The organism is uncultured Psychrobacter sp. (genome assembly GCF_947500265.1).
In the GTDB taxonomy this organism is placed as follows: domain Bacteria; phylum Pseudomonadota; class Gammaproteobacteria; order Pseudomonadales; family Moraxellaceae; genus Psychrobacter.
Map to the genome: position 1 here is coordinate 1 of NZ_CANMRN010000001.1, position 115,343 is coordinate 115,343.

92 protein-coding genes, 4 tRNA genes, 1 other RNA gene and 1 pseudogene (1 of these 98 running past the window's edge) are annotated in these 115,343 nt (G+C 42.1%); 49 read left to right on the forward strand and 49 right to left on the reverse strand.

All coding sequences use genetic code 11. The features are described from left to right. Positions 1 to 515 precede the first annotated feature (515 nt). The gene (locus tag Q0788_RS00005) at positions 516 to 1,064 is read right to left on the reverse strand and encodes a hypothetical protein (protein ID WP_298807123.1); all 549 of its coding nucleotides are present in this window, start codon (positions 1,062 to 1,064) and stop codon (positions 516 to 518) included. A 538-nt stretch (positions 1,065 to 1,602) separates the two neighbouring features. Here Q0788_RS00005 and Q0788_RS00010 point away from each other — a divergent pair. Beyond that, positions 1,603 to 2,070, forward strand: a complete 468-nt coding sequence (locus Q0788_RS00010) for a DUF305 domain-containing protein (protein ID WP_298807124.1) — start codon at positions 1,603 to 1,605, stop codon at positions 2,068 to 2,070. Positions 2,071 to 3,280: 1,210 nt separating this feature from the next. Here the strand turns inward: Q0788_RS00010 and Q0788_RS00015 are convergent. Next, a complete protein-coding gene (locus tag Q0788_RS00015) occupies positions 3,281 to 3,937 on the reverse strand; it encodes an IS1595 family transposase (protein ID WP_045455674.1) in 657 nt (218 codons plus the stop codon). 281 nt (positions 3,938 to 4,218) lie between these two features. Between Q0788_RS00015 and Q0788_RS00020 the strand changes: the two genes are divergently transcribed. Next, positions 4,219 to 4,602, forward strand: coding sequence for a hypothetical protein (locus Q0788_RS00020; RefSeq protein WP_298807125.1), 384 nt, complete (start codon positions 4,219 to 4,221; stop codon positions 4,600 to 4,602). Between the two features lie 642 nt (positions 4,603 to 5,244). Here the strand turns inward: Q0788_RS00020 and Q0788_RS00025 are convergent. The 5 genes from Q0788_RS00025 to Q0788_RS00045 form a co-directional block, all read right to left on the reverse strand. Continuing rightward, positions 5,245 to 6,444: a glycosyl transferase gene (locus Q0788_RS00025; RefSeq protein WP_298807126.1), complete on the reverse strand. Its 1,200-nt coding sequence runs from the start codon at positions 6,442 to 6,444 to the stop codon at positions 5,245 to 5,247. A gap of 440 nt (positions 6,445 to 6,884) precedes the next feature. Beyond that, a complete protein-coding gene (locus Q0788_RS00030; RefSeq protein ID WP_298807128.1) occupies positions 6,885 to 7,706 on the reverse strand; it encodes a mannosyl-3-phosphoglycerate phosphatase in 822 nt (273 codons plus the stop codon). Positions 7,707 to 8,117: 411 nt separating this feature from the next. Beyond that, positions 8,118 to 11,453, reverse strand: a complete 3,336-nt coding sequence (locus Q0788_RS00035) for a tyrosine-type recombinase/integrase (RefSeq protein ID WP_298807129.1) — start codon at positions 11,451 to 11,453, stop codon at positions 8,118 to 8,120. Further along, positions 11,440 to 13,890, reverse strand: a complete 2,451-nt coding sequence (locus Q0788_RS00040; protein WP_298807131.1) for a hypothetical protein — start codon at positions 13,888 to 13,890, stop codon at positions 11,440 to 11,442. The genes Q0788_RS00035 and Q0788_RS00040 overlap by 14 nt, the downstream gene beginning before the upstream one ends. Beyond that, positions 13,887 to 14,396 (reverse strand): hypothetical protein, encoded by a 510-nt coding sequence (locus Q0788_RS00045; RefSeq protein ID WP_298807133.1) that lies wholly within the window; start codon positions 14,394 to 14,396, stop codon positions 13,887 to 13,889. The genes Q0788_RS00040 and Q0788_RS00045 overlap by 4 nt, the downstream gene beginning before the upstream one ends. Positions 14,397 to 15,066: 670 nt before the next feature. Here Q0788_RS00045 and Q0788_RS00050 point away from each other — a divergent pair. From Q0788_RS00050 to Q0788_RS00065, 4 genes and pseudogenes are all read left to right on the forward strand, one after another. Then, positions 15,067 to 15,228 (forward strand): annotated as a pseudogene (locus tag Q0788_RS00050) (alanine racemase); the annotation flags it as partial. A gap of 17 nt (positions 15,229 to 15,245) precedes the next feature. After that, positions 15,246 to 16,067, forward strand: coding sequence for a pyrroline-5-carboxylate reductase (gene proC, locus Q0788_RS00055; protein ID WP_298807134.1), 822 nt, complete (start codon positions 15,246 to 15,248; stop codon positions 16,065 to 16,067). A 345-nt stretch (positions 16,068 to 16,412) separates the two neighbouring features. Continuing rightward, on the forward strand, positions 16,413 to 17,948 hold the full coding sequence (locus Q0788_RS00060) for a type I restriction-modification system subunit M (RefSeq protein WP_298807135.1): 1,536 nt from the start codon (positions 16,413 to 16,415) through the stop codon (positions 17,946 to 17,948). Further along, positions 17,938 to 19,185: a restriction endonuclease subunit S gene (locus Q0788_RS00065; RefSeq protein ID WP_298807136.1), complete on the forward strand. Its 1,248-nt coding sequence runs from the start codon at positions 17,938 to 17,940 to the stop codon at positions 19,183 to 19,185. Before Q0788_RS00060 ends, Q0788_RS00065 begins: the two co-directional genes overlap by 11 nt. Before the next feature lie 75 nt (positions 19,186 to 19,260). Here the strand turns inward: Q0788_RS00065 and Q0788_RS00070 are convergent, their stop codons facing one another. Beyond that, positions 19,261 to 19,854 (reverse strand): BLUF domain-containing protein, encoded by a 594-nt coding sequence (locus Q0788_RS00070; RefSeq protein WP_298807137.1) that lies wholly within the window; start codon positions 19,852 to 19,854, stop codon positions 19,261 to 19,263. 343 nt (positions 19,855 to 20,197) lie between these two features. Here Q0788_RS00070 and Q0788_RS00075 point away from each other — a divergent pair, with 343 nt between their 5' ends. Both Q0788_RS00075 and Q0788_RS00080 read left to right on the forward strand, forming a co-directional pair. Next, the gene (locus Q0788_RS00075) at positions 20,198 to 23,509 is read left to right on the forward strand and encodes an HsdR family type I site-specific deoxyribonuclease (RefSeq protein WP_298807138.1); all 3,312 of its coding nucleotides are present in this window, start codon (positions 20,198 to 20,200) and stop codon (positions 23,507 to 23,509) included. A gap of 28 nt (positions 23,510 to 23,537) precedes the next feature. Continuing rightward, a complete protein-coding gene (locus Q0788_RS00080; RefSeq protein WP_298807139.1) occupies positions 23,538 to 24,362 on the forward strand; it encodes a M48 family metallopeptidase in 825 nt (274 codons plus the stop codon). A 119-nt stretch (positions 24,363 to 24,481) separates the two neighbouring features. Here Q0788_RS00080 and Q0788_RS00085 read toward each other — a convergent pair whose 3' ends face one another. Both Q0788_RS00085 and Q0788_RS00090 read right to left on the reverse strand, forming a co-directional pair. Continuing rightward, complete coding sequence (locus Q0788_RS00085) at positions 24,482 to 25,381, reverse strand: SMP-30/gluconolactonase/LRE family protein (protein ID WP_298807140.1); 900 nt, start codon at positions 25,379 to 25,381, stop codon at positions 24,482 to 24,484. A 49-nt stretch (positions 25,382 to 25,430) separates the two neighbouring features. After that, the gene (locus tag Q0788_RS00090; protein ID WP_298807141.1) at positions 25,431 to 26,594 is read right to left on the reverse strand and encodes an iron-containing alcohol dehydrogenase; all 1,164 of its coding nucleotides are present in this window, start codon (positions 26,592 to 26,594) and stop codon (positions 25,431 to 25,433) included. Between the two features lie 488 nt (positions 26,595 to 27,082). Here Q0788_RS00090 and Q0788_RS00095 point away from each other — a divergent pair, with 488 nt between their 5' ends. Then, the gene (locus Q0788_RS00095) at positions 27,083 to 28,129 is read left to right on the forward strand and encodes a TRAP transporter substrate-binding protein (RefSeq protein WP_298807142.1); all 1,047 of its coding nucleotides are present in this window, start codon (positions 27,083 to 27,085) and stop codon (positions 28,127 to 28,129) included. A gap of 97 nt (positions 28,130 to 28,226) precedes the next feature. Here Q0788_RS00095 and Q0788_RS00100 read toward each other — a convergent pair whose 3' ends face one another. From Q0788_RS00100 to Q0788_RS00115, 4 genes are read right to left on the reverse strand one after another with little or no spacing between them, the layout of a single operon-like run. After that, complete coding sequence (locus Q0788_RS00100; RefSeq protein ID WP_160020794.1) at positions 28,227 to 28,547, reverse strand: hypothetical protein; 321 nt, start codon at positions 28,545 to 28,547, stop codon at positions 28,227 to 28,229. A 10-nt stretch (positions 28,548 to 28,557) separates the two neighbouring features. Beyond that, positions 28,558 to 28,848 carry a hypothetical protein gene (locus Q0788_RS00105; RefSeq protein ID WP_298807143.1) on the reverse strand — a complete coding sequence of 97 codons (291 nt, stop codon included), beginning with the start codon at positions 28,846 to 28,848 and terminating at the stop codon, positions 28,558 to 28,560. Continuing rightward, positions 28,835 to 30,046: a site-specific integrase gene (locus Q0788_RS00110; RefSeq protein WP_298807144.1), complete on the reverse strand. Its 1,212-nt coding sequence runs from the start codon at positions 30,044 to 30,046 to the stop codon at positions 28,835 to 28,837. The genes Q0788_RS00105 and Q0788_RS00110 overlap by 14 nt, the downstream gene beginning before the upstream one ends. Positions 30,047 to 30,057: 11 nt before the next feature. Continuing rightward, positions 30,058 to 30,273 carry a hypothetical protein gene (locus tag Q0788_RS00115; protein ID WP_045447035.1) on the reverse strand — a complete coding sequence of 72 codons (216 nt, stop codon included), beginning with the start codon at positions 30,271 to 30,273 and terminating at the stop codon, positions 30,058 to 30,060. Positions 30,274 to 30,423: 150 nt separating this feature from the next. On the opposite strand from Q0788_RS00115, the gene Q0788_RS00120 reads away from it, so the two are divergent. Beyond that, a complete protein-coding gene (locus Q0788_RS00120) occupies positions 30,424 to 30,648 on the forward strand; it encodes a helix-turn-helix transcriptional regulator (RefSeq protein ID WP_060491549.1) in 225 nt (74 codons plus the stop codon). Between the two features lie 241 nt (positions 30,649 to 30,889). Here Q0788_RS00120 and Q0788_RS00125 read toward each other — a convergent pair. Continuing rightward, a tRNA-Val gene (locus Q0788_RS00125) sits at positions 30,890 to 30,966 on the reverse strand. A gap of 311 nt (positions 30,967 to 31,277) precedes the next feature. Between Q0788_RS00125 and Q0788_RS00130 the strand changes: the two genes are divergently transcribed. After that, positions 31,278 to 32,255, forward strand: a complete 978-nt coding sequence (locus Q0788_RS00130; protein ID WP_298807145.1) for a glutathione S-transferase family protein — start codon at positions 31,278 to 31,280, stop codon at positions 32,253 to 32,255. 88 nt (positions 32,256 to 32,343) lie between these two features. On the opposite strand, the gene hemB is transcribed toward Q0788_RS00130, so the two are convergent. From hemB to Q0788_RS00155, 5 genes are all read right to left on the reverse strand, one after another. Continuing rightward, positions 32,344 to 33,351, reverse strand: a complete 1,008-nt coding sequence (gene hemB / locus Q0788_RS00135; protein ID WP_298807147.1) for a porphobilinogen synthase — start codon at positions 33,349 to 33,351, stop codon at positions 32,344 to 32,346. A gap of 283 nt (positions 33,352 to 33,634) precedes the next feature. Then, positions 33,635 to 35,449 carry an efflux transporter outer membrane subunit gene (locus tag Q0788_RS00140; RefSeq protein WP_298807149.1) on the reverse strand — a complete coding sequence of 605 codons (1,815 nt, stop codon included), beginning with the start codon at positions 35,447 to 35,449 and terminating at the stop codon, positions 33,635 to 33,637. After that, the gene (locus Q0788_RS00145) at positions 35,446 to 38,676 is read right to left on the reverse strand and encodes an efflux RND transporter permease subunit (RefSeq protein ID WP_298807150.1); all 3,231 of its coding nucleotides are present in this window, start codon (positions 38,674 to 38,676) and stop codon (positions 35,446 to 35,448) included. The genes Q0788_RS00140 and Q0788_RS00145 overlap by 4 nt, the downstream gene beginning before the upstream one ends. A 34-nt stretch (positions 38,677 to 38,710) precedes the next feature. Next, a complete protein-coding gene (locus tag Q0788_RS00150; protein WP_298807152.1) occupies positions 38,711 to 40,114 on the reverse strand; it encodes an efflux RND transporter periplasmic adaptor subunit in 1,404 nt (467 codons plus the stop codon). 814 nt (positions 40,115 to 40,928) lie between these two features. After that, a complete protein-coding gene (locus Q0788_RS00155) occupies positions 40,929 to 41,954 on the reverse strand; it encodes a polyprenyl synthetase family protein (RefSeq protein WP_298807154.1) in 1,026 nt (341 codons plus the stop codon). A 569-nt stretch (positions 41,955 to 42,523) separates the two neighbouring features. Here Q0788_RS00155 and rplU point away from each other — a divergent pair. The 3 genes from rplU to lolA all read left to right on the forward strand — a co-directional run bounded on the left by rplU (position 42,524) and on the right by lolA (position 44,282). Continuing rightward, positions 42,524 to 42,835, forward strand: a complete 312-nt coding sequence (gene rplU / locus Q0788_RS00160) for a 50S ribosomal protein L21 (protein ID WP_057761012.1) — start codon at positions 42,524 to 42,526, stop codon at positions 42,833 to 42,835. Positions 42,836 to 42,926: 91 nt separating this feature from the next. Next, on the forward strand, positions 42,927 to 43,184 hold the full coding sequence (rpmA, locus tag Q0788_RS00165; RefSeq protein ID WP_021813611.1) for a 50S ribosomal protein L27: 258 nt from the start codon (positions 42,927 to 42,929) through the stop codon (positions 43,182 to 43,184). A gap of 411 nt (positions 43,185 to 43,595) precedes the next feature. Further along, the gene (lolA, locus tag Q0788_RS00170) at positions 43,596 to 44,282 is read left to right on the forward strand and encodes an outer membrane lipoprotein chaperone LolA (protein WP_057761010.1); all 687 of its coding nucleotides are present in this window, start codon (positions 43,596 to 43,598) and stop codon (positions 44,280 to 44,282) included. 121 nt (positions 44,283 to 44,403) lie between these two features. Here the strand turns inward: lolA and scpB are convergent, their stop codons facing one another. The 8 genes from scpB to mrdA form a co-directional block, all read right to left on the reverse strand. Further along, the gene (gene scpB / locus Q0788_RS00175; protein WP_298807155.1) at positions 44,404 to 44,964 is read right to left on the reverse strand and encodes an SMC-Scp complex subunit ScpB; all 561 of its coding nucleotides are present in this window, start codon (positions 44,962 to 44,964) and stop codon (positions 44,404 to 44,406) included. Positions 44,965 to 45,088: 124 nt separating this feature from the next. Further along, a complete protein-coding gene (locus Q0788_RS00180) occupies positions 45,089 to 45,910 on the reverse strand; it encodes a segregation/condensation protein A (RefSeq protein WP_298807655.1) in 822 nt (273 codons plus the stop codon). A 180-nt stretch (positions 45,911 to 46,090) separates the two neighbouring features. Then, positions 46,091 to 47,176: a tryptophan--tRNA ligase gene (trpS, locus tag Q0788_RS00185; RefSeq protein WP_298807156.1), complete on the reverse strand. Its 1,086-nt coding sequence runs from the start codon at positions 47,174 to 47,176 to the stop codon at positions 46,091 to 46,093. 108 nt (positions 47,177 to 47,284) lie between these two features. Further along, the gene (locus tag Q0788_RS00190) at positions 47,285 to 48,373 is read right to left on the reverse strand and encodes a lipid A biosynthesis acyltransferase (RefSeq protein WP_165597005.1); all 1,089 of its coding nucleotides are present in this window, start codon (positions 48,371 to 48,373) and stop codon (positions 47,285 to 47,287) included. 332 nt (positions 48,374 to 48,705) lie between these two features. Next, positions 48,706 to 49,092, reverse strand: a complete 387-nt coding sequence (gene rpsI, locus Q0788_RS00195) for a 30S ribosomal protein S9 (RefSeq protein ID WP_101206364.1) — start codon at positions 49,090 to 49,092, stop codon at positions 48,706 to 48,708. A gap of 10 nt (positions 49,093 to 49,102) precedes the next feature. Further along, the gene (gene rplM, locus Q0788_RS00200) at positions 49,103 to 49,531 is read right to left on the reverse strand and encodes a 50S ribosomal protein L13 (RefSeq protein WP_298807157.1); all 429 of its coding nucleotides are present in this window, start codon (positions 49,529 to 49,531) and stop codon (positions 49,103 to 49,105) included. 210 nt (positions 49,532 to 49,741) lie between these two features. Next, positions 49,742 to 50,428 (reverse strand): 16S rRNA (guanine(966)-N(2))-methyltransferase RsmD, encoded by a 687-nt coding sequence (gene rsmD, locus Q0788_RS00205; protein WP_298807159.1) that lies wholly within the window; start codon positions 50,426 to 50,428, stop codon positions 49,742 to 49,744. A 69-nt stretch (positions 50,429 to 50,497) separates the two neighbouring features. Further along, positions 50,498 to 52,483, reverse strand: coding sequence for a penicillin-binding protein 2 (gene mrdA, locus Q0788_RS00210; protein ID WP_191113959.1), 1,986 nt, complete (start codon positions 52,481 to 52,483; stop codon positions 50,498 to 50,500). Between the two features lie 494 nt (positions 52,484 to 52,977). On the opposite strand from mrdA, the gene Q0788_RS00215 reads away from it, so the two are divergent. From Q0788_RS00215 to adk, 6 genes are all read left to right on the forward strand, one after another. Beyond that, positions 52,978 to 54,312, forward strand: a complete 1,335-nt coding sequence (locus Q0788_RS00215) for a hypothetical protein (RefSeq protein ID WP_298807160.1) — start codon at positions 52,978 to 52,980, stop codon at positions 54,310 to 54,312. A gap of 280 nt (positions 54,313 to 54,592) precedes the next feature. Next, complete coding sequence (locus Q0788_RS00220) at positions 54,593 to 56,623, forward strand: heme lyase CcmF/NrfE family subunit (RefSeq protein ID WP_201571266.1); 2,031 nt, start codon at positions 54,593 to 54,595, stop codon at positions 56,621 to 56,623. A gap of 1 nt (position 56,624) precedes the next feature. After that, entirely contained in the window at positions 56,625 to 57,302 is a 678-nt protein-coding gene (locus Q0788_RS00225) for a DsbE family thiol:disulfide interchange protein (RefSeq protein WP_298807161.1), read from the forward strand. Further along, complete coding sequence (locus Q0788_RS00230; protein WP_298807163.1) at positions 57,299 to 57,856, forward strand: cytochrome c-type biogenesis protein; 558 nt, start codon at positions 57,299 to 57,301, stop codon at positions 57,854 to 57,856. The genes Q0788_RS00225 and Q0788_RS00230 overlap by 4 nt, the downstream gene beginning before the upstream one ends. Beyond that, a complete protein-coding gene (gene ccmI, locus Q0788_RS00235; protein WP_298807164.1) occupies positions 57,853 to 59,133 on the forward strand; it encodes a c-type cytochrome biogenesis protein CcmI in 1,281 nt (426 codons plus the stop codon). The genes Q0788_RS00230 and ccmI overlap by 4 nt, the downstream gene beginning before the upstream one ends. Before the next feature lie 321 nt (positions 59,134 to 59,454). After that, entirely contained in the window at positions 59,455 to 60,108 is a 654-nt protein-coding gene (gene adk / locus Q0788_RS00240; protein WP_180952604.1) for an adenylate kinase, read from the forward strand. A 192-nt stretch (positions 60,109 to 60,300) separates the two neighbouring features. Here adk and secB read toward each other — a convergent pair whose 3' ends face one another. From secB to rsgA, 4 genes are all read right to left on the reverse strand, one after another. Continuing rightward, the gene (gene secB, locus Q0788_RS00245; RefSeq protein WP_057760989.1) at positions 60,301 to 60,753 is read right to left on the reverse strand and encodes a protein-export chaperone SecB; all 453 of its coding nucleotides are present in this window, start codon (positions 60,751 to 60,753) and stop codon (positions 60,301 to 60,303) included. Between the two features lie 191 nt (positions 60,754 to 60,944). Then, entirely contained in the window at positions 60,945 to 61,208 is a 264-nt protein-coding gene (grxC, locus tag Q0788_RS00250) for a glutaredoxin 3 (protein ID WP_021813631.1), read from the reverse strand. Positions 61,209 to 61,567: 359 nt separating this feature from the next. Continuing rightward, a complete protein-coding gene (locus tag Q0788_RS00255) occupies positions 61,568 to 62,023 on the reverse strand; it encodes a rhodanese-like domain-containing protein (protein ID WP_201567342.1) in 456 nt (151 codons plus the stop codon). Positions 62,024 to 62,228: 205 nt separating this feature from the next. Then, entirely contained in the window at positions 62,229 to 63,332 is a 1,104-nt protein-coding gene (rsgA, locus tag Q0788_RS00260) for a ribosome small subunit-dependent GTPase A (protein WP_261869670.1), read from the reverse strand. A gap of 230 nt (positions 63,333 to 63,562) precedes the next feature. Here rsgA and orn point away from each other — a divergent pair, with 230 nt between their 5' ends. Beyond that, positions 63,563 to 64,150 (forward strand): oligoribonuclease, encoded by a 588-nt coding sequence (gene orn, locus Q0788_RS00265; protein ID WP_057760984.1) that lies wholly within the window; start codon positions 63,563 to 63,565, stop codon positions 64,148 to 64,150. A 120-nt stretch (positions 64,151 to 64,270) separates the two neighbouring features. Here the strand turns inward: orn and Q0788_RS00270 are convergent, their stop codons facing one another. Further along, entirely contained in the window at positions 64,271 to 65,155 is an 885-nt protein-coding gene (locus tag Q0788_RS00270; protein ID WP_298807165.1) for a UDP-2,3-diacylglucosamine diphosphatase, read from the reverse strand. Positions 65,156 to 65,278: 123 nt separating this feature from the next. Further along, a complete protein-coding gene (locus Q0788_RS00275; RefSeq protein ID WP_057760980.1) occupies positions 65,279 to 65,794 on the reverse strand; it encodes a peptidylprolyl isomerase in 516 nt (171 codons plus the stop codon). A 312-nt stretch (positions 65,795 to 66,106) separates the two neighbouring features. Between Q0788_RS00275 and Q0788_RS00280 the strand changes: the two genes are divergently transcribed. From Q0788_RS00280 to Q0788_RS00295, 4 genes are all read left to right on the forward strand, one after another. Then, a complete protein-coding gene (locus Q0788_RS00280) occupies positions 66,107 to 67,846 on the forward strand; it encodes a glutamine--tRNA ligase/YqeY domain fusion protein (RefSeq protein ID WP_298807166.1) in 1,740 nt (579 codons plus the stop codon). A gap of 437 nt (positions 67,847 to 68,283) precedes the next feature. Further along, positions 68,284 to 68,922, forward strand: coding sequence for a peroxiredoxin (locus Q0788_RS00285; RefSeq protein WP_114700376.1), 639 nt, complete (start codon positions 68,284 to 68,286; stop codon positions 68,920 to 68,922). A gap of 220 nt (positions 68,923 to 69,142) precedes the next feature. Further along, positions 69,143 to 69,805: a glutathione S-transferase family protein gene (locus tag Q0788_RS00290; RefSeq protein WP_298807168.1), complete on the forward strand. Its 663-nt coding sequence runs from the start codon at positions 69,143 to 69,145 to the stop codon at positions 69,803 to 69,805. Between the two features lie 314 nt (positions 69,806 to 70,119). Continuing rightward, positions 70,120 to 71,070 carry an META domain-containing protein gene (locus Q0788_RS00295; protein WP_298807169.1) on the forward strand — a complete coding sequence of 317 codons (951 nt, stop codon included), beginning with the start codon at positions 70,120 to 70,122 and terminating at the stop codon, positions 71,068 to 71,070. A gap of 130 nt (positions 71,071 to 71,200) precedes the next feature. Here the strand turns inward: Q0788_RS00295 and ruvC are convergent, their stop codons facing one another. Beyond that, positions 71,201 to 71,785 (reverse strand): crossover junction endodeoxyribonuclease RuvC, encoded by a 585-nt coding sequence (gene ruvC, locus Q0788_RS00300; protein ID WP_057760973.1) that lies wholly within the window; start codon positions 71,783 to 71,785, stop codon positions 71,201 to 71,203. A 253-nt stretch (positions 71,786 to 72,038) separates the two neighbouring features. Here ruvC and Q0788_RS00305 point away from each other — a divergent pair, with 253 nt between their 5' ends. Next, on the forward strand, positions 72,039 to 72,671 hold the full coding sequence (locus Q0788_RS00305; RefSeq protein WP_057760971.1) for an FxsA family protein: 633 nt from the start codon (positions 72,039 to 72,041) through the stop codon (positions 72,669 to 72,671). A gap of 106 nt (positions 72,672 to 72,777) precedes the next feature. Here the strand turns inward: Q0788_RS00305 and ssrS are convergent. Then, a non-coding RNA gene (gene ssrS / locus Q0788_RS00310) (6S RNA) lies at positions 72,778 to 72,973 on the reverse strand. 247 nt (positions 72,974 to 73,220) lie between these two features. On the opposite strand from ssrS, the gene gpmI reads away from it, so the two are divergent. Then, positions 73,221 to 74,879 (forward strand): 2,3-bisphosphoglycerate-independent phosphoglycerate mutase, encoded by a 1,659-nt coding sequence (gene gpmI / locus Q0788_RS00315; protein ID WP_298807170.1) that lies wholly within the window; start codon positions 73,221 to 73,223, stop codon positions 74,877 to 74,879. Positions 74,880 to 75,113: 234 nt separating this feature from the next. After that, positions 75,114 to 76,583: a S41 family peptidase gene (locus Q0788_RS00320; RefSeq protein ID WP_298807171.1), complete on the forward strand. Its 1,470-nt coding sequence runs from the start codon at positions 75,114 to 75,116 to the stop codon at positions 76,581 to 76,583. Between the two features lie 74 nt (positions 76,584 to 76,657). On the opposite strand, the gene Q0788_RS00325 is transcribed toward Q0788_RS00320, so the two are convergent. From Q0788_RS00325 to Q0788_RS00335, 3 genes are all read right to left on the reverse strand, one after another. Further along, positions 76,658 to 78,373, reverse strand: a complete 1,716-nt coding sequence (locus Q0788_RS00325; RefSeq protein ID WP_298807173.1) for a sigma-54 dependent transcriptional regulator — start codon at positions 78,371 to 78,373, stop codon at positions 76,658 to 76,660. 78 nt (positions 78,374 to 78,451) lie between these two features. Beyond that, the gene (locus tag Q0788_RS00330) at positions 78,452 to 80,209 is read right to left on the reverse strand and encodes an ATP-binding protein (protein ID WP_298807174.1); all 1,758 of its coding nucleotides are present in this window, start codon (positions 80,207 to 80,209) and stop codon (positions 78,452 to 78,454) included. Between the two features lie 34 nt (positions 80,210 to 80,243). Beyond that, a complete protein-coding gene (locus Q0788_RS00335; RefSeq protein ID WP_101206382.1) occupies positions 80,244 to 80,879 on the reverse strand; it encodes a response regulator in 636 nt (211 codons plus the stop codon). Positions 80,880 to 81,272: 393 nt separating this feature from the next. On the opposite strand from Q0788_RS00335, the gene Q0788_RS00340 reads away from it, so the two are divergent. Together Q0788_RS00340 and Q0788_RS00345 are read left to right on the forward strand one after the other, a co-directional pair. After that, positions 81,273 to 82,355, forward strand: a complete 1,083-nt coding sequence (locus tag Q0788_RS00340; RefSeq protein WP_201608238.1) for a serine hydrolase — start codon at positions 81,273 to 81,275, stop codon at positions 82,353 to 82,355. A gap of 87 nt (positions 82,356 to 82,442) precedes the next feature. After that, positions 82,443 to 83,111 (forward strand): thiamine phosphate synthase, encoded by a 669-nt coding sequence (locus Q0788_RS00345; RefSeq protein WP_298807175.1) that lies wholly within the window; start codon positions 82,443 to 82,445, stop codon positions 83,109 to 83,111. A 65-nt stretch (positions 83,112 to 83,176) separates the two neighbouring features. Here Q0788_RS00345 and Q0788_RS00350 read toward each other — a convergent pair whose 3' ends face one another. Next, positions 83,177 to 83,506: a TraR/DksA C4-type zinc finger protein gene (locus Q0788_RS00350; protein ID WP_296211482.1), complete on the reverse strand. Its 330-nt coding sequence runs from the start codon at positions 83,504 to 83,506 to the stop codon at positions 83,177 to 83,179. A 501-nt stretch (positions 83,507 to 84,007) separates the two neighbouring features. Here Q0788_RS00350 and Q0788_RS00355 point away from each other — a divergent pair. From Q0788_RS00355 to ruvB, 5 genes are all read left to right on the forward strand, one after another. Continuing rightward, positions 84,008 to 85,222 carry a phosphoglycerate kinase gene (locus tag Q0788_RS00355; RefSeq protein ID WP_298807177.1) on the forward strand — a complete coding sequence of 405 codons (1,215 nt, stop codon included), beginning with the start codon at positions 84,008 to 84,010 and terminating at the stop codon, positions 85,220 to 85,222. 257 nt (positions 85,223 to 85,479) lie between these two features. Next, on the forward strand, positions 85,480 to 85,866 hold the full coding sequence (locus tag Q0788_RS00360; protein ID WP_201567361.1) for a hypothetical protein: 387 nt from the start codon (positions 85,480 to 85,482) through the stop codon (positions 85,864 to 85,866). Positions 85,867 to 86,279: 413 nt separating this feature from the next. After that, the gene (fba, locus tag Q0788_RS00365; RefSeq protein ID WP_057760953.1) at positions 86,280 to 87,317 is read left to right on the forward strand and encodes a class II fructose-bisphosphate aldolase; all 1,038 of its coding nucleotides are present in this window, start codon (positions 86,280 to 86,282) and stop codon (positions 87,315 to 87,317) included. Between the two features lie 78 nt (positions 87,318 to 87,395). Continuing rightward, positions 87,396 to 88,016, forward strand: a complete 621-nt coding sequence (gene ruvA, locus Q0788_RS00370; RefSeq protein ID WP_298807178.1) for a Holliday junction branch migration protein RuvA — start codon at positions 87,396 to 87,398, stop codon at positions 88,014 to 88,016. A gap of 175 nt (positions 88,017 to 88,191) precedes the next feature. Continuing rightward, a complete protein-coding gene (gene ruvB, locus Q0788_RS00375) occupies positions 88,192 to 89,175 on the forward strand; it encodes a Holliday junction branch migration DNA helicase RuvB (RefSeq protein WP_057760949.1) in 984 nt (327 codons plus the stop codon). A gap of 120 nt (positions 89,176 to 89,295) precedes the next feature. Here the strand turns inward: ruvB and Q0788_RS00380 are convergent, their stop codons facing one another. The 4 genes from Q0788_RS00380 to Q0788_RS00395 all read right to left on the reverse strand — a co-directional run bounded on the left by Q0788_RS00380 (position 89,296) and on the right by Q0788_RS00395 (position 93,787). After that, positions 89,296 to 90,957: an AarF/UbiB family protein gene (locus Q0788_RS00380; RefSeq protein ID WP_298807180.1), complete on the reverse strand. Its 1,662-nt coding sequence runs from the start codon at positions 90,955 to 90,957 to the stop codon at positions 89,296 to 89,298. 102 nt (positions 90,958 to 91,059) lie between these two features. Continuing rightward, positions 91,060 to 91,764, reverse strand: a complete 705-nt coding sequence (locus tag Q0788_RS00385) for a hypothetical protein (RefSeq protein ID WP_298807181.1) — start codon at positions 91,762 to 91,764, stop codon at positions 91,060 to 91,062. 118 nt (positions 91,765 to 91,882) lie between these two features. Next, positions 91,883 to 92,737: a bifunctional demethylmenaquinone methyltransferase/2-methoxy-6-polyprenyl-1,4-benzoquinol methylase UbiE gene (gene ubiE, locus Q0788_RS00390; protein ID WP_298807657.1), complete on the reverse strand. Its 855-nt coding sequence runs from the start codon at positions 92,735 to 92,737 to the stop codon at positions 91,883 to 91,885. Between the two features lie 336 nt (positions 92,738 to 93,073). Further along, positions 93,074 to 93,787 carry a hypothetical protein gene (locus Q0788_RS00395; protein WP_298807182.1) on the reverse strand — a complete coding sequence of 238 codons (714 nt, stop codon included), beginning with the start codon at positions 93,785 to 93,787 and terminating at the stop codon, positions 93,074 to 93,076. Between the two features lie 320 nt (positions 93,788 to 94,107). On the opposite strand from Q0788_RS00395, the gene Q0788_RS00400 reads away from it, so the two are divergent. Beyond that, on the forward strand, positions 94,108 to 95,805 hold the full coding sequence (locus Q0788_RS00400; RefSeq protein ID WP_298807183.1) for an ATPase: 1,698 nt from the start codon (positions 94,108 to 94,110) through the stop codon (positions 95,803 to 95,805). Between the two features lie 572 nt (positions 95,806 to 96,377). Beyond that, positions 96,378 to 97,985 carry an inorganic phosphate transporter gene (locus tag Q0788_RS00405; RefSeq protein WP_101206393.1) on the forward strand — a complete coding sequence of 536 codons (1,608 nt, stop codon included), beginning with the start codon at positions 96,378 to 96,380 and terminating at the stop codon, positions 97,983 to 97,985. Positions 97,986 to 98,101: 116 nt separating this feature from the next. Here the strand turns inward: Q0788_RS00405 and Q0788_RS00410 are convergent, their stop codons facing one another. Continuing rightward, positions 98,102 to 99,754: an aminotransferase class I/II-fold pyridoxal phosphate-dependent enzyme gene (locus tag Q0788_RS00410; RefSeq protein ID WP_298807184.1), complete on the reverse strand. Its 1,653-nt coding sequence runs from the start codon at positions 99,752 to 99,754 to the stop codon at positions 98,102 to 98,104. Between the two features lie 444 nt (positions 99,755 to 100,198). Here Q0788_RS00410 and msrB point away from each other — a divergent pair, with 444 nt between their 5' ends. The 4 genes from msrB to Q0788_RS00430 all read left to right on the forward strand — a co-directional run bounded on the left by msrB (position 100,199) and on the right by Q0788_RS00430 (position 101,660). After that, positions 100,199 to 100,624 carry a peptide-methionine (R)-S-oxide reductase MsrB gene (gene msrB / locus Q0788_RS00415; RefSeq protein WP_057760931.1) on the forward strand — a complete coding sequence of 142 codons (426 nt, stop codon included), beginning with the start codon at positions 100,199 to 100,201 and terminating at the stop codon, positions 100,622 to 100,624. A gap of 137 nt (positions 100,625 to 100,761) precedes the next feature. Beyond that, positions 100,762 to 101,247, forward strand: coding sequence for a glutathione peroxidase (locus tag Q0788_RS00420; protein WP_298807185.1), 486 nt, complete (start codon positions 100,762 to 100,764; stop codon positions 101,245 to 101,247). A gap of 223 nt (positions 101,248 to 101,470) precedes the next feature. Further along, a tRNA-Val gene (locus tag Q0788_RS00425) sits at positions 101,471 to 101,546 on the forward strand. Positions 101,547 to 101,583: 37 nt separating this feature from the next. Beyond that, a tRNA-Asp gene (locus tag Q0788_RS00430) sits at positions 101,584 to 101,660 on the forward strand. Between the two features lie 355 nt (positions 101,661 to 102,015). Here the strand turns inward: Q0788_RS00430 and Q0788_RS00435 are convergent. Beyond that, positions 102,016 to 103,365, reverse strand: coding sequence for an MBL fold metallo-hydrolase (locus Q0788_RS00435; protein ID WP_298807186.1), 1,350 nt, complete (start codon positions 103,363 to 103,365; stop codon positions 102,016 to 102,018). Positions 103,366 to 103,703: 338 nt separating this feature from the next. Between Q0788_RS00435 and Q0788_RS00440 the strand changes: the two genes are divergently transcribed. The 4 genes from Q0788_RS00440 to Q0788_RS00455 all read left to right on the forward strand — a co-directional run bounded on the left by Q0788_RS00440 (position 103,704) and on the right by Q0788_RS00455 (position 106,653). Beyond that, entirely contained in the window at positions 103,704 to 104,066 is a 363-nt protein-coding gene (locus tag Q0788_RS00440; RefSeq protein WP_201567376.1) for a helix-turn-helix transcriptional regulator, read from the forward strand. Between the two features lie 44 nt (positions 104,067 to 104,110). Beyond that, positions 104,111 to 104,518 (forward strand): arsenate reductase (glutaredoxin), encoded by a 408-nt coding sequence (gene arsC, locus Q0788_RS00445; protein ID WP_057760920.1) that lies wholly within the window; start codon positions 104,111 to 104,113, stop codon positions 104,516 to 104,518. Further along, on the forward strand, positions 104,505 to 105,278 hold the full coding sequence (arsH, locus tag Q0788_RS00450) for an arsenical resistance protein ArsH (protein ID WP_298807188.1): 774 nt from the start codon (positions 104,505 to 104,507) through the stop codon (positions 105,276 to 105,278). Before arsC ends, arsH begins: the two co-directional genes overlap by 14 nt. 64 nt (positions 105,279 to 105,342) lie before the next feature. Beyond that, on the forward strand, positions 105,343 to 106,653 hold the full coding sequence (locus Q0788_RS00455) for an arsenic transporter (protein ID WP_298807658.1): 1,311 nt from the start codon (positions 105,343 to 105,345) through the stop codon (positions 106,651 to 106,653). 498 nt (positions 106,654 to 107,151) lie between these two features. Here the strand turns inward: Q0788_RS00455 and Q0788_RS00460 are convergent. Both Q0788_RS00460 and Q0788_RS00465 read right to left on the reverse strand, forming a co-directional pair. Next, positions 107,152 to 107,227: transfer RNA gene (locus Q0788_RS00460), tRNA-Asn, on the reverse strand. Between the two features lie 256 nt (positions 107,228 to 107,483). Continuing rightward, entirely contained in the window at positions 107,484 to 108,686 is a 1,203-nt protein-coding gene (locus tag Q0788_RS00465) for a pyridoxal phosphate-dependent aminotransferase (protein ID WP_298807189.1), read from the reverse strand. A gap of 551 nt (positions 108,687 to 109,237) precedes the next feature. On the opposite strand from Q0788_RS00465, the gene Q0788_RS00470 reads away from it, so the two are divergent. The 4 genes from Q0788_RS00470 (at position 109,238) to Q0788_RS00485 (ending at position 114,469) form a co-directional block, all read left to right on the forward strand. Beyond that, the gene (locus tag Q0788_RS00470; protein ID WP_298807190.1) at positions 109,238 to 109,975 is read left to right on the forward strand and encodes an SDR family NAD(P)-dependent oxidoreductase; all 738 of its coding nucleotides are present in this window, start codon (positions 109,238 to 109,240) and stop codon (positions 109,973 to 109,975) included. A 62-nt stretch (positions 109,976 to 110,037) separates the two neighbouring features. After that, positions 110,038 to 111,774, forward strand: a complete 1,737-nt coding sequence (locus tag Q0788_RS00475) for an NAD(P)/FAD-dependent oxidoreductase (RefSeq protein ID WP_298807191.1) — start codon at positions 110,038 to 110,040, stop codon at positions 111,772 to 111,774. 83 nt (positions 111,775 to 111,857) lie between these two features. Continuing rightward, positions 111,858 to 112,868: a DUF1365 domain-containing protein gene (locus Q0788_RS00480; protein ID WP_298807192.1), complete on the forward strand. Its 1,011-nt coding sequence runs from the start codon at positions 111,858 to 111,860 to the stop codon at positions 112,866 to 112,868. A 146-nt stretch (positions 112,869 to 113,014) separates the two neighbouring features. Further along, positions 113,015 to 114,469 (forward strand): cyclopropane-fatty-acyl-phospholipid synthase family protein, encoded by a 1,455-nt coding sequence (locus Q0788_RS00485; protein WP_298807193.1) that lies wholly within the window; start codon positions 113,015 to 113,017, stop codon positions 114,467 to 114,469. A gap of 116 nt (positions 114,470 to 114,585) precedes the next feature. Here Q0788_RS00485 and Q0788_RS00490 read toward each other — a convergent pair whose 3' ends face one another. Next, positions 114,586 to 115,343, reverse strand: the 3' portion of a protein-coding gene (locus Q0788_RS00490) for an MFS transporter (protein WP_298807194.1). The gene runs 415 nt beyond the window's last position; 758 of the gene's 1,173 nt are visible here — the last part of the coding sequence; its start codon lies beyond the right edge, outside the window; it ends in the stop codon at positions 114,586 to 114,588.

Consider the following 115,343-nt stretch of genomic DNA (forward strand, 5'->3'; position numbering starts at 1 on the left):
CAAGGTTGGATGGAGAATAATCTACCTAAACTATTTCATAATATGGGTTGTACTTCTTTTATTTTGGATTGACTATAGATGAAAATTGATAATCAGTAAGTTTTTTAATAATATAGCCATAAAAAAAGCCAAATATTGTCAGTTTTTATAATCAATTTACTAAACTTTTGTAATTAATTAAATTTATTACACAGTCTCGATATGTAGTTAATGTTTATTTAAAAAAAGAGTTTAAAATCGAATTTTATGAACTAAGCGAATTGACATAATTCAGCCTAAAATAGTAGAGTTATAGGCTACAGTGTAGTACTCAGAGCAGAAACTGTTAAAATTTTGAGAGATTGCAATAAGGATATTCTAGTGAATGAAAAACGGCTGAAGATAATAATAAAAGCTTTATCTGACTTATGAGAAAATAAGGTTGAAGCTAAACTATTAGCAATCATCATGAAAGACAATAATAAATAATCCTCAAATGGTTTTACCATTAAAGTCAGTTTAATTTAATTGATATTTCATTTATATTTTAGTCTCACACTTCGCCATAGCTCTTCTATGAAAGGAAGTATTAGCAAAAATATAATGCCAGTAAACAAAGGTAATAAATAACTAGCAGGAATAGGATTTTCTTTTAATCTTAGGATAGGTTTTCCATCTATTAAATTACCACTGAACATAGCTATAAATATTTCCCAATGGAGAGCTAAAACGATGAGAAGCGCGCATAGGGGCAGTAACTCTAAGCAACTATGGATATGTTGTTCTATAGGAGAAATATAACGGTATTTTATTGCATAGCTAACATCCCATATAGCTGTAATTTCATGTATAAAAAACATAAATATCATAAAAAAAAGCAAAAGAGGAGAGATTTCAAGAATCAAACCTACACTAACTGGTATCCCAATTTCTAAAAGCATCAAGCTATGAATTAACGATTCTTTCATTCCTGAATTTTTTTCTAGATGCGTATGTCTATGACAAAGCCAATCTGAGAAACCTGCTATTATCCATAAAGGAAAGATGAAATATAAAAGAATATTGATAAGCGCTATTTTTTCCATGATCTCCTTCCTAAAAGCTTAATATGCAAATATATTATATAATAGGTGTGAAAAATATTTTAGTTAGTTTTGTGATAATAGATATGAGCTGATATGTACTAATTATCCAGTACCTTAAGTCAATCTAAATGGTAAGTTAAAAAAATAGAAAGTTAGAGATATTAATAGAAAGTTTTGTATTATTAGTGCTGAAAGTTTACATGATAAAAAAATACCAGAACGGAAGATACTTTTGATAAGGAAGCAGCTTTTGCCACCCCTTATTTGACTATTCAATAGATTGAATAATCTAGTGCTTATGAACCTATGTGATTAGAAAATTTGAAACATAAGGAAAGCGACTATAATAAAATTACAAGTTCAATTTGAATTTTCAAACTAGCTCCGCATCACTGATAAAGCCATAGCTAGCTTGTGTAAAATTATTGTTAAGTTCTCTTTAATTCTCATTACTTGATTCTAGTAGTTCAATTGCAGGGCAAACTCTGGTTTGTATTGTCCACTCTTTTTAACTCAATAAAATAATGGAGGCCATATCATGGATGCTTCTAAGCAAAAAAGTATGAACCCTTATGTAAAATTCACCCTAATGATTTTAACTTCGACTGTCGTTATGTATATCATGATGTATTTCAATACTTATGAGTGGGATCATATTTATTTCAGTGAAACCCGAGCTTACATGGCGCTATATATGGGTGCAGGTATGGCAGTAGTTATGTTGGCATTTATGACAAATATGTACAAAAAAACCAAGCTCAACCTAATGCTCTATGGGCTAAGCGTATTAATGTTTGCTGTTGGTATTTGGGGTGTAAGATCGCAAGCGACAGTTGATCAAGTCGATTGGATGCAAGCAATGATACCTCATCACTCGATTGCAATTTTGACCAGTTCACGTGCCGATATCGAAGATCCGCGTGTGCGTAAACTTGCCGACGATATCATAAAAGCACAGAAGCGTGAAATCACTGAGATGCAAGTACTCATTGAAGAGCTCGAGTGAAGCATAAGTGGTTTGGAAAGTGTGAGCTAGAGATTAGGCAGGAAGGTAGGCTATGAAAACAGCAGGGATTTACCGAATGGTCAAACCTGATCGTGTTCGTCGATTTGGTTTAAAAGCGAAGGCAAGCATTTGACTAATGTTACTGAAACCCAATCGCTTAAATACAAGTTCAATATTAAAACCACACAGCAGACTTTTATCGATGGTGAGCGCATAGACGATATTACGATAGTGGGAGCTACCTCACTAATCTGGGCTGTTAATACCGTAGAAACTAACTTGAGAGGTTTTGATGATAATGGGCTATGTCAACGACTTCATAGTTATTAAGCTTATATTTAATACTAGCAGTTTGATGCCTGTATAGTGCACCAAACAGTAATAAAGTATATTTTGTAAGTAAACTTAATTATTTCAGTAAGAAAAGCCATTGATATCATTAGTCTATAGCTCAAGGTTTAAGCCCTCACTATGGAGCCATTCCTATTCCTCTAGGAGACATTATTGGAACAAAAAGTTATTTAAAAAATCTAAGCATTCATTTTAAATAAGAGTGAGAGTTCACGAATATTGATATTTTCTACTCGACGTTAGGAGTACAATCTAACGACCTAAAACTTGCAAAAACTATTTGCTAAACGTTTTCTAGAGCATATCCTGAAATTATGGAAAGCATTAATAGTTAATTATCTTTAAATGCTATTTTAGTATAGTGAGTATGTTTTAACTCTTCCACTTATTGCAATTTTTCCTTCCACAAAATCGTCAAAGATAGGGTGCGTGTCTGGGTTCACAGGAAAGTTGTCTATGGAAAAACTTCCGGTCGTCGCTTCATTGTTACAAGGACGCTTGGCTATTTCAGCTTAACTCACAAGGCTAGAGCAAGCATCGATCCTAGGTTTTTCACCAATTTAATATGCCCTCTACGGTTGCTACTATCTGATCCAATTATTGCCGTTGGTAAATCAGTTCACTCTCATCCATATAGTAGCAAAACCCTAAGAAATGTAGTCGTTAATATTAGTTAGATAAGCTATTGTCTTTATAAGACAAATTCTAGGCGTCAAAGCATCTATTTTTGCTAGCATCAGTACTTTTAAAGCTTTATTGATACCTATTGAACTATAGTTAAAATGCTGGACTCACTCGTAGTAATGATCGTTTAGTTGATTTGATGAATAATATTTTTAGGGGCTGTAGTAGATAAGGATTAAATATCACACCATTTTCTCAAGGTTTTCAGCTGATTAGATGGTGAGCCATAGTTGAATCTAAACTCGCACTCTTTTAAAAACAAATGGAAGTTCTTCTTATTAATCCCATTATACTTTCTGAGTGTTCGTTTGGACTGATTCCAGAAGTTCTCAATGCCATTGATGTGATTGTTCTTACCGCAAATGAACTCTATAGAGTGATTGACTCTGAAATGTTTAAACTCACTCACATCTAATGCATTGTAACTTCGATAGCTATCCGTATAAACAAAGCTGTCAGGCTTGATTTTACGCTTAATAACAGGCATTAGGGTAGTCTGTTTGGTGTCTGCTACGACAATGGTATAAACCTTACCGTTTCGTTTTAGAATACCAAATACAGCGGTTTTACCAGCTGCCCCGCGACCTCTTTTGCCTTTGCGTACACCGCCAAAGTAACTTTCATCTAATTCGACCTCACCATCAAAAAGCTCATCAGCTTCTAATGAGAGATGGTAATCTATCACAAGTCTTATTTTATGATAAAAAAGTGCAGCAGTATTAGGCTGAATATCAAGCAAATCTGCGGCTGTTCTAGCAGTCACTTCAGCCGTAAAAAACTCTAACAGCCTTCGCTGTGCTTTTTTACTTAGTTTACAACGGGTTATCTTCATAAAAGTAGTCTAGCATAGTGCTTATCTACTACAGCCCCTATTTTTAAGTGCAAAAGACTATGTTCCAGTTATGAAAGTATGGGTCATATAATTATTTACATTACTAACATTATTATTAAAAACTCATTAAAAAATATTAAAACTTAACAAAAACGTCTTAGTCGACATATGTGTTAATATTGGAATTCATTTAAAGTAATGGTTAAGTTGTAATGTTTAATACCATATTAATGATTTATCTTAGCGATACTATCCATCTTAACTTTATTAAGGATATTAAAATGAAGACAATAACCTCTAGCCATTCACTTCAAAGTAAACTATGGATTGCGTTACTGGTCAGCGTTGTGGGACTTAGTGCTTGTAGTAACGAAGTGGAAGAGACGCCAGATAGCAGCATAGATACGACTGAAGCTACTGCTGTTGGAACAGAACCGTCTGATACTGAAGTAGGGATGGACACAGATCCGAGTGAAACAACTACGAATATGGGCATGGCCGATGCAGATAGTCCTATGGATCCACCTGATACAAACACTACCGATACGATGACGGATAGTACTACAACCGATGAAATGACTGATGGCGCAATAACTAGTGACACCACGATGGTAGACGAAGACAATACGAGTTTCAATCAAGACCCAGTAGAAAGTGCTCAATAAATCGTAGATGTCAGAGTAAAATCGACCTATATTTGGATTAAACTTACAGTAGGGATAACAACTTATCTGAAAATCATAAAAACTAATAAGTTGTGTGCTGAATACTTAGAAATACCGACGGCTTTACTATAACGAGAAAAGTAATTTTCTTAGTGTAGTAAAGCCGTTTTTTTGTTGAGAGTTAAGTTTAAATAGCTTTGATAATTGAAGAGCACGACTTACTCATTTTATTTTTATAGAGATGTAAAAGATAATTCTGTTGGGTACTAAAAAGCCTATCCGATAAAAAGCGTAACATACCAGAGTAAGCTCAATATTTCACAAGGTAATAAAAGAAACTATCAAACTCAACTATAGCTATAGGCTATTGATAGAAAAAAACATAGCGACTAATCTCATAGTTCAAAAGTCTGTTATAGATGGTTCCATTATATCAGCTTGTTTTAAATAGTCTGTTAACATGTTTTTGAAGTCTTTTTGGTAGTTCCGCTAGGGTTATAGCCTAAAGATAAGTAATTAAAAATGAATATACTACGTTAACCTTACACAGAGTAAGTACAATTACATTGAGTTAGACCGTTACTGTCAACAGCTTAATGAATCACTTATTCCGAACTGGGGTCATAACTATCATTCTGACTCCTACTTTACCATCGCTCTAAATCTATCGGAAAATTCAGGTAAAACGGAACGCACTGTAATCCACGGAGAGAGGGATGTCACACCCATTGGATCCTCATAAAACGCAGCTGCAGCTTCTTTGATAGCCTCTTCAAAAGCTTCGACTGCCCTTATCTCATTTTGGCGGTTGTACTCAAGGGCATTTATCTTACTGAGTGTATTGTACTTTGAAATCTCAATACGCGACTGCTGGTAGTATGAAGCAAGGAGTGTTTTAAAAGAGGCTTCTGAAAAAACCACTCCCTCTTGAGCTAAAATTCTGAAAAGAGTTTTAGCTATATCTTTTGCCATCTTGTAAATGCCACCACCTTCACTTTTTGAGCCCAAGTCTTGATGTTTATGCTCATAACTCTCCATGATTTCTGTTTGACAGATACGACGGCTTGAGGTGTTGTTATAAACTTCTGAGAGTGTTGAAACCTCAAGCCCCCAAGTAGGAGAAATCGCAATACCACGACCAAGAGAGCGGATAAATGCGAACTCTCCAGAGAGGGCATAACGAAAACTCTGCATATACTCCAAGTACTGGTTTGAGCCAAAAGTGATCTTGAGTGCTTTTATGAGTGGTGTATAAAAAAGACGGGTCACACGACCGTGGAGCTTGTTTGTAACGCGAGAGTAATAGCCTTTGTTAAACTCAAAATCAAGTCCTGGGTGTACTATGGGGTAAAAAAGCCGTGCAACAAGCGCTCGTGAGTAGTTTACTATGTCACAATCATGCAGGGCAAAAGCATAGTTATCTTGATCTGTGAGACCATAACCTATCATCGTCCAGACATTACGACCTTTTCCTGAAATGTCTAAACCAGGAAAACCCTCATCTGTAAGCTCTTTATATATCTTTTGTACGTTTGGACCATCATTCCAAAGTACCTCAACACTACACTTCAAAACGCTCATACGCTTCTTTACTTCTAAAAACTGCTCCTCAGTTGCACCGTCGAGTCCGAGTATAATTTTATAGAGATACTTCACGCTTTTAAGCTCATCAATAATAGTCTGCATCGCTGGCGTTTCAAACTCTGAGTACAGAGCGGGAAGCAAAAGCACCATATTTCTGCGTTTTGAAAAGTGCAACAACTCTTCTTCTATGCTTTCTAAGGAGCGATTTCCCACATTTTGTAGTGTTGTTATAACGCCGTTTTGAAAAAAATCTGACATCTTACTCTCCCTTTTGATGTTATCTCGCATAACTATGATCAGTTGAAAATAAAACGGTTATATAAATTTAAACGCGCTACTAGCACAAATTTTACTTGCATGCTGTGCCTACGCAGACAGAGGCTGCGTAAAATTCATCCTAGTAGCGCTATAACACTTTTTAAGTGCATCGACTATAGACTGCCATGATTTTTCAAAACCTCGCAGTGACAGCAAGTGTCATTGCAAGCGAAGCGCGGCACTCTAACCTTCACGGATACCTTTTATTATTATCGCTACATCTATCATATTTGTGCCACTACAGTCTTATGTTTAGGGGGGTACCATATTTCTTGCTACCTACACCTAAAGTCTTTTATTTAAGCTAGCCATATTTTGAGACGAATTTTTTTAGTAAAGACGCCTCAAGTGCATCGGCAAATATCTCTCTTGCAAGCGCTTTAGAGTCCATCAAATATCTCCAGTATAGAGCTATTCCAACCTTTTGGTCCTGGGTAGGCTGCTCTTTTTATATCTGCGTTTCCTATGGCACTAAAAGAGCCATCATAGAGGGGAACTAAAATACCAATATCTGCTTTTTTTATCATAGTAAAGTCATTTGCACTATCACCAAGGGCTATCTTGGTACACTTTTGGTCGTAATACTCTTCATACATGTGAGCAAGTGTCAGCATGGCATTTGCTTTGTCTTGTAGGAGTGAGACAAGATGAAAAAATCTTCCCCCTTTTACTATATCAAAGCCTTCTTCATTTGCCTCTTTTTTAAGAGCCTCAAGCCCTCTTTCGTCTTGCATCAAAAAAGGCTCACTAAAGTCGCGTTTCATGGCATTTAGGCTCTCTTCTCTTGGCAAACCTGTATGCTGCATTACTTCATCAACACTCATATCTCCAAAACCTTTTACAGAGTAGCTCTGTTTCATGTGTGTGAAAAAAAGTCTCAGTTCTATGTAGGAGTGCGCCTTAGAGAATTTTATCCACTCCTCTTTAAACGCCACCTCTTTTGCAAGTACAGACTCTGAGGGCACAAATATTCCAGCACCATTCTCAACAATAAAAGGCTGCCGCATGCCTAACTCTTTTTGAAGCACTACTACTTCACTAAAGGTTTTACTCGTAGCGATAATAAGAGGAATTGAGCGATACTTTAAGAGTGCTAAGGCCTCTTTTGCAGGAGCGAAACTATAATCCTGGTGATTGAGTAGTGTTCCATCTAAATCGGTAAATACAAGATATCTCTTCTTCATAGCAGTAGAATACAACACAATTATTTGTCATGGTCAACTTATTTCAGACCACTTCTTAGCGGTTTTTATTGAAATAAACGCAGTCAAAAATGCCATGGAATCTCTCATGACATCCAGCACTTTAGAACAACCCTTTGAGCAATTACTTTATGGACTAATAACTTGGGTTTATTACAACTTAGATTAGGGGCAGTATAGAATTCAAATCAAAGGCAACCAAATAAAAACACAAGCTATTATGATCGCAGCACCGTAACTGTCTTTAAGCTTATCATGCTGAAAGCACTTACTATTTAATAACGCAAACATACAATCAATTTAGTGAACACCAGTCTATCAAAAAAATCTGCTTTTGGGGCTTAGATAAGTCTAAACGTCTTTATACTGAAGGTATCGGACGTTATGTTAAAATTTTTTGAGACAAAAAACTTAATTTGCAATAGATAGCTTTTCATCTGTAATCAGTATCATATGAATAAAAAACCGTAGTAGCGGTGAGTATTGCCATTTATTCGTTTGCTCTCTATAGTCTTGACTAGCAATACCGATATGGAGAGCATTTTTTGACTGATTAGATTGCTGTTTAATATCTTGATAGTCAGTAGATGACATAGTTTTCATCAATAGATCTTCGTTGCTACTCACCAGCCAACGCTTCAAAGGTAGCAGTTTCCCAGCAATATCAATGAAACGCTGTAACTCCTTCTCATCTTCTGTTCTAAATGGTAGGTATGCTCTGCTATTAGACAGTTTTTCACGACATATCTCAATAAACCAAGTCCAGTCAGTCCCTGACTTTTCTCGTAAGCGATAGGCATTATTTAACAAAAGCGATAGTAATCTTAAATCACTTTGGTATTGAATGTTCAGTGGACTCAGTACAGGGGTGTTTGAATCTGATAGCTTAACAAAGCGAGGTTTGCCGCGTTTGGTAGTGATGTCGGTAATCTCGCTCGCACGTTTTATTAAAATATTTGCATCGTGAATAGAAATATTTGCCAACTGAGCCGCTTTACTCAAAGGTATCTCTTTATCATAGGTCTGTAGTAGAAGCTGTACTCGGTTTAGACCATAACGACCAAACAGCTCATTATTGGCTGGCGTATTGGTACTCAAGAGAAATTGCTTATCACAGCTTTCGACCGTAAACTTCGGTGACTTGCGTTTGTTCTCTATGATATTTTTAAATAAAAGTGTACGAATACTAGGTATGCTGACGCTACTATTACGGAAAGTCGCATTATTTTCTTTGAGCTTTTTATTGGTAAAACCTGTTACGTTATACAGCGTTCTATTTTGCAGCTTTATATCTACTTTACTAAGCGCGTAGGTTGCCATCAGCGTGGCAAAATGGTTGTAATACTCAAAGCTACGCTCAGGTGACAGGTGTCCCATAATGCCTGAGAGAGCGTACCAGCGATCTTGTCCCTTGTTATGCTCCCCGAGTAGGCCTTCTTTTATACGCAGTACGTCGCTTTTGTCATAATCGGTGAGTGCCTCTACGAGGTCTGAATGACCTACTAGCGCTAAAGATAGGTTGCTCACTGCCGTATGCCTAAACCCATGAAAGGTATGCTCTGCTACATTATCATCTACCGATATGTCTTTTAAGACTCGTTTGAGTAACTGCAACGGAACATGGTCATCAATAGGGCGCTGCTCTGATGATAAGGTAAAGATAAATTTGTTTGAACTCTCGCCAATATTACTCTGCACAAAGTTAATAAAAAAATTCAGTTCATTAGGTTTGAGGAGGGCAAATAAGGGAACGCGGCGAATACTACTTTGAGTCTTGGTGGGACGGTAGCTATTGGGCCTGATTACCACTGAGGGTACAGCTGTTTTTAAGCCTTCGATGTCATTATACTTAAGTCCCAACAGCTCTTTTTTGCGCATCCCAGTACGATAGACTAAGATAAATAAAAGCGCGAACATCTCCCGCTCCAATATATCTACAGAACCCAGTATCTGTGTAATGATGGCCTGGTACGCTTGCGGTGATATCAGCTCCGCACGTACACGCCGACCATTTTTGGACTGCTGGAAGTTCACGGAGGGTAGGTTGTATTTGCTCTTAGCAAAGTTGTGCATACTCTTCAATAAATTGGCAGAGTATCCAATGTCAGTATTGTTTCGTACGACAGCTTTGTATTCTAAGATGTCTTCATAGAGCTCTTCAAACTCTTCCTCTGACCAAATATCAAGCGGCTGAGCCGTTGTGAAATATAACCATTCATAGCCTATGGTTCTAATATATTTCAAAATAGACTCATTACTAAGTGATTTTGACTCTTTTCTATTGAGTAAACTTAGCACCCAATCTAATAAAATCTTTTCACTTAAGTCATCGTATTGCTCATAGCGTTTTTGTACTCTTTCGATAAGAGTAGGCGGCTTTTTGCTGGTTTTTTTCTGTTTCTGTTTTTTATCCATTTTGAAGTCTTTAGTCAGATTCATAATTAAATCAGACTTTCTAACCTCTATTTTCTTGGTAGAAGTACTAGATGTCTCGTTTTGATTAACAGAGTTTTTGCTGATAGACAGCGTCAAAATATGTTCTAGATCATACGGCTCCTCTTTATACTGATATTTTTGGTTCAAAAACCGACCAAAGTCCTGCGTGCTCAGTCCAGCCGTGTTATGCATACCTCGCAGCACCCCAACTGAAGCATGATCAATATCAGCGCCCTCCAGCTCCTCCCAGTAGTAACTGGCGTAATATAAAAACCTTGAAAAGGGAAGTGGCTTAATACCCAAAGGCTTGATCACGTCAGACAAAGCCACAGCCAAGTATTGTTTTATCTTATCTTCTGACAGCTTGGCAATGATAGGTTCAAACTCTACTTGACTACTTTTTGTATGATAATGCATCAGCCAACACTGACTGACCATATCTACAACGATTTGCTTGGTGTTGTAAAGCTGGTCACTTTCTTCTTCTCGCTCATTACCAAAGCGCTTTTGTACAAAGCGCGGCGAGACCATTATCCTTTCTTTGATGAATGGCTGATACTCTTTGGTGAGCAATGAGATAAGCCACCCTTGAAGCATTTGTACCTCATTGATACCGCCATACACAATTCCTGAGAATATCAGCCAGCCTATAATCTGATCTTGGCTATAATCGGCTGTTTGCTCCCAATTATGCTCTACTGCGCGAATAATTTTGACCAGCGCCTTACCGTCTTTTAACCAAGCTGTATTTGTAATTAGTGGATTAATTTTAGTAGGTTGTGGCGCGATTATCTTGGGATAGTGATGCTCAGCAAGCATATGGTGCTTATTTTGATATTCAACGAACTTAACGACGACTTGCCAGACATATTTGAGTGTTCTAGATGACTCGTAAGCTTTTGCAATTTTGTTTTCAATGATTGACTGAAACTCATCAAAACCCTCTTGAGACAATGGTTCCAATTGTCTATAAAGCTCTATCTGAAACTGGCTTAAAGATTGACTCCAAGATAGCCATGACAAATCAAAATAATCGCTAGAGCTTGGCGAAAATGAAAAGATGCGTTTATTGGGCCAAAGCGCTTGTTGGTAGTATTTATTGAAAGACTTTATGAATCCGATACTTCCAGGATGAATCCTTTTCAACGACTCCCATTCGGTTTGTAAGTCGGCGAGTAGCTGTATCTCACGTGTCCTTACCGTGTCACTGTCTTTGAGTATAGATGGGTAAGGCACGTAGCGCTTTTTCCTACCATCAAACTTTGCTAAGTCATCAATAATTTTTGGCAGCTGTATTTCATTTATTAGCATGGTCAACCTCTGCAGTGCTTGTGCCAACATGATTTGAATTAAGGTAATGGTTGATTGTAATATCTGATAACCCAAGCTGTGCTGCGATCTGTTCAAACACCGATGCTACACGCTTAATATCTGCTTTACTACTTGATGAGAAACGTCCCAATACTTCTTGACGAGCTTTTTCATGACCAATAACCGTGTTAATCAGCGATAAGGAAACGCCAAGCTTTTCAAGCTGCGTACGAACAAAGTGGCGTGTCCAATAGGGGTTGGCGTCAATGATGTGCTTGGTCATATGATAAGCATCGCCACGCTTGATGTCTTTAAGAGTAGGGGATTTAGCAGTAGGAGCTCGCTCATACAACAGCTTTAATAGTGCTTCATCATTACCTAAACGGATATTGTCAATGATAGCGCTGATGTCATGATGACCTTGGTGCTTTGCCTGATAATTAATCAAATACGCTCTATAGTCTGTTAGATGGCGTATAAGTGTGGGGCATAGCGGAATGAGACGATCACTTTTAACTTTCTTAACAGGCTTGTCATTGATGAGCAGCCAACCCATATCAAGATCGATATCGTACATCTTGCCAAGGCCGTTGTTCGGTCGCACACCGGTTAAAAGGCAAAAGACAAACCATACAAAAATACTGGTTCTGTTAAAGTGCTCCTCATCGTTTGAACTTTGATCGGTCCAGTACTTCATCTCATTTATGATGTCGCAAACTGTTTCAATCTTTAGCGCAAACCCTGACCCCACTGTATATTTGCGCCAAGCGATGATATAAGTTAGGTCAAAATCACTGTTGCTATTAAATATACCCAGTGCTGATTTATAGTGATCCATAAGTGCTTCGCTGGTGTGGCTACTATAGTACATCGCAGGAGCATGGGACGCAGGCGTGCGACAGATGATATCGGCGATATGTGCATGACAATCAGGCGTATAGCGAGAGAGCACGACATGTAGTGCAGTCTCTATACGATTGACGGACAGGTACGGCAATCCAAGGCTGCTACGTAAGGCGGCAAGATAAGCCGTAAAATCTTCTTTTGATGGTAACTCGCAAGCAAGTAAATCATCTATCAGCCACACCGGCAGTGGAACTTTGATGGTATCAGAAGTATTTTCATAATCATTTTCGAGCAATGTTTGGCTTGTGGACTTTTCGGTAATACCTAAGCTGTGTTCGATGTAATACTTTTTACCTTTAATTTTGAAAATATCAGGATGACCGATATAGCCGGGTATTAGTAAGGATTTAACTGGCAGTCCAGTAATCATAGATAACAGTAAAATACCCGCACAGGTTTTATCAGTCTCTGATTCTGGCAAGGTGCTGGCGTCTTGGTTGAGTGCCGCAAATAACGCTTGGTAGCCGGCAAGGGAGAGTAAGCGCGTGTTAGAGTTAAGCGCGAGATTGCGCTGAGACATGTAGTTCTGCTGTAGCGATAAATCTATAGTTTGGAGCGGTATAGAGTGTTTGATTAACGAGTTTGGATATTCGCCATAGCTGACATAGGGTGCTTCATAGTGATCAATACGCTCTTCAAAGCTGGTGGTTAACCCTTCATAGCTTTCAGTGTTAGCGTCTAAAAATGCAAGATCTATGGCGATAGCGCTGTGTTCTATATAATCATGTGTGTTACCCCATGCATCATTACTAGGCGTAGTATTCCAGTTGTGGCTCGTTGCGGCAGAGTCTAAGGGTAATTTCGATGTGTTATCTGCTAAGTTGATAGCTATAATTTTAATATGTTTAGGCGGCTTCTTATACTTGGGTCTAGGCTTGCGTGACGTATGCGCATTTTGATAGGCGGTCGTTATTTTCTCTATTTGGTTCAGTTTGGCTTTTTCATCCGATTCATCTTTCTTTAATTTCTCACTTTTTTTCTGCTTTAATAGATCATTGAAGGTGGTAGATATGTACTCTACACTTATGGTCATCTGAAATAAATCAGGTAGTTCTCGCCAAATCCATATTCGTCTGGAAGATCCTGAAAACTGCGCCTGTTTAAACTGCATTAATATATTATCAGTGTCAGTTTTTCTATTGTGAAAGATAAGTAGAGCTGCTGTGTGCATCGCTATGGATAACCAAACTAGTTGTTGCACTGCTTGACCTAACTGCCGTTTAATGACGATATTTTGCATTAGGATAAGCAGTTGCATCATCAATGGTTTTTGTGCCAAATTCTTACGATTGATTTGCATATACTGATCGTCAACTGGCCTTTTTTGTAGTGTTTGTATGACAGTTTCTGATAAATACTCAATCGCATCGTCATCTCGTTCATAACTACCATCTACTGTAGCAATAATGGTAGAGATAGCCTTTAAGACAGATTCTGGGTAAACAAGTGCTTTATTATTCTTTATATGAGCAATGGTCTGTGCCGACAGCCAGTGTTCTTCATTGGGAGAGGTATCATCATTCTCAGTCATAAAACAGCCTCAGAAGGTCGCTTGTAATAAGTTTGCTCACTTATGTTTATAAGCCGACAAAATGTAGTAATAGCAAAAATGTTTTTGCCAAATAATTTTTGGTTTATCTCTTGATCCAAGATCTCGTTTAGCTGCGTGTAAATGAGCTTGATATCTATTTTTTTATTGTATTTTGCGATGAGATCAATAAGCTCGTAAAAACTGATGTCAAAATTAGACTGTTTCTTTGATATATATTTCACGGCTACTTCTTCTCTTAATAGATCAAAATCAATATAAGGGCTTTTTGCCATATGAAATAGCTCAAAGTTATTGAGCAAGAACCACTTTTCCTCCTCTTTTATAAAGCAGGTAAGTTTTGAACAAGCATTACTTTGCTCAAGTTCGATAGCCTGGCTATTCAGAAGTGGTCTGATATGGCAGGTATAAATATCAAACAGACTAATGACTTCTGGATATACAAGCACATTGAGTGTTTGTAGCTTAGCGATCGATAGTGATTTCACATCTTTCCCATTAAGATATCGAGTTGATGACTTGGTCGTTGACCTCCACTAATAATTTACGAGGATTAGCAAACAATTGAAAGCCAATTTATAAGGTTTTAAGTCAAAAACTTGAATTAAGCGACAGCTAGTGACGCCTTGCTACGCTTCTAAGCTTTTGTAGACAAAACTGATCACAATCCTGTTAATAGACCGAAAATCTCAATGTTAAGAATTTAAAAGGTGTTTATGATGAGGTAAGAAAGCTAGGAGGTTTTACTAAACTGGTAAGAAAAGTGTGTTATATGGCTTTGAGACACCATGTGGCTTTGATTTTTTTGATGCTATTTGCCAGCTATCAAGTGATAGTGCGTGCTATTCATTAGTACTTATTGATAGAGCTTTATCGAAAAGAGCAGTTGTAGCTAAGACGTATGGTAAACGTCCATAGCTACAGCACGAACGAAATATGACTAATACAACTGCTATAACAATGTGATGTGCAAACACCGATGGGTTAGCCACTGTTTAAATACAGTTATATATAAAATGATACATTATGTATCGAGTTAAAATCTAACAGAGATATAAACAAATATCAACTATTAAACTTAACAGTCATTAGAGAGTCTCAGTGGTTTACTCTGAAAAAGAAGACGGTACTATACTGAAGCGATCGTAGAGACAAATTCAGTCTTTTGAGCAATTACAAACTTGCTTTGATAAACTAAAGGCCCAATATCCTCATGTAGATACGTTGTCGATGGGTATGAGTGGAGATATTGAAGCTGCCATCAGTGCAGGTTCGACCATGGTGAGGATCGGCACAGAAATTTTTGGAACGCGAACTTAAAAGGTCATAACAGACATATGTCAGATAAAAAAATCGCATTTATAGGCACAGGCAACATGAGCTATGCCATTATTGGTGGCATGGTAAAAAACGGTTTTAATGCAAACAACATCATTGCTACAAACCGCAACCAAGAAAAGCTTGCAAAGGTAGCAGACGATTTTAAGGTAAAAACCACCAGTGACAATAACGAAGCCCTACGCGATGCTGATGTTATTGTATTATCTGTTAAGCCTCAAATGATGGGCGATTTATGTAAATCGTTTCAAGAGTCAGGCATAGATTTTAGTGATAAATTATTTATATCGGTTGCCGCAGGTTTAACCGTTGAGCGTTTACGTGAAATGCTCGGCCAAGACGTTAAGATGGTACGTTGCATGCCAAACACACCATCGCTACTAGGGCGTGGCGTGTCAGGTTTATTTGGTGCAAACGAAACAGCCGATGAACACGAGTTTGTACAACAAGTCTTTGAATGTACTGGTATTGCTGTATGGGTTGAGCAAGAGTCGCAAATAAACGATATTATTGCTGTGACTGGCTCATCGCCAGCTTACTTTTTCTTATTTATGGAAGCCATTGAAGAAAAAGCGAAAGCACTTGGTTTTAACGATGAAGATGCCCGTCGCTTAGTACAACAAACAGCACTTGGCGCTGCCGAAATGGCACTTAGCCAGCCTGATATTAGTATTTCGCAATTACGCTCAAACGTAACAACTAAAGGCGGTCCTACTCACGAAGCTGTTGAGCACTTAAAAGATGAAGGCTTAACTAAAACCGTTGGCGATGCTATGGATGCGTGTATTGCACGTGCGGAGCAAATGGAAAAAGAACTTTAAAATTATACTGTATGCATCAGATAATGCTTCTTATAAACAGAATTTAGTCTGGTTATTATTAAATAACACTTTCTAGAGTCTTCTCAGTATTTGATATTTAGACGGTGAAATATCGTCATGAATGTCGAATAAATAAAAGTAGCTTATGTCATCGCGTAAAGGGTCACTGATAGCTAACCATTTCGTAGATAGAGTATTAGAGTTAATGCCTAGTATTTTCAGTGCCGCCGCTTTGATAAAGTCTAATAATTAAAAGCCCATCATTTTAAGATATCGACTATATACCCTTATATCATTACCTCACCATAACAACCAGCAATTTTCCAGCGCGTTAAGGAATAACAAATGCCTGCCAGTACCACTAATAATATTAGCAAAATCAATCAAGACGATATCAATAAAGCCGTATGGAATGCCTGCGATACTTTTCGCGGGGTCATCAGTGCCGATACCTATAAAGACTTTATTTTAACCATGCTGTTTCTTAAGTATTTATCAGACGTCTACCGCGATGAATACATCAAGCTGGTCGAGCAGTTCGGTGACAATCCCGAATTGATCCACGCCATGATGTCCAAGCAGCGTTTTGTCTTACCTGAAGGTGCGAGCTTTTGGGACTTGTATGAGCAGCGTCATCAGCCGGGCAACGGTCAACGTATTGACGAGGCGCTACATGCGATCGAAGAAGCCAATGGTACCAAGCTCAAAAACGTCTTCCAAGATATCAGTTTTAACACGGATAAACTCGGTCAAGAAAAGCAAAAGAATGAGCTACTCCGCCACTTATTAGAAGACTTTGGCAAAGACATTCTCAATCTAAGTGCTGAGCGCGTCGGTAGCTTAGACGTGATCGGAAATGCGTACGAGTACTTAATCAAACACTTTGCCGCCAGTAGTGGGGCGACGGCTGGCGAGTTCTATACGCCGCCCGAAGTGTCTAACTTACTGGCGACTATCCTTGAGCCTGTGGAGGGTGATGAGATATGTGATCCAGCCTGTGGTTCAGGCTCGCTACTCATCAAGTGCGGGGCGATGGTACGCAAAAACTCAAATTCTAAGAAGTATGCTCTATACGGTCAAGAAGCCATTGGCTCGACATGGGCACTGGCCAAGATGAATATGTTCCTACACGGTGAGGACAACCACCGTATCGAGTGGGGTGATACCATCCGCAATCCGCTGCTACTCGACAAAGACGGCAAGCACTTATTACAGTTCGATGTGGTGACGGCCAACCCACCGTTTTCACTGGATAAATGGGGTCATGAGGATGCCAGCAGCGATCCCTATGGGCGCTTTCATCGTGGTGTGCCGCCCAAGACCAAGGGCGACTATGCCTTTATCAGTCATATGATTGAGACGCTCAAACCCGCGACTGGACGCATGGGTGTGGTCGTGCCGCATGGCGTGCTATTCCGTGCGTCAAGTGAAGGTAAAATCCGTCAGCAACTCATCGAAGAAAACTTGCTCGATACGGTGATTGGTCTGCCCGAAAAGCTGTTCTTTGGTACAGGTATTCCAGCGGCTATTTTGCTGTTTAAGAAAAACAAAACTGATGACACGGTGTTATTCATTGATGCCAGCAATGAGTTTAAATCAGGTAAGAACCAAAACCAGCTGACTGAAGACAATATTGCTAAAGTCATTGAGACGTATAAGGTGCGGGAAAGTGTCGATAAGTACGCTTATCTAGCGAGCTTTGATGAAATTAAAGAAAACGACTTTAACCTCAATATTCCGCGCTATGTCGATACGTTTGAGGAAGAGGCAGAGATTGATCTGGATGCGGTGCGTACTGAGCGTCTTGAATTAAAAACTGAATTAGATAGTTTAGAGACTGAGATGGCAGGGTATCTAAAGGAGTTAGGTTATGGCGCGTAGTCTGAATGCCCATCAAATACCGAAAGGTTGGCAATATGAACTTCTAGATAAATTAGCAGAACGATGTAGTGGTCATACACCGAGTAAATCATTTCCTGAGTACTGGAATGGTGGTATCAAATGGATATCATTAGCTGACTCACATCGACTGGATAAAGGATATGTATACGAGACAGATAAAGAAATTTCTACAGAGGGTATAAAGAATAGTTCAGCTAACGTTCATCCTGTTGGTACTGTCGTTATATCAAGAGATGCTGGCATTGGTAAAAGTGGTGTTATGGCTGAACCAATGGCTGTCAGTCAACATTTTATCGCGTGGAAATGTGACAATGAACAAAAAATGAATAACTGGTATTTATATAATTGGCTTCAATTCAACAAGCATGAATTCGAACGTCAAGCTGTTGGCTCGACTATAAAAACAATTGGTTTACCATTTTTTAAAAAGCTTAAGATAGCAGCCCCACCTTATCTAGAACAACAAAAAATCGCCAATATTTTATCGACTTGGGATAAAGCGATTAGCACCACCGAGCGTTTGATTGACAATAGCACCCAGCAGAAAAAAGCGTTGATGCAGCAGTTGCTCACAGGGAAAAAGCGGTTATTTGATGATGAGGGAAAAAGGTTTGAGGGTGAGTGGGAAGAGATAAAACTAGGAAGTTTATACTCTTTTAAACGGGGTAAGGGTATATCCAAAGGTCAGCTAACAGAAAATGGTAATAAATGCGTGCTGTATGGTGAACTATATACGCATTATGGTGAAGTTATTCACGAAGTTAAAAGTAGAACAAGAGAAATAAACTCTGTTAAGTCTATAAAAGGTGATGTGTTGATACCAGCATCGACAACAACTACAGGAATTGATTTGGCGAATGCTACAGCAGTTCTTGAAGATGGTATCCTCCTTGGAGGAGACATCAATATTCTTAGACCTAAAAAAGCAACTGATGCAATATTTATGGCTCATCTTCTTACTCACATAAAGAAGTTCGAAATTGCTAGAAAAGGTCAAGGCATTACGATTATTCATGTTTACGGAAAAGATTTAGCAAATTTAGACGTTTTAACTCCTAAAGATTTAAAAGAGCAACAAAAAATAGCCATCGTGTTAACCAATGCCGATAAAGAAATCGAATTGCTTGAGCAGCAATTGGCTAGTTTGCAGCAAGAAAAAAAGGCGCTGATGCAGGTGTTGTTGACAGGTAAGAAGCGGGTGGTGGTTGATGGGTAATCAAAACGCATGGCAAACGCATGGCCATAATCATGGATAGTGTAGATGCGCCACTGGCTAAGCCTTTGGGTACTATCAGCCAACGACATTGTATCTAAACAGCAAGATCACCACCGCCGCGCTGATCAGCACACTCAAAAAGATATAGAACAAAATATTATCACTAGCTAGTGTCTTCTCCACCTCAGAATGCCCCAGCTTATCAAAGGTAATGATATCTTTGTTTAGGCTGGCGTAATCAATAGTTTTTACTGACTCGATAAAGTGATCGACGAACCAATACGGCCACTGGTGTGGTTTGAATGGGGGAATATCGCTTAGCTGAGTATGCTTGGAGAATTTTTTCCAGTTACTGTCATTTAGATTGATACTGTGCATACGCCAGTCGGTAAAGGTGTAAGCACTGATATTTTTAGAAAACACCACGTCCACATCCTTATGATGCTGATCCCTAAAGATTCTTTGCATTAGCGATGAGACTCGCTCCTTTGTGCCTTCTAGACACTGCAAAAAGCTGTCATTGTTGTTGCACAAAAAGCCTACGATCTTATTGTCTTTATTATACGCTTCTGAGTGACGCTGTATGTGTTCAAACACCGAGTTGTCAGTGGTATTGACACCGCTAACATAGATTAATCTGATGAGAGCGTTGTCAGGGGTATCACTCATAGAGGCTTCTAGTCTGGCGTGGCTGTGTATATTTGTCTTGGTATGCATATTAGCGGTTACTTCTTATTTCTACGAGTATTTTGAATGCTATTATAAAATATATCGTAGCGATTTACATAATCTTAGCGTATGAGAAATATCTTTAAACGTCTATATTTAGGGTTAGTGCTCTACTGTTCATAACATTACCCACTGATATAACATGGAGATAGACGAAAGTCAGTCATTTTTGACAATAGAAGGCTTTTGTTGTCTTTTTTATAACATTTTTTAAGGTGGTCGGGCTACAATCTATAGAACCAAATAAATAACCAAACAAACGCTATGTCTAAAGTGGGCAAATATGATCAACTCTAATTTTAATAAAAGCGTCAACTTTGCAGAAGAATTCAGCGCAAAAATCCCTGCTTTAACCTTGCTCACCACACTAGGCTATGAGTTTATTCCGCCGAGCCAATGCATCGCCATGCGCTCAAAAGCTGCTTTAAATAAGGCTACTGACCAAGTCGTATTACTACCTATTATGCGTGCATTTTTAGCTAAGCAAACTTTTGTGTTTGAGGGCAAGCTACATCCTTTATCAGATAGCGCCATTGATAAGATCATGCATACCCTGACCCCTGCGATGAACCTTGGGCTACAGGCGGCAAACGAGGCACTATACAATGCCATGCTCTATGGCGTGACCGTGACCGAGTTTATCGATGGCAAAAAAACCTCGCAGACTATCGCTCTGATAGATTGGAATAATATTGGTAATAATAGCTTTCACGTTACTGAAGAGCTGGTGGTACTCAATAGTGAAGGTACGAGTAGCCGTAGACCTGATATCGTCTGCTTTGTGAATGGTCTACCGCTGGCAGTGATCGAAGCCAAGCGCCCTGACTCCAGTAGAGAGTGGCAATCGACCAATGCCCAAGCGGTATCCCAGCATATTCGTAATCAACATCAAAAAGAAATCCCGCATCTATTTGCCTATAGCCAGTTATTATTAGCGGTCAATGGTAATGATGGTCTGTATGCCACCTGCGGTACGCCTGAGAAATTTTGGGCAAAATGGGTTGAAGAAGAAATCTCTGAGCCTGAGTTTCATCGTTTAAAGAACCAAGCGCTCAGTCCTAAGCAAATTGAGAATTTGTTTGGTGATCGTCCTACTTCTATCAAAGAGGAATATCAGTCATTAGTTGATGGCGGTGATTTAGTCGTCACCGACCAAGACCGCTTAATCATCAGTCTTTTGCAGCCACAGCGTCTGCTTGAAATGACGCGCATGTTTACCTTGTTTGACAAAAAGGCTGGCAAAATTGTTGCCCGTTATCAGCAAGTCTTTGGTATCAAAGCCTTGATTGAACGTATCAGTAGTTTCGATGAAAAGGGCAGTCGTGAGGGCGGTGTCATTTGGCATACTACAGGTAGTGGTAAGTCCTTTACGATGGTTTTTTTCTCTAAAGCGCTTATTTGGTTAGAGGAGCTAGCGAAGTGCCGCGTTATTGTTGTCACCGACCGTGTCGATCTTGAAACTCAGCTTAGTCAAACCTTTGCTTCTGGTGGCGTATTATCCGATCGCGATAAATCCGATGCCATGGCAACCTCTGGTCGCCGTCTAGCTGAGCAAATCGGTCACGGTAACGAGCGTGTTATCTTCTCTATTATTAATAAGTTTGGCTCAGCCGTTAAGTATGATGAATGTTATAACGACAGTCCAAACATCATCGTCATGGTCGATGAAGGTCACCGTAGCCAAAACGGTGAGAATAATATCCGTATGGCACAAGCCCTGCCAAACGCCGCTTTTATTGCCTTTACGGGTACGCCTCTGCTGAAAGATGACAAGACTGAGAATAAATTCGGTAGCATCATTCACTCCTATACCATGCAGCAAGCGGTCAAAGACAAAACTGTCACGCCACTGTTATACGAAGAGCGTATCCCTGAGCTGAATACCAATGACCAAGCCATTGATAGCTGGTTTGACCGTATTACCCAAAAGCTCACCGATGATCAAAAAACCGACCTAAAACGTAAGTTCTCACAGAAAGGTCAAATCTATCAGGTTGAAGGTCGTATTGAGCTGATCGCTCATGATATCTCTGATCACTTTCAAAACTTTAAACAGCAGCATCTAAAAGGGCAGTTGGCTTGTGATTCAAAAGCTTCAGCTATCCGCTATAAAATAGCGTTAGATAAGATTGGTAAAGTGACCTCAGTGGTTGCTATGTCACCACCGGATACCCGTGAGGGGCATGATACCGTTGATGGTGAGTCAAAAGACATTGTCCAGAACTGGTGGCAAGCCAATGTTGTCAAAGAGTATGGCGGTGACGAAAAAGCCTATACCAAAGCCATCATAGAAGCCTTTAGTCAAGATGATGGCCCTGACATTATGATTGTCGTTGATAAGCTATTAACGGGCTTTGATGAGCCAAAAAACACCGTGCTGTATATCGATAAGCCTTTAAAGCAGCATAACTTGATTCAGGCGATTGCACGGGTAAACCGCTTGCACGAGAAAAAACGCTTTGGTTATCTGATTGATTATCGTGGCATCCTAAAAGAGCTAGATATTACCATTGAGAAATACCAAGACTTAGCAGAACGTACGCAAGGTGGCTTTGATATCGAAGACCTTAAGGGTCTGTATAACGCGATGGATACCGAGTATAAGCAGCTACCAAGACTACATAGCGAGCTATGGGCTATTTTCTCATCGGTGAAAAATAAACAAGACGGACAAGCGCTAAGGCAGGTGCTTGCACCAAAGATGCAGGAAATCGAGGGCAGAGTAGTCGATACCAAGCTCAAAGAGCGTGATGACTTTTATGCGGCTTTAACCGCATTTTCTAACGCTATGAAAATTGCGTTGCAGTCAGCGTCTTTCTTTGAAGATGCCTCGTTTGATGGCAAGCGTGATCGTTATAAACAAGATCTAAAAGCTTTCATCAATTTACGTAAGCAAGTACGCGCTGATGCGGACGAAACCATTGATTATGATGAGTATGAAGCAGATATTCGCAGCTTACTCGATAAGCATATCGCAGGGCTTGAGGTTCGCGAAGCCAAAGGCGTTTACCTAGTCGATAATTTAGGAAAAAATGCTAAGCCCGAGACAATGAGTGATGATGAAGCGCGTAACCAAACGGATAAAATTACTGGTCGTGTCACTAAGATGATTGAGCAGGATTTGGCTGATGATCCTTATGCCCAAGAGTATTTTTCTAAATTGCTTAAGCAAGCGATTGCTGATGCTAAAGCCATGTTCGATGCGCCAGTGAAGCAGTACATGATGTTTGCTGACTTTGAGCAAGCCGTCAAAGACCGTGATGTCGCTGATGTATCAAATGAGTTTGTCGATGATAGTGGGAAGTTAAACAAACATGCCCAGGCGTATTTTGGTCTGTTTAAGCATTTATTTGATACTGATTTCTTGATAGATAAAGAGTTAGATAACGACCAGCTAGTCGCTTACGCCTTTGAGATTGATAAGATTGTTAAGACAGCAGTGGCTGAGTATTCTATTAACCCAGCAGAGATCGAAAATGCTATTAGTGTCAAATTGCTGCCGATGTTATTTATGGATTTGGGTATCGATAAAGCGCAACAACTCATTGAGGAAGTACTAAAGATTACCCGTCTTGGACTTTCGAGAGACAAGTAGCCTAAGAGCAGTAAGAGGGTAGTAGGCAATGACTAAGAATGGTGTGTTTTATTATGGTCAAGACACAATTGACTATGAAGTTGTGCGTAAAGAAGTAACTTATAAAGAAAAGATAAACCAGACTGAAAGCGACAAGCTGATTGCTAAAAAGACCAAGCCTCGAAAAGTGGTTATCAAAGTACATCCTGATCAGCGTGTGGTTGCCACCGCACCTGTCGATGCTACCGATGAGATGATTTATGATGCGATGATAAAACGTGCTCGCTGGATATGGCAAAGCCTACAGGACTTTGCCAAACAACAAGATCATGTATTGCCTAAGCGTTATGTTAGCGGTGAGACCCAATTTTATCTGGGTCGTCGTTATGTGTTAAAAGTGGTAACTAATGCAGCAGCTGCTGATGAGATACACAGCAGGGTGAAGCTTAGTTGCGGTAAGCTGAATGTAGAATTATCTCAAAGTGATTCTGAGTTGGACGCTGAAGAACGAGCTGTCTTAGTTAAACGTCTTATTGATGAATGGTATAAAAATAAAGCCAAGCTTATCTTTATAGAACGCCTAGAGACAGTATTACCTAAAGCAGCGTGGGTAACTGACATACCAGCTTTCAGATTGCTAGTTATGAAGAAGCAATGGGGCAGCTGCTCTACTAAAGGCAATCTAATACTTAATCCGCACTTAGTAAAAGCACCAAAGGAATGCATTGATTATGTAATATTGCATGAGCTATGTCATATAGCTGAGCATAATCATAGCGAGCAATTTTGGCGCTTATTAACGCAAGTAATGCCGAACTGGCAAGAGGTAAAAGCGAGGCTTGATGAGATGGCTGAGCTTTATTTGAATGAGTAAATCATAATACCTTTATCGCAATTAACATAAAAACCACCTTCAAAAAGGTAGCTAGCTATCAACTAAAATAACCCGCGTCAGGCGGGTTATTTTAAGTTCAGTTCTGAAACGCTTTTTAACTATGGCGTACCTGCATGCCCCACTTTCACTTGCACAGCTAACATACGTCCTTTGGTTTCTACCTTGCGAGAGGCCTCATCCCAGTCTGGCGCCGCGCACATAAATAATGTCTTACCATCATGTCCACCAAGAGTAACCGCAAAGATACCATCAGGTGCAGTATCGATAGTTTCTAAAATTTCACCACCCTCTGCTATGCGTACTGCTCGCTGGTTTATGGTATCTGCGATCCACACAGCACCCTCGGCATCCAAGGCCAAACCATCAGGTAATATGCTGGCATTTTCTATACGTAGACCCAGATTTGGCTCATCACCTAATTCTCCAAAATTAGCAAAATCACGCTTGTCTCCGAGGCTACCATCTTCTTTGATATCAAACTGCGTAACTTTGTTGCCAAATAGCTCGTTAACGATCAATGTTTTCTGGTCTGCAGAGATAACCATACCATTTGGAAATGCTAATCCTTCAGCAACAACCTGTGAGCTGCCATCAGGTTTGATCAATACAAGCCCTGTATTTTCATGGTCAGCGCCACCCATCAAATCAAAACCAAAGTTGCCGACATAAGCATTACCATTGGCTGAAACCACCATGTCATTGGCATGACCACCACAATGCTCCCAGATATCAGCGTGAACGACCAAGTTACTATCATTTTCTAGTCGTAAGACTTTGCGGTCTTTCATCGATACAACCAGCAAACGCCCATCAGGCAACCATCCTAAACCGGAAGGTTGCTGTTCAACATGCACAATCTTTTCTGCCACTCCTTCATCATTAACTCGATAAACGCCTTGAGTATAGAAATCGACAAACCATAGCGCATTTTGATACCAGCGAGGCCCTTCTAAATAGTGAAAGCCATCAACAGCAACTTCTATTTCATATTTCGACATAATCATCTTCCTTGATTGATAGACAAAATTATTTAAACAATATTTCTTATCAGGCTATTTCTTCATATATTGCAGTGACTTCTTCTAAAGTCATATCTTTGGGATTAGTTGCGATTAGCCGTGCATAGGTATTGATAACTATGTCAGCTAGAGCAGGAATATCGTTCTTTGTAATATCCAGTTCACTCAAACGGTATTTAAGACCACTATTTTCCAAAAACGTTTTTAGTTGACTAATAAATGAAGTCGCGGCGTCTAAATCAGTCATTCCAGCTGTCTGAGTAGGCATGACAGCATGAGCAAGCTCTGCGTATAGAGGAGCAGCTTTTGATAAGTTAAATGTAAAAACACCGCACATGACTAGTGCATTAGCATGTCCATGTGGAATGTGGAAATTAATACTAAGAGGGTAGGAGAGTCCATGAACGGCGGCTACAGAGGCATTGACGAAGGCTATGCCAGCTAACGTAGAACCTAACAACATATCGGCACGAGCATCAATATCGTCACCTTGGTTTAACACTTTTTCAAAATTATTCCAAAGCATCTGTAAGCCTTTTAGGGCTAGTGCATCTGAAATAGGATTCTTTTTAGTGCGACTGGTATAGGCTTCAATACAATGCACCATGGCATCAAGCGCAGTTGCTGCAGTGATATGACGGGGTAATTTTAGTGTTAATGTTGCATCTAAAATGGCGACGTCAGGTAGGATTTTAGGAGTATAAATAGCTTTCTTACTACCATTTTTTGCGGTAATTACGGAGACAAAGGTAGATTCTGCGCCCGTACCAGCAGTAGTCGGTATGGCAAATAGCGGCAGTTTTTTGAAACCACTAATATCTCTATCTAAAATATCGTTAACGGACTGAAAGTCGTTTGGATATAAGGCGACAATCTTTGCTGTATCAATAGAGCTTCCGCCCCCTAAACCAATGATCAAGTCACATTGATTGTCTCTTGCAAGCCCAATAGCGCTTTCAACAATCTCAATAGGTGGGTCAGCAACGACATTGTCGAATACAACGACACTAACGTCTGCTTCCTGTAAGGCTTGCTGGGCGATATTGACATAGCCTAGTTCGGAGATGCCAGCATCTGTAATGATTATAGCTGAGGTGGCAGAATATTGTTTTGCTAAGACCCCTAGCTTTTGGCGCATGCTGTCAGCTTCGCTGACAATATGACCATTAGTATAAAATTCAATCCCTGTCATTCTGTTCTTCCTTGTATATATACTCACTTGTTGAGAACAAACGATGCAAAAGTAAGAGTGCTCTTATATCGATTAGAATCTTATAAGGCGTCAATGCTTTTCAAGCGTATTAGGTAACTACTTACCTTATTAACATTTGTACTTTCAATACATTTTTTACAAAAGCAGTGTGCAGTGAGCTGCAAAAAAACGTATTAAAAGATTCTAGGTACCAGAAAAGTAAGCAATATCTGAATTTATTAGCATGCTTAACTAGCCGATGTTTGTAAGGTATTACATTATCATAAATATTAGAGAATAGTCATTAAATGATTTGACAGCTATCACTTTAGTTGCTAATTTCAGATGAATGTTTAGGCGTACGTTAAGTATATATTGACCTAGTTATCTATAACTACTGCTAATGGCGTATTTAACTTACCTGTCAAATATTATAAAAACATAAATTAAATTAATGAACTTATGACTACTATCAAAAGGAATTGATAATGAAATTAGCACCCATTTTTTCGATAAGTGTGCTAGCCGCGATGAGCCTTTTAGGTTGTTCAAACCAATCCAGTAATGGTATGACTTCCTCAGAAGAAGCCACTGTTTTACGTTTCTCACATTTCTATCCTGCAACATCTGATATTAATAAAGAGATTTTTGAACCTTGGGCAAAAAAAATCGAAGCTGATTCGGGCGGGCGTCTTAAAGTTGAGGTATATCCTTCGGCCACTATTAGTAAAGCGGATACAGCTTATGAGTCTGCTGTAAAAGGAACCATTGATATTGGCTCACAAGTACAAGGTTATACAAGTGGTCGATTCCCACTATCTCAGATTGCAGAGCTTCCAGGATTATCTAACTCATCAACACAAACAGGCTGTATGCTGCAAACTTTGTATGACAATGGTACGATTGCTGACGAGTATAAAGATTCTCACTTGCTCTTTATGTTTGCCACAGGGCCTGGAACCTTGCACAGTACTAATAAATTGATCAGAACTCCTGAGGATATGAGAGGTATGCGTATTCGTAGGCCTTCAGCAGTTGCAGGTGACATCATCGAAAGTATGGGAGCTTCTCCTGTGGGGCTGCCTGCCAATGATATATATACTTCTTTACAGCGTGGTGTAGTTGATGGATTAAGCTTTCCGTGGGAAGCTATGGAGACCTTCAAACTAAATGAGTTGACGAAGTATCATACTAATATGCCATTTTATAGTTCTGCTTTAATGGTAACTATGAATAAAGCTAAGTATGAAGGTCTGCCAGAGGACTTGAAACAAGTTATTGATGACAATTCAGGTATGGCGCTTAGCAAGAAAGTAGGGGCTATGTGGGATAAGACTTATTCAACGCAGCTACAAGCAGCTATCGATCAAGGAGATGAAGTTGTCGATATCCTAGACCCACTCAATGACCCAGATTGGAAAGGCCCACTTGAAAAAGGTACAAAGAAATATCTTAATGATGTGGAGTCTTTAGGACTAGATTCTTACGGGGTCTATGATAAGGCTAAAGAAGCTAGTGTAGTCTGTAAAGTGTAATCTCACAAAAGTTTTAGCTAAAATATAGCTAAACTGAAAAAGCCTCAACTTTGAGCTGAGGCTTTTTTTGTTTTTCTGATTATAACTATTTCAAGATTTACTTACCTAGGACAAGCTGTCCACCAGAAAAGCTAATGCACCCCTCACAAAACCAAGAATTTAATCTCCTTGCATAAGGTACATCTGCTGGGACATCTAATTGATAGGGACGACCACAGTACTCACAGTGTACGTCATCTAAATAAACCTGACATTCTGCAAGTGCAGTAAATAATGCATTAATCTCCGTGTTGTGGTCATAACAAAGCAGTTCTAAATGCGCTATATAATCACTGGGCGACGCATAGGACCAATACTCATAGCACAGACGCTTTGCTGTATCATCCAGAGCTGAATCAAAGACAAAGTTCAAACTCATAACATTCTCCTTAGTATCCATAGCCAGTGTGTGGTAGTAGCTCGTAAAGCTCACTCTGTAGCTGACTACACATATCATCAACGACATAGTCAGGATTGGTCTCTAAGCGCGTCTGAACCCATATGCGCAGCGCCATATGATTATCAAAGCAACTATCAACACTTAGGAACCTAGCTAAACCAGTACCTGACTGAATACAGAGCTCACAAATAAGGTAGTTAGCAATATTATCTGCGCCATTACTGACATAGCCACTAGGTTTAAACGTCGCATGCAGTTTATCGTAATCAATCATTTTCATTGTGAGGCCCCTTATCGGTAGATACCTGAGCAATCTGACTGCGATTGACCAATGCTTCAAATGCACTACCATCCTGCCGAGTCATATTCGGTACGTAACGGCTATAAGTATTAAACAGCATCTTGGTTGTAGAGTGCCCCATTTGACTGGCAATCCATTCAGGACTTTCGCCAGCAGCCAACCATAGCGTTGCTGCGGTATGACGAGTCTGATAAGCATTGCGCTTCTTCAGACCTAAAATCTTAAGAGTAGGGTGCCAAACACGTTTATTCACGTTGTTGTAATCAAGTGGCTCACCCGTATGCGCACAAAACACATAATCAGATCGCTTATAAGTGATGGCCTGCTGTTCCTTCAGAGCATCGTAGACCCAAGGTGACATTTGAATCGCACGGTAAGACTCTTGAGTTTTAGGAGGAACAATTTTGCCTTTAACATAAGCTTGTTTGATTACAATCTCACGTCGATCAAAGTCAATGTTCTCCCACGTCAATCCATCGATCTCACTCGTACGCATCCCTGTGAAAAAACGTACCAGATAATAATTGCGATAGTCTGCTCTCACCCCATTAATAAACGTCCAAACCTCACTTAGTGTGAATGGTTGGATATCTGTTTTAGGTTGCTTGAGCGCATTGATATCGTAGTAAGGATTATCAAATTTATAGCGTTTAGCTGCTTCTTTTAGTATCATACCTAAAGGTACCATTATCGAATTGATGCGTGCCGCTGACAGATGTTTGTTAGCTTTTCCGTACGTTACTTTGGCGAGCGATGAACGGAAGGCTAATACATCTGTCTTTTTTATGAGATGAATGGGTTTAGTCCCAAACTTAACAATCAAGTACATATCAATAATCTCCTTTATTTTGCGCTTATAAGTATCACGCCATTCAATTTCTTTTTCAGAGAACCATAATTCTGCAAACTGTTCAAAAGAGGGCGTATCGGTACTAATGCATTCCTTGCGGTCGTTTAACGCTACCATCTGTGCCGCTTTATCACTTTTTGGAAAGTACTTAGCGTAGTTGAACAGTCCTAAGATGATTTCTGCTTCCATTTTCTCAGCCACCTTCTCAAGCTTCTTGCAATTCGCTGGCGTGTCTGTAAGGTTTGTCGTCTCCCGACAGCGTATACCCATATAATAAAAATCGACAAATAGCATATTGCTTCCTTTACGCCTTCTGATACTAGCCATCCTATTTCTCCTTATTGTAGTGCCATGGCGTTGATGCTACCGGCAATGCCAGTGCGCATATCTTTTTCAATTTCTTCCCAAATGTATAAAATCTTACGACCACCGAACGGGCGTATATAATGAATACCTTCGATAAGCACACTATCTTTGAGCTCATTACGGATAGTACGAGGGTTATATTTGATGAGCTCAGAAAGCTCTTGGGTAGTTAGGTAGGTATGTGACATAATAAATTCCTTGTAAGCCAATTAAATAACTAGGTTATTTTATCGAGACAATAAATAGTTTTATAAAAGTAATTTGTTGTTCGATAGAAGTACTTTACTAGCTATCGTTAGTCGATGCAAGTACTTTTTTAGTCTATTAAGGAATTATTAATGATTTTATGTAATTTACCAGTGCTACTAGCTGAACGACGTATGAAGGTGGCAGATCTAATAAGGATGACAGGAATTAGTAAGTCGACAGTGCACAAGATCTATAACGAACAGACCTCAAGAATAGATTTTGACACTATGGATAAAATTTGTGAGGCATTAGATATTGAGGTAGGTGATTTATTTACTTATGTACCTAACGACTCGCTAGATAAAGAGAAGTAAATAAATATTGAAAGTGTTTTAGTTAATTTAGGGTGGAGGTCGAAAGTACTACTCTGAAAGAAAGGCGAAATAGATAGCAGGCGCAACTTAGGCACAATTTGGGCACACACGTTTTTTGATGATGTTTGCTAAAGGTGAGAAAAGAGATAATTTGAATCGACGTATAGTTTCCTTTTCCGCTACAGCCCATATTTTACGGACAAAAAAAAGCCCCAATCTTAAGATTGGGGCTTTTCGAATCTGGTAGGCGTAATCGGATTCGAACCAACGACCTCTACCATGTCAAGGTAGCGCTCTAACCAACTGAGCTATACGCCTATTTAGGTTGAGCATTTTAGCAAGTTTCCCAGACTTTGCAAGTCTTTTTTAGCATAAACCTCTTTTATTATCATAATATTTGATATTCAGGCTTATATTAGATATTTGGATATATTTTTGTGTATATTTACTAAATATCTAATTTAATACGTTTAGTTTTTATTGTTAATAAACAGGGTAACGCTAATGATTAAACTCTTATAACTGGTATGATATCTCTCTAAACGACGTAATCATCATGATAATAATGGCTTCAAGTCAGTTATGCTGAGTAAGCGTTAAACAAATGTTAAAAACAGTTGGAGAATAACATGGGTCTCTTGGTAGATGGGCAGTGGCAAGACAAGTGGTATGAGACAAAAGAGAGTGGTGGCCGCTTTCAGCGTGAAGATGCTGGTTTTAGAAACTGGGTAACGGTAGATGGTAGCGCAGGGCCAACAGGTATTGAGGGCTTTAAAGCCGAACCTGATCGCTATCATCTATACGTGTCGCTAGCCTGTCCTTGGGCACACCGTACCCTTATCTATCGCAAGCTTAAAGGCTTAGAAGACATCATTCCGATATCTGTAGTACATCCATATATGGGTGAGTATGGTTGGACGTTTGCAGAAGGTGCAGGCGTCGTTGCTGATCCAGTTATCAATGCAGACTATGCCTATGAGTTGTATACCAAGGCCAAGCCAGACTATACAGGCCGTGTCACCGTACCTATCTTGTGGGATAAAAAAACAAACACAATCGTGAGTAATGAATCATCTGAAATCATTCGCATGTTTAACTCTGCCTTTGATGAGGTCGGGGCACTAGCAGGTAGTTTTGTGCCAGCAGAGTTATTGCAAGAAATTGATGATATAAATACCTTCGTCTATTCAACTATCAACAATGGCGTGTATAAGACAGGATTCTCTACCACACAAGAGGCTTACGAAGAGGCTTTGATTGAGCTGTTTGCGGCATTAGATACACTTGAGACGCGCTTAGCACATCAGCGTTACCTGACAGGTAGCACCATAACTGAGGCAGATTGGCGACTGTTTACGACGTTGGTTCGTTTCGATGCTGTCTATGTTGGGCACTTTAAATGCAATCTGCGCCGTATCGTTGACTATCCAAACCTTTGGGGCTATCTGCGTGATTTATATCAGGTACCTGGTATCGCAGAGACAGTAAATATGAATCATATCAAGCAGCATTATTACACTAGTCATGCCAATATCAACCCCACGCGTATTGTCCCTACTGGCCCAGTGCTTGATTTTAATGAAACACATGACCGTGCACGTCTATAGTTTTATTTATTAGAAGATATTCAAAAAAAGCCCCAGCTACTAATAGGTAGCTGGGGCTTTTACATTATAAAAGGTATTACAACTACTATTAGGCATTGTTTAGCTGGCGGGCCGCTTCTAGAGCAAAGTAGGTCAAGATACCATCAGCGCCAGCACGGCGGAAACCAATCAGCGACTCTAAAATCACTGCATCACTTAACCAGCCGTTTTGAATGGCTGCCATATGCATAGCATATTCGCCAGATACTTGATACGCAAAGGTGGGTACGCCGAAAGTGTTTTTAACTTCACGAATCAGATCAAGATAAGGTTGACCAGGTTTGATCATGACCATGTCGGCGCCTTCGTTGATATCCATAGCCACTTCATGTAGCGCCTCAGCACGATTGCCAAAGTCCATCTGATACTGTTTCTTATGGCCACCTTTTAGGTTACCAGCACTGCCAACGGCATCACGGAATGGACCGTAGTAAGCAGACGCATATTTGGCTGAGTAAGCCATAATAGCCGTATTCACAAAACCTTCTGCTTCAAACGCATCACGCATGGCCTTGATACGGCCATCCATCATGTCACTAGGAGAGATGATATCTGCACCGGCGCGTGCATGTACCAGCGCCTGCTTTACCAGTACTTCGATGGTTGCATCATTGATGACGTAACCGCTGTCATCAAGCAGACCATCTTGACCATGTGAGGTATAAGGGTCTAGCGCTACATCAGTCATGACGACCATCTCTGGCACAGCGTCTTTGACTGCTTTTATCGTACGTGCAGTCAGGGCGTTTTCGTCATAAGCGGCGCTACCGTCTGGCGTTTTCAAAGCGTTATCGATCACAGGGAAAAGGTCGATGGTTGTAACACCTTCTGCTAATAACTCTTTGGCATAGTTGATTAGCAAATCAATCGATAAGCGTTCAACGCCTGGCATACTAGCGATGGTTTCGCGCTGGTTTTCGCCTTCTAATACAAAGACAGGGGCAATAAAGTGCTTGGGGTGTAGCTCCACTTCACGAATCATTGAACGTACATTGTCGTTGTAGCGCAGACGACGTAAGCGAGTAGCAGGGTATTGACGGTTAAAGGTATAGCTCATAATAATTCCTTGTGATTGTTTTAATAGTTATCATATTACATGGTTAAAATAATATCGCTATAAGCGATATTTTATAGAATTAGCTTATCAAAATCTGTGCTTTATAAGTGGCCGTGTATAAAGACAGCTTGTATAAAGAGAGCTTATATAAAGTGAGCCTACTATAACCAAAAGACGTCAGTAAAAGCAAAAAGCCCCACCACGTTAAGTCGGTAGGGCTGATAGTACGTATCGACTGTCAATGTGATGATAGAGCTGCGTCATCAGATTAAGGCTAGGTCATTTAAGGCTCAACAATCTGGGTCACAGGAACTTGCTCAACACTATTGTTATTGAAGCGAGTCTCTTCAGTGACCACGCCGACAGCGGCATCCTTCTTACCATCATCATTCACATCAACGATAGCAGTCGGTTTGAAAGTAGTCGTTTCTACCGCTTGCGACTGCTTAATGGCGACAGCTTCTTGCGGCGTAGTCACACGCGCTGAACCAGCTGCTTTGATGGCATTTGTCGCTTTGGTTTTTGCACTAGTAGCAGTTCCAGTGACAATCTGCGCCAAGTTGGTGTGCTGCGGTACAGGGATGACAGACGGTACATCAAGGTTCGCACCGCCACCAAGCGCTTGGTACAGCTCAATCTGGCTAACGATTTTCTGTAGCTCTAAATCTAGGATACCTTGCTGAGTAGAGAACAGTGAACGCTGCGCATCAAGTACGTCTAAGTAATTGTCCAGACCTGCTTTAAAGCGCGCATCTGCTATCTGATATGTCTGCTCAAAATTATCTTGCAGACGATACTGCGCCTCTAACTGCTCACCAAGTGTCGCACGCGTAGCAAGTACATCTGACACTTCACGGAATGCCGTTTGAATAGAGCTCTCATAACTAGCAAGCGTTTGCTCACGTTCGATTTGAGCCACATCATAGTTGGCGTCTAAACGGCCTGCGTCAAAGATAGGAACGCTCACGCTAGGTCCAAACGACCAGCCAACGGCACCATTTTTGAATAAGTCATTTAAGCTGCCGCTACTGACGCCCACACTACTGGTCAAGCTAATAGATGGGAAGTAAGAGGCACGTGCCACTTCTATATTCGCACCAGCAGCTTTTAAGTTGTATTCTGCCTGTAGCACGTCAGGACGATAACGTAGTAATTCACTTGGTAGACCGGCATTAAATATCTGCTGGCTAGTAATATTACTGACAGCAGGTGTTGGGATAAGCTCGTTTGGAATCGCGCCACCAACCAAGTACTGCAATGCATTGCGTGATTGAAGAACGCTAGTCTGGGCACGTAATACAGCAAGCTTGGCATTCTCTAATGAGGCAGAAGACTGTAGTGAAGGTAGCTTAGGATCGATACCTGCTTCAAAACGTTTATCCGCGATAAATAGCGAACGCTCACGACTCTCAACTGTAGCTTCAGCCAGTTTTAATTGCGCTAAGCTATAGCTTAGGTTGGCGTAGCTTTGCGCAATATTACTAATCAAGCTGATTTGGGTCGCATCTTTGGCTGCTGTGGTCGCCAAAAAGTTCTGCAATGCTTGATCTTTTAAGCTTGAGATTTTACCCCAAAAGTCGAGCTCGTAATTGGCAAGACCCAAGTTGACACTGTAGCTACTACTAGGATTTCGATCAGTACGATTCTGTGCTGAGCGAGTATAACCAGCACTGCCGTTGATAGCTGGCAAATCGTTAATATCGGTAATCTGATACTGTGCACGTGCTTTTTCAATGGCTAGGCGCGCACTTTCAAAGTCTTTGTTTTTTTCAAGACCGAGAGCAATCAGACCTTTTAGGCGCTCATCGCTATAAAAATTCTGCCAGCGTTGACTGGCAATGCTTGCTTGGTCAGCACTACTGACAGTCTCTTTGTCAAATGCACCATAAGATTGCTGCATAGGTATATTAGGCTCTGCTAGCACAGGGCGCATATCTGCTTTTGGAATGGTGTTACAAGCGGCCATGCTTATTGCTAGCGCAGTCAGACCCAACAGGCGGCCACTGTTTTTGCGCAAACGAGATAGTGCTGGCTGCGCATCGATAGCTGTCATAGCTACCGATGACGAGTTAGTGATAGATGTTTTTTGAGCACTCATTGTGTATTGTCTCCAAGACTTGCAGGCTGATAACTCTCAGAAGGTGTTGGGTTATGCGAGTTAGGCGTACCATTGCCACCATCTTTATCATTGGGTGTATTGTTCTCATATTTATGCGGGAACGCACTACGCACCCAGATATAGAACATTGGGATAAAGAAGATACCTAAGAGGGTTGCTGTGATTACCCCACCAACAACACTAGTACCAATAGCGTTTTGACTGCCTGAACCTGGCCCATTCGCCAAGAATAATGGCACAACACCCAGACCAAAGGCAAGCGAGGTCATGATAATCGGACGCAAACGTTGGCGTGCTGCGGTCATGACGGCCTCTCTGAGACTGTAACCTTCCTCTTGGTGTTCTTTTGCAAATTCAATAATCAAAATGGCGTTTTTGGCGGATAGACCAACGACAGTCAGAAGACCAACTTGCAAGTAGATATCATTGGCAAAACCACGTAGCCAGGTAAATATCACTGCACCCAATACCCCAAGTGGAATCACTAGTAGCACAGAGAAGGGAATAGACCAGCTTTCGTACAAGGCTGCCAAACATAAGAAGACAACTAGGATTGAAAGCGCATAAAGCATCGGCGCTTGGGCACCTGATTTTTGCTCTTCCAATGACATGCCTGTCCACTCATAACTGATACCTTCAGGTAGCTTGTCTATCATCGCTTCCATCGAGCTCATTGCTTCACCAGTACTTAGTCCTGGTGCGGCGCTACCTTGGATGTTCATTGACGGTAGGCTGTTGTAACGAGTAAGACGCGGTGAGCCTGACTGCCACTCACTACTAGAGAATGCATCGAATGAAATCATATCGTTCATGTCATTTCGTACATACCATTTGCCAATATCATCAGGGTTGGTACGGCTGCTGGCTTCACCTTGTACATAGACGCGTTTGATACGGCCACGATCGATAAAGTCATTAACGTAGCTTGAGCCCCACGCTGTTGAAATGACGCTATTGATATTGCTTAGTGACAGGCCATAAGCCGCCGCTTGTTCTTGATTGATATTTATTTTAAGTTGTGGCGAGTCTTCTTGCCCGTTAGGACGTACGCCAGCTACTTGATCGTTCTGCGCGGCCATACCTAAGAGCATGTTTCGGGCTTCAAGTAGCCCATCGTGTCCAAGGTTACCACTGTCCTGAATCATTAAGTCAAAACCACTGGCGTTACCAAGCTCGGTAATCGCTGGTGGGACGATGGCAAATACTTGTGCTTCGTTTAGCTGAGTAAAGAAGTATCCCATCGCTCGACCAGCGACAGCTTGAGCGGTATTTTCATCGCCCGAGCGTTCCTCCCAGTCTGATAAGCGCACAAACGCCAGACCCATATTCTGACCTTGACCTGCAAAACTAAAGCCTGCAATGGTAAAGACCGAAGCGATATTATCGGTTTCTTGGGTATCGTAATAGTTTCTAACTTTATCCAATACATCTTGTGTCTCATCTAACGTAGAGCCAGCCGGGAGCTGAACCAAAGTAAACATAATACCTTGATCTTCTTCTGGTAAAAATGAGCCTGGAATACGTAAGAACACGACCGCCATGATACCGATGATGGCTGCATAGCCAATCATATATAACCATTTAAAACGAATGCTTTTGCCGACAAAGTTCTCGTAAGAACGGCTAAGTTTAAAGAAGCCACGGTTGAACCAACCAAAAAAGCCTTTTTGCTTTTCGGTACTGCCTTTTTCATGACTTTTGCCACGTTTTAGCAAGGTCACACATAGGGCAGGGGTAAATACAAGCGCGACCATGGCAGAGAGCACCATGCTGGTAATCAGCGTGATAGAGAACTGACGATAAATCACACCTGTTGAACCACCAAAGAAGGCCATCGGTACGAATACTGCAGACAAGATAAGCGCAATACCAATAACGATTTTACTGATTTCGCCCATTGACTGGATAGTTGCATCTTTGATAGAGATGTGAGGATCTTCTTCTAGTATTCGCTCGACGTTCTCTACGACGACGATCGCATCATCGACCAGTAGACCGATAGACAATACCATGGCAAACATGGTCAACACGTTGATACTGAAGCCAGCAACGTATAGCACTGCAAAGGTACCTAATAGAACAACAGGTACTGCAAGCGTTGGAATAATGGTTGCGCGCCAGTTCTGTAAGAAAATGAACATGACGATAAATACTAAGACAATGGCTTCGATAAGCGTATGTACAACTTGCTCGATAGAAAGCTTCACGAATGGCGTTGTGTCATAAGGAACAACTGATGCTAGACCTGTTGGGAAGTTTTGCTCCAGCTCTGCCATACGCGTGGCAACAGCTTCGCGAGTTTCAAGCGCGTTAGCACCGCCTGCAAGTGAAATACCTAGACCGGCGGCTTCTTGTCCATTATATAAAGACAAAATACTATAGTTCTCACTACCGATTTCGACATCTGCTACATCACCCAAACGTACTTGTGCACCAGAAGTATCCGTTTTTAGCAAAATGTTTTCAAACTCTTCAGGCGTTTGTAGATAGCTTTGAACAGTAACAGTAGCGTTGATAACCTGTTTGTCTGTGTCGGCAGGTGCTTGCCCCAATTGACCAGCAGATACCTGAGCATTCTGTGCTCGTATCGCATTGACGACATCTGAAGGTATCATGTTGTAGCTACGTAGGCGTGATGGGTCTAACCAAACACGCATCGCATAAGTAGAACCAAAGACCTGAACGTCACCCACACCTTCGACACGACTGATCGAATCAAGGACGTTAGAGTTAATATAATCGGCAATATCCGACCGATCCATATTGCCGTCTTCAGAGATAAACGCCTGTACCATCATAAAACTGCTAGATGATTTGTTGACGTTGACACCTTGACGCTGCACTGATTCAGGTAGCGAGCTCATCGCGGCTTGTAGTTTATTCTGTACCTGCACTTGCGCAGTATCAGAGTCGGTACCGTTTTCAAAGGTTAGCGTCACAGACGCACTACCATTTGACGAGCTCGACGATGACATATACATCAGACCGTCTAGGCCTTTCATACGCTGCTCAATGATCTGTACTACTGAGTTTTCTACGGTTTGCGCATTGGCACCAGGATAGCTTGCACTGACTGAAATCGTTGGTGGTGCGATACGTGGATATTGTTCAATCGGTAGATTAAGAACGGATATCACCCCGATGAGCATGACCAAAACAGCCAGCACCCATGCAAAAATAGGGCGATTAATAAAAAAACGTGACATAGTATATCCCTAAGTCTTCCTGTCTTGAATGGAATTAGTTGGCAGCGGCTTCTGTTGGTTTTTTGGTAGAAGTCTCATCGCCAGCTGGCTTTTTATCCATCGTTTTTGCGGCTTGCTGCGGCGTTTTGGTATTAGGCGCATTTTTTGCAGCAGCTGGTGCTGGATTTGCGCTTTCTAACGGTTTAGCGACTACCTCTTGGTCAGGCTTGACCTTAGCACCGCCAATCACAACCACTTTGTCACCTGCTTTCAAGCCTTCAGTGACGACCCATTGTCCATCGTAAGTACCATTAATGGTGACCGGACGTACTTGGATTTTATTATTTTCGTCAACGATATAAACTTGCGTCTCACTCTTAGGCGTACGAGTGACCGCACTTTGCGGGACAAGGGCTGCGTTGGTAATAACGCTCTGCGTCAAACGTGCCGTGACATACATACCTGGTAGCAGAATGTTATTGCTGTTTGGGAAAATAGCACGCAAAGTGACAGCACCTGTTGACTCATCAACTTTGGCTTCAGACAGTGCAAGCTTACCGCGTACTGGGTAAACAGAACCATCTTCTAGCACCAATTCAACTGAGTTCATACCCGGTTGAGCACTACCATCTGCGATCTGCTGACGAAGCTTTAGCAATTCAGAAGAAGACTGGCTGATATCAACGTAGATAGGGTCTAAGCGTGAAATAGTTACCAATGGATCTGCTTGACCAGCACTGACCAGAGTACCAGCAGTGACGCTAGAGCGATCAGTACGACCGGTAAGCGGTGCGCGTACGATTGTACGGTTTAGATCTAAGGTACTGGCTTCCAAACCTGCTTTTGCGGTCTGAATGCCTGCTTTTGCACTCTCAATACCTGCTTGAGTTTGACCGACAGCGGCAGCGGCACTTTGTACAGCTGCTTGTGCCGTACGTACGGCTGTTTGTGCTTGATCGTACTGCTGCTTTGAGATGGCATCAATACTGACCAGACCTTGCAGACGTTGTAAGTCATTTTGCGCTTGTGCTAATGACGCTTGACGACTGACTAGCTCAGCTTTTGCATTGGCATTGTTTGCCACAGCAGTTTGATAGTTAGCCTGTGATTGCTGTACGGCAGCTTGGCCACTCGTTACAGATGAGGCATAGTTATCGGTGTTGATGCGATACAGTGGCTGACCTTTTTTGACGTTGCTTCCTTCACGGAATAGTACTTCGTCAATCACACCGTTGACCTGTGGGCGGACGTCAGCAGTTTGATAAGCTGCAGTACGACCAGAAAAAGTTTGTACTTGAGGGACGGTATCGAGAGTGACTGTCTGAACGTTGACAACCGCAGGCGGCATTTGCTGCTGTGCGGCTTGCTCACCAGCGGCGTCCTCGTTTTTGTCACAGCCAACCAGTACAGCTCCAGATAGTACAGATGCTATTACAAGCGCAAGATAAGAGTGCTTCATCAATGTCCTCGGCAATATATATAAATAGTGACAGTATAAAAATCGATCAATAAGTTTGGCGTACTGAATATAAGGGTCTTGCTAATACTAAATAACTTGCTAATGCTGAATAAAAAGAATAAATAGCCTAAGCTAGCATTATTTATTCCAGTTTCAGATTATTCCGTCAGTGAAATACGACTAATAGAAAATCTGACATCGATATGGATTAAGTATCGAAAGGATTATTTAGCATTAATTGTTTAAGCAAACCACAGAATGGATTAATAAATTTAATGAGTCATTATAAACTATTGGGGTAACCCCATAGTCAAGTAGTTTGCGATACGAGCTGGACCGAAAAGTAGTAATATTACAGTTTACGAATTAATAGATTACCGTCATAGTAAGCGTCGTCTCTATTAACAGCTAATAGAACCATGCACAACCTAGTATCAAAATATATTGTAAACTTTTGTTATAATTCTAAAGCCCTAGAGTAACTAAGGTTTTTAAACGATAGAAAATCGTCTTTGTCAACAAAATGACAATTTTAGCAACCCCTAATTACAGTCATAAAAAATAACTATCGCTATCCGCGTTATCAAACTTTAACCGACTGTCAAAAAGCCTTATACGATTATAGTACTGCAAGGATGTATGAAACTTAAAGAAAGGTAACGATTTGGCTGACACGCTATTTTTTAAGAGGGTAATTTCTAATTTATGGGCTTTTATTTATCAATTGCTATAGAAGTTTGCTAAAAAGCTTTGCTAAAAAACTCTGTTAAAAAAAGAGTCGTCTTAGTTAATAACATAGACGACTCAGCTTCAATTATACTAGTCGGGCGCTAGCGAGTTCAGTCAATTGATATAAGCCTGTACGATAACGGTTATCAGGTAGTGTGCTCAGTGCATCTTGTGCCAGTTTGGTTTCTTCCAATGCGCGCTGCTTACAATAAGCCAATGAGCCAGAACTACGTACCAACTCAATCAGCTGCTCAGCGTTTGGTGTCTTACCTGTCTGAACGGCAATACGTAACTGCTCATAGCCTTCAATGTCGCTGTCTTTGAGTAGTTCGAGTGCTTTGATAGTCGGTAGGGTAGGTTTGCCTTCAGCAAGGTCATCGCCTAGGTTTTTGCCCATCACTTCACTATCGCCACTGTAGTCGAGCACATCATCGATAATCTGGAACGCATTACCAAAGTGCTGTCCGAAATCGCCCAATGCCGTCATATATTCTGTCTTATCTTGCAGGATAGCAGCGCCTTGGGTCGCCATCATGAAAAGGCGCGAAGTTTTGCCATCGATAATGCGTAAGTAATCTTCCTCTGTCGCGGCAGGGTTATGCTGATGCTGTAGTTGCAATACTTCACCTTCGGCAATATCACAAGTCCCATCAGAGAACACTTGCAACAATGGTAGGCTTTGAAAACCAACCAATAGATTAAAGGCGCGGGCAATCAAATAATCACCGACTAACACTGCAGTGGCATTGTCCCACGTCGCATTTGCCGTCGGCTTTCCACGGCGTTGCCCTGACTCATCGATGACATCGTCATGGACTAGGGTAGCGGTGTGTAGCATTTCAGTGATAGCAGCTAGATGCATGGCCTTTTCTGATGGATTGTCATCAAACATACGTGCGCAGAGCAAGGTGATCAGCGGGCGCATACGCTTGCCACCAGCATTGATCACGTGTTGCGAGACGCTCATGACGAGTTGTACTTTTGAGTTCAAACTGCCAAACACTTGCTTGTCCATTACCTCAAAGTCATTGGCTACAATACTTTGAATATCAGCATAGCTAGGCGTCGATTGAGAGGCAGGCACGGTATTATTTAAAGAGGTACTAGTCATAATAAATAGTCATATTAATAAGAGTAAAGAGAGTTGGTATAACCTTGACTTTATCTATCTATAGGTAAGGTATTATTTCGCTTATGATAGCATAGCTATCTGCTTAAATTGTTGGTTAAAGTATATAGCACAAGTAGGTCAAGCGTATGATATACAGGGTTTACTATTCCTATTGAATAGAATAAAAACGATAAAAAATGTCTTATGTTTTGAAGATATATTCTCTAGCGCATTTTAAGCTTATTGGTCACATAAATGATTCATAAAAGGCTGTAAGTAACTGATTGCATAAGTTATAATGGCCGCTGTTGGGCTTAATCTATCACTTATCATTACTATTTCTCATGTTTATATTCGTATTGTCGTTTATCGACTTTCCTTGATGAGCAGCCGTTATAGCAAAATGAGAGATGGTCATTAGTGTAACCACCTTGCAAAAACAAGAGGCGCGGCTTGCTTTTATGAGCAAAAAGCCGTAAAATCTTGCCTTTAATTTTTCCCTGTCGTGTTCGTCGTAAAAGCGTTGGTATAACATCAGCCACGGCACACGGGTTAAACGGAGTCATACAATGTACGCAGTAATCAAAACTGGTGGTAAACAGCACCGTGTAGTCGTCGATGAATTGCTTAAAGTTGAACTACTAAAAGCAGAAAAAGGCGAAACAATCAAATTTGAAGACGTGTTGATGGTTGTTGACGGCGATAACGTCAAAATCGGTCAGCCTGTTGTTGACGGCGCTAGCGTAGAAGTTGAAGTTGTTGAGCATGGTCGCGGCGAAAAAATCCGTATCATCAAGCACAACCGTCGTAAGCATTATCACAAAGAACAAGGTCACCGCCAATGGTACACCTTGTTAAAAATCAAAGCGATTAATGCCTAATTATTCATTTAGCAATTATTGCTAAATAGCGCACTAAATGCTTAAGAGTTATCGCATCAGCGATAAGTCAAATTAACAAGGAGATTTTCTCATGGCACATAAAAAAGCTGCCGGTTCGAGCCGTAACGGTCGTGATTCAAACCCAAAAATGCTAGGCGTAAAAATCTTTGGTGGCCAAGCTATCACAGCTGGTAACATCATCGTTCGTCAACGTGGTACAGAATTCCACGCAGGCGAAGGCGTTGGCATGGGTCGTGACCATACTTTATTTGCACTGAATGACGGTGTTGTAAAGTTTGCGACCAAAGGTAAATTTAACCGTCGTTATGTTACGGTTGAAAACGCATAATTATCTATTTAGGTCGTTTTATTCTTTGGATAGAATGATCAGATAATTAAAAAAGCCCTTACTGCCTTATGGTAGTAGGGGCTTTTTACGTTTGTAGGGTATCGTAAGTTAATAATGATTCTTCTAAGCGATATTTTTAAGGCCACTATTAGCGTAATGACTGTAGCTAAGAATTCTAAATGCAAACTTTTACCGTGTAACTGCATTGGTTACAAGCGTGTATGGCAGCCGTAGTAAAGATTGCAAATCATGACTAGGCGCGTAATAAAAAAACTGGCACACTGTTGCCATTGCTGATGGTTACCGGTTTTAGCTTGGTAAAATCAGTATTTATAGAAAACAAAAATTTTAATAGAATATTTTATTTTTAGCGACAACTTTAAAGCGATTATGCTTTTTTAGAGAGGATTTATGATGAACTTATCTACGAAAAAATCAACCAAACAAAAAATGATGAGTGGTGCTTTAGCAGGTGTATTAATGACATCGCTAGGTATCGCAGCGCCAATGATGGCATTGACTCAAACGGCTACAGCAGCTCCTGCTGATAACCTAACAGCTGCTAAACGTTTGAATAAATTGCTGACCAACACCAAAAGTATGACAGCCAATTTTAGCCAAACAACTAAAGGCGCGAGTAGTGGTACGTTTAAAGGCTCTATGAGTGTCCAACGTCCAAATAACTTCCGCTGGGAAACCAAGTCACCATCAGAGCAGTTAATCGTTGCTAATGGTAACTCTATGTGGGTTTATGACAAGGATTTAGAGCAAGCAACTAAGCAGAATGTCGACAGCCAAGTAGGTAATACGCCAGCTTTGCTACTGTCAGGTGATCCAAGCAAGATTGATCAAAACTTCAAAATCACTCAGCCATATGACAACAAAAACTACTATGTACTCTATCCTAAGTCAGACAGTGCAAGTTTCAAAAGTCTTTCAATAAGCTTTAGTGGTGGCAAACCTGTCATGATGGTATTGAATGACACTTTGGGTCAAACAACCTCTATTAAATTTAGCGGTATCAAAATGAACCCAAGTATCGGTAGCAGTCAGTTTAAATTTACACCACCAAAAGGTGTTGACGTAATTAATCAGTAATTAGCAAACGTATTGTTAGGATTTGAATATTAGTTCAAAACTAGCAACGTAATAAAAAGGACAGATCCTATGCGGTCTGTCCTTTTCTATGTGAGTAACTATATTTTGTTCAGCAGAAAATTTAAGAAATGGCTCGTATGGCTTCCATATCTGGCATAGGTGGTAGTTCATCCAGATGGCTTAATCCAAACGCATCTAAAAACTGCGCAGTAGTATGCAGCAATGCAGGACGGCCTAGAGTATCTTTAAAACCCCTCTCCACAATCCATCCTTTATCAAATAACTGGCGCAGTATATTGCTCGATAATGTCACTCCACGCACATGCTCGATATCACTGCGTGTCACAGGTTGTTTATAAGCAATGACACTTAGGGTTTCAAGTAAGGCTTGGCTCAGACGTTCTTGACGCTGCGGAAAAGTACGCTGGATTAGACTGCTGTAGTCATCAGATATCTGTAAGCGATAACCGCTGGCTGTCTCATGTAGCCTAAGCACACCTGTATCTAAACGTTGTTGGAGCACTTCCAAGGTTTGCTTTAGTTCTTTAGTAGATAATGACAAATGTTTTTTTAATGCGTGAGCTGTCAGCGGTGCTTCTGATGCATGCAACAGTACTTCAATACATTTACTCAATTTTTCCAAAGAATCATGCTGTGCCTCAACCGATGGAGATGTAGTCATAGTTATTGGTTCTTGGGTCTCGTCATGTTGCTTTGGGTCTTCAATATCTACCATCTAAAGTATGCTCTTATTTCAATATTGTGATTTTGATAGAGAATGGGCTATGAGACAGTCTTAGAGCCTACTAGGCTAACCACTGTAATGTGAGATTTGTGGATTCATTATTCATATTAGTCTGATCAGAACTATTGGAAACAGAATTGACGTTATCGCTATCTGTCTCAATGTTAACCACACCAACTAACTGCCGCTTTATAAGCTCAAGTACGGCGACGAAACTTACGACCACGCCTATTTTACCTTGTGCTTTATCCAGTAGCTCATAAAAAGAGCGCGCGCCATCCGTACTTAATTGCCTGCTAATACTGGCAATACGATCGGCAAGGGGTACTGCATCAACTTTGATCGTATGCATTTGATAGTCGGGCTGTAGTTGCATTTTAAATAAACTATCAATTAGCAAGTTAGGTGAGTAGCTTGGCAGTTCCGCATTCATAACGTCTTGACCAGGCATACTAACCATTGCCAAAAACACATCACGCTCTAAGCGCACTAGATTGTCTAGGCGCTGACTGACCACTTTGATTTGCGCGTATTCTTCGAGGCGTTCGATCAGTTCTGCTTTTGGGTCACGCTCGTCGGTTGGGGTATCAGGGGCAGGCAATAGCAGTTCGGTTTTGATAGCGATGAGCGTTGATGCCATTAGCAGATAATCACCCGCTAATTCAAAGTGTTCGGTATCTAGTTCACTGATATAAGCTAAGTACTGCTCAGTGATGGGCAAAATGGGCATTTGGGTCAAATCGACGTTGTTCTTTTTGACCAAATACAATAGAAAATCCAATGGACCAGCAAACTGCTCTAACCAAATAGCAAAGGCTTGCGGTGGCACATACAGGTCTTCTGGCAAATGCTGCACAGGCGTCTGATAGATACGTAGCGACATATCATGGTTGATTGACTCATCAAGCTCGCTCTGATTGTATGTAAGTTCGGAGGTTGAATCAGCCATAGCAGATAAGGCGACTTTAGATAAAGCCGCCTGTTTGGTGTTCGGTTCAGTTTGCACGTTTAGCACCTGCTTTGATAATAAATTGCGCCAGTGAAACGACTATTCCAGCAACGATTATTTAAGCTTAGCAAGCGGACGGATACCGATAGCACGGCGAGCTTTGTCTAGTTGCTTACGACTATGGCGACGGGCTTTATCCGCACCCATCTGCAAGATTTCTTCTAGCTCTTTTGGATTGGCCATCAGCTCTTCGTAACGTGCACGGAATGGTGCAATTTCATCATTAATCTTATCAAATAGCGCTTGTTTTGCATCACCCCAGCCAATACCAGCGGCATAACGCGCACGCATATCAGCAATCTCTTCAGCGGTCGCAAATGCTTTATAAATCTCAAAGATAGCAGAGTCATCTGGATCTTTTGACTCATCAGGTAGCTGTGAGTTAGTCACAATTTTCATGATGGCTTTGTGCATTTGTTTTTCAGGACTAACTTGCGGGTTTGGCTCACCGAATAGGGGAATCGTATTGCTATAGCTCTTACTCATCTTGCGGCCATCAAGTCCAGTAAGCAGCGGTATATCGTTATCAACGACTGCTGACGGTAGCGTGAAAAGCGACTTATAACGATGATTAAAAGTACCCGCGATATCACGCGCCATCTCGATATGCTGCACTTGGTCACGACCAACAGGCACGTGGGTCGCATTAAACATCAAGATATCAGCCGCCATTAGCACGGGATAACCAAACAGACCCATGGTGACACCTTGATCAGGATCGACATCGGCTTTTTCTGTGTTGATATCAACGGCTGCTTTATAGGCATGGGCGCGGTTCATCAAACCTTTGGCACATGAGCAGTTCAAAATCCAAGCAAGTTCTGGAATTTCAGGCACGTCTGACTGACGGTAGAATGTCACACGCTCAGGGTCTAGACCACAAGCAATCCACGTAGCGGCAATGGCTCTCGTCGACTCATGAATGATAGCAGGGTCATAACAGCCGATGATGCCATGGTAGTCTGCTAAAAAGAAAAACGCTTCATGGTCACTATTTTGAATAGACTCAATCGCTGGACGAATCGCGCCAACATAGTTACCTAAGTGCGGAATACCAGTCGGTTTGATACCAGTCAGAATGCGCTTGGCTTCAGTTGAAGTATCAGAAGCTTGGTTGTCAGGAGTACTGTTATTGCTCATGGAAAATCCGTTATTTTGTTTATCAAATTATTATCAGTGCATAGCTAAAATGCAAAATATTAGCCGCAAAGTATAGCAAACTTCACCAGTATTTTTGGGAATAAAGGCTTACTTATAGATATCAGTACGACCGTTTGGCCCATGTTTGAAGCGGCGATGGAACCACATCCACTGTGTAGGATCAATACGAATGAGTCCTTCTAAGACTTCATTCACCCGAGTGGCATCAGCGACTTCATCTTTACTTGGGTAGTTATCTAACTCTGGCGTAATCGTCAAATGATAATGTGGGCGTTTACCACGCGGCAAATTGTCAGGTGTTTGCCGATAAGTATGCAGTGCCATGACAGCTGGCGGCTGTGCTTTGCTACCCAGTTTCGCCATGCGACGCGATGCAGTAATCGTCGCGGCTGGCACACCGAAGAATGGCGCCATGACACCTTGCTTGAGACCATAGTCTTGGTCAGGAGAATACCAAATGACGTGTCCTGCTTTGATAGAGGTAACTAAGCTTCGCATATCACGACTAGAAATTTGCTTACCAAAAATATTGGTACGACCATTATAAATAAACCAGTCTAATAAAGGATTGTTTTGCGTACGATACATACAGTCTACAGGGAAAAACTGCGCACATAATAGGCCACCCAAATCTAGCATCGTATAATGTGCACCGAGCAGGATAACTGGCCGCTGCTCATTTTGCGCATTAACAATATGCTGTAAACCCGAAATGGATACAGTTCTAGTAAATATATTTGGCCTGAACCAAGCGCATAACGTTTCAAACACACCAATGCCTTGATTGACAAAGACTTGCTTGGCCATTAATTCACGTTCAGCTTCGGGCTTTTCTGGAAATGCCAACTTCAGGTTGATTAATGTATCGCGTCTACGTGAGCCAGCAGCTTTATAAATCAATATACCAAGCTTACGACCTAGCCAAAACTGCCAGCGTAATGGCAGATATATCATCGGTAGCATTATCAAGAATAATAACCAAATGCCCCAATTCTTAGGTGATAAGAACTGCCACTGAAATGGCTTATTATCTGCTTGCGCTGTACGCTTATGATTTTGGGTAATTGTTGGTGTGCCAGCTGGTATCGCAGGCGACTTAGCCGACTGTTTCATGCTAGGCGGCACGCTGCTATTGGCAGATGGTTTGCTAGGGTCGAATTGTTCTGGCGCTTTCATAATATCCTTCTGCGGCACGGTTTGAGGCATCATGGCTAATAATAAAAAGTTACTGATATGATGGGGTAGCGTTCAATGCTTTGCAAGTTAGAATTTCTACAGACGCTCTACTTTGTAGTGTCGAAACAAGGCGCTCATCTTAGTTATTGCCGTAAAACAAAGCTGGCTTGATGAAGACAATCAGATAATCAACACGCTATCAGTAGGCATAAAAAAACCTTATAAGCTGTGACCAGCTTATAAGGTTTTGCAAAACCAGACTCTTATTTAACTTTACTACTGAAGCTCTGAGAAAAAGACAACAGCAGCAAAAATATAAGAGATAGTTTTGATTAACGTTTTGAGAACTGTGGACGTTTACGTGCTTTACGTAGACCCAGTTTCTTACGTTCAACTTGACGTGAATCACGAGTAACAAAACCAGCTGCTTTTAGGGCAGGCTTTAAAGTTTCGTCAGCTTCGATTAATGCACGTGTGATGCCGTGGCGGATTGCGCCAGCTTGACCACTAATACCACCGCCTGCAACAGTTACATATAAGTCATATGCGTTAACAGAGTCGAGTAGTTCTAATGGCTGACGTACAACCATGCGTGAAGTTTCACGGCTGAAGTATTCGTCAAGTGGCTTACCGTTAACAACGATACTACCAGTACCTTTTGATAAAAATACACGAGCAGTAGACGTCTTGCGGCGACCAGTTCCGTAATTGCGTTCCATAAGTATATCCTTAGATGTCTAGTTCTTTAGGTTGCTGTGCAGTATGTGGATGCTCAGTACCCGCATAAAGTTTCAGCTTCTTGATCATCGCATAGCCAAGAGGGCCCTTTGGAAGCATACCCTTAACTGCTTTGTGTAGAACATCTTCAGGCTTATGTGCAAGCAACTTATTGAAGTTGGTTTCTTTAATACCACCTGGGTAGCCACTGTGACGATAGTACTTTTTGTCTTGTGCTTTTTTACCCGTTACCGTGATTTTGTCAGCATTGATGACAACAATAAAGTCACCAGTATCAACGTGCGGAGTAAAAGAAGGCTTGTGCTTGCCACGTAAGCGAGTTGCGATTTGAGTGGCTAAGCGACCAAGGGTTTTGCCGTCAGCATCTACGACATACCAGTCATGGGTCACTTCAGCTGGTTTTGCACTAAGTGTTTTCATGATAAAACCTTAAAATTAGAATTCGTTGAGAGTTTAGCTGGGAACGGGGCTCTCAAAAAACAGACTGCACATTATAAGCAGTAGCGCCTACGCTTGCAAGCTGCATTGGGGTTTATTTTCGCCTTATATACATTAAACTGCAGCGTCGGCCAGTTTTTAGCGGTTCTAAACATTTGTAAAATACGTTAACGGCTTTCATTAACCCGACAATTATGACGATGATAGACGATAAAGTCCAGCGACAACTTGTCCGACTTTGGTTTGTTTCAAGCATTCAAAAGTGATTGGTTGCTGAGTAACGCTTGATTGAGAGTCTAAACTCTCATTTAGCGACGCTTCCAATTGCTTAAGCTGTGCTGACAAATCTTTATCAGCTTCTAAATAAATCAATGTTTCAGTATTTATTAAAACATTGGTAATAAGCGCAGTCAAAATAGGCTGCCATAAATCCTGAGCATAAGGCGGATCGATAAATACAATGTCAAAAGGGCGCGCAGTCAGCTGCTCTTGACGCAATACTTGCTCAGCAGTGCCAGTGATGATTTGATAAGCAGCAGATTCAAGGCGTAATTGCTCAGCGCTCTGACGTAGCATGTTACTTTGTGCTGGATTGATTTCGATAAATGTTGTGTGGGCCGCACCGCGAGATAACGCTTCAAACCCTAGTACGCCACTGCCAGCACAGCTATCGAGCACATGGGCATCATGAATGTCAGCGAGTAGCCAGTTAAATAAAGTCTCCCGCAAGCGATCTGGGGTCGGGCGCAGGCCATCTGCATCGATGAAACTTACAATACGGCGCTTAAACTGACCGCCAATGATGCGCACATCACCCGCCGACACACTTTTCGCCTTACGGTTATTCTTTGGTGCGCGTCCATTTGAGGCTTTTTTCATTATTGTGTCTCGCTTACCAATTCTTTGCTAGGTTTTGCTTTTTATACTATTAAGTACTTAAACGTCTAGTTACTCAGATGTCGCTGCTGCCGCTTCGGCTTCCGCGGCTTCTTTCTCCTCCAATGCTTTTGCTTCTTTATCGCGAATGGCATCACGCATGGCTTTTTCAAAAGCCTTTTGGCGTTTAATGACTTTTAGCTCATCAGCAGAAGGAGGCAACACAGGATCTGTCTTGCGTTGTAATACCCAGTAATCAAATAGAGCACGGCCAATAGGTGCGGCAACAGCACTACCACCGCCGCCATTTTCGACCAATACTGCGAGGGCAATCTGCGGGTCTTCTACTGGGGCAAAACCATTAAACCAAGCGTGATCCCAGTGGCGCTTATCTATTGCTGACTTATCGTAGCGTTTGCCCTGCGCGATTGATTTCACCTGTGCAGTACCTGTTTTACCAGCGATACGATAGCGCGGGGTATAGATACCGCGTCCTGTACCATTTTCTACCACGCTTTCCATCGCATCATGCATACGCAACCAGTCGGACGGCTTACCGTTATAGTCGATTTTGCCATCTGGCTTAGTGATGATTTTGACGTCCGCAGCACCGTCACTGCTCTTTAATAAATGCGGGGTAATGTGCTGCCCTTTACTAGCAGTCATGGCTGTAGCGTTGGCAATCTGTAGCGGTGTGGCTAAGAAGTACCCTTGTCCAATACTGACCGAGATCGTTTCGCCTGGTAGCCAATCTTTATCGTAAGTGTCTTTTTTCCATTTTGGTGATGGCATGATGCCTGATTTTTCGTTAGGCAAATCAATACCAGTATCTTCACCGAAACCAAAGCGTACCATCCAGTCGTGCAGACGTTGAATGCCCATCTCATAAGCCAACTTATAATAATAAGTATCGACCGACATCGCGATGGATTTTTTCAGATCTACCGTGCCATGACCGCCACGTTTCCAATCGCGGAATCGATGCGTGTCACCAGGTAAGCTAAAATAACCAGGGTCATAGATGGTGCTATTCCAATCGCGTAGACCATAATGAATACCGCCCAAACCCTCAAATGGCTTGATAGTAGAGCCAGGTGGGTAGGTACCTTGTAGCGCACGGTTATACAAGGGCTGATCTAAATCTTCGCGCAGATCATCATAATCTTTAAAAGAGATACCCGATATAAAAGGGTTAGGGTCATAACTTGGATTACTAACAAATGCTAAGACGTCACCGTTTTTTGGGTCTATAGCAACGATTGCACCGCGGCGTCCATCAAGTTGCTGCTGGGCGATGGTTTGCAAACCATAATCCAAGCTCAATGTAATATCGTTACCCGCTATCGGCGGCTTGGTATCCAATTGACGTAAGATATTCCCATGTGCGTCTGTCTCTACCGATTGATAACCCGGTTGCCCAAGCAAAATATCTTCGTAGTAGTCTTCGATACCAATCTTACCAATCAAGTCAGTACCAGCGTAACGGTCTTTATCAATACGCTTTGACTCTTTGTCATTGATACGTCCGACATAGCCAATGACATGGGCAAACAGCTCATCATAAGGATAAGAGCGCGTAAGCTTGCTCTGGATAGAGACCCCGCGGAAGAATGGCTTACGCTCACTAAATTGAGCCAACTGTGCTTCTGTTAAATCGATTTTAATCGTTACCGGGTCATTTTTATTTTTACTTAGACGCGCCAAGATATCAGTGATATCTGTATCGGTTAAATCAAAAATCGGAGCTAGCAGATGCAACGTGCGCTCAGGGTTTTCGACCTCATCAGGACTGAGCATCGCTGTAAAGACTGGCTGGTTGTCTGCCAGTATTACCCCGTTACGATCATAGATATACCCACGACTAGGCGGCGCAGATATCAGTTTGATACGGTTGTTATCGGCTTGCGTTGTGTATTGATCATGAGCGTAGACTTGCAAATACCCATAACGTGTTATCAAACCGCCCAAACCAATCAATATTATAATCCCAAAGATGATAATACGATTGGTAAAGGTACTGTTGACCTGTTCGGTATTGGGAGTTATCGGTTTATTCATAGAAGATCAGAGCCCAAACGGTCAGTGAGTCAATAAAAGAAAAATAAGAGGGCAGGTTGGTTAACCAAAGTGCGGTGAGTCTAAAAGATAATGCAAATGGTTTCAATCACATAGAAGGGTATGGGGTGAAATCGTTATGCAGTCATTTATACGCAGGTAGTATTTGTTATTGCACTACAAATTATAACAGAACAAATGAGCAGACGCAGTACTCAGTCATATATTTTGTCTTGATTATCTACTGACCAAGAACTGGCTTATATTCGAGTTTTTTATTGGGTAACAGACGATATGAATCATGTCATCTTTAGTCACAACTTGCCGCTGGTCTATATGTGCTAATAAATGGCAAGTATGCTAAAATCAGGCGATTTATTTTATAGTAGTTATTATGGGCGGAGCGTCTTTTGAAACGTTCTCATTTTGCTAAAGTCTCGTTATCAGTAGCGACACTATTAGCAACGACAATCAACCTGTCAGGGACTAGATAAGTCATGGACGTAAATTCATTATGGCAGACGATAGCTGAACACCCAGAGTTCTTTGCCATGCTGACCATCCCACCAGTGACGGCATTCGTCACTTGGGTACATGTGTGGATGGCGCTCAAGATGCTGTTCTATCCGGTCAAGTTTTGGGGTATTCGTATTCCTAACTTCCCATTTTTTGGGCTGCCAGGTATCGGTTGGCAAGGTATCGTTCCGCGCAAAGCGGGCAAGATATCAGGGGTTATCGTTGACCAGACGCTCTCAAAACTCGGTTCGCTTGATGAGTTTTTTAAGGCGATGGAACCTGAACAAATGGCGATATTTGTCACCGACACGGTGGACAAAAACCTTGAGCCATTGATTGATGAGATTATGCTAGATCACTCGCCAGCATTGTGGGGCAACCTTCCTTACGCCCTAAAGCGCCGTGTCTATGCGCAAGCCCATAAAGAGCTACCCAGTATTATGCAGTCGCTTGTGACAGATTTGACTTATCATGTCGAAGACTTGGTCGATATGCGCAAAATGATTGTCAACACCATGGAAAACGATCGTCGCCTGATGGTCAATATGTTTCTAAAGGTTGGGCAAAAAGAGATCGATTTTATCTGGCACATCAGTGCTTTGATTGGTCTGGTATTTGGTATTATCCAGATGTTTATATTTTTGGTGGTGCCACAGCATTGGACCGTACCTTTCTTTGCCGCCATTTGGGGTTTTCTCACCAATTGGATTGCCATTTGGATGGTATTTAATCCAGTGGAGCCGCACTTCATACCTTATTTTAAACTGTTTACGGTGCAGAGTCGCTTTCCATTTATCAAACCCGTCATACCACATATCGCAAAATATCGTTTGCAAGGTGGCTTTATGAAGCGCCAAGAGGAAGTTTCTGAGGTTTTTGCTGAGATTGTGGTAAAGGATTTGGTCACTCTAGAAAACATCATGAATGAGATGATGTATGGTGATCGCTCAGCACAAACCCGTGATTTGATGAAATCGCATCTATATACGGTGCTAGAGTCACCAGTGATTAGCACGACACTACGTGTGGGATTGGGACGCCGCGATTATGGCCAACTTAAAAATACCATTATCGACAAGTCTATTGTCGCAACGATGGTGCCACTGCGAGACCCTGAGCTAAATGAAAGCCGAGCCAGTAAGATATTTGGTCTGTTTCGCGATAGAATACGTGCGCTCACGCCAAATGAGTTTCAGAACCTGTTGCGTCCAGCTTTCCGTGAGGATGAGATGACGTTGATTGTTTTGGGTGGTTTGACCGGTTTTCTAGCAGGTTGGTTGCATTTAGTGTTAGTATTTTTCCCCTCGATGCAGTAATGCATTAATAAGTATTTTTAATTAGTCATGAACGGCTGTATTGAATAAGCTTTGAATAACTAGAAAATGTAAAATTAACAACAGATAAGCATTTTGTATCAATCATTCATATTGATACGTCACAATGATAGTAGCGGGTTTTATGTGCTTCTACAGCAATTGAAACCTCAGTTTTTAACCGTAAACTATGACCGCATAAAGGACTATTAGCGTTTGCCAGTGGCTAGCAATGCCATCGGTGAACCCTTAATTGTATCCAAGGTAAACAAGGTTAGACCGTATGTTAATCACAGAATTGGGTTATTTTGCCTTGCTGGCCGCTTTTATATTGGCGATTTTGCAGGTGGTACTACCAACCATTGGCGTTATGCGTGACCACGTCGCTTGGCAGCGTTTGGCGCCAAGTCTGGCATGGGCACAATTTGCGGCAATGATTACCTCATTTGCTGCGCTGATGGCAGGCTTTTATTACAACGATTTTAGTCTCGTCTACGTCACTCAGCATTCCAATACATTGCTGCCTTGGTACTACAAGCTGTCGGCGACATGGGGCGGGCATGAAGGCTCGCTGCTGCTTTGGATGACCATCATGGCCACTTGGTGTGCATTGGTCTCTTACTTCAGTCGTGGGTTGCCGTTGTCGATGCGTGCGCGAGTGCTGGTGATATTGGCAGGCGTGCAAATGATGATGCTAGCGATGCTTATCTTTACCTCATCGCCATTTGATCGCACATTGCCCAATCTACCTGTTGATGGCGCGGATCTAAACCCTGTATTACAAGATTTTGGTTTGATTATTCACCCGCCGATGCTCTATATGGGCTATGTGGGTATGGTTGTGCCATTTGCGTTTTGTATGGCAGCATTGTGGGAAGGGCGTTTGGATGCGGTATGGACACGCTGGTCGCGTCCATGGGCATTGGCGGCTTGGGGGTTCTTAACAGTCGGTATCGCGCTTGGCTCATGGTGGGCTTATTATGAGCTTGGCTGGGGCGGTTGGTGGTTCTGGGATCCAGTAGAGAACGCCTCATTGATGCCATGGTTGGCAGGAACAGCGCTACTGCATTCACTTGCTGTCACCGAAAAACGCGGTGTATTTAAAGCATGGACTATTATGCTCGCAATCTTTGCTTTTGCGCTTAGTCTGCTTGGTACGTTCTTAGTACGTTCAGGTGTCATCACCTCAGTGCATTCATTTGCCGCTGATCCAACGCGTGGTCTAGTGATTCTAGTCATCCTCGGTATCATCGTCGGCGGTGGTCTGTTGATGTTTGCGGTACGTGGCTGGCGTTTGACGGTCGAGAGTCAGTATCGACTCATCTCACGTGAATCATTTCTAGTGATTAACAACGTTATCATTCTAATTTCAACCTTAGTCGTACTACTTGGTACGCTATATCCTATTATTGCTGATGCCTTTAACTTAGGTCAGGTATCTGTTGGCCCTCCATACTTCAACGCTCTATTTGTGCCGTTGACATGGCTACTACTGGTGGCGATGGGTATGGGCTCTAATATCCGCTGGAAACAAGACAGCCGCCCGTTATTGGGTGCTGGCATGGTTATCGCGGTAAGCAGTTTGGTATTGGCTGCCATTATCACCTATTTTACTAGTCCATCAGCGATGCTAAATATCGGTGTTACATTAGCTGTGAGCTTTTGGGTGTTGTTATGGATGGTTGTCGATTTCAAAGACAAGACTAAAAATGCACCAAGTCGTTTAAATGGCTTACGTCAGTTGCGTCTAAGCTACTGGGGTCAGCAAACCGCTCATATTGGCGTCATCATTGCAGTTATCGGTGTGGCATTTACCAGTACGTTGAGCATTGAGCGCGATGTGGCATTAGGGCCTAATGACAGTGTCAATGTGCAAGGCTATGACTTTACGGTAAAAGGTTTTAGTGAAGTAAAAGGCAGTAACTTTGACGCTACGCAAGCAGAAGTAACAGTCAGTAAAGACGGTCAAGAAGTGACCACGTTATATCCTGAAAAGCGTAACTATATTATCAGTATGATGCCGATGACGGAGGCTGCGATTGATGCCAATCTGATGCGCGATGTGTACGTAGCACTTGGTGAGCCAATTGCTGAAGATAGCAATGAATGGGCTTTCCGTATCTATGTCAAACCGCTGATCCGCTGGATATGGTTGGGTGCACTTATCATGGCTTTCGGTGCATTGCTCAGCATGCTAGACAATCGTTACCGTATCAAAAAAACCAAAACACCTGCGCAAATCGCGGCCAAAAAATCAGGCTTTGCGACGGTTGCGGATTTGGATACGTCAGCTACAAAGATAGGGGAGCGTTAATATGACTACCTCAAACAATGAACCTGATAAAAAAGCTCAGCAAGAGGTTGTCAACGACCCTAAAGTTGCGGGCAGCAATAAAGTAAAAACTAAGAAAAAACTAAAAATTGGGTTTTTGATTCCGCTGGTTATCTTTATTGGTTTGGTTGCTATGCTCTATATGCGTTTGGGTAAACCGACGGATATCGTGACCAATACAGCGCTTGAGCGTCCAGTACCTGCCTTTGAGTTGCCATTGTTATCAGATACCAGTCGTATCATGACCAATGACAACTTGCCAGATAAGCCATTCCTCATGAATATTTGGGGCTCTTGGTGTCCAACTTGTATCATTGAGCATCCTTTTTTGATGAAGTTAGAAGAGCGCGGTGTTAACTTGGTGGGCGTAAACTACAAAGATGATATTGGAGATGCATTAGGGTATCTTAATCGCGGTGGCGACCCGTTCTCTATGTCTATTCAAGACTTGTCAGGGCAGTTCGCTCTTGACTTAGGTCTGACTGGTGCGCCTGAGACTTTCATCGTCGATGGTGATGGGATTATTCGTCAGCATATCATCGGTGAGATCAATGAGAGCAATTGGCAAAGTCGTATTACGCCTTGCTTAATGGTACTCAACGACGCTAGTAATAATGGGGTCAGTCCAGATCCGAGCCAAGTTGCGGAGGCGTGCAAATGATAGCCTACCAAATAAGAAATGCAACCATAAAGCTAGCAAGCTTGTTAATTGCTTGTCTATTCAGTATGGCCAGTTTTGCTGCCATTGATGTCTATGATTTTGATTCTGTGCAACAAGAAGCTCAGTACCGTGGTCTCATTGAAGAGCTGCGCTGCCCGAAATGTCAAAACCAAAATTTGGCAGGGTCTGATGCACCAATTGCGCAAGACTTAAAGCAAAAAACCTATGATTTGATAAAAGATGGTCGTAGTGATGGCGAGATTCGAGCCTATATGCAAGAGCGTTATGGCGACTTTATCAGTTATAAGCCGCCAGTACGCCCTTCAACATGGATTTTATGGTTTTTCCCACCATTATTATTGATCGTTTTATTGGTCGGTTGGTTTTGGCAAAGTAAACGCCGTCAGCTTGTCGCCAGCGGCGAGAGTGGTTTAGCAGTAGACAACCATGTCAAAGCGTTGTCTGCCGCTGAAAAAGCAGAACTTGATCGCTTATTGTCACGAGTCAATAACGATGACAAAGACGACACTACAAGCCTTGGGGGCAAAAAATGACCATATTTTCTACTGTTGGCTTATTTATTGCGCTAAGTTTACTTGTCGCTCTACTATTGGGCATTATCACCATTAAGCCGTGGTTAAGAGCACCGCGTTCGCATAGTAAGCCTGTGGACAATCAACTGCTGGATATCAACGTTGCTGTGTTTCGTGAGCGACTAGCAGAGCTGAAAACAGACAAAGACAGTGGTATCATTGATGACCATCACTATCAAAACCAGAAGCTTGAGCTTGAGCGTCAGCTTTTGGACGCTCAGCGTGAAGTGTCACCGATGGTCACGCCAGGTATCAAAAGCCGATTGATTATTATGGTTTGGGTACCTGTATTGACTGCCATGGCATATCTGATGGTCGGTGATCGCACACCTGTCTTTGAGCTGTGGGCTGCTGAGGACAAAGTCGGTCAAGTGGCGGACGATCTATTGACAGGTAGAATCGATCAGCCACCTGCTTGGGCAATTGAAGATGGTAACCAGCTGATTAGTGCCATGCAGACTAACGTCTATCGTCATGCCAGTGACTACAATCGCTGGATGCGCCTATCAGAGCTGTTCTTGTCATTAGAGGCGACTGATTCGGCATTAGAGGCTTTGTCGCGCGCTTATCGTCTATCACCTGATAACGAAGAGATTGCGACCACTTATGCGCAGATCAGTTTCTTTGCTAATAAAGGTCAGTTAGATGCTAATAGCCGCCGTGTACTCGAAAACATACTGGTCACAAATCCAGAGCACGAGGGCGCACAGATGCTTATGGCGATGGGTGAAGCACGTGCTAGTAACTTCGATCAAGCGCAAGGCTGGATTAAACGTCTGCGTGACAGTATCGCTGCCAAACCAGGTGATCATACGCAAGCGCTATCAAGTCTAGATGAGCTTAGCGCTAATGTGGTGATGCAGCAGCAGCAAGCCTCTGAAGGCGTCGAAGTGACAGTCAAAATAAACGCTAGTCTGTTACCATTGGTAAAAGCTGATGATACGCTATTCGTAGCGATACGTGACGTGAAAGGTGGTCCACCATTTGCGGCTAAGCGTCTACCAATTAGCAATATCAAACAAGGCGAAGCAGTTATTAGTCTAAGTGATCTTGATGCTATGATGCCAGAGCGTACCCTAGGGTCGGCTCGTTCTGATAAAGTACAGCTAGCGGTCATCGCTCGTATCAGTCATAGTGGCAATGCTACCGCAGAGTCAGGCGACCTCTCGGGTAATCCAGTGGTTATCAGCGCAGAACAAAATCAGGTCAACGTGGAAATCAATCAGCAAGTTCCATAGACATAGTAGTATGATAAATACCGGAGGCTGTTGCTCAGTAGGGACGCGAGCAGCAGTGTTATGATTGTTCTAATTTGAAAGAGATATGAAGTGAAGTGAAGGTAACCCAGATAGATAAATGGGCACTCCAAACGTAGTCAATTCTGCTACTTTTTATCTTGAATTGACCATGTATGAACAGATAAGTCATGCCAACTTGTCACATCAATAATGAAAATACTTGAGCTTTGCAGGGCCACAAGGTAAGGTAGCTTTGCAAACAACTAATCCCAGAGTTTTATTAATCCCAAAATCCTATCTATTAAGGAGAGTCGTGTAATGATGCGTATTATTTTACTAGGACCACCAGGCGCCGGTAAAGGTACCCAAGCCCAGTTTATTTCTAAAGAATATGATATTCCACAGATCTCAACTGGCGACATGCTACGTGCAGCAATTAAAGAAGGTAGCGAGCTTGGCAAAAAAGCTAAAGATATCATGAATGCTGGTGGTTTGGTTTCTGATGACCTCATTATCAACCTAGTGAAAGAGCGTATCGCTAAGCCTGATTGTGTGAATGGTTGTATCCTAGATGGTTTCCCGCGCACTATTCCTCAAGCGCAAGCACTTGCAGACGCTGATGTTGCTATCGACCATGTTATCGAAATCAGTGTACCTGATGACGAAATCGTGAGCCGTTTGTCTGGCCGTCGTCAGCATCCAGGTTCAGGTCGCGTTTATCATGTCGATCACAATCCACCAAAGGTTGAAGGCATCGATGACGTCACTGGTGAAGCGCTTATCCAGCGTGAAGATGACCAAGAAGCGACTATCCGTGACCGTCTATCTACTTATCATGAGCAAACGTCAGCATTGGTTGGTTTTTACCAAGACAAAGCTAAAGAAGGCGATGATGCGCCTAACTATGACAAGTTTGATGGTACGCAAGGTATCGATGACGTTAAGCAGCAAATCCTATCTGCACTAAAAGGCTAGTTATCGATGTTAGCTAAGTAATTTAGCCAGTCGATGTAGTCATTGAAGACCCTGTTTAATAGCAGGGTTTTTTTATGGCTGATGATTTTATGCCTCATAAAACATACCCACAAAAAAACCGCTTACTCATTATAAGTAAACGGCCTTTTATCAAATATACGACTGGTATAGCTCATATATTTTAATTAATGCTTATGCGTTACCTTGAGCATCAACTTGTGCTTGCTGCTGGCTTTGTGCATACGCTTGATCAAAGTTCACAGGTGCTAGTAGCAATTGTGGGAAGCTACCGCGCGTCACGATGTCGCTGATGACTTCACGAGCATATGGGAACAACACGTTAGGGCAGTATGCGCCTAGGATTTGACCGATTTGATCTTCTGGAATGTCTTTTAATAAGAAGATACCTGCTTGATGCACTTCAGCGATAAATGCTGCTTCTTCCGCATTTTTGGCAGTAACGCTCACAGTTAGGATGATTTGATAATGATCGTCATCTAGTTTTTCAGCGTTGCTAGACAAATTGATGTCAAGCTCTGGGTTCCACTCTTTGGTGAATACGCTAGCGCCTGGGACTTCAAGTGACATGTCTTTTACGTAGATGCGTTCTAGTGCCAATTGTGGTTGTGCTTGTTCTTCAGCCATGGTAAATCCTCTAAAATTAAATCAAATGATTGGGCAAATCGTCATTTTAATAAACGTTCATTGTAATATAAATCGAGACTATTTTTTGGTATTGTCTCGATATTTTTCTTATTACTTCTTACTGCTCTATTAAAACGTGCCACTGTCTATCTTTACATAAAAAAAGACAGACAGTAAAGAAAGGTAGCAGATTAACCAGCCAATAGCTCGTCAAGTTTGCCTTGCTGGTTCATTTGGTTGAGCTCATCAAAACCACCGACAAAGGTTTCACCAACGAAGATTTGCGGCACAGTGCGGTAATTATTGGTTTTTTTCATTAACGCTTGACGCTCTTCGCTGCTCATATCGTGCATGCCGATTTCTTCATAATCAACGCCTTTGGTTTTTAGTAGTTGTTTGGCGTTTGAGCAGTATGGGCAGATAGGGGTAGTGTAAACTTTCACAGATACAGTCATGGTAAATCCTTATTTATAAATTTATGGGATAACAAACGTATTATAAAGAGCATGATAAATTATCATAGTCTAAGCGTTGGTATAGTCTGTTATCAATGAGTAAAGCAAAAATGCATTCGGTGATGCTCATTACTAAAGTGGGGATGGGCATAACAAATTCAAGCCGTTTTGGCTCAAAACGTATTTTAGTGCTATAAAACATGATAAATAGAACATAAAAAATAAACCACAAAAAAAGACACCTGATAAAAAGGTGTCTTCTTTATAGCGTTGGTAGCGCTGATAACGTCAGTCAGGTCACACAAACATCAGCTAAGCGATGTGTATAACCGCTTCACTTAAGTGCTTATACACATCTATTACTTGCTTAGACTTGGTTTTGTTTTACCTTTAGCCTTTGCTTTGGCGTCTTTTACACCCACCAACGGCATGCCAGCGCCTTGCCAGCCGCCAATACCGCCATCTAAGCGATAGACACTATCTTTACCAATCATCTGAATCGCAGCGCCTGCTTGGACGCCCATGTCGCAGATGATAATCACTGGCTGCTCAATCGCGCGAATCTCTTCTAAGCGGTCTTTGAGGTCAGTGAATGGTATGTTACGGCTGCCTTGAATATAGCCTGATTCAAATTTCTTCTTAGCGCGAATATCAATAAGTTGCGCGTTTTGAGAATTGACCATCATGCCAAGCGTGTTAGGCGATATTTTTCTACCGCTACGTTTGTTTTCAATCGTAAAAAACAGTATAGCAAGTACGGCTAATATACCAAATAAAAACGGGTGGTTGCCCACAAATTCCAGCGCACGATCCAAACCATACCTCCAAAAAAATAAGTGTTCTATTAAGCTGAGAAGACAGCCCAATGATATTGAACAAGGCGCTATTATACCGATAAGGCCATCTATAGTAAACGGGCGATGACACAGGCAATAATTGGGCAGTTATTGTACCTATCTATGGATCTTCTCAGCCTAATAAAAATAACTACTCTCAAGACCGTTTCAATTAAAGCAGATACTAATAAGGCTTAGTATCTGCCTCTTCTCGTAGTGTGACGAGGTTTTCAACGCGGCGCTGCAATACCTCACCATCAGCTACTGCTTGCCATAGCGCGCAGCCTTTGCTGTTGTGAGTATGGCGACAGTCACGGAATTGGCAGTCACCAGCCAATGGTGCTAGCTCAACGAAGCCTGAAATAATATCGTCAGGAGTAAGATGCCAAATGCCATACTCACGAATCCCTGGTGTATCAACGATACCGCCTTGAGTGAGGTCTTCTGGATTGAATGGCAGCAGTCGACTGGTCGTCGTGGTGTGCTGACCGAGCTTAGAGTTTTGCGAAATGATATTGACGCTCTGTCCAGAGTCAGGCAGTAGGGCATTGATTAGACTGCTTTTGCCGACGCCAGATTGACCCGCAAAGATGACCAGCTTTTTATCTATATAGCGTTTTAGTTCATCAAGGCCTTCTTGCTCATCGCTCTCAGCGATATTTTCAGGGCAATCGACCGAAGTCAGAACGCTTTCATAACCAAGCGCGGCATATTGTGCCAATAATTCATTGGTGTCTACGCCATTTTCTTCTGCCAATAAATCGGCTTTGTTGAGTACCAACAGTGGTTTGACACCTGCATGATGGCATACCACGAGATAGCGATCGATCAGCGTTGGCGCGGCGGCAGGCAATGGCGCAAAAACAATCGCCAAAATATCGACATTGGCGGCAACAGGTTTGAGCTTATGATAGCGGTCAGGACGAGAAACCAGCGATGTACGCGGTTTGACCGCTTCGATACGTCCAAAGCCAGTATTAGAGTCAGCATTCCATCGTACTTGATCACCAGCAGCTAGCATCGGTAGATTGGTACGCACATGACAGCGCCAGATATCATTCAATTCAAGCGTTTGCCAAAATGGCTCAGGATCATCAGGCGCAATCTCTGGCTGCTCAGGTATGACAGCTGGCAGGCTAGTGACTTGTACTTCTAGTTGCTTACCGTAATGCGCCATGACCACGCCATCCATCAAACTATCATCAATACTATCTTGATTGGACAGTTGCTGCTTGTCGATGCGACGAATCTGTTGTTTAGTCAGTTTGCGTTGCCGGATTAATGCCATGGGTTTTTGACCTATTATAAAAATATTGCTAAGTGTAGCGTGAAAATTTGCTAACATACAGCCTAAAGCGTCTGCGGCAGACAGTGGTTTTGTAATATTTTGACTGCTTGCTAGATTTTTTGAATCAATCGGTGCATGACAATGCTGCCCGAATATGAGTATTCAACCGCAATACGTTTTTTAAATTATGTTTAAAACTGTCCCAAAATTTAATGACCATAGGATATTGTATGACTACCGGTGACCATCCCAATAAGATTAAAATCAAAAATCAAGGCAAAAAAGGGCTGGTGTGGATTGATTTAGAAATGACCGGACTTGATACCTTAAACGATGAGATTATCGAGATTGCTACTGTCGTTACTGACGAAGATTTGAATGTACTTGCTGAAGGGCCTGTATTTGCTATCAAGGTTTCAGATCAAGTTTTAAATAAAATGGATGACTGGAATACCAAGCAGCACGGTCAATCAGGATTGGTCGATCGTGTGCGCCGTAGTACGGTGACATTGGCAGAAGCCGAAGCGGAGACCATCAAGTTCCTAAACAAGTGGGTCGATAGTGGTAAGTCGCCAATGTGTGGTAACTCTATTTGTCAAGATCGTCGATTTATGGCGCGCCAAATGCCAGAGCTTGAGCGTTTCTTCCATTATCGCAATCTTGACGTATCATCAATTAAAGAGCTTTGTTTCCGCTGGCGTCCTGATATCTTAAAGAACTTCGAAAAAGGTGGCAGTCATTTAGCCCTAGACGATATTCGTGACTCTATCCGTGAGCTAAAGCACTACCGTCAACATTTCTTTAAGCTAATACCTTAAAAAACTGGCAAGAGATAAGCTATTTAAAAGTGTAATGAAAGAATTGTAATAAAAAATAAAAAGGGTCTGTTGATATTTCAACAGACCCTTTTTATGTTTAAGCTAGATTCAACGTTAGAATCAAACAAGCATCGTAAACTCAAACAATCCAAACTCAGCATCATTACTGCTTAAATCGTTACTATTCAAACCGTCATTTGAATGCTCGTCATCTGTAACTGCACCAATCACAGCACTGACTTTCGGCTGGCGAGTGTCTTTATCTAATAATCGCCAGTCGCCAAGCACGTAGCGCTTTTTATTAGCAGTCGCCTGATGGATGTCTGGACGATGAGTATGTCCGTGCAATAATGCATCGCTAGTAGCAATAGCTTGACGTACGGCTTTATCATTCACGTCCATAATATGAGCAGCTTTATGAGCATTATTCTGTTGGCTTTTTTTGCGCATATTATCTGCGATGGCTAAGCGTTTTTCTAATGACTTATTAAGCAAATACCACTGAGTTAAACGGTTGCGCATAATTTTGCGAAAGAACTGATATTTTTTATCATCAGTACATAACGCATCACCGTGCTCTAAGCGGTAATGCTGCTGACCAACAGGCAAAGTATACGGCTCGCTGATAAGCTCACCGCCGAACAGATTACAAAACGGCTGACCCAATAAAAAATCACGGTTACCATGCATGACCAGTATCTCACAGCCATTGATACGTAGCTGCTTGAGTTTAGCTATGAGCGGAGTTAGCCAATGTTTTTTCTGTTCATCTTCTGACTCCTTCTCTTTCGATAGGGACAAGTAGGTATCATCACCTAGCCACACCTCAAACCAATCACCCAATATAAAGAGGCGTTTGAGCGCAGGTAGCGCTAGACAGTCATCTAATAGCGCCAAAAAAGCCTGCACTAAGGCAGGCTCCTGAGGCGATAAATGCAAATCGCTAATCAATACTTGCCGCACTTGATAAGGGCGGGTCGTGATTAAGTGATTAAAACTTTGCATTTATCTTGGTCCTCGTGACTTATCGTATGGCGAGCATGATTTAATAAACTCTATTAAATCATGCTAGCTCATTCACAGCTATCGCTAAGTAACTATTACTGAATAGCTGCTATTAAATAACTACTACTGAGTAATGATGGTTGCTGAGTTGATAACAACTGGCTCTTTTGGCACATCAGCATGCATACCGAAACGACCAGTTGGTACGCTGCGCATTTTTTCGATAACGTCCATACCGCTTGTTACTTTACCAAATACGGTGTAACCCCAACCTTGCATGTTCTTGCCAGAGTGGTTTAGGAAGTCGTTGTCTTTTACGTTGATGAAGAACTGGCTAGTCGCTGAATGCGGATCTTGGGTACGCGCCATTGCGATAGTACCTTTGTCATTTTTCAGGCCGTTGTCCGCTTCGTTTTCGATAGGCGCATTGGTTGGTTTTTCATTCATCTCAGCGTCCATTCCGCCGCCTTGAATCATGAAACCATCAATGATGCGATGGAAAATTGTACCGTCATACTGACCAGATTTTACGTAGTTTAAAAAGTTTTCTACGGTTTTTGGTGCTTTTTCTTCGTTGAGTTCGATAACGATCGCACCCATATTGGTTTCAAGTTCTACTACTGGTGGCATGTCTACCATGGGATATTCCTTTTTGATTGCAGCGCCTTAAATAGCACTATTGTGAGTGGTGGTTAAAAAGTTACGGGTAGTCTAACGGCTTTTTTATCCCGTGTCATGTATCAGGCTGTTAATGCGTTTGCGAAACCTGATAGAATAACGCAACTTTACCCATTTTTGACAAATTTTGATAATGCGGTCGCACTATCTAAGTTTTAATATTCTCGCTTTATTTTAATATTCTCGTTTTATTTTAACACTTTAGTTTAAACGTTTCGTGATGCGTGATGGCACGCACCATGAACTGACAATTTGCGTTAGGAGCAATGCCCGATGAGTGATCACTCAAGCAACAATGCACAAAAAGACGAAGCAAAAAACGATTTTATTCGTAATATCATTCGTGACGATGTCAATGCGCAAAGATATCAGCAAATTGTAACGCGCTTTCCGCCTGAGCCAAATGGCTACCTGCACTTGGGTCACGTAAAATCTATCTGCTTAAACTTTGGTGTGGCCAAAGAGTTCGGCGGTGTGTGCAACCTGCGTTTTGATGACACCAACCCAACCGCTGAAAAGCAAGATTACATCGACAATATTAAAAACGATGTGCAGTGGTTAGGTTTTGAGTGGGCAGGCGAGGCGCATCATGCCTCAGGTTATTTTGATCAATTGCATGCATGGGCAATTCAGTTGATTGAGCAAGGCGACGCTTATGTTGATTTGCAAACCCCTGAGCAAATCAAAGAAAACCGTGGTTCATTCAATGAAGCGGGAACGCCTTCACCATATCGTGATGCCAGTGTTGAAGAAAACCTAGCGCTTTTCAATGATATGAAAGACGGTAAATACGCTGAAGGAAAGGCTATTTTGCGTGCCAAGATTGATATGGCTAGCCCAAATATGAACCTGCGTGATCCTGTTATCTATCGCGTGATGCATCAAGCGCATCATCAGACTGGTGATAAATGGTGCATTTATCCAATGTATGACTTTGCTCATCCACTCTCTGATGCGTTAGAAGGGATTACCCATTCATTATGTACGCTTGAGTTTGAAGATCATCGTCCATTCTATGATTGGGTCATCGAAAAAATCGGCTTTGACGTACCGCCGCATCAGTACGAGTTTAGCCGCTTAAACGTTGACCATACATTGACCAGTAAGCGTAAGCTAAAGCAACTGGTAGATGAAGGTATCGTAAGCGGTTGGGACGATCCACGTATGCCGACCGTCGCTGGCATGCGTCGCCGTGGTTATACGCCAGAGGGCTTGCGCGATTTTTGTGAGCGTGTGGGTGTGACCAAAGCGGATAGCGTGGTTGATTTCCGTTTGCTAGAGTTTAGCGTTCGTCAATCGTTGGAGACGACTACTGGTCGCGGTATGGCAGTACTAAAGCCGTTAAAAGTAACTATCACTAACTTTAGTGAAGCGGTCAGCAGTTGGGAGTCGCAAAAAGCTGATAGCGTTAATGCACGTTTTGACGATACGACTCAGACGCTTTGGTTGACTCAGCCGAACCATCCTAACGTCGATATGGGTGAGCGTGAGATTCCATTTACCGAGACGCTGTACATCGATCAAGGTGATTACGAGATTGAGCCGCCAGCAGGCTACAAGCGTCTTTCTCCAGAAAAGCCAGAGATTCGTCTGCGTAATACCTATGTGTTAGCCGTCACTGAGCATATCACTGATGAAAGTGGCAATGTCATTGAGCTAAAAGCGACGATTGACCCTGCTACTTTGGGCAATAACCCTGAAGGGCGTAAGGTCAAAGGCGTGATTCATTGGGTATCAGCCAGTCAAGGTGTGCCAGCGACAGTACGCATGTACGAGCAGCTATTCAGTGCTGAGGATCCAAGTGGCGTCGCTGATGTTCATCAAGCGCTAAACCCGAACTCGCTCACTGAGCTAAATGCAGTAGTTGAGCCATCTTTGGTCAATGCAGATGCTGGCACGCGTTTCCAGTTTGAGCGTGAAGGTTACTTCATCTCTGATAGCGAAGATCACAGCACGGATAAGCCAGTATTTAACCAAATCGTTAGCTTACGTGATAGCTATAAGCCAGCTTAATTTATGTTGGCTTAGTATTTGAAAGTATCCTTATCCAAATAGATATTTTGAAATAATACTGAATAATAGTAGTTTGCAAGTTAGCCCATTTCTAGTACGCTAGGAATGGGCTTTTTTGTGTGTAGTTATTCTATGCATAATTATAGTGGCGAATTTTGCTTATGGGATGCAGGTATGGTGATCTAGTTATTTAACAAAGCTACTGGTCCATAAAAACTCATTAGAAAATTTGTCCATCAGCTTAGAGGTAAATGGAATAACCGCATTACAATCCGTCACAAGACATTCATAACCAGTTTGTTAAGATAAAGTCAGTTTTTACGGATGTGCTTTATGTTATATTTGATAGCTGAGCACGTCGATGATAATAATAGAACGCGAGGCCGACGTGTCGATATAAGCGTTCATTCACATAGCTAATAGCTAAGGAATCAAGCATGGCACATTTACGTTTAGGTGATACCGCACCAAATTTTGACGCTACAACCACAGAAGGTGACATCAATTTTCACGAGTGGGCAGGTGATCATTGGGTCGTTTTTTTCTCGCATCCAGCAGATTTTACGCCAGTATGCACCACTGAGCTTGGTCGCGCCGCTGCACTAAATGGCGAGTTCCAAAAGCGCAATGTAAAGCCGATTTGTATTTCTGTTGATAGCTTAGAAGATCACAAAGCGTGGGCGAGCGATATCGGTGAGACTCAAGGCACAGATATGAACTTCCCAATCATCGCTGATCCTAATAAAGAAGTCGCTGAGCTATATGACATGATGCATCCCAATGCCGATAGCACTCATACAGTACGTAGCGTCTTTATCATTGATCCAAGCAAAAAAATCCGTCTAACGCTGACATATCCTGCCAGCTGTGGCCGTAACTTTGATGAAATTATCCGCGTAATTGACGCACTACAGTTGTCGGATGAGTACAACATTGCAACACCTGTAGATTGGAAAGATGGCGACGATGTGATCATTCCACCAAGTGTGAAAAACGAAGATATCGCTGCAAAATATCCAAAAGGTCACAAAGAGATTAAGCCGTATCTACGTACCACACCTGCACCAAACAAATAATTAGACTAATGTATAAATGTGATTAAATAAAGCCCCATGACTCAAGGTTATGGGGCTTTATTTATTTCTACTTTATGATTAATAAGACTTTGCCATGATGGCCAGATTAAGCTATAACTGTGGTATAGCGTATCAATAGTTTGTGCTTATCAGCACAACAACCATAATAAAGCGTATCAGCGTAAAATCGCTGTCCAATCATTCTTACAAGGAGTTTGCTATGAAAAAATTATATATTACCCGTACAGCGCCCAATCCACGTAAAGCGCTTATCTTATTAGCTTCAAAAGGTATCGATGTTGATGATATGGATGATGTCGATGTGATCGATATTGATTTTGCGGCAAATGAGCAAATGTCAGAATCCTTTACGCAAATGAATCCAATGCAGACCGTACCTGTTTTGACCTTAGATGATGGTACTGTATTGAATGATTCTCAGGCAGTTTGTGAGTATCTGGATCGTGTTTATGGTGAGCGTTCGGTCATGGGTAATGATGTGGTACAGCGTGCGCAGGTTTGTTCTATGCGCCGTGTTGCAGAGTTTGAAGTGATGTATAACTTGATGCTCGCGTTTCAACACAGTCATCCATCTAAAGCACAACGTGTTGAGCAAGTGCCCGAGTTCGTCGCACCATCAATTGCTCGTGCTGTTAAAGCTATGGCGTATTTTGAGACGATATTAGAAGGTCGTGAATACCTAGTAGGTGAGCAATTAAGTTTTGCGGATATCGTGCTATATCTCAGCTTGGATTTTGGTAAAGTATTGAAGATTAATCCTAATGAGCAAGGCGAAAACCTGGCTCGCTTTTATCAAAAGATGAATGAACGTTTCAGTATTAAAAATATGGCTAAAGCCAAACCTACAAGTGTGAATGACTAAAAGGTACTAGAAAAATAGTTTAAATCATAAAATTTATCTATTAACCTACTTGGTAAATTGATCGCTATAAAGCAAAACAGCTAACCTCAATCGTTAGCTGTTTTTTTATGAAATATAATAAAATTCAACATTTCGTTACATAGGTTAATAGTGCCAAGGTTATAGTGGTTAATCTAGCTTAGTTATATCAATTATGTTTTTAAAACGTTTATTTAAGAAGAATACTTTTAAATTATGACTTCTTTTGAATAGGTTTTTTAAAATATAGATGGTACGCGAGATAAGTTGTACAAGCTTACTAAGAGGTATGTAATATGGTAGGTAGCCGAAATAAGCCAACGTTAAAATTACTGCTATTACCCAGTATGATGGCAGTTAGTCTGATGCTAAGTGCGTGTCAAAAAGAAGCGGCGTCTAGCGAAAGTGATACATCGCAGGGTCCTGAAGCTGGCGAGATGACAGACTCAGCCGTAAGTGAAGATCTGGTATCTAGTATGAGCCCTACATCAGACGAATCTGAACCTGTTGAATTAACTGCTCAAGAAAAGCTGACGACCACCTTATCTCATCATCGTTGGACGTTGGTAAACGCAGTCGACGCTAATGAACAACCTATGGCTGAATTTGCGAATATCAACAGTCAGGTAACGCTTGCATTCAACCAATATCAGGGGCAAGACACGCTAAGCTATAGTGTAGGCTGTAATACGATTAGTGCTGGCTATCAGTTAAAAGGGCATACCTTAACTACTGAAGAGGGTATGAGTACAAAGATGTCTTGTGGCGAGCTAGATGTGGCTGAAAACACCTTGAATACGTTGATGCAGGGCAGTAGTGAGTTCAAAATTGATCAAGGCGATAGCCCAGTATTGACCCAGTTTACCGACGATGATGTAACTCTGGTTTGGAATGGTAGGCTTACTGCACAAGCGAAATATAACAGTAAGGGTGAAACAGTATTTTGGGCAGTAAACTCCGAAACAGTACCTTGCGAAGCAGGTAACTCTGAGCAGTGTCTACGAGTTAAGCCTATTACTTATAATGATCAAGGTATTAAAACTCACGAAGGACAGTGGCGAGTATTCGTTGGTGAGATCGATGGCTATCAGCATGACAGCAAACACGAAGAAGTATTACGCTTACAACGCTATCCACTACATATCGATGAGTTATCAGAGAACAGCGAGCCAACTAAAGACGATACTGCTGATGAAAAGTATGCTTATATACTAGATGCTGTCATTGAAAGTGCAGTTGTAGAGTAGCCTATTATAGTTTGAGCATTTGAAATGTTCATAGTCATAAAAAACACGCGTCTAATAGCACGTGTCTTTTTATAGGATGTCTACCTTGCTGTTTATCTATTTTGACGCGTTTCTGTTTCAACGCTGATCTTTAACGCAAGTTACCCAAATCTTCTTCAGTCAAACGCCAACGGCCTTTCTTTTTTGAAGCACCGCGACCACGCATAGCGCTATTCAATATTAACTTATTCATTGAATGGCTTGAGTGAGCATGACAGATGGCACAGGCAAGACCGTCAGCAGCATCTTGTTGTGGTACGACTTCTAACGCTAATATCCGGCAGACCATCTCTTGTACTTGTTCTTTGGCCGCTGCTCCATAGCCACAGACTGCTTGTTTGATTTGCCGAGCCGTATATTCTGATACTTCTAAATCTAGTGCAACCATCGCCGCAATCGCTGCACCTCGTGCTTGCCCAAGCTTAAGTGCGGAATCAGGGTTTTCTGCCATAAATACTTGCTCAATCGCTGTATAGATAGGCTCGTCTGCGTATTTTAAATGATGCTGTGTGATGCGGGTTAGTCCATTAAAGATGCGTTTGAGGCGTTCAGGCATCTCTTTGGTATCTGTGCGAATCGTCCCTGCATCGATATATGTCAGCTTGTCACCTGTCTGCTGTACTATCCCATAACCGGTCATGCGTGACCCTGGATCAATTCCTATAATAATTGCCATAATATTCCGTCTTGCTTACCTGTCGTTTTATATTCAATACAATATAGATTGGATACGGACTCGCTTAGCCTACTATTCGTAGTACTATCTTCCACCTTCCTTGTGTCCAAATTATGTTGTACCGACTATATGGCTTAAAAATTAGCCTTAAGTTTGATAGTATAGCAACCAATCCCCATATACATCATATGTTAGCCATTTTAATTTTTATGGCGCTCAATTTATTGGTTTTTATTTTATAGGACGACACTTTATGGGTCAGATAGTTGGTATAGCCATCGTTTGGTTTATTATCGAGATGCTACTGTGGTATTTGCTTGCTCAGTTTATGAGCGGCTGGTGGGTGTTTATGTGGTTTATTATCGCCGCGGTTATCGGTATCTCCTTGATGCGCAAAGGTATGGCTGCTCTTAATCCAATGGCACAGCAAATGAAAGCTGGTGGCATGATGAACCCTGCGATGCGTCCACCAGAGACCACGATGATCAAGAGTATCGCGATGGCAGCTGCTGGTATTTTACTGCTTATTCCTGGGGTGCTTAGTGATTTGATGGCGTTGTTGGTGGTATTGCCACCTGTGCAGAAAAAGCTAAAAGACTTGGCCAATAATTACGTCATGAACAATCAGCAAAAAATGATGGAAATGATGGCCAAGCAGATGGGTGGTCAAATGGGCGGCGGTCAAAATCCGTTTGGCGGTGCTGGTGGTATGGGCGGTCAAAACCCGTTCGGTGGTGCAGGTGGCATGAATGGTCAGAATCCATTTGGTCAACAGCAGCAAAACCCATTTGGTGATGTGTTTAAACAGCATACTACGGTTGATGGTACTGCCAAAAACATCCCTAAAGATGTAAAAAAGATTACTAAATCTGCTAATGACGAATAACTATTTAGTTAAATCGTAAGCGTAAAAAAAGCCCCTCTCATCAATGACGAAAGGGGCTTTTTAGTGGTAGTAAATAAATTATAAGAAATATACTTACTAACCGAATGAAACAACCGAAGTGCCGCTGTAAGATGGTGACCCATGAACCGTGAAGTTCAGGGCGGATGCGTCATCATCTCTGCAGGTTTCCTGATACACCGCAAGCGGTGCAGGCATACACAATGAGACAATAGGTACCACATCCTGGTAAAGCATTATCGGCTCAGGGAATAAACATCTACTAGCCAACACTTCAGAATAGTTTTATCTTAACCAATGAAAAGAGTGATTGCAAGTCTGAATTACAGATTGATACGTAGCTTGGTTAGTTGGGCGCATTTATATTATCTTGTATAGAAAAATCATCACAAGATAACCCTATAAAATTATTCATAAACTCACGAAAAATGCTCAGTTTTTCAGCTATTTCAAGATGTGTGTTAATATAGAGGGCTTTATATTCCCTTACACAGCATTATAGGCGTTCATTCACTCGAGGAGCGGTAATATATGACCAGTACCCAACAAGCATCAGACTCTATTGATAATAATAAAACACAGCTTAGCAATAACCAAGACGGTGCACAGAATAAAAAGATACCGCATGTCTTGATGATATTGGACGGCTTTGGTCATCGTGAAGAAGATAAAGATAACGCCATCGCTGCTGCCAATATGCCAAATTTAGACAAGATTTATCAGCAATATCCTCATGGGCTGATTTCAGCTTCAGGGGAAGATGTTGGTTTGCCAGATGGTCAGTTTGGTAACTCAGAAGTTGGTCACATGAATTTAGGGGCGGGACGTGTTCTTTATCAGGACTCAACTCGTATCTCAAGTGAACTTGTTAATCGTGAATTTTATAAGAACGAAGCATTGGTCAATGCGGTAAAAGCGGCTAATGAACGTGGCGGTAACGTCCATATTATGGGCTTGCTCTCTGATGGCGGCGTCCACTCACATCAAGACCATATCGAAGGTATGTGTCATTCAGCATTGGTCCATGGTGCCAAGAATGTCTTTATTCATTGTTTCTTAGATGGCCGTGATACCCCGCCTAAATCTGCTGATAAGTACATCAATCGTCTGCGCGATTATATCGATAAATTGAATGCTCATTACGAAGGTGGCCGCGTACAGATTGCGAGTATCATCGGTCGCTACTATGCAATGGATCGCGACAATCGTTGGGATAGAGTGCAAAAAGCCTATGAGCTGATTACTGAAGGCAAAGCTGATCGTCTATCGACACGGGCAGATGGTGCTGTCCAAGCTGCTTATAAAGCGCGTGAGACCGATGAGTTTGTCAGCCCAACGACCGTAATTGGACGTGATGAAGTGCCATATACTGTTAATGATAACGATGCACTTATTTTTATGAATTTCCGTGCTGACCGTGCTCGTGAGCTTGCCCAAGCGTTTGTCTTGCCAGATCATGAGTTTTCTGGATTTGCGCGTCAAAAGCAGCCAAAACTGGCGGCGTTTGTGATGCTAACTAAGTATTCAGATGTCCTAGCTGACAATCCAAAAACCAGTATTGCTTACTACCCAACGTCTTTAGCCAACACATTGGGAGAGTACTTGCAGGATCAAGGAAAAACTCAACTACGTATCGCTGAAACTGAAAAATATGCGCATGTGACATTTTTCTTTAGTGGTGGCCGCGAAGAAGAGTATCAGGGCGAGACCCGTATATTAGTGCCATCTCCAGACGTTGCAACTTATGATTTACAGCCTGAGATGAGTGCGCCTGAAGTCACTGATAAATTAGTAGAAGCGATTGAGTCTGGTAAGTATGATGTATTGGTGGTCAATTATGCCAATGGTGATATGGTTGGGCACACAGGTATCTTTGATGCAGCGGTAAAAGCGGTAGAGGCTTTGGATGTATGCGTTGGCCGTATCGAGTCAGCAGTCCGAGCTGCTGGTGGTGATATGCTTATCACAGCCGATCATGGTAACTGCGAGCAGATGCAAGACTATGAAAGTGGTCAAGTACATACACAGCATACGACAGAGCATGTACCATTAATTTACGTAGGTGAGCAAAAGCTGCAAGTGCGCCGTGGTGGTAAACTTAGTGATGTGGCGCCGACTATTTTATCACTGATGAATGTTGACGCCCCTGCTGAAATGACAGGTGAGAGCTTATTGGTTCCAGCAGTCTAAGCCAGTCGAGTTAAACCACAGTACTTGAATGACTGTGGTTTATACTGATTTGACAGCTGTACTAGAAGATATCGAAAAGGAAAGGATAACCTATTATCCTTTCCTTTTTTTGTGATACATTTTACTTAATTTACTTGCAATACTATGCTAGTTCGAAATATGCGTTTGGTGCTATCTTATAAGTCGCTATATAACGCTAAATTCGTATTCTCTATTATTCAAATGAGTTCTTTTATGCAGCCTATTTCTTTTGCACGTTCTTTTTTATCCAAAGGGTTAAGTAAATCAGTAGGGAAGGCATCAGTCGCGTCCAAGATTTTGCAGCCTGCAATTTTAATAGGTGTGCTTGGTTGTGGGATGGGCGTAAATGCACAAGCAGCAGTGGGAGCTTCTACAAATAATGATAATCCTACAAATGGTCTACAGCTTATCAGTCTAAATGCAGATGAGATAGCGGATGAAAACGACGCTGATAACTTATCTAACATTGCTGATATGTTAGATGTCGCCGATGAGCCAGATGACTCAATAGATAGTGTGCCAGATGAAAGCGCGCTGACGGATGATGCTGATGATATTGATACGGAGATTCCAGCAGAAGTTGCACAAGTATCGTTAAATGCTATCTCTCCTGAGACGCTAAAAACATTTGTGGCTGTGGTGGATTTAGTACGTCGTCAATACGTCGATGCGGTCAATGACGAAGAGTTATTTAGCAATGCGATGAGCGGTATGCTGACCAAACTTGACAGCCATGCTGAGTTTTTAGATGCAGAAGCCTATGAGAACCTGCGTGCTTTTACTGAGGGCGACGTTGGTGATATTGGTATTAAGGTTAATTACCAGCCAGAGGCAGGATATTGGGTCGTGACAGAGGTTATCGATGATTCACCTGCAGACAAAAAAGGCATCGCAGTTGGTGATTATTTGCATCAGGTTGATGAGTTTAAGCTAGATGAAGGGCGACAGGTCAATGACGTTGAGCAGCTCTTAACGGGTATCGCTGGTACGCAGGTAGATATTATCACTTCCAAAGCTGGCCGCCGTAAGCACACAACGACGTTGCAGCGTAATAATAGTCATCCGCAGATTATCGAGACCAAACTGATCGATGGTATTGCCATTGTCAAATTACCGGCGTTTCAAAACAACAGCCGTGAGAAATTACTAGAAGGTTTAATTAACCTAAACGCTCCGATATCAGGCATTTTGCTAGATATGCGTGATAATCCAGGTGGCGTACTGACATCAGCAGTGAGCGTGGCCAGTTTATTTATGGATGATACCGATGTGGTGCAGGTGCAAGCACGTCAAAATAAATCACGGGTACTATCGACCCAAGGTGATGCGATACTTAAGCCTTTGCCATTAGTGGTATTACAAAATCGCTATTCAGCATCAGCAGCAGAGGTGCTTGCTAGTAGTTTACAAGCACAAAAACGCGCTACTATTATCGGTGAAGTTAGCTATGGTAAGGGCTCAGTACAATCAGTCATACCGTTAAACGATGAGCAAGCCGTCAAATTGACTGTGGCCAATTATATGACGGCAGCAGGCAAACAAATAGATGAGATCGGCGTAGAACCTGATGTGACCTTATCTGGCAGCGAGAACACGTGGGAGCAGAAAGCTTTAGAATTAGTGAAGGCGCGCGCACTTGATTCTGGCATTCGCTTTGTTAGAAAAAATGCTACGAAAGAATAGATTTTCGTAGCAATTAATTAACAGCATATACCATTCAACGCTTAAAAATATTTGAAGATGCCGCTTAAAAGAAACTAGTCGAACGCATCTTCAGAAATTTCGAGCTTTTTCATACGGTAGCGTAAAGAACGAAAGGTGGTTCCTAATAATTCAGCTGCTTGGGTTTTGTTCCAGCCAGTTTGTTTGAGTGCCGTGATAATCAGCTGCTTTTCTTGTTCCTGCAAATAATGTTCTAATCCTTGAGGCGGTAGTTGACCGTCGAACAGTTCTTGCAAACTTGATATATCTTTAGAGGTTTCCTGTTGGGCGGTGGAGTCAAGGAGCGACTCTTTGTCATGAGTACTTGCTACGTTGGTTGACGAACTGTCATTATTATTTGACGAATGCTGTACCATTGAGGGGTAGTGGTTGTTATTAGTACGATAGGGATGTAAATTGATAGCTCTTTGCTCAACCTGCGCCGTTGTATTATTGCTAGATTGAATGGCTTGCTCACCGCTCTTTGTTAATTGGGCTGTAGATTGAACATCTATTTGATTTTCTACGCTACGAGCTAGTAGCTCAGAGCTATCGATAGTTGAACTATGATTTTGCTCTTGTATATTTACAAGCTCAGGTTCAATGTCAGAAAGACCTAAATGACTAACGTCTATATATGAAGTTTCAGCTAACGTAACTGCACGCTCCAATAAGTTGCGTAGTTCACGGACATTACCCGCAAAATCGTGGCGTTGTAAGCGTTCGCAGGCTTCCATCGTCAATGACGGCGGCGACTCTAGTTGCCAGTCGTCAGCAATCATAGCCAAAAAGTGGTCTGCCAACACAGGGATGTCATCACGACGTGCATTAAGCGTTGGAAGCTTTAGCTCAATGACATTGATGCGATAATATAAATCTTGTCGAAACGCACCATCCTGTACCAGTTGGCTCAAGTCCTTGTGAGTGGCAGACAAAATGCGGATGTCTACTGGAACTTCTTTTGTATCACCGATTGCCCTTACTGTTTTTTCTTGAATGGCACGTAACAATTTAACCTGCATGGCTAGAGGTAAGTCTGCCACTTCATCTAAAAATAACGTGCCGCCATTGGCTTGTTGGAACAATCCCTGTTTATCAGCGACAGCCCCTGTAAAGCTGCCTTTTTTATGACCAAAAAACTCCGACTCCATTAACTCCGATGGTATCGCACCGCAGTTCACTGGTACAAAGCTGCCATCACGCCGTGGACTTAAATCATGGATCAATCTGGCGACTACTTCTTTACCTGTGCCAGAAGCGCCCGATAGAAACACAGGTGCCTGTGAGCGTGCTAGCTTTAAAATAGTGTTTTTGAGGGGATGCATGACAGCAGAGTTACCAATCAATCTACTATCTAGCATTTTTTGTTCAGGAGAGCATTCTGGTGTGGCCTGTATTTCGCTATCCTGATGAATAACTTTTAGGGCATTCTCTACCAGTTGGCGCAAACGTGGTAGTTCTAGCGGCTTATTAACAAAATCAAAGGCACCAAGCTTTAATGCCTCAATAGCTAAATCCATGCTGCCATGAGCCGTGATCACCGCTATTGGAATATTAGAGCTATCGCTAATTTCTTTTACCAGCTCAAGTCCCGAGCCATCTGGCAGTTTTAAGTCCGTCAGACAAAAATCGTAGTCATTGTCTTGCCAAAATGTTCTTGCTTGCGACAATGTATAAGCCACATCACTTTTGATACCCATTTTAGTTAGGGTAATTTGCATCAATCGACATAAATCTACTTCATCATCGACGACTAGCGCGGTTGTTGTCATACATCATCTCATCGTATTCAATGGCTATAAAATCAATAGTTGGGTCTAAATGGGTGTAATAGCTTTCAAAAGATAAATTTAGGTAAGATTTCCTTCAATAGTTTGAAATTTATTATCAGATTTAATAGAAGGTACAATTAATCGAAAGCATGTTTTCTCATGTTCAGGGATGTAGAGTAAACGTGCTTGATTGGCTTCACAAAATGCTTGTGATAAATAGAGCCCCAGTCCTGTACCAGCTTTATCTGTTGTAAAAAATGGATCGAACAAAAGTTGTAAGTTTCCAGTACTAACACCATCACCATTATCTAATATATCGATTATAACATCGTTGTCTGCGCAGTAAATGTCGATTTCCACATAAGCATGAGGATGAGAATAGCTACTGTAGCGCAGACCATTGTTGATTAAGTTGATCAATATCTGCTCTAACTGATGAGTATCAAATGATATGATGGGTTTGGTTTTTATTCGTAGAAAAATGTCGTGTCCTTGAAAGTAATTCTCCAAAAACGATGGCATCCATTCAGCCAATTCGAGCACCTGCTGGGTAGCCGTCTGCTGACGAGACAGCTTTAAAATATCCTCAATGATACGGTTTACACGTTTTGTCTGTGAAAATATCATCTTATAAAGCTCATGGTTGCCAGTCATGGCAGCATTCAATTCACTTGTTAGTGCACTGTCATCTTCCATTTGTTCTGCAACATCTTCCATTAATAGCTGGCTGGCTTGCGATATCGCTGCTAATGGGTTTCTGATTTCATGGGCAATACTGGCAGTTAATTGCCCTAAAGAAGCCAGTTTCAACTGTTGAGCACTGGCTTGCTCACGGCGTAAATCTTCTAATATGACAAGTTTGCTATCGTCTTTTAGTGGAATAATCTGTACACGTAATTTGCCAAATATTGAGGCATTTGCCACAGCTGGCACATCGTAGGTAAAAGCGCGTGACTGCCCAGATGCTACCGACAAGCAGGCATTAAACAACTGTGAATGCTGTTCATTGAGTTGCTGCTCAAAATTAGAGAGAAGTGCTTGGTTTTGAGTTTCTTTTGTATCGTCAAGGGTATTCTGTGCTGTGACAGGCGTGGCAAATGAAAGGCTCAGCAACTGATGTGCGGCAAGGTTTGCTAAGACAATATGTTGCTTATCGATAACGATAACACCATTCACCATCTGCGTGATAACCTCTTGATTGATCACGTTTAGTCGCTCGACTTCCTTAGCATGGTTTGCCGCGACTTTCTCAAGCTGTACCAATCGCTGAGAGATAGACCAACTCAAACCGCCCACTGCTAAAAAACTCGCTGACATCAGTAGCGCATCACCTAGGTTGGCTAGACTCATGCTATTAGCAATAGCGTAAAAAAACTGCTGATAAATAACGAGAATGATGGCAAGTAACGTAATAACCAGCGCTTGTGAACCATGTAGTAGCATAAAGCTAGCCGCGACGACCACCATGTATAGCATGGTTAACTGCAAATCAGGGTTGCCTGTCGTGTAGAGCAGTAGACTTAATATAATAACGTCTAAGGCCAGTCCGAATGCCAGCTGGCGCCGCATATGTTTTTTAACAACATAAAATAATCCAAGCAGTATCAAGCTTAACAGTACATAAAAGCTTAGAGTCGTTTGTTGTAAAAAACTCGGTAAAGAAGTGCTATCGCCGGTACGGGCAGAGATGTATAGCATGAGCATAGAGAACAGGCTAACAACGAAGCGATAGCTGCTATAGATCAGCCCCAACTTACGCAACTGCGGCAGAGGAAGTGTATCGTCATGATGTGCATAACGAATAATGGCAGAACTAAGGTTGGTAGCAGGGTTCATAAACTGGCCGTAATAAAATAAACGCTAAAATGGTTTATGGTTGAATCAGACCATGACGAATGGCCAAATGAGTTAATTTAACATCACTATCAACCCCAACTTTTTCATAAATACGGTAGCGATACGTATTAATGGTCTTGACGCTAACAAATAATTGATCGGCTATTTGCTGAGGGCTCTGACAATTAACAACCATCATGGCCACTTGTTTTTCTCTGTCACTTAATAAGTCAAAAGGTGAGTTGGCATTATCAGACAATAAAACATCTGCTAACTGTTCAGCGACATCCTGACTGAAGTAGCGACCTCCTTGATAAATCTTTTTAACCGCACGTATCATTTCATCAAGCGGTGTGCCTTTGGTAATGTAACCATTCACACCTGCTTTGATCAGCATTGAAGGATAGGGCTGTGCAGACATACTACTGACCGCCAAAATCTTGATACCCATATCGAGTTGAATCAGACGTTTGGTTGCTTCAAGCCCGCCAATATTCGGCATATTGACGTCTAATAAAATTACATCAGGATGTAGTTGTTTGGCTTGTTTGATAGCCATATCACCGCTGTCTGCTTCACCTACCACTTCGATATCGGGGCTGTCTGACAACATACGGCTAATACCCATCCGTACCAAATCATGATCATCTACCACTAATACTTTAATCATTACCATACTCTTTATTGATTGTCAGAATGGACGCTTTATTAAGTTCAAATAATATAAAAAACGAATATACTTCAACCATTGTTTTTATCTTTGTATATTCAAAATACTGCTAATTAATATAACAAAATATGAGTAATCATAACATTCGAAGTTAAATTATATTGCTGCAGTGTGAATTGATGTTTCTATAATATAAATTGGTTGTAGCAAAGTTTGAACGAAGCCAAAAAAAACTACTAAATCAGTTTGATAGATTAAACTTAAATGTAAACCATGATACACTAAAAATACAAAAGCTCTATGTGAGTACTTACAAACACATCTATAAACGCTACGTACGTTTTTGGCGTCAGACAATATGTAACTGGCGTAATAGCGACAGCAGGAGGCATAATGAAGCAACTACCATTAACCAAACAGCAATTGATCGCTGCTATGATTTCATTGAGTTTGGGCAGTGTTGCACAAGCCGCACTTACAATTAATGGTAGCACTGACACTGCTTCTAGTGCACGCCTGAGTTGGGGCGGCGCTGATAGCTTGTCTGAAGCTCGTAACATAATGTACAAGTCCAACGGCTCTGCTATTAAGAAAGTCGATAATGGCTATGGTACTACCAACATCACGAATACCAATAGTTTTGCTAGTAGTAATAACACCAATACTACTCGCTATAACACAACCTATCGTGGGGCATTTGGCAGCAGCGATATGATTCCGATTAGTACTGATTCACGTAGTGTTGCGGTGATCGACGCTGAAACTGGCGAATCTATCTACGAAAAAGATGCTGATATCGCGCGTCCCATGGCCAGTATTACCAAAGTTATGACGGCTATGGTCGTATTGGATGCAGGCCTTGATATGCGTGAAGAAATCACGCTTGATCCAGAGGATTTTGTTGGTCCTAAGCGTGCAAGCTCGCGTTTAAAATCAGGTGATCGTTTAAACCGCGCTGAGATGCTATTGATGGCGTTGATGAAATCTGAAAATCCAGCGGCGAAGAGTCTGGCACGTAACTACCCAGGTGGCTATGATGCCTTTATGCGTGCGATGAATCGTAAAGCGCAAGACTTGGGCATGAATACGGCGTTTTTTGGTGATCCAACTGGACTTGATAAGCGTAACGTAGCTTCTTCAAAAGATTTGGTCAAGATGGTACGTGCTGCTGGTAACTATGATGTTATTCGTCGTTTTTCTACTACTAAGAGCTATGACTTTTTTGTCTCAAACTACTCAAGTGGTAACCGTACCTATAAAGCCAGTAATACTAGCACGTTGGTCCGTGACGGCAGCTATCCAATCGGTATCTCTAAAACAGGCTTTATCAATGAAGCTGGACGTTGTGTGGTAATGGAAACTCGTGTCAATAATCGTCCTGCGATTATTGTTATCTTAGGAGCAAACAGCTCAGCAACACGCTGGGGCGATGCTAAAAATATCTTAAATAGTTTGGCTACTCGTCGTACAGTGTAAGCTATCTGTTCTAAATGTATAAAAAAGCTGTTATATCATATAACGGCTTTTTTATTGTGTTGAATTTAAGCATTAAGGATACACGCTATGGGTCATTCACCATTCTCCTCAGTTATGCCTAAGCTATATTTATTGACCAACGATGATGAATTTGAGCTGTTATATCAAAAGCTAGAAGCAGCCTTATCGACAGGATTGATTGCACTATTACAAATTCGTCGTAAGCAAGTTCTTAGTCTACCTGATGGAGCTTTGAAGCTTTTTGATGAGGCGCAAAGAATCGTTGAGTTAGCTAAAACGTATAGCGTGCCAGTTGTTATTAATGATGACGTGAAGTTGGCCGAAAAGCTTGGCGTTGGGGTACACCTTGGTCAAACAGACGGCAGTATCGGTAATGCTTTGCAATCCCTTTCACCGCATCAAATCATCGGTCGTACCTGCCATGGTGATGTAGCGCTGATTAAAGAAGCAAAAAATGATGGTGCAAGCTATGCTGCGATGGGTGCTGTATTTACTTCTACAACTAAGCCAAATGCTAATATCATTTCGCGTCAGCAGCTTGTGGAAGGGTGTCAGCAAGGCATACCAATCTGTGTGATAGGGGGGTTAACCGCAGAAAATGTCTCAGATTTAGTAGATTTGCCCATTGCGCTTGTGGCAGTAGTCGGGGATATCATGGATTTGCCAGCAGCAGACATAGCTCAGCGCTGTTGTGAGTGGCAGCAGGCATTTTCTAAATGGAAAATACCTACTTGAAGTACTCTTATTAGAGAGGTTTTAGAGTAGTAATAGTCTTATAATAGAATATTAATATGACAGCGCTACTCAGCGTGTTCCATACATAAGGTAGCATAGGGTAGCGCTTCTAAGCGTTGCTCTTCGATCTGTTCACCGCAGACTTCGCACTCGCCATAAGTACCATTTTCAATTCGGCTCAATGCATTTTCGACATAGATTAAGCTTTGATGCGCTTCACTCATTAAGTTTTTGCGCATGTCATTTTGACGATAGGATATGGCCTGATCTTCCCAGTGTTCATTGAGATCATCTTGCGGGTTTTGTATGTGATCTTCTATCTTATCAATCCGAGACTCGTACTCATCTTTTAATTTTAATAGGTTTTGTTTAGCAGTGTCTAAGTTGATGCTCATTATTTTCTCCTAATGGATTATTTTTATTGTCAATGTTTCTATCATAAAGAGCTTGACTGCTGAGTACCACCACGAAATGTTACGGTTTATTGATTATGCTTGAAGCTAGCAACTGCAATTGTTGCAATCGAATAATGGTCTGAGAATTTAGACTAAATATTTTAAACGTGCTGAAATTTGTGTCAGGTTGCTTGTGAGACTGCGCTAGAAAACTGGTAGAATACACCGCCGCTAAATTCTGCTTACTTGATCGATCCATCAGAGTGGTTTGATAAGTGCCAGAGCCAAGCGTTAAAAAACATTAAAAAGTAATAAAGCTGATAGTGACGATATAGCTTGGATATAAAATAGCGTATTTATAAAGCCGGTTAGTAAGAGTGCGACGAAATAGTAGAGCGAGCTTAGCACTGAATCTGATTTATATAGAGCTGACTATAATAGTCATATCAGTAACGACAGTAATCGCAAATTAACAGATATATTGATGCATAGGAGCAGGTGATGAATTTTTTGCGTATGAGTGAGTTGAACTTAACGGATAAAGTGGTGTTGATCCGAGAAGATTTAAATGTACCTATTAAAGACGGCAAGGTCACGAGCGATGCGCGCTTGCAAGCCAGTCTTCCTACCATCAAGATGGCGCTCGAAAAAGGCGCTGCGGTAATTGTTTGCTCACATTTAGGCCGCCCAACAGAAGGCAATCCTGAAGCTGTATACTCATTAGCGCCGGTTGCTGACTATCTGACGGAAAAATTAAGCTCGCAACTATCGACGCCTGTACGTCTTAATAGTGATTATCTTACCCAAGGTGCCAATGTGAAATCTGGCGAAGTGGTTCTATTAGAAAATGTACGCTTCAATGACGGTGAAAAGAAAAACGATGCCACGCTAGCGAAAAAGTATGCTGATTTGTGCGATGTGTTTGTGATGGACGCTTTTGGTACAGCGCACCGTGCACAGGCATCAACAGAGGGTGTTACGCAAGCGATGCGTCAAGCAGACAAAACCGTCTGTGCAGGGCCATTGTTAGCTGCTGAACTTGATGCTTTGAGCCTAGCGCTTGAAACACCAGCACAACCAATGCTTGCTATCGTTGGTGGGTCAAAAGTATCAACCAAATTAGAAGTGCTACACAGCTTGGCTGAAGTTTGCACACAGATTATCGTTGGTGGCGGTATTGCTAATACTTTCTTAGCAGCACAAGGTCACAGTGTTGGCGCCTCATTGTACGAAGCAGACTTGCTCGATACTGCACGTGACATTATGACCAAGACTGAAATTCTACTGCCTGAATACGTCGTAGTCGCTGATAAAAACGACATCGATTTTGCTGACTTTACTGGCTCATTGCAAAAAGCCACTGCAACGATCAAATCAGTTGATGCTATCGGTGACAATGACATGATATTGGATATCGCACCAGAAAGCGCAAAGCGACTTGCTGATGCCATTATTAATGCAGAAACTATCTTGTGGAATGGTCCAGTGGGTGTCTTTGAAGTCGATGCTTTCGGGCAAGGTACACAGATATTAGCTACTGCTGTAAGAGACAGCGATGGTTTCTCTATCGCGGGCGGCGGTGATACGTTAGCGGCTATCGATAAATATCAAGTTGCTAATGGTGTGAGCTATATGTCAACAGGTGGCGGTGCGTTTTTAGAGTTTGTTGAAGGTAAAGTACTTCCAGCAGTTGCTGCACTGCAAATAGATGCCTAACTAATTAACGATACTCTGTAGCTTAGTAACATTAGACGTACAACTAACTTTAAATAACTAAGGTAGTCTGTAAAAATAATATTTTGGCTGTTGATTTGCTTGTTTTTATTGATATAAGTAAGCGCAATAGCCATCGATTATTATTAAGCAGTCATTATTTATTTATATACTGAAAATTATTATTGCATGTCTGATTCGCACTCTATAAAATAGCGCGACCATGTATTTTGACATGCATTATTTACGAGAGGTTTATTATGTTAAAACGTCATTTATTACTTGCTAGCGTACTTGCTGGTACCTTTGCAATCACTGCATGTAGCCAACAAACAGAAGAAAACACTGAAGCTGCTGTTGAATCTGCTGGCGATGATGCTGCTGCAAACGCTGATGCTGCTGCCGCTGAAACAGACGCTGCTGCTGCTGAAGCTGAAGCTGCTGCTCAAGACGCTGGTACTGAAGTTGCCGAAGGCGCTGACACTGCTGGTGCAGCTGCGACAGACGCTCTAGAAAACACTGGCGATGCTATTGCTGAAAGCACTAACACAGCGGTTGAAAATACTGCTGAAGCTGTTGCTGATGGTGCTAACGCTGTCGCTGATGGCGCAAATGATGTTGCAGTTGATGCAGAGCAACAGTACTAAGCTACGCGATAACTAAGCACTATAATGACTGATTTGCTGGGATTATATCGATTGATAGATAATCATCGGTAAATAATATCTAAAAAGGGTCATTGCTTTATAAGCCTCAAAATACTAGAAAAGCCTTGGTGATTGCCAAGGCTTTTTGCGTTGTATGCCATTGTTACATTTTATAAAGTAACAGTTTATAAAAGTTAAACTGACATAAAGAGACGGTATAGACTGACAAATAGTCGGTCAACCGCTACGAAGACAGAACAATTTTTGCTATAATCACCGCGTGGTAATCATATCCAATATCATTCAGATTTCTACTAACCTATATACGGTCAGTATGGTCGAATATACAGTGAAATGATTGCTATCAAGCTGTTTTTTAAAATACTATTCAAAATCTAATCAGAGAGCGTCTTATGGCCCTAATATCCTTACGTCAACTTCTAGATCATGCCGCTGAACACAGTTATGGTGTTCCTGCTTTTAACGTCAATAACTTAGAGCAAATGCGTGCAATCATGATGGCTGCGGATGCTTGTGATTCACCTGTTATTGTTCAAGCCAGTGCAGGCGCACGTAACTATGCAGGGTCAGCATTTTTGCGTCATTTGATTATCGCTGCGATCGAAGAATGGCCACATATTCCAGTAGTAATGCATCAAGATCACGGTATGTCGCCAGCTATCTGCCAACGCTCAATCCAGTTAGGTTTTTCATCAGTGATGATGGACGGCTCACTTGGTGAAGATGGCAAAACGCCAATGGACTATGATTACAATGCTAGCGTCACGCGCGAAGTTGTTAAGATGGCACATGCTTGCGGCGTTTCTGTAGAAGGCGAAATCGGTTGCCTAGGTAGTCTTGAAACTGGTATGGCTGGTGAAGAAGACGGCTCTGGCGCTGAAGGCGTATTGGATCATGAGCAGCTCTTGACCAGTGCTGATGAAGCTGAGCAGTTTGTAAAAGATACCAATGTCGATGCGTTAGCGATTGCTATCGGTACTAGCCATGGTGCCTATAAGTTCACACGTCCACCGACAGGCGATATCTTGTCTATTGAGCGCGTAAAAGAGATTCATGCCCGTATTCCTAATACCCACCTTGTGATGCATGGTTCTTCATCAGTGCCACAAGAATGGCTAAAAGTTATTAATGAAAATGGCGGTGATATCGGCGAAACTTATGGTGTGCCAGTTGAGCAAATCGTTGAAGCGATCAAACATGGTGTGCGCAAAGTAAACATCGATACGGATTTACGTCTGGCATCAACTGGCGCTATCCGTGAATTCCTTGCGAAAAATCCAAGTGAATTTGATCCACGCAAGTACTTCAAAGCGTCTATGGTAGCGATGTCAGATATCTGTACCAATCGTTTTGAAGCGTTCGGCTCTGCAGGTCAAGCACATAAAATTCGTCCAACCAGTCTTGAAGGTATGGTAAATTTTTACCAATAAGACTGTGTTGTAGAACGTAGTTGTTAATCATGAAGTAGCAGCTGATTTTATAATATTTTACATAAGAGGTCGTAAATAATGATTGGATTGATTACCGGACAGGTGCAGTACTTGATGGCACCGACTGCTTGTATCATGACGACCTCTGGTGTGGGTTATGATATCGAACTGCCATTGCCTTCATTTTGCCAGTTACAGCTTAACGAACAAGCCAGCATTTGGACACATTTCCATGTTCGCGAAGATGCACAGTTGCTCTACGGCTTCATCGATCGAAAAGAACGCGATGTCTTTCGCCAATTAATTAAAATTAACGGGGTTGGTGCAAAAATGGCCTTGGCTATGCTGTCTGCAATGTCAGCAGCTGAGTTAAAAATGCATGTTGAGCAAGAGTCGGAGATGGCATTAACTCGTATCCCAGGTATCGGTAAAAAGACAGCGCAACGTTTATTGATTGAGCTAAAAGACAAGTTAAAGAATATCGACGTTGATAGTGGCTCGTTTGAATTGACACCTCAGAAAACTACGATTTCTCACGAAGGCAGTATCATCGCTGAAGTGGAAGGCGCGTTGATTAGCTTGGGCTACAAAGAAAAAGAAGCTCAGCTGGCGATTAAAGCTGCTAAGAGTAAAGGAGATACTTTTGCTGATACTCAAGGTCTGTTAAAAGCTACTTTACAGCAACTATCTGGCTTTTAATTCATATTAACTAGCCGTCTATCGATGACAACCACATAATGTATTAAATTAATAAGCGACATTAAATGTCGCTTATTTTCGTTTTAGTACTCGCTTAATGAGGTTTTGCATGACTTATGCGCAGCGTTTGGTTATGCTATTTGTTAACTAATTTTTTAATACAATGATAAATTCTATGACGCAAGATCGTTTAATTAATCCGCTAGAAGGTGCAAGTGACGCTCCTGATGCCAATATCCGACCAGCATTATTGGCCGAGTATATTGGTCAGCCGGTGGTGCGTGAGCAGATGGAAGTGTTCATCGGTGCTGCTCGTGGCCGTGACGAAGCGCTAGATCACACACTTATATTTGGTCCACCGGGTCTGGGCAAGACGACCCTTGCCAATATCATCGCTCGTGAGATGGGTGGTAATCTGCGTTCTACTTCAGGGCCTGTGCTTGAGCGCCCAGGAGATTTGGCAGCCATGCTGACCAACCTAGAAGCAGGTGACGTACTGTTTATTGATGAAATTCACCGTCTAAGCTCGGTTATTGAAGAAATCCTTTATCCAGCAATGGAAGATTTCCAATTGGACATTATGATTGGTGAAGGGCCTGCTGCGCGTTCTATCAAGCTTGATTTGCCGCCGTTTACCTTGGTAGCAGCAACGACGAGAGCAGGGCTACTGACGTCACCACTACGTGACCGTTTTGGGATTGTACAGCGTCTTGAATTTTATAATATCGCAGACCTAACGACGATTGTCAGTCGCGCAGCACGTCTAATGCGTGTACCAATGAGTGAAGACGGGGCTGTAGAGATTGCGCGCCGTGCACGTGGTACACCAAGGATTGCTAACCGCCTATTACGCCGCGTGCGTGACTATGCCGAGGTAAGAGGCGACGGTAGTATTAATGGCGCGATTGCAGGTAGCGCGTTAGATATGCTGGCAGTGGATAGACGTGGTCTTGATCATCTAGACAGACGTTATATCGAAATATTGCATGAGCGCTTTGACGGTGGTCCTGCGGGTGTTGAAGCAGTGGCAGCAGCGATGGCTGAAGACCGTGGTACACTTGAAGATGTGATTGAGCCATATCTGATTCAACAAGGTTATGTGCTGCGTACTGCTCGTGGCCGCGTACTGACACAGATGGCAATAGATCAGATGTTATAGTAATCAGTATTCAATATAAAAAATGCGCCTGCTTTTGATGAGAAGTAGGCGCATTTTTTTGTTTAAATCTAAAATTATGAAAACTTTTCTGAACTGATTGAGTAAAAATAAATCTGATTTCTAAGCCAAAATTCGCCAAACAACTACCAAGACAGCCAGTATATAAAATATAGGTGATAGCCAGCCGATAACTTGCGTAGCGATAGCGATAAATATAGCAAAACCTGCGAGTGCCAACCAATCACGACGACGGTCATTTAGCATGTCAGCGCGAATCTGTTGTATTTCGCGTAGTTGACTGTCCTGACGAGAGCCCTGTGAGGCAAGGCTTTGTAGCCCTTGATCTAATAGTTTAGGAATATCGGTGGTAGACAGGAGCATTTCAGGCAGTTGTTGGCGCAGTTGCTGTAGATTACGCATAGGATCTAACTGTTCTTTAATCCAACTGCTTAAAATTGGCTTGGCAAGTGACCAAATGTCCAGATCAGGATATAAATCACGACCGAGTCCTTCCACATGGACCAAGGTTTTTAGCAGAAGCATCAGCTGCGGCGGGATACTCATATGGTGTCTACGCGCAATGTCCAAAATCTGCATCAGTACGCCAGCAAAGTCGATATCATCGATTGATTTTTGTAGCATAGGGCCGACGGTACGTTTCATATCACGCATCAGGGCATGTTTATCAGCATTTGGTGGTATCCAACCTGCACGGCTGACGATATCAACCACAGCGGTAAAGTTATTGTTCATTACGGCAAGTAACATCCGCGCCACGATGAGCTGATCGTCTTTTGATAAAGTGCCCATGATGGCGCAATCAAGCCCGATATAACGTGGTGCATGACCTAAATCAACTGCTGCCATACCTGCATGTAAGGTTTGCACAGGTGGTGTTTCTACAAACACATTGCCTGGGTGCATATCAGCATGAAAGAAGTTATCACGGAAGACCTGGGTAAAAAATATCGTTAAGCCTTTTTCTGCAAGCGCCGCACGGTCATAGCCTAACTGATCAAACATCTCAACTTGTGAGATAGGGACACCTTGGATACGCTCCATGACCATCACGTTTTTGGCAGCGTCGTAAACTTCAGGCACATACATCAGTGCTGAACCCAAGAAGTTATTACGCATCTGAGTAGTATTATCAGCCTCAAGTGTCAAATCAAGCTCATTGAGCATGACTTGCCGATAGTCTTCGACAATATCAATGATATGGATGGCACGTGCCGCCTCAATACGCGCAGATGCCCAACTTGCCAATTCCCGCAGTAGCTCAAAATCAGAGACAATCACAGTGCGAATATCGGGGCGAACCACTTTTACCACGACTTCACGCCCATCATGTAGGGCAGCTGTGTGAACTTGAGCGATAGAAGCAGCCGCTAACGGCTTGATATCGAATCGAGCAAACAAGGTTTCAATGGACTGGCCAAGACCATGTTTAGAATGTTGAATTTGAGCGACAGCAATATCAGCGTCGAAAGGCTTAACTTTGTCTTGCAACTGAATCAACTGAGCGATAATCTCAGGCGGTACCAAGTCGCGACGCGTTGAGAGTAACTGGCCAAGTTTCAAAAACAGCGTACCCATGTCCTCAAGCGCATACTTAATCGCATTTGGTTGGTGCTTTTTGCCCCATGCTGCTGGATGAATGCGAATTAATCGCGCCAAAGGTTGCAGCTGCGGTGCTTCTTCGATAGAAAAATGGGTATCAAGGCGATACATTGCGGCGATACGCCAAAGCTCAAGTAGACGAGCGCGGTGCGATAATAGCATGAGGTTAGGTACTCTAAACAAAGACGAAAATGGGGTAAGCGCTGCGCTTAATCATAAATAATGCCATCGGTAATAGCGTTCATTTATGATTGATGTAGTCGACTATTGATGAAACGAGTTATTCAGAAACTGCGCTTGCTCTTCTTTGATAGCAGCAAGTTTGGCTTCTTCTCGTTCGACGTCAGCACGTAATTTTAACAGTTGCTGTTTCAGATCATTTACTTCAGCCACCTCGATAGGATCAGGTGTGCTATTGCCAGCCACTTCATTGGCCCAATCACTGACATCATCAAAAGCACGTTTGGCACTATGACGCCAGCTACCTTTGAGCTGAGAGATAAGGAGATGTAACTGGCTAGCCATTGGCTTACCAATAAATGGTTCAAGCTGTCCAGCCACGTCAGGATCAAATCCTGCAACCAGTTGCTTGAGCTGCATTAGCACTTTGTAATCGCCAGCGATTGGCAGGTTACCTTCCGCACCGCGCATTAGATTGAGTAGTTGAGCGGCATTATCTACAGTGATAGTACAGTCTGGACGACTATGACCAAAACGTGCGCGCTCTATGCCGGCTCTTTGGCGCTCATTCATCTGGCCACTTGGCTCAAATATGCTATCCGTCGTGACCGGCTCAAAGCGCAAACGCTCTTGAGTAAACAAGATATCTAAATGAATTTCAGGCATTCCCATATTAAGACGTAACACCTTACCTGCAAGGGGCGCTAAACCTGCTTTGGTAATCTCATCACTCGCAATGGCAATATTAATTAGCTTTTCGGCTCCAGCTAATAGAAGGACAGTCAGCATAAGGTTCTCGCATCGGTAAGTGAGCGCCTTAGCATTAGCTGCATCAGCGCATCGTGTGTTCGTATTAGGTTCAATATGGCCTGTTAAACGTAATGGTCTTGCCAATCTTGCTCTGTCGTTACGCTTTAAAGCCGCGATGGACAGCCACGATACCAGCAGTCAAGTTATGATAATCACAGTTCTCAAAACCAGCTTGTTGCATCATCTGCTTAAGTGTCTGCTGATCAGGATGCATACGAATTGACTCAGCCAAGTACTGATAACTTTCAGCGTCATTAGCAATCAGTTTACCCATCACTGGCAACGCGGTAAATGAATACAAGTCATAAGCTTTAGATAGTGGCTCAAATACTGGCTTGGAGAATTCTAAAATCAATAGACGACCACCTGGCTTTAGGACGCGATACATAGATTTGAGCGCGGCATCTTTGTCTGTGACGTTACGCAAACCAAAGCTAATGGTTACCAAATCAAAGCTTTCGTCATCAAATGGTGCTAATGTCTCAGCGTTTGCTAATACAAAGTCAACGTTATTACAACCAGCATTAATCAGGCGCTCACGGCCTACTTCTAGCATCGCAGCATTGATATCAGATAGTACCACGTGGCCATTTCTACCAACTTCACGGCTAAATACTTTGGCTAAATCACCCGTGCCACCCGCGATATCAAGGACATGTTGACCAGCGCGCACGCCTGATAGGCTAATCGCATAGCGCTTCCACAGACGATGAATACCGAATGACATCAAGTCATTCATGATGTCGTATTTTTTGGCAACTGAGGTAAATACGTCAGCCACACGTGCTTGTTTTTCAGCTTTATTGACTGTCTTATAGCCAAAATGCGTCTGCTCATTACCATCTGTTTCAGGCGTGTGCGGATTATTGATATCATCACGCTGATTGAATAGTGTTTGTTTCATGGTTTGCTCTGAAGTATTTGTGCGAGTCGTTTTGTCGTTGTTTGGCATAGTGGTTTGTTGGCCTTGCGGCTTTCCAGTTGGTAAATCTTGAACTTTAGTAAAGTCGCTATTGTCGTCATTGGCGAAGCTATTATTCTTGCTCGGCACGACATTAGTTGTTTGATTGCGTAATATCTGCGCGCTAATCTGCTGATTGTGAGCAATACTATCTTTGACCAGTTTGTCTTGCAAATGACCATTGGTCGTTGTGGCTTGATTAGAATGAGCGCTGCTATCTTTTGAATTATTAGTCATCATATTGTCCTAGAATTTATTTTTATGATTGTCTTTATCGGAGAAAATCGTTAAATAGTAAGCGTCAACTGGCCATTTAGCATATTGAGCTTATGATACACCAAACGCTACTGGCTTACTGCCATTATCCGAATCATGCACCTGATCAACGATTGACAGTTCGCGCTTGCAGAATGGCTCGATAAAATCGCTGACGCTTTTCAGGGGCTTCATGGCCTTAAAGCCTGCATCAATAAAGTCATAAAGTGGTTGAAAGTTATGACGATAGGCAGCACCTTTTGCCAATGCAAAGGCTTTTTTGAGCATAAACGAATTTAGATGTTTGTCCGTGCGATAACAGACGTCTTTTAAATTGGCAATTTGCACTCGGCGCTCGGCTTCTTCATCAACAGCGCGGTAGGCGGCTAGCATATTCTCTTCGTTTACTGGCAAATCCTGAGCAAGTAACCACTGAGCCAAATGCAAATCTAACTCAATAGCTAAAATTGCTGCTTGGATGCCCATACTACCAGCTTCTAGAGCTGATTCTTTGGCAAGACGTTCTAACTTTTTCGCTTTTGGCAGGATACGTGCCAATTGTTTGGCTAGCATCTCGAACTCATCGCCACCATATAGTTTTGTTAAAAAGTAATCTGCCATTAACTGGTTTTTTGGCTGTTCAAACAGCTCGCGATGAGTGTGACGAATACGTACTTGTTGCCATGTTTGTACTTCATTAAGCTTGGCTTTCAATATATCATTTTGGTGATGAGGCATCGCCCAAAAACGTGTCAAATGCTGTTGTAAATCAGCTAAAGCGGTCATGGCAGTGAATCCTGTATAAGTAAATAGGGTGATCAAACTTAAGTATGGTTGTTTTAAATATGGTGGTTCAGGGTTATAAGATTTTCAACAACTGTTCTATCCTATACCCAAAATTGTGTTCACCTTAAAAGAAAATAATTAAGAATACAAATACCAATCTGTTACACAGCAATATTATTTACTCGACTGGCGCAGTGCTATGATTAAATGAGATAAAAATGATTGATGAGATAGAAATATTAAGAGTTATCTTATTGAGAGCTATCCCATAAGTCATTCATTAGTAAAGCCGCCCAATAACAATAATAGCGAGTGTAATCATGTCTAAAAAAAATGATACTACTGAACCAAAAGCACCACAAGCGGTAAGTACACAATTTAGTGAGCAAGTTGTGGAGCAGCGTCTAAAGCCCAATCCTTTGAGTCAGTTTTCACTGGATGAGGATTCGCTTAGACTGGCATTGGTAACAGCTCAGTATGCTTTAAAAGCCACTCGCCAGCAAACGCCGCCGACCCTCAATAAGCCAACAGGTCTATTAGTACTAGTTAATGGAATGGAGCAAGCGGGTAAAGGTACTGCCGTTAAACAGTTACGGCAATGGGTAGATCCAAGGCTGCTTAAAGTTGAGGCCACTATTGGTCATTCGCCATTGAACTATCAACCCATTTGGCAAGCGCATACTAGCGCCATGCCGCGTCATGGTGACGTCATGGTATATTTCGGCAACTGGTATGCTGATTTATTATATAACGTCATGCGACTAGCGACATCAGATAGTGAGAACCTTGAAGTATTGTCAAATGATAAAGGTCAAAAAGGTAAAAATTCGCTTCCTATCGCTCAGTGGCAAGACTATCTACAGCAGCAGTTAAATACACTAAAAGCATTTGAAAAGGATCTCATTGCCAATCAAACCAAATTATTAAAATGTTGGTTCCATGTTGATATTGAAACGTTACACAGTCGCTTAAAGGATGATGAAGCAGATCCGCAGTTTTTGTATCAAATTGACTGGAATAACAAACGAGTCATCGAGAAGTTTAATGAGGTGGCTGCGACCTTGCTGCGTCAACAGGATGATTGGGTCATCATTGATGGTGACGATAAGTTAGAGGCCGCTGATAACTTTTGTCACTTGGTGCTACATGCTATGCAAACCGCGCTGGCGAGTAGTCAGGCAGATAGCAATGATAATGACAACGACAAGGAAACATCAGAAAACCGTTCCCAGTCCGAGACATTGGAACTTAACTCAGATATTAAACAAAAACAGTTTGAGCCTGTGTCGATACCTAAGCAGCTGACGTCTATTAAAGATAAAAAAATCAGTAAGTCCGACTATCGTGAGGCATTGGCGGAGAAGCAAGCAAGGCTCGCTGAATTGCTACGTGCACGCCAAGGTCGGCATGTTGTATTTGCCTTTGAAGGAATGGACGCTGCTGGCAAGGGCGGTGCAATCAAAAGGTTGGTTGCCCCGCTAGATCCCCGCGAGTATCAAATCTATAATATTGGCGCACCGATGTTGTATGAGACTCAGCATCCTTACTTGTGGCGATTCTGGACGAGATTGCCTAACGAGCAAACGAACCGTATCAGCCGTATCGCTATTTTTGATCGTACATGGTATGGGCGCGTATTGGTTGAGCGCATCGAAGGGTTTGCGTCTACTGATGAATGGCAACGAGCATATGATGAAATTAATCGTTTTGAGGCAGACTTGGCAGCAGCAGGAACGTTGGTTATCAAATATTGGCTAGCGATTGATAAAAAAGAGCAGCTTAAACGGTTTGAAGATCGTCAAGAAACACCGCATAAGCAATTTAAACTAACGGATGATGACTGGCGTAACCGTGATAAATGGTCAGACTACGTGCAATCTGCAGCAGATATGCTGGCACGCACAGATACAACGACAGCGCCATGGTGTGTTATTGCGACCAATGAAAAACGTCAAGCGCGTTTAGATGTGTTAGATCATGCTATTGAGCAGTTGTCTGCATTTACTGAAAGCAAGTAGTTGTTAAGAATGAATGAGTTTTAAGGGCTCTTATAGGTTTATATAGCTGTATTTTTCAAGTATTTCCTAAGTAGGATAGCTCGAAACATATTCGAGTTATCCTGTCTTTTACAGAGTGTGGTCTTGTCCGTATACACTCACAGTTACAAATCTCGCAATATCATCATGCATTATGTGCTCATATTTAATATAATAGAGCGCAAAACAGCTCCTGCTAAATAATAATTTTAATTTAGCAAACAACGTGTTTTGGTTATTTAGTATAGATAACTTAATAATTACGACAAAAATTGTTACAATAGCTGTTAGTAGTACTACAAATATCGCTAAGAAATATATAAGCCGCAAGATGCTGTAATCAGACGATTTGGCAATATCACTTGCGGCTTTGTGACATGTTGAAGGATGTGTTTTTCTTTGCCGTTATAATAGTCGGTTTAAGACCTTCTAATCGCATGTTGTATATTTTATATATGCTACTTCATTAGATGCCGTAAAAAGTACTGTGAGTAGCAGCGCAATATTATCAACCTTATATAATTTTAATCAGCTTACGCAGGACGTACTAACGTATGGGTATTAGCAGCAGTTCTACAGAGTCAGTCAAGCCAGTTGGCTCTATGAGAATAAATCTATTTTTTGCCATTTTACTGATTGCGATGACTTCCTACTTTTTGTGGTGGGGTTTAGATTACACCATGCGTCAGCAAACGACGCTATTCATCGTGGCGACCGCTTTTGGTGTCTTTATGGCATTCAATATCGGTGGTAACGATGTCGCCAACTCCTTTGGTACTTCGGTGGGTGCAGGGACGTTGACTATCCCGCAAGCATTGGGTATTGCCGCGATATTTGAAGTATCGGGGGCAGTCCTTGCAGGCGGGGAGGTGACTGATACGATTCGAAGCGGCATCGTTGATCTAGATGGTCTATCAGTGACGCCCAATCAGTTCATTTATGTCATGCTCTCCGCATTGGTTGCAGCAGCATTTTGGCTGTTATTTGCGACCAAAAAAGGTCTGCCTGTTTCGACCACTCACTCCATTATTGGCGGTGTGATTGGTAGCTCCATTGTGTTAGGTATCACGTTAGGTGGTACGGACATGGCGCTATCAACGGTAGACTGGGGAACAGTTGGAACTATCGCTATTTCTTGGGTGCTGTCACCGCTATTAGGTGGCGTGTTGTCTTATCTTTTATATGGACAAATCAAGAAAAACATCATTGAATATAACGATAAAACCGAAGCCTATATTGCGACGCTAAAAGGCAATAAAAAAGTCTTAAAGCAAAACCATAAAGAGTTTTTGGATGGTTTGACAGAGTCTGAGCAATTGGCATATACGTCAGCGATGTTACGCGATCAGGAAATCTATAAAGATGATGATTGTATCGTTGAAGATTTAGAAACTGATTATTATAAAAAGCTTTATGATATTGAGAATGAGCGTAGTAGCCTTGATACTCTAAAAGCACTTAAGCAATGGGTACCTATCATTGCTGCCGCAGGTGGTGCGGTGATGACTTCTCTAGTCGTCTTTAAAGGTCTTAAAAATGTTAATAGCGGCCTGACCACACTACAGGGCTTCTTGATTATGGGTATGATAGCGGCACTAGTATGGTTAGCGACCTATATCTATACCAAGAGTATCCGCGGTAAGCATAAAGAAGATTTGACCAAAGCGACGTTCATTATGTTTAGCTGGATGCAGGTCTTTACCGCGTCAGCTTTTGCCTTTAGTCATGGTTCAAACGATATCGCCAACGCGGTTGGTCCTTTTGCCGCCATCATGGATGTGATTCGTACTAATAGTATCGCTACTGAAGCTGCGGTACCACCTGCTGTCATGCTGACTTTTGGTGTGGCACTAATCGTTGGTCTTTGGTTCATTGGTAAAGAAGTGATTCAAACCGTTGGTACCAATCTAGCGAAAATGCATCCAGCTTCAGGTTTCTCAGCTGAGTTAGCTGCAGCAGCTGTTGTGATGGGTGCATCGACGATGGGTCTGCCTGTATCGAGTACTCATACGCTAGTAGGTGCGGTACTGGGTATCGGTATCGTCAACAGAGATACTAACTGGAAGCTTATGAAGCCGATTGGCTTGGCTTGGATTGTGACGCTGCCTGCAGCGGCTACTATGTCAGCTATCAGTTATCTTGTATTGAGCAACATTTTTTAATGCGCTGTTTTTATTAGTGAATTATTATAATTGAGTTTGAATAACTAGGTTCAACGTAATAAAAAACGCTTATCAGCATCATGCCGATAAGCGTTTTTTTAATGATATATAACGATTTACTCGGTACCAAATTGCTTACGTTTTTTGGCAAAAAATCTGTCCAATCTATCCATCGCATTTTCTAGGTCAAGCAAGTTAGGTAAGAACACCAGACGGAAATGGTCGGGTCTGTCCCAGTTAAACCCAGTACCTTGAACCATCAATACGTTTTCTTCAACTAGCAAGTCCATCATAAAATCCATATCATCGGTGATAGGGTAAACCTCTGGATCCATTTTTGGAAAGCAATAAAACGCGCCTTGAGGCATGGTACAAGAAATACCTTTGATAGCATTAAGACGTGAGACTGCCATTTCACGTTGCTTATATAGGCGACCTTTTTCAGAGGTCAGGTCTTGCATGCTCTGATGCCCACCCATCGCGGTTTGAATAGCATATTGTCCTTGCACGTTAGAGCAAAGGCGCATAGATGCGAGCATATCTAAGCCTTCAATAAAGTCAGCTGCATGCTGCTTGCGGCCTGATACCATCATCCAACCTGAGCGAAAGCCTGCAATACGATGTGACTTTGACAAGCCATTGTAAGAGAGCACCAGCACGTCGTCAGTTAGGGTGCTCATCGGGGTATGTACATTATCATCATAGAGAATACGATCATAAATTTCATCGGCCATGATGATCAAATCATGCTCTTTAGCGACTTCGATGATTTGCTTTAATAACTCATCACTATAAAGTGAACCTGTCGGGTTATTTGGGTTAATGACCACGATACCTTTCGTTTTGCTTGTAATTTTAGACTTGATGTCTTCAATATCAGGGTGCCAGTTATCTTCTTCATTGCAGCGATAGTGCACAGCAGTACCGCCAGCGAGGTTGGCTGCTGCTGTCCAAAGCGGGTAGTCTGGCATTGGAATCAGGACTTCATCGCCATCATTCATCAACGCCTGCATAGTCATGACAATAAGCTCAGAAACCCCATTGCCCAAATATACGTCACGTACGTCAACGGCCGACAGCAATCCCTTTGATTGGTAATATTGCAAAATGGCTTTGCGCGCTGAGAAAATCCCCTGCGAGTCTGAATAGCCAGTCGCCTCAGATAAGTTCATAGCGACATCACGCAAAATCTCATGTGGGGCTTCTAAACCAAAAGGCGCTGGATTACCCACGTTTAGTTTCAATATGCGTTTGCCTTCTGCCTCCATCTTATTGGCAGTCTGCAATAGAGGGCCACGAATGTCATAGCAAACGTTTTGTAATTTATCAGATTTTTTTATAGTGTTCATAGCATGACCGTTTTTCGGATTGGTTGTCGAATTGGTTTTTGAGCCTTTAGGAGCAGCAAAAGGTTTTGTTGATTGAGCGTCAGTTGCTTTAATATCTGACTGGGTGTGTAAATTCGTATCTAGCTCTTGATATTCACTGTGCTCTACAGATGATGTTGACTCGTCTATATCAATAGCCTCGTTATTGAGGTCGCCGCGCAACAGATATCCTTCACTACAACCCAAAATACGTGCGAGCGTAGGCAGCTTGGATGAGACAATACCGTTGGTACCACGCTCCCAGTTTGATATAGCACCACGGCTCACTTTTGCACCAGCGGCTGTCATGGCTTGTGCTAGCTGCTCAGCAGTAAATCCTTTGTCACGGCGCAACTGTACCAGTCGTTCCGCTTGCGTACTTTTACTATTGTCGTTAGACATTGTTATTTGAGCCTTTGTTAATCAGTAAATATTCAGTGTAGAGATATATTAAATATGTTAGTTAAACACTAATGCAAGATATTATTGCATTAATAGTTAATTTGCAAATGATTTTACAATCAGCTCTATTAGATTTTGCAAGTATATCTTGCAATTAACATTTGGTTTATATCTATGTGGCTATAAATCTCTTATATAGACTATAAAATGTATAGGTATTAAAGTTACATCTTTACCCATCATTATCTAAAATTAATTTGCTATATTTAACTCAATTAATCGCTTCAATCATGCTGTCTATCTCACAACATAGAGAGTACTTTTCTTATATATGCCTTGAATAGTGCGTCGATAACCAACAGATAGAGCACGTCGTTCTCATAATCATATGGCGATAAAATAGTTACCGAGATTAGATAATAAATACTCGAATAAGGATAAATTATGCAAGACAACCAACTAAGCAAAGAAGAGATCAGCCAATTGACTGAAGCTGACTGGAAAGAGCGTTTGACCGCTGATGAGTATCATATTATGCGTGAGAAGGGCACCGAGCGTCCATTTACAGGTGTATACAATGATGCGACTGATGATGGCGTTTACCGCTGTAAAGGCTGCGGTGCAAGCTTATTTGACTCAAGCAATAAATTTGATGCGAGCTGTGGCTGGCCAAGTTTTGATCAAGGTATCGATAACAGCGCGATTGAAGAGCACGTCGATAACTCGCTAGGTATGACTCGTACCGAAGTCACTTGTAGCAACTGCGGCGCACATTTAGGCCATGTATTCCCTGATGGTCCTACTGAGACAACAGGTATGCGCTATTGCATTAACTCAGTATCTATCGATTTAGATAAGTCTGAGAAGTAAGTAGCCTAAATAGTATTAGAAACGTGAAAGGGAAGTGCACGGTGCTTCCTTTTCAATAGTTTTATTATGTGTATGATAGAAAAAGAAATAATGCATAGACACCCAAAACAATAAAAACCTCAATTTAAGGATAAATGATGAGTACAATTTACGATTTTACGGCTGAGCGCATGGATGGTAGCTCGCAAGCGTTTTTAGATTACCAAGATAAAGTATTATTAATCGTCAATACTGCAAGCAAATGTGGATTTACGCCGCAGTTTGAAGGCTTAGAATCACTATATCAACAGTATAAAGATCAAGGACTAGTGGTCGTCGGTTTTCCTTGTAATCAATTTGGTAGCCAAGACCCAGGTAGCAATGACGAGATTGGTGCGTTTTGCCAAAAAAACTATGGTGTCAGCTTTCCGATGATGGCAAAGACTGATGTCAATGGCGCAGATGCTCATCCTATCTATGAATGGCTCAAAGAACAAAAGGGTGGCGTGCTAACAGATGGTATCAAGTGGAATTTCACCAAGTTCCTAGTCGATAGCAAAGGCCAGGTAATTGACCGCTATGCACCAACGACTAAGCCAGAAGCCATCAAAAATGATATCGAGCAAGCACTGGCCAATAAGTAAGCATTAAACCTAAAAAATATTGGTTTTGTGTGAAAATATAAAATCAATAAAAACAAATGCTTGCTGGGTATTCTAATAAAAATCGAAAAAATATCTAAAAAAGTGGTAAATACTGTTTGACACCCAACTGTAAATCTATATAATACACACCCACAGCAACGGAGCTTAGTGACAAACTTAAGAGCTCAGTTGATGTTGAATAAATTGCCTAGCAATTGTTCGCGGGTGATTAGCTCAGTTGGTAGAGCGTCTGCCTTACACGCAGAATGTCGGCGGTTCGAATCCGTCATCACCCACCACTTCTTAGCAAGTGGCTAAACAAGCTAAGAGACCTAAGCAGCGGTAGTTCAGTTGGTTAGAATACCGGCCTGTCACGCCGGGGGTCGCGGGTTCGAGTCCCGTCCGCTGCGCCATATTTAAAACGAATTTAAACGGTTAAGTTTAAGCAAGTTTCGCCTCAAGCATTAGATTGTTTGAGGTTTTTTTGTGTCTGTTTTTTATGTATCTATATTTTATGAGTGATAAGTTATATAAGGAAGTACAGTAAGATTTAGAATCTAGAACTATGATTTATATGTACTTAAGTCATATCACTTAGAAGTCAGCTAAAACGACGACCCTTCTTTTATATCAGTCTTATACTGAGTAAAAAAAGGGTCGTCGTATTTATTTTAGGTATAGCACTTTAATATGCCTTTGCTTAAAACGCATTATCCAGAATCTATGACGCGTTTTAGATAGTTGTAGATTTTAGCTACGGGTAAAGACTTACTCATGCGTTGCTTGCCATGCGCCCATCGACCCTAGATAGATATCAATGTGCTCAAAACCTCGACTAGCAAGCCATCCTGCTGCTATTGTTGCCCGAGCACCACTGGCACACATCAAGGTATAGTGGCGACTTTGGTCAAGCTCATGCCAACGCTCGTTCAGGTGACCAACATAGATATGCTGTGAGCCTTCTATCGCATTGGTATTCCTCTCATCGATATCGCGTACATCGAGCAATGTCCAGTTCTGAGCATTATTAAGACGACTCTCTACCTCGGTTGTATCGACCATAGGGGTTTGCTGCATCTGTTCCCTTTTGGCAGCGGCAGGGACGACACCTACATAGCCACCGACAATATTATCAAAAGCAATACGTACCAGATGCTCCATCGCAGTCGCAAGTTGCTCTTCATTAGAGGCAATCAGGGCCAAGCTTTGTCCTTCCTCGATAAACCATCCAGCAAACGCAGGTAGCATGTTGACAGGTAAGCTCATAGAACCGGGCAGGTGTCCTGACGCATATGCCATGGGTTCACGAATATCGATGAGATGATCAGCATCGCAGTCATGCAATTGCTTGAGCGAAAGGTTACGCGGACGCATAACCACTGGAGGCGCTTCACCACCTTCCATATTAAGGCGCTCCATTAATCTGAAGTAGGGCGGCTGATAATGGTTTTCGCTAGTCTTGAAGTCAATAAATGCCTCACGATCGGTAATCTGTAAGCGTGGATTGTTCATTCTTTCGTGACCGACGGTAGAAAACTCTCGCTCCGCCATGCCTGAACCACAGACTGAGCCTGCACCATGAGCTGGATAAATAATCGCCTGATCCCCAAGCGCTAAAATGTCTTGTAATGAGTCATAAAGTAAACCTGCGACTTCTCTGCGACGCTCAGGATAAAAGTCAGTACGACCGACATCACCTACAAAAAGCGCATCGCCAGTAAAAACGCCAACCGCCTTGTCAGGGTACGCCGTGTCAAACAGCGCATAAGCAAGATGATCATCGGTATGGCCAGGCGTTTCTAAGACACGGATTTCTAATTGGCCAATTGAAAAGCAATCACCATTACGTGCGGTCTCAGCGTAGACAACAGGTCGTTCTGGATTAGGGCCATGTAAAACTGTTGCCCCTGTCATTGCGGCCAAGATAGGTGCGCCAGAGACCAAATCTTCATTACGATGTGTCTCAAAAATATGAGTAATCTCAAGCCCTGCTGCGCGCGCCTTTTCTACATATATCGCGCAGTCACGACGTGGGTCAATTACCGCTGCTTGACCGCCAGAGCCTACCAAGTAAGATAGGTGCGAAAGTCCAGGTGTCTTAATTTTCTCTAGTAGCATGGTCATTTCCTTATTGTTATTTTAATCAGGTTTATTGGCTCTATGCTGCTAGAGCTGTCAGTCAAATCTAGTCTTACTGTGGCATAAACTTGTATACAATCTAGCATGAACTTATAAGTTTCATCAATATACAATAACATATATTAAATTTGTTATTTACATAAGGCCAAATGTAGAGGGTTTTAGGTTGAGAAGGTGAAGTGATCATTGTTTTTACTATTTAATTAATCGCTTTTACTCGTTGATATATATAGTTTAATCACACAGATATATCTTTTTTAGAATAAAAATATCTGTAAAACATTGAATTATTTTAATATGTCTGTATTATTGGACATATGGAAATAACTAATGCTATCGCAAGCTTTGCTGCGCTCTCTCAAGATACTCGTTTAAAAGCTTTTAAGCTGCTTGTCAGCCATGAGCCTGAAGGCCTACCTGCGGGCGAAATAGCCCGTCAGCTCTCTGTACCTCATAACACAATGTCAGCCCACCTATCGGTGCTAGCACGGGCAGGGTGGGTAGTTTCACAGCGTTATAGCCGACAGATTATCTATCGTGCTTCGCTATCACATATGGAAAACGTCATTCAGTTCCTGTTGCAAGATTGCTGTGCGGGACATCCAGAATTGTGTGCGTCACTCATGGATAGCCTGAGTGGGTGCAGAGTAAATGAGTCTGTTGAGCAAGGTAACGATTAAACCAATTATCATTTCGATAAATACATAAAATAGGTGTAAACACTATGAAGCCATTAATCTTTCATAATCCTAAATGCGGAACCTCTCGTAACACGCTTGCCATTATTAAAGCATCAGGTGAAGAGCCAGAAGTGGTGGAATACCTGAAAAATACACCAACGCGCGACCGTTTAGTGGAGCTGTTGGCACAAATGCAGATTTCGCCTAGAGAGCTATTAAGAAGCAAAGAAGCTATCAATGATGAGCTTGGTCTAGATAATCCTGAGTTGTCTGATGATCAAATTATCGATGCTATGATTGCGCATCCTATTTTAATCAACCGTCCTATCGTGGTGACTGATAAAGGCGCTGCTCTATGTCGTCCTTCAGAACGTGTGTTTGAATTGCTAGCTAATCCAGTAAGTAGCTTCACAAAAGAAGACGGCGAGGTTGTTACTCATGACAAACACTGAGGTTGACCAAACATTAGCAGTTGATCCTACTGTTTCGCCAGAATTTAGCTTAGACGATTTGCCCAATATTGATATAGATAATCTTCAGCCTATCGACATTGAGTCTTTGGTTGCGCCAAATGACTCACGTCATCCGCCGAAGATACTAGTGCTATACGGTTCTGTCCGTGCGCGCTCGTTTTCTAGATTGGCCGCTGAAGAGTCTAGCCGATTGCTACGTTGGTATGGTTGTGAAGTAAAAATGTTTGATCCATCTGGTATGCCATTGCCTGACGATGCAGACTCAGATCATCCCAAAGTGCAAGAATTGAGGGAGCTGGCGCAGTGGTCAGAAGGCATGCTGTGGGTGAGTCCAGAGCGTCACGGCAGTATCACCAGTATTATGAAAGCGCAAATCGACTGGATACCGCTGTCCCTAGGTGGCGTACGTCCAACTCAAGGTAAAACCCTAGCACTGATGCAAGTCAGCGGCGGTAGTCAGAGCTTTAATACAGTCAATCAAATGCGTATTCTTGGGCGCTGGATGCGGATGATTACTATCCCTAATCAATCTTCGATACCCAAAGCGTTCTTAGAGTTCAACGACGACAATCGCATGGATATGTCTCCGTTATATCTGCGTCTTGTTGATGTCTGTGAAGAGCTAGTGAAGTTTACTTGGCTCACACGCGGACGTTCAGATTATCTTACTGATCGTTATTCAGAACGCGTTGAGAGTGCTGAAGAACTATCGAGCCGCGTCAATCAAAAATCGATCTAACCCCCTAATCGATCTAATTCCCTATATTAAATCGGCTGAATAAGATCAGCTTAAGTAAGGTCGTATAATGCTTGCATTTGCTATTTTTGTGGTCACTTTAGTTTTAGTTATCTGGCAACCTAAAGGATTGGGCATCGGCTGGAGCGCCATGGGTGGTGCCTTAGTCGCGTTAGCGCTTGGCGTCGTGCAGCTGTCAGATGTGGGTATCGTCTGGGATATTGTTTGGGACGCGACCTTTACTTTTGTGGCGCTGATTATCATCTCGCTTATTTTAGATCGAGCAGGGTTTTTTGGCTGGGCTGCATTACATGTGGCACGCCTTGGTAATGGGCAAGGGCGTTTATTGTTTCCGATGATTGTCGTGCTCGGCGCCTTTATTTCTGCCTTTTTTGCCAATGATGGTGCTGCACTACTATTGACCCCAATTGTCATCGCTATCTTGCTGCGTTTGAATTTTTCGCCACCATCAGCTCTAGCGTTTATCATAGCGACTGGTTTTATCGCTGATACGGCAAGCCTGCCATTAGTCACCTCAAATTTAGTCAATATCGTTAGTGCCAATTACTTTGATATTGGCTTTGGTCGTTATGCGGCGGTGATGGTACCGGTCAATATAGTGTCTGTATTAGCGACACTACTGGTGTTGTGGATTGTCTATGCACGTCATATTCCAAAAAATTACTCGACTAGCGAACTAAGCGCTCCAGAGTCTGCTATTACCGATCCATTGGTATTCCGAGCTGCTTTTCCACTATTAGGCTTGCTACTGGTCGCCTACTTTGCAACAGAGCCGTTGGGGCTGCCTATTTCATTGGTCACAGGTATTGCTGCTGTTGTGCTAATGGCAATCGCTGGCCGTTTATGGCAAGGCGGTCGCGGTGCAGTGGTCTCTGTGAGCGATGTAGTACGTAAAGCGCCTTGGCAAATCGTACTATTTTCAATCGGTATGTATTTGGTGGTATATGGTCTGGGTAATGCAGGGCTTACTGCTTATGGTGCGCAAGTACTTAACTGGTTGGGTCAACAAGGCGCAGTCATTGCTACCGTTGGAACTGGATTCTTGTCCGCCATAGTTGCTTCTGTTATGAATAATATGCCAGCAACTTTAGTCGGCGCGCTTGCGATTGATCAAGCACAAGTGCCTGCTGCAACGCGAGAGCTAATGATTTATGCTAATGTCATCGGTAATGATTTGGGCCCTAAGTTTACGCCGATTGGTAGTCTGGCTACTTTACTATGGCTACATGTATTAGCAGAGAAGGACTACAAAATCAGCTGGGGACAGTATATAAAGATTGGTCTATTGATCACTCCGCCTGTGTTGTTAGTGACACTGTTGGCATTGGTATTCTGGCTACCACTATTGCCAAGTTAACTGATGGAAAACTTACTATAGTAATATCCGATCGTGACAATGATATTCATTTTTAAATATCATGGTCATAATCAAGTATGGGATAAAGTAGTTATTAATGTTTATTAAAATGGCAAAATAGATAAATAATATTAGGGTCTGTTGAACATTCAAATGTGATACTGGCAGTGACTATTTTTTAGACAATACGCAGTGAAATTTTTGACGCCTAGTCGTTCCAGGTTAGACAATTTCGCCATGTATTGGCAAAAAATAGCCCTGCCCTGAAAGGCTAATGCTAAAATAACCTCAAACGTTGTTGCAAGCCTAGTTAAGGTCTCGACATTATCGTCAGTTTACGCCTAGTTTGATGCGATTTTAGTGATCAGCAGTCCTAATATTTGAATGTTCAACATACCCTAAATGATACGCATAAAAAAACCCTCATCAAATTGATGAGGGTTTTGGCAAATGCCATAATTGAATCAAAGTTGACTCAAAAAATTTACTACTAAAATGTGGCTCTCCAACCTGGGCTCGAACCAGGGACACACGGATTAACAGTCCGTTGCTCTACCAACTGAGCTATTGGAGAATAGGCTGTAAGTAACTAATCGCTTACAACGAGCCTTAGAAGTCTCTAACGAGTTCTTGCTAAGTGGGGCGTATTCTAGCAAAGTTAAAAAATACGTCAAGCCTTTTTTTGCATAATTAGTAAAAATCGTCATTTTAATGATGAGATAGCGTGTTTTTCCTAGTTATGCTTAAGACTCTCGCAAAAAAAGACGCCCTATAGAGTGTATAGGGCGTCTTTTTTATGAACAGCGGTAAGCCTCGTTGCTATTTACGTTTTATTCAGCAACGTCTAAATCAGCCACTGCTTTTTCGATACGTGATAGGGCGTCTTTCAACGTTGCTTCATCAGTAGCGTACGAGATACGCATATAGCCGCCAAGACCGAATGCATCGCCAGGTACGACTGCCACGCCAACTTTGTCCAATAACCATGCTGAGAATTCAGTACATGACGACAGGCCAGCCGCTTTGATTAGCGGTACGATATTTGGATACACATAAAATGCGCCATCAGGACGCAAGCAAGTAATGCCTTTAATGGCATTTAGACCATCTACGACTAGGTCACAGCGTTTCTCAAAGGCGGCTACCATCGGCTCTAGTACGCTCTGATCACCACTGATAGCAACTTCGGCAGCCACTTGGCTGATTGACGTTGGGCATGAGGTAGATTGTGACTGTACCTTTTTCATAGCGCCGATTAGCTTAGCAGGGCCACCCGCATAGCCGATACGCCAGCCTGTCATTGCATACGCTTTAGACACACCGTTCAAGATGATGGAACGATCTTTTAGCTCAGGTGCTGCATTCAAGATATTGTAGAACTTATCGCCTGTCCAGCGAATGTGCTCGTACATATCGTCTGAAGCTACATAAACTTGTGGATGTTTTTTCAATACTTCAGCGATGGCCTTTAGCTCATCTAACGTATAAATCATACCCGTTGGGTTAGATGGGCTGTTTAATACCAATAATTTAGTCTTGTCAGTGATCGCTTCTTCTAGCTGCTCAGGAGTAATTTTGAAGTCTTGTTCAGCTGGGCATTTGACGATGACTGGCACACCTTCTGCGATGATAACCATGTCAGGATAGCTGACCCAATATGGTGCTGGGATGATGACTTCGTCGCCAGGATTGATAAACGCTTGGGCAAGGTTAAAGAAAGACTGCTTACCACCGACCGATACTAGGATTTCGTTTGGCTCATAGCTGATGTCGTTGTCGCGCTTGAATTTCTCGATGATGGCTGTTTTTAACTCTGGCGTACCATCGACAGCCGTATATTTAGTAAAGCCATCATTGATTGCATCGATTGCTGCTTTTTTGATGTGTTCAGGGGTATCAAAATCAGGTTCACCAGCGCCCAAACCGATAATATCTTTACCAGCTGCTTTTAGCTCTTTGGCTTTATTGGTAATTGCTAGCGTAGGTGATGGTTGGATGTTGTTGACGCGGTCAGACAGTTGCAACTCGCTCATGAGAGATCCTTTTTTATATGAGGGTGGGGTTGGTGGAAATCTGATATTAATTATATAACGTTTTCATTGCTATCAGGACAAGATGTCAGACAGTTTAAGAAAACATAGCATCATCTTACCGTAATACGGCGCTCATTCGATTATAGATGATGGTGATGATGCTTCGGCAAACGACGCGATTGCTAGTTTTTGCATTGTAACATGCTGATATTGAGCTGTCTTATGACGCTAGTAACAGAATATTGTGTCGTTGCTTGTGATAGCAGTATCCTTGTGAAAATGACAAATAACACGCTGAGATAAAGCTTAAGCCCATATGATTGCGAAGACACAACAATAAACCTGTAGCCGACCACTATAATTATTTAGATTTGTTAAATAAAATGGCTTATAGCTTAATGAAATGCGCCTAATGATATCTGCTAAGAATAACGATAATAGCTAGCTGTTATCAAAAATCTAAATTTTTATTAAGCAATCAGTTTAAGCGCATTAATTCCATATTATGGAAATACTTAAAAAGATAAGAATACTCAAAAAGGATATTTACAATGACAGATTCTACTGAAAAATTACATATACTCATTACTGGGGCGACGTCGGGCATTGGTAAGCAGTTGGCAAAAGACTATCTGCTAGCAGATCATCATGTATATGCAGTCGGCCGTGACGACGAAGCGTTGGCTGAACTTCAAGCGTTAGGCGCAGAAACGATTGATTTAGACTTAATGGATCGAGAAAAGGTCATCGAAGCTTTTGAGAAAATCGACAACGTCGATCTAGCAATTTGCGGCGCTGGCATGTGCGAGTACTTAGATATGCCGAACTTTGATAGCAGTGTGTTTATGAAAGTTATGTCGGTAAACATGGGTACGTTGTCGCATGTGATCGAAGGGGTGTTACCAAAGCTAATCGCTTCAAAAGGTCGCTTGGTCGGTATCGGTTCAGCGTCTGCTTATGTGCCTTTTTCGCGCGCTGAGGCTTATGGTAGCTCAAAAGCTGCTATCCATTATCTAATGAAGACCTTACAGATTAGCCTTGCTCCGCATGATGTGTCAGTTAGCTTAGTCGTGCCTGGTTTTGTGGAGACACCGATGACCAAACAGAATGACTTTCCGATGCCATTTATCCAGACGCCAGCGCAGGCCAGTCAAGCCATACGCGACGGTATCGAGAGTGGGCATGAGGTGATTGAATTTCCGAAAAAACTAACCATGCCTTTAAAAGCATTGGGCACGTTGCCTGATTTGGTCTGGCAGCAAGTTAGTGAAAAACTTAATAAAAAATAATCTACTATCAGTAGAACTCTCAGCCATCATATCGACAGAAAAATACAGAAAGGAATGCTTTTATGCCGTTTACTCGTTTCAAGCGTGCAAGTAACCAAAAGATTGCTACCGATGCTGCAAAAGATTCTGACCATCAGACTACCCCAAAACGTATTGCTATCATCGGCTCAGGTGTGTCAGGACTGTCATGCGCCCATTATCTAGGTACGCAACATGATGTGACGGTATTTGAAGCCAATGATTATATCGGCGGGCATGTAAATACGATTGACGTGGCACTACAAGACGGTAAAAAAGCAAAGAGTAGTAATGTAGAGAGTAGTGCGATAGATACAGGATTTATTGTCTTTAATGAGCGCACATACCCGAACTTCTTTCGTTTGGTTCATGAGTTGCAGGTGCCGTTTCAGGCAACGGACATGAGCTTTTCTGTCAAAAATACTGCACGTCATTTTGAATACAACGGTCATACGCTCAACACTTTATTGTCACAGCGTAAAAACGTACTCAATCCGAAGTTCTGGCAGTTTATCAAAGATATCTTACAGTTTAACAAGCATATCAAACAGCTACGCCAAGATTATGATAGCGCACGCTCTCAAGGACAAGAGGTCAGTAGCTTTGCAGAGCAAACGCTCGGCGGTTACTTAGCACAAAAGAAATACGGTCAGCTATTTACTGATAACTATCTACTGCCAATGGTCTCGGCTATTTGGTCAACCAGTCTAGATGAAGTACAAGATTTCCCACTGGTATTTTTTGCACAATTCTTTGACAACCACGGGTTGCTAGACGTGGTCAATCGTCCGCAGTGGTTTACGATAAAAGGTGGCTCAAAACAATATGTCAATAAACTGATTCCACGCTTTATCAAAGCGGGTGGCAAGATACGAGTCAATAGTCCAGTACAGTCTGTAGTTCGTGATGGCGAGCAAGTGACTTTGACGGTACAGAATGCTTTGACAGTGCAGGATAAAGGTAACTCTGACAACCGTAGCGAAAATCTTGTATTCGATGAAGTTATATTTGCTTGTCATGCAGATACCGCACTAAAGATATTAAAGGATGCGAGCACCGATGAATCTGAAGTATTAGGTCATTTTCGCTTTACCAAAAACACGGCTGTACTGCACACCGATACCAGTGTTTTACCTAAGAAACAACTGGCATGGGCAAGCTGGAATTACTTAATAGATGAAACAGTTTCAGGCAATGCTAAGGATGAGCAGGCGGCTGGAAACGCACAGGTACCTGCAAAGCCAGTGCTGACTTATCATATGAATATCCTGCAACGCTTGACCAAAAAACACAACTATTTGGTCACATTAAATCCAGCTGTAGACAACAAAAACGTTGATGATAAACAGATAGTTAAAAGCATCGATTACAGTCATCCAGTGTTCGATCTTGCGATGATTGAGGCGCAGACTAAATGGTCGAGTATCTCGGGTAACGGTTCGCACACACATTTCTGCGGGGCTTATTGGTTTAATGGCTTTCATGAAGATGGCGTGCGAAGTGGCCTACGTGTCTGTCAGGCGCTCGGTCTTGATATTGATATAAAAGACGAGGTTGACCCAGCTCATTTACCTGACGCTGATAGCGCGCATACGCCGTTTCGTTATAAAGACTTACCTATAAAAGCGGATACCAAATTACGTAGGTTAAATAAGCGCGAAGTAACCACAGCGACGACCAATCAGGAACTGGTTGAGTATGCTAATCGTTTGCAGAGTTCAACTGCTGATACGAGCCAATATAAGAAACGTGGCTTATTCGGTCGCCGTAAAACCAAATAATATAACGATTAATGCCGTTATATATTCTAAGTGTTTTGAAAGATTCACCATATAAGAAGTACGCCGTACACAAGAGGCTATTTATGACCACGTCTGCTCAAGATACCAATGCTACGCCAAGTCATGAGTCTTCTTATGATACAAATGCATTGCCGCATCAGCTGTTTGAGGGCACGACATGGCACAGTCGGCTGCTACCTAGTGTGAATAAATTCGTTTACCCTTATCGCTATTGGGGCGTCAATATTAGCACGCTTGCGAAAGGACAGGAACTTCCTGAAATTAGTACGGTAGCATTTGATGAGAGTAAGTTTTTAGAAAAATTACCATTACGTAAAGTATTACCGAAAAAGCTACTAGCAAAAGGTCTGCCTCTATTTTCAGCAAAGAAAAAAGCGCTACAACAATTCTGTCCTGATGACTATCTACAGCATACTGACCTACAGAATACCAATAGCCTAAGAGATGCTAAAAAATTTGATAATAATGTAAAGTCTATTCAAGCACTAGAAAAACGTCTAAGCCGAGCATTTGAAAAACATGCAGGTAGCACGCCTGAAGGCGATATGTTGGGATTACTTGTTTGCCGTAATGCGGGCATGTACTTTAGCCCAGTCAACTTTTACTTAGGATTTGATGCGCAGCAGACGCCAACTCATCTGCTGGCTGAAGTGTCTAATACGCCTTGGGACAAGCGTCATTACTATGGGTTTTTGTTAGAGGGAGAGGATACTGAATTCTGTCATGACAAGGATTTTCACGTATCACCTTTTAACCCTATCGATCAGCTGTATCGCTGGCAAGTTACGGTAAAACGTACAAAAACAGACAAGCAACCTAATACTGGCTTACAAGTGCGTATCGCTATCAATATCAGCGATGAGCGCGGTGAAGTTTTAAAAACTGGTATAAAGATATCAGGAGTACCAATGACAGAAGATGCCGTTCGTCATAGCTTACGAAAAAACCCTCTGATGAATATAACATCATTAACCCGTATTTATTGGCATGCGTTCAAGCTCTATGCGATTAAAAAGGTGCCGTATATCAACTACGACGAAAAACTAGCCGACAGTCAACAGAAAGGCGGCTAGCAGTAAAGTACACAGAAAAAAAGCAGCTAGCAGTATTGAACGCAAAAGATGTCTTATAGTTACAGCAATTTTTAAATATCAACAATCCAAAAATCTCGTCAATGTAATACTAAAAAACAAAGCATTTAAACAAGGATAAATACACGATGCCAGCACGACCGACCGATCGAGCACCAGTCACAAAACTAGAAAAATTAACTGCTCGTGTGAGCAAAGTAGTTAATGAAAGCGCTGTACTACAGCCAGTCAGCAATAGTGTGAATAACTTAGCTAGAAAGCTTATCTTTCGTGCGTTACAGCACGTTCAGTTTGGTAGCCTCACGCTGATTGAAACATTTGACGAGCAGGAACCTAAGACAAGTAGTTTTGGTAAAGTAGCTACTAACGACGCTAGTAGCTCGGCGGTTGGTCGCCATTCGCTACATGTGACATTACAGATTCATGATAGCGCTGTCTATCGCCAGCTATTACTTGGCGGCTCTATCGCGCTAGCAGACAGTTATATCGATGGTGAGTGGGATACGGATGATCTGACAGGTTTGATTCGTTTGGCGGCTCGTAACTTGGCCGTACTCAATAAACTAGAGAATCGTTTTGCTGGTATTAGTAAAGCATTTGAAAAAGCGAAGCATCAGCTACGTAGCAATGACAAATCTGGCTCCAAATCCAATATCCTAGCGCATTATGATTTGGGCAATGACATGTACGAGCGGTTTTTGGACGATACGATGATGTACTCATCGGCAGTCTATCCTACGCCTGACGTGACGCTTAGCAATGCTCAGCAGCACAAACTGTCGCTTATATGCCAACGTTTACAGCTTAGTGCTGATGATAATGTGATTGAAATCGGTACAGGGTGGGGCGGTTTTGCTATCTTTGCGGCCAAGCATTACGGCTGTCATGTGACCACCACGACTATCTCTGATGCTCAGTATGATGAAGCGCAGCGACGAGTCGAGGCGGCAGGTCTTTCTGACAAAATCACACTCCTCAAACAAGATTACCGTGAGCTGACAGGTCAATATGACAAGCTAGTCAGTATCGAGATGATTGAAGCGGTGGGGCATGAGTATTTACCGACTTTCTTTGCCAAGTGTAATAGCTTGCTCAAGCCGACGGGTCTTATGGTATTGCAGGCTATCACCTTTAATGATCAAAATTATCAAGACTATATCGACTCGGTTGATTTTATACAAACACACATTTTCCCAGGTGGTTGTCTGCTCTCAAACCAAGAGCTGACGACCCAATTCACTGAGCAGACCGATATGGTCGTCAAGCAATTGCATGATTATGGCTTTGATTATGCTTACACACTGCGTGACTGGCGTGCTGCGTTTATGGCGCAGCGTACAGAGATTCAAGCGCTTGGCTATGACGATGCCTTTATCCGCCTATGGGAGTTTTACTTTTGCTATTGCGAAGGGGGATTCTTGGAGCGTACGATCGGTGTGGTGCAAGTCACTGCGGTGAAGCCTAACAACATTGATACGCTACATTTTTCTGATCTGCCATCTGCCGTCTTAAATCATAAAACGGTTTTGAACGATGAGACAGCCTTTAGTGAAGAAGATAGAACAGACACCGCGTCAGTATAAGTCTGATGATGTAGATATGGTTTGTTCATAATATTCATAGGGTCTCATACTGCATGAACAGTTTGAGACCCATATGTTGAGAGGTTATACATTGGAAGGTTGTATATTGAAAAGTTCTACGATGCTTGTAGGGCACGCTTATCACGCAGACCTGAATAGCGTGTGACCGCTAATGCCATTAAAGAGATGACAGCACCGATCCAAGCTGTGTCCTGCAACGACATATTTTCAACCACGCTACCACCGATGATTGAGCCCAGTGCAATACCGATATTGAATGCAGCAATGTTCAATCCAGAAGCGACATCGACAGCGTTCGGCGTATATCTTTCAGCTTGCTTAACCACATAGATTTGTAGACCTGGTACATTACCAAAGGCGAAAGCACCCCATACCAAAATAGTCAGTACAGCAGCAATCTTGGACTGCATAGTAAAGGTGAACAGTAAAAGAATGACACTTAAGGCGCTGAATATAATGCTAAGCGCACTAATAGGGCCGCGTTTATCTGCAAGTTTTCCGCCCCAGATATTACCGATTGCAACGGACACGCCATATACGAGCATGATGAGACCAATGGCTGATGGCGCAAATTTGGTCTGCTGCTCTAAGATAGGTGCTAGGTAGGTAAACGCCGTAAACGTACCGCCATAGCCAAGAATAGTCATTAAATAAACTAGCAGTAGTTGTGGTTTTACAATGACTTGTAATTGCTCTTTGAACGTTGCAGGGATAGATTTTTTTAGGTTTTTTGGTACCAATATGGCGCTACCGATTAAAGCGATTAAACCTAGTACTGACACGACTAGAAACGTAGCGCGCCAGCCAAAATGCTGTCCAATCCATGTACCAAGGGGTACGCCAGTGACGAGCG

Bases quoted from the DNA above. Each gene is read 5' to 3' on its own strand.
- Q0788_RS00005 (WP_298807123.1), bottom strand. From the start codon at position 1,064: ATGGAAAAAATAGCGCTTATCAATATTCTTTTATATTTCATCTTTCCT.
- Q0788_RS00120 (WP_060491549.1), top strand. From the start codon at position 30,424: ATGATTTTATGTAATTTACCAGTGCTACTAGCTGAACGACGTATGAAG.
- ruvB (WP_057760949.1), top strand. From the start codon at position 88,192: ATGACGCAAGATCGTTTAATTAATCCGCTAGAAGGTGCAAGTGACGCT.
- Q0788_RS00010 (WP_298807124.1), top strand. From the start codon at position 1,603: ATGGATGCTTCTAAGCAAAAAAGTATGAACCCTTATGTAAAATTCACC.
- Q0788_RS00285 (WP_114700376.1), top strand. From the start codon at position 68,284: ATGGCACATTTACGTTTAGGTGATACCGCACCAAATTTTGACGCTACA.
- Q0788_RS00060 (WP_298807135.1), top strand. From the start codon at position 16,413: ATGCCTGCCAGTACCACTAATAATATTAGCAAAATCAATCAAGACGAT.
- Q0788_RS00330 (WP_298807174.1), bottom strand. From the start codon at position 80,209: ATGAACCCTGCTACCAACCTTAGTTCTGCCATTATTCGTTATGCACAT.
- Q0788_RS00395 (WP_298807182.1), bottom strand. From the start codon at position 93,787: ATGACCGCTTTAGCTGATTTACAACAGCATTTGACACGTTTTTGGGCG.
- ruvC (WP_057760973.1), bottom strand. From the start codon at position 71,785: ATGGCAATTATTATAGGAATTGATCCAGGGTCACGCATGACCGGTTAT.
- proC (WP_298807134.1), top strand. From the start codon at position 15,246: ATGTCAGATAAAAAAATCGCATTTATAGGCACAGGCAACATGAGCTAT.
- Q0788_RS00475 (WP_298807191.1), top strand. From the start codon at position 110,038: ATGCCGTTTACTCGTTTCAAGCGTGCAAGTAACCAAAAGATTGCTACC.
- Q0788_RS00040 (WP_298807131.1), bottom strand. From the start codon at position 13,890: ATGACTGAGAATGATGATACCTCTCCCAATGAAGAACACTGGCTGTCG.
- rplU (WP_057761012.1), top strand. From the start codon at position 42,524: ATGTACGCAGTAATCAAAACTGGTGGTAAACAGCACCGTGTAGTCGTC.
- Q0788_RS00385 (WP_298807181.1), bottom strand. From the start codon at position 91,764: ATGCTGACTGTCCTTCTATTAGCTGGAGCCGAAAAGCTAATTAATATT.
- Q0788_RS00190 (WP_165597005.1), bottom strand. From the start codon at position 48,373: ATGAAAGCGCCAGAACAATTCGACCCTAGCAAACCATCTGCCAATAGC.
- fba (WP_057760953.1), top strand. From the start codon at position 86,280: ATGGCCCTAATATCCTTACGTCAACTTCTAGATCATGCCGCTGAACAC.
- Q0788_RS00065 (WP_298807136.1), top strand. From the start codon at position 17,938: ATGGCGCGTAGTCTGAATGCCCATCAAATACCGAAAGGTTGGCAATAT.
- Q0788_RS00140 (WP_298807149.1), bottom strand. From the start codon at position 35,449: ATGAGTGCTCAAAAAACATCTATCACTAACTCGTCATCGGTAGCTATG.
- Q0788_RS00270 (WP_298807165.1), bottom strand. From the start codon at position 65,155: ATGCAAAGTTTTAATCACTTAATCACGACCCGCCCTTATCAAGTGCGG.
- Q0788_RS00180 (WP_298807655.1), bottom strand. From the start codon at position 45,910: ATGTCGCTACGTATCTATCAGACGCCTGTGCAGCATTTGCCAGAAGAC.
- adk (WP_180952604.1), top strand. From the start codon at position 59,455: ATGCGTATTATTTTACTAGGACCACCAGGCGCCGGTAAAGGTACCCAA.
- mrdA (WP_191113959.1), bottom strand. From the start codon at position 52,483: ATGAATAAACCGATAACTCCCAATACCGAACAGGTCAACAGTACCTTT.
- arsC (WP_057760920.1), top strand. From the start codon at position 104,111: ATGAAGCCATTAATCTTTCATAATCCTAAATGCGGAACCTCTCGTAAC.
- Q0788_RS00075 (WP_298807138.1), top strand. From the start codon at position 20,198: ATGATCAACTCTAATTTTAATAAAAGCGTCAACTTTGCAGAAGAATTC.
- rsgA (WP_261869670.1), bottom strand. From the start codon at position 63,332: ATGGCATTAATCCGGCAACGCAAACTGACTAAACAACAGATTCGTCGC.
- Q0788_RS00015 (WP_045455674.1), bottom strand. From the start codon at position 3,937: ATGAAGATAACCCGTTGTAAACTAAGTAAAAAAGCACAGCGAAGGCTG.
- orn (WP_057760984.1), top strand. From the start codon at position 63,563: ATGACTACCGGTGACCATCCCAATAAGATTAAAATCAAAAATCAAGGC.
- Q0788_RS00145 (WP_298807150.1), bottom strand. From the start codon at position 38,676: ATGTCACGTTTTTTTATTAATCGCCCTATTTTTGCATGGGTGCTGGCT.
- Q0788_RS00485 (WP_298807193.1), top strand. From the start codon at position 113,015: ATGCCAGCACGACCGACCGATCGAGCACCAGTCACAAAACTAGAAAAA.
- gpmI (WP_298807170.1), top strand. From the start codon at position 73,221: ATGACCAGTACCCAACAAGCATCAGACTCTATTGATAATAATAAAACA.
- Q0788_RS00215 (WP_298807160.1), top strand. From the start codon at position 52,978: ATGGACGTAAATTCATTATGGCAGACGATAGCTGAACACCCAGAGTTC.
- Q0788_RS00095 (WP_298807142.1), top strand. From the start codon at position 27,083: ATGAAATTAGCACCCATTTTTTCGATAAGTGTGCTAGCCGCGATGAGC.
- Q0788_RS00150 (WP_298807152.1), bottom strand. From the start codon at position 40,114: ATGAAGCACTCTTATCTTGCGCTTGTAATAGCATCTGTACTATCTGGA.
- Q0788_RS00080 (WP_298807139.1), top strand. From the start codon at position 23,538: ATGACTAAGAATGGTGTGTTTTATTATGGTCAAGACACAATTGACTAT.
- arsH (WP_298807188.1), top strand. From the start codon at position 104,505: ATGACAAACACTGAGGTTGACCAAACATTAGCAGTTGATCCTACTGTT.
- rplM (WP_298807157.1), bottom strand. From the start codon at position 49,531: ATGAAAACACTTAGTGCAAAACCAGCTGAAGTGACCCATGACTGGTAT.
- Q0788_RS00295 (WP_298807169.1), top strand. From the start codon at position 70,120: ATGGTAGGTAGCCGAAATAAGCCAACGTTAAAATTACTGCTATTACCC.
- rpmA (WP_021813611.1), top strand. From the start codon at position 42,927: ATGGCACATAAAAAAGCTGCCGGTTCGAGCCGTAACGGTCGTGATTCA.
- Q0788_RS00035 (WP_298807129.1), bottom strand. From the start codon at position 11,453: ATGCTAATAAATGAAATACAGCTGCCAAAAATTATTGATGACTTAGCA.
- Q0788_RS00480 (WP_298807192.1), top strand. From the start codon at position 111,858: ATGACCACGTCTGCTCAAGATACCAATGCTACGCCAAGTCATGAGTCT.
- ccmI (WP_298807164.1), top strand. From the start codon at position 57,853: ATGACCATATTTTCTACTGTTGGCTTATTTATTGCGCTAAGTTTACTT.
- Q0788_RS00465 (WP_298807189.1), bottom strand. From the start codon at position 108,686: ATGAGCGAGTTGCAACTGTCTGACCGCGTCAACAACATCCAACCATCA.
- Q0788_RS00280 (WP_298807166.1), top strand. From the start codon at position 66,107: ATGAGTGATCACTCAAGCAACAATGCACAAAAAGACGAAGCAAAAAAC.
- Q0788_RS00380 (WP_298807180.1), bottom strand. From the start codon at position 90,957: ATGCTATTATCGCACCGCGCTCGTCTACTTGAGCTTTGGCGTATCGCC.
- scpB (WP_298807155.1), bottom strand. From the start codon at position 44,964: ATGACTACATCTCCATCGGTTGAGGCACAGCATGATTCTTTGGAAAAA.
- Q0788_RS00345 (WP_298807175.1), top strand. From the start codon at position 82,443: ATGGGTCATTCACCATTCTCCTCAGTTATGCCTAAGCTATATTTATTG.
- Q0788_RS00105 (WP_298807143.1), bottom strand. From the start codon at position 28,848: ATGAAAATGATTGATTACGATAAACTGCATGCGACGTTTAAACCTAGT.
- Q0788_RS00440 (WP_201567376.1), top strand. From the start codon at position 103,704: ATGGAAATAACTAATGCTATCGCAAGCTTTGCTGCGCTCTCTCAAGAT.
- ruvA (WP_298807178.1), top strand. From the start codon at position 87,396: ATGATTGGATTGATTACCGGACAGGTGCAGTACTTGATGGCACCGACT.
- Q0788_RS00405 (WP_101206393.1), top strand. From the start codon at position 96,378: ATGGGTATTAGCAGCAGTTCTACAGAGTCAGTCAAGCCAGTTGGCTCT.
- hemB (WP_298807147.1), bottom strand. From the start codon at position 33,351: ATGAGCTATACCTTTAACCGTCAATACCCTGCTACTCGCTTACGTCGT.
- Q0788_RS00070 (WP_298807137.1), bottom strand. From the start codon at position 19,854: ATGAGTGATACCCCTGACAACGCTCTCATCAGATTAATCTATGTTAGC.
- ubiE (WP_298807657.1), bottom strand. From the start codon at position 92,737: ATGCCAAACAACGACAAAACGACTCGCACAAATACTTCAGAGCAAACC.
- grxC (WP_021813631.1), bottom strand. From the start codon at position 61,208: ATGACTGTATCTGTGAAAGTTTACACTACCCCTATCTGCCCATACTGC.
- Q0788_RS00025 (WP_298807126.1), bottom strand. From the start codon at position 6,444: ATGTCAGATTTTTTTCAAAACGGCGTTATAACAACACTACAAAATGTG.
- Q0788_RS00305 (WP_057760971.1), top strand. From the start codon at position 72,039: ATGGGTCAGATAGTTGGTATAGCCATCGTTTGGTTTATTATCGAGATG.
- Q0788_RS00100 (WP_160020794.1), bottom strand. From the start codon at position 28,547: ATGAGTTTGAACTTTGTCTTTGATTCAGCTCTGGATGATACAGCAAAG.
- rpsI (WP_101206364.1), bottom strand. From the start codon at position 49,092: ATGGAACGCAATTACGGAACTGGTCGCCGCAAGACGTCTACTGCTCGT.
- Q0788_RS00320 (WP_298807171.1), top strand. From the start codon at position 75,114: ATGCAGCCTATTTCTTTTGCACGTTCTTTTTTATCCAAAGGGTTAAGT.
- Q0788_RS00155 (WP_298807154.1), bottom strand. From the start codon at position 41,954: ATGACTAGTACCTCTTTAAATAATACCGTGCCTGCCTCTCAATCGACG.
- msrB (WP_057760931.1), top strand. From the start codon at position 100,199: ATGCAAGACAACCAACTAAGCAAAGAAGAGATCAGCCAATTGACTGAA.
- Q0788_RS00360 (WP_201567361.1), top strand. From the start codon at position 85,480: ATGTTAAAACGTCATTTATTACTTGCTAGCGTACTTGCTGGTACCTTT.
- Q0788_RS00400 (WP_298807183.1), top strand. From the start codon at position 94,108: ATGTCTAAAAAAAATGATACTACTGAACCAAAAGCACCACAAGCGGTA.
- secB (WP_057760989.1), bottom strand. From the start codon at position 60,753: ATGGCTGAAGAACAAGCACAACCACAATTGGCACTAGAACGCATCTAC.
- Q0788_RS00340 (WP_201608238.1), top strand. From the start codon at position 81,273: ATGAAGCAACTACCATTAACCAAACAGCAATTGATCGCTGCTATGATT.
- Q0788_RS00470 (WP_298807190.1), top strand. From the start codon at position 109,238: ATGACAGATTCTACTGAAAAATTACATATACTCATTACTGGGGCGACG.
- Q0788_RS00325 (WP_298807173.1), bottom strand. From the start codon at position 78,373: ATGACAACAACCGCGCTAGTCGTCGATGATGAAGTAGATTTATGTCGA.
- Q0788_RS00335 (WP_101206382.1), bottom strand. From the start codon at position 80,879: ATGATTAAAGTATTAGTGGTAGATGATCATGATTTGGTACGGATGGGT.
- Q0788_RS00290 (WP_298807168.1), top strand. From the start codon at position 69,143: ATGAAAAAATTATATATTACCCGTACAGCGCCCAATCCACGTAAAGCG.
- Q0788_RS00355 (WP_298807177.1), top strand. From the start codon at position 84,008: ATGAATTTTTTGCGTATGAGTGAGTTGAACTTAACGGATAAAGTGGTG.
- Q0788_RS00225 (WP_298807161.1), top strand. From the start codon at position 56,625: ATGACTACCTCAAACAATGAACCTGATAAAAAAGCTCAGCAAGAGGTT.
- Q0788_RS00275 (WP_057760980.1), bottom strand. From the start codon at position 65,794: ATGGTAGACATGCCACCAGTAGTAGAACTTGAAACCAATATGGGTGCG.
- Q0788_RS00110 (WP_298807144.1), bottom strand. From the start codon at position 30,046: ATGGCTAGTATCAGAAGGCGTAAAGGAAGCAATATGCTATTTGTCGAT.
- Q0788_RS00085 (WP_298807140.1), bottom strand. From the start codon at position 25,381: ATGTCGAAATATGAAATAGAAGTTGCTGTTGATGGCTTTCACTATTTA.
- Q0788_RS00115 (WP_045447035.1), bottom strand. From the start codon at position 30,273: ATGTCACATACCTACCTAACTACCCAAGAGCTTTCTGAGCTCATCAAA.
- Q0788_RS00420 (WP_298807185.1), top strand. From the start codon at position 100,762: ATGAGTACAATTTACGATTTTACGGCTGAGCGCATGGATGGTAGCTCG.
- trpS (WP_298807156.1), bottom strand. From the start codon at position 47,176: ATGAGCAATAACAGTACTCCTGACAACCAAGCTTCTGATACTTCAACT.
- Q0788_RS00220 (WP_201571266.1), top strand. From the start codon at position 54,593: ATGTTAATCACAGAATTGGGTTATTTTGCCTTGCTGGCCGCTTTTATA.
- Q0788_RS00130 (WP_298807145.1), top strand. From the start codon at position 31,278: ATGGGTCTCTTGGTAGATGGGCAGTGGCAAGACAAGTGGTATGAGACA.
- lolA (WP_057761010.1), top strand. From the start codon at position 43,596: ATGATGAACTTATCTACGAAAAAATCAACCAAACAAAAAATGATGAGT.
- Q0788_RS00435 (WP_298807186.1), bottom strand. From the start codon at position 103,365: ATGCTACTAGAGAAAATTAAGACACCTGGACTTTCGCACCTATCTTAC.
- Q0788_RS00020 (WP_298807125.1), top strand. From the start codon at position 4,219: ATGAAGACAATAACCTCTAGCCATTCACTTCAAAGTAAACTATGGATT.
- Q0788_RS00090 (WP_298807141.1), bottom strand. From the start codon at position 26,594: ATGACAGGGATTGAATTTTATACTAATGGTCATATTGTCAGCGAAGCT.
- Q0788_RS00410 (WP_298807184.1), bottom strand. From the start codon at position 99,754: ATGTCTAACGACAATAGTAAAAGTACGCAAGCGGAACGACTGGTACAG.
- rsmD (WP_298807159.1), bottom strand. From the start codon at position 50,428: ATGAAAAAAGCCTCAAATGGACGCGCACCAAAGAATAACCGTAAGGCG.
- Q0788_RS00350 (WP_296211482.1), bottom strand. From the start codon at position 83,506: ATGAGCATCAACTTAGACACTGCTAAACAAAACCTATTAAAATTAAAA.
- Q0788_RS00230 (WP_298807163.1), top strand. From the start codon at position 57,299: ATGATAGCCTACCAAATAAGAAATGCAACCATAAAGCTAGCAAGCTTG.